Source organism: Pseudomonas sp. H3_C08 (assembly GCF_054669455.1).
The window spans coordinates 1772328-1885239 of record NZ_CP162803.1; the positions used below are offsets into that span (position 1 = coordinate 1772328).

Below are 112912 nucleotides of genomic sequence, written 5' to 3' on the forward strand. Positions count from 1 at the left end.
GCTTGGTGATCATCACCGGCACTTCGCCCGGCTCTTCGTGAGCCTCGTACGCAGCGTCGATCAGCTTCACGCCGTGACGGTGGTAGAAGTCGCGCGCCTTCTGGTTATAGACGTTGGCGAGGAAGGTCAGGTGCGAATCCGGGTACACCGGCGGCGGACTGGTTTCAGCTTTACGGCCGCCACGCGGATGAGCGGCGACACGGGCAGCGGTCAGGTTCTCGATCACTTCACGGCGCAGGGCTTTGAGCTGCGAGTTGGGGATGAAGAACGCCTGTGGCGCATCCAGCTTGACGTCGGTGGCGTGGTACTGCGTGGTGCCGAGCTGGCCGAGCAGATCGCGCAGCTGTTCGAGCGCTTGCTCAGGCTTGTTGGCCACGCCGAACGGACCGGCGAGGGTGACGCTGGCGCTGATGCCTTCTTCACTGGTGGCAGTCACTTCCAGCTGTTCTTCACGCAGACGAGCGACCCAGCTCAGGGCCACGCGACGCTCGGAAGAGGTCTTCTGCAGCGCCTGTTGCCAGTTGTGATCGAGGTTGCGATTCAACGGGTGGTTCGGGCGCAGCTTGTACAAGCCTTCGGGCATCTCGTTCGGCTCGACGCGGTAGCGGTAGCGCTTCTCTCCGTCTTCTTCGAACTCACCTTTGGCTTCGGCGATGTTGGCGCGGAAACCGACCACTTCGCGCTTGACCAGCACGTTCAAGCCGTCGCCGTTGGACAGCGGCTCCTGGGTGACGACCTGCATGTCGCGTTTGCCGACTTTCTCGACGGTGCCGACTGGCAGGCCGGTGAAGGTCGGCGAATCGAAAGCGCCGATGTCGATCTTGCGATCGGTGACGAAGTAGTCGGTGCTACCACGGTGGAAAGTCTTTTCCGGATCGGGCAGGAAGAAGTGCGCGGTGCGGCCGCTGGAGGCGCGGGCCAGATCCGGGCGGTCTTCGAGCACGTCGTCGAGGCGCTGGCGGTAATAGGCGGTGATGTTCTTCACATAGCCCATGTCCTTGTAGCGACCTTCGATCTTGAACGAGCGCACACCGGCTTCAACCAGGGCGCGGATGTTGGCGCTCTGGTTGTTGTCTTTCATCGACAGCAGGTGTTTTTCGTAGGCGATCACGCCACCCTTTTCATCTTTGAGGGTGTACGGCAAGCGGCAAGCCTGCGAGCAGTCGCCACGGTTGGCGCTGCGCCCGGTTTGCGCGTGGGAAATGTTGCACTGGCCGGAGAAGGCCACGCACAACGCGCCGTGAATGAAGAACTCGATGGCGGCGTCGGTTTCGTCGGCGATCGCGCGGATTTCCTGCAGGTTCAGCTCACGGGCCAATACCAGTTGCGAGAAACCGGCCTGATCGAGGAACTTCGCTCGCTCCAGCGTACGGATGTCGGTCTGGGTCGAGGCGTGCAGTTCGATCGGCGGAATGTCCAGCTCCATCACGCCCAGATCCTGAACGATCAGCGCGTCGACACCGGCGTCGTACAACTGATGGATCAGCTTGCGCGCCGGCTCCAGTTCGTTGTCGTGCAGGATGGTGTTGATGGTGGTGAAAATGCGCGCGTGATACTTGCGGGCGAATTCCACCAGCTCGGCGATTTCGCTGACTTCGTTGCAGGCGTTGTGGCGCGCGCCGAAGCTCGGGCCGCCGATGTACACGGCGTCGGCGCCGTGCAGGATCGCCTCACGGGCGATGGCGACATCGCGGGCAGGGCTGAGCAATTCCAGGTGATGCTTGGGCAAGGACATAGTTTTTTTAGTCAGGCTGTCACGGTTAGGCGCGCATTCTACCCGTGAAACGACATGTCGGCACCTATGTACCGATGGTCTGCAAATCGCGCTTGGCACGTTTCGCGGATTCGCACAACTGTCAGACCTGTCAGTTGTTGTTCAGACGTAAGTTGGAAATAGTAACGAAGTCATTCGCCGACCATTCATTACGAAAAGGACATGTTGCTATGAACGATAAAGACCATTTTCGTTATTTAGGTATCAACAAAAATAATTTGAACAGAGGGGCCCACGCGCCGGAAATTTACTACAAAGCAGTGATTGACCCTGCCCATCCGCACCTTGTCGGGCCGGTATTTCAGGCAACCCAAGAAGGTAAAGCTCTGTACTTCGGATCCGCCGAAACCTTTAGCCTTATCGCGCACCATCGAGAGGATGCGAACAACATTATCGAAATAATGTCGTTCGTTATTGATAACGAGCTACCCGATGGAGAACACGACATAGGGGGGCTGGGTAGTAGTGTTCAAGGGCTCATCACAATGACCCCAAATATCATCTATGCCAAGGCGGGAAAAATTAAGTTTCAGAGAAATGACGCGAACGGTTCGATAACCGCCAATTTCCACTTCGACTTTGAGTTTGAAGACCAAGGTGAAGTCAAAAAATATCGCGTAAAGGAAGGAAAGTTATCGCTTGTTGCCACTGGGCCACTTGAAGCCCGGAAGCGATCCTGAAAAGACGCGAGCCAGCCTTTACAGGCTTGGCTCGGGTTTTAAGCCTCTATGAGGCGGCGGCTGATGACCTGAAAGGAGTGGCGCTCAGGCTTTGGCCGCCATCGCGGTGACTTCCACGCGCATCCCTTCAACCGCCAGCGACGCCACACCTACCGCCGCACGCACCGGCCAAGGCTTGGCGAAGTAGCGCTTGTACACCTCGTTGAATGCGGCGCGATCGGCCATGTCGGTCAGGTAGATCGTCAAGTGCATCACCCGATCCATCGAACTGCCGGCACGTTCCAGCGCAACTTTCAGCGCTTGCAGGGTGCATTCGCTTTGCGCGGTGATATCGCCCAGTTCCAGACTGCCGTCGGCACGGGTTGGAATCTGGGTGGAAACCATGATGCCGTTGAATGTGGCAACGTCCGAGGAAATCGAGTCGGCGTCCGGATCTGGAGTGAAGGTGATGTCTTGGTTAGCCATGCTGATCCTTTGAGTGAGCGAGTGAAGATGGCCGCAGTTTACAGATACAGCGTCGACATGGCCCGCTCCGTGGCAACAGAGGCCGGTCAGACCGGCTGCGTCGCGGCTTCCGCCGCGATGGCTGCAAGAACGCAGGGGCGGGCGCCGATGCGCTGCATGTAGCTGGCAAGTGCCGGCCAGTCCTGTATGTCGATGGCAAAGGTCGGCAGCCACTTCAGCACGGTGAACAGGTAAGCATCGGCGACGCCGAATTGGCCCATCAGATAGTTCCGAGCCGACAGTTGCTGATTCAGGTAGTCGAGGCGCTTGAACAGTGTGTGGCGGAAAATCGTTTTGACCGATTCCGGGATCTGCGCATTGAACAGCGGTGCACTGCCACCGTGAATTTCCGTACTGATGAAGTTCAGATGTTCCTGCAAACGCGTGCGCTCCCATGAACCCAAGGGTGGCGCCAGCGTGTTGGCGGGCACCTGATCGAGTAGAAACTGCAGGATCGCCGGCCCTTCCGTCAGTACCTCGCCGTTATCCAGAACCAGCGCTGCGACGTAGCCCTTCGGATTGATCTCGCGAAAGTCGCGGCCATCGGCGGTGCGTTTGCTCTGGTTGTTGACGCGAACCAGTTCGAACGGCAAACCCAGTTCTCGCAGCACAATGTGCGGGGAAAGCGAACAGGTCATGGGCGCAAAATACAGTTTCATGGCACTTCCTTGCTGAGAGAGAGCGCCAGATTCCATTGCCGAAGCGGCTTTCGCAAAGGTCATTTACGGTGCTAGCGTATGACAAAATCTCATGAGCACTCAGAACCATGACGGTCCGACTTCCCTCGCTGAACGGCTTGCGCGCCTTTGAAACGGTCGCCAGGCACATGAGCTTCACCAAGGCTGCCGAAGAACTCAATGTCACCCAGACCGCTGTCAGTCACCAGATCCGTCGACTCGAAGCAGAGCTGGGCGGGCCTCTGTTTTTGCGGCTCAACGAGGGGTTGGTGCTGAGCGAGGACGGGCACGCCTATTTGCCGGGTGTGCGTGCAGCGTTTCATGAGCTGCGGTATTCGACTGAGCAGTTGCTCGCGTCTCGCGATAAAAGCGTGTTGACGATCAGTACGCTGGTGTCGTTTGCATCGAAGTGGCTGTTGCCGCGTTTGCCGTCCTTTCAGCAGGTGTTTCCCGCTATTGATGTGCGAATCAGTGCGGCCACTGAGCTGGTCGACTTTCGCAAGGGCACGATTGATGCGGCGATCCGTTATGGGCGCGGCGACTGGAAGGGGTTGTGTGGCGATTTTCTGATGTCCGATGATATTTTCCCGGTATGCAGTCCGGCATTGGCGAAGACGTTGCGAACGCCCGCAGACCTTGCCAATCACGCATTGCTGCAAGTCAGTGGCGCGACGGCCGGTGACTGGAGCGCCTGGCTGCGTGCCGCCGGTCAACCGCCGCAACTCGCTGAAGGCCCGCGCCTGACCTTTGATCTGGCGATGATGGCGGTACAGGCAGCGGTTGACGGGCAGGGTGTGTGCATTGGCCGTTCAACCTATGTCGAGGACGATCTGCGGGCCGGGCGTCTGGTGGCTCCGTTCGATCTGCGCTTGCAAGATGAGCTGGGTTTTTATCTGGTAGCGCCCCATGAAACGGCGCAATCGAAGAAGATCGTGGCATTCAGGACATGGCTGTTGGCACTGTCACCGGGCAAAGACGCTTTTGTATAAGCGTGTATCAAGTTGCCGCGCAGACACACGCGAACAATAAACCCGGGGTTTACGACACATCAGCCATACACGCGACTCCCAAAGTAGCGGTCACACCACCACTGCGTTTGAGAGGGCAACATCATGCATCGTCCACTGTTACTGGCCAGCGCTGCGCTACTCGCTTCAATGATCGGCATCGTCCACGCGGCTGACGCGCCAGCCAAGAGCTGGCAACAAGGCTTGAGCCGGACCGATCTGGTGCGCGAGGACCTCGGTGCTGCCGAGCGCGAAGTGATTCAGGCGCGAGTCGATTTCGAACCGGGCGTGACCTCGCCCCGGCATGCGCACCCGGGTGTCGAGGTCGCTTACGTGATCAGCGGCACGTTCGAATATCAACTGGAGGGCAGGGCGCCGGTGACGTTGAAGGCGGGGGATTCGCTGTTCATTCCGCAAGGGGTGACGCATGTGGCCAAGAACGTGGGTGCGGACAAGGGGTCGGAGCTGGCGACTTACATCGTCAAAAAGGGCGAGCCGTTGCTGATTCTCAAACCGTAGAGCTAACGCGCCGGGCCGTTATAAATCATATGGAGTATCAGCAATTCTGCAAAAGCGACCACCATGCAAACTCGGACAAACCCCGCCGTGAAGACTCGGCGGGGTTTTTCGTAGGTGAAGTCGAAACCGAATAGCAGCAACAAAATGCCGAAGAAAGTTTTTATCGCGCGCATCTGTCTTCATCCTTGGCCCTGCCAATTGGGCACAGCTGATTCATAACGTTGGTTCTAGGCACGGCTTCTTAGTGAAGCGTCACAATCCGACGACTCTCGCCAATCCTGATTCTGTCCAGCGCCCGGTTCAACGCATCGAGCGCATCGAGCAGGGCTTTGGCCTCGGCCTCTCGACCTTCGCCCCAGAGGCGCTCGGCCATTTTGTTTAAGGCCTGGATCGAACTCTCGATGTCTGCGGCGGTGGCTTTGTGTTCAGGGGCCGGTGGTTTCTTCGGCATTCAGGGTTCCTCTGCTGACGGCAAACCACCATACCGCTGCGGCGCCCAACAGCATAGTCAGCACGGCCATAATCAGGATCACTCCTTGCGTACCCAGGCTTGAGGCCAGCAGCGCCACCAGCAACCCCGCCAAAGGTTGCGAGAGATTATTGAGCAAGGTGATCACGCCTACGGTCTTGCCAAAGTCCTTGGCCGGAATCACCCGCTGGCGGATGCTGCGCATGTAGATGTTGAACATCTTGTCGAAGCCGACGATCAGCAGGAACCCCAGCACATACCCGGCCAGATTCGGACTCAGTGCACTGATGAGGGCGCCAGCGGCGATCATCGAGTAAGCGAGCCCGCCCAGTAACCGCTGCGGGATCTCAACCCGGGCGAGGAAAAACAGAATCACGATGGTGGTGACCGCGCCCGCTGCCTGTAGACCGGCGTAGGCATCCTTGCCGGCACTGAACTCGCCGATCACCATCGCCGCCGAAGTGGCCAGCGTGACGCCGACGATCAGATTGACGCCGACGGCCAACAGGATGATTTTTTTCAGTTCCGCCAGCTCACGTATATGCCCGAAAGCGATACGCAGCGGTTGCAGCCAGATGTCCTGATGCTGCTCGAACACTTCCAGCGTGATACGGCTGAGGCGTTGCCATACCAGCATGCTCAGGTCCGCCAGCAGGAAGAGCCCGGCGACCCACAGCACCACCCAATGCCAGGCCCATACCTCCAGCAAAAGCGCAGCCACCAGCGGCCCGAGAACCAGTCCAGTCTGATCGGCGATCTGCGAATAGGACAACGTCTTGGTGTAGCTGTAGTGCTGGAAAATATGCGGCATCAGCACCTCGCGGGCCATGATGCCCTGGGTGGTCAGCACGCCACACAGCGCCGACAGCACGACGACCCAGGAGATACCGCCGAAGAGGGCAAACATTGCCACCGCGATCAGGCACAGCAGTGCCCGGTAAACCTGGCTGATGTGCAGGATGCGGATGGGCGAAAACTTGTCGCACAAGGCTCCGCACAGCGGAAACGCGAGAAACCGCGGCAGCGATTCGACGAAAAACGCCAGACCTGCCCAGGAGGCGCTGTTGGTGGTCTGGAACACCACCAACGGCACGATGAACAGCAGGATCTGATCCGCCAGCCGCGACAGAAACAGCGAGGTGAAAAAGGCTAGGTAGTCCTTGCGCAAAATGAAGCTCCTTTATGTCGACGGTCTGGCATCACCTACTGGATGCAGCACGTTCCGGGATAGAAGATACTGGTGGCTCTTGAGAGAGGGTGACTAACATTGCGCAACAGCGTCTATGCAAGTCTGCGCACAGAAGTAATAAGGACGTTACGTGGTTCGAAAGGCGATTCTACTGGTGCTGACTGCCAGCCTGAGTGGGTGTATGGCAACCGCCATGCGTATGGATTATGACAAGCACCGTTGCCCCTACATCGGTATTCGGTTTGACTGGTGGTTGGTGGGCACGTCCAAAGGAAAACTGATTCCCTTTTTACTGATCGACGCGCCATTTTCTCTAGTGGTCGACACTGTCTTTTTTCCCTTCGAATATCAATACAGCTGCAATTTCTAAACTGCGAGTGGTGTTAGTGCTCAGGTTTGCTCTGTCCGGGGCTCAACCTGCATTCGGCTGAGTGACAGGCAGAAAACGGTCAGAAACTGCCGTTCGAAATATGCTGTTTCTGACCTATAGCAGACATCCATTCACGGGCCAGTGGTATAGATGAGCAAACCTAATTGATGTCTAGTGGCATCAGCAATTGAGAGTCTTGGATGGGTGTAGGTCTGCCACAGGCGAATGCCAGGTTAGCCATTCAGCTTTGCAGCCAAAAGTGCACGCTCCTCTGTAAGTGCGTGGAAAACGCCAGGCTTTGCGCCCGAGTGCAGGTATAAGAAGTAGCGACCTTGCTGATCGCGCAGAATTCGATAGACATCGGGCGGTCTGCGCATGCCGGGCGGTGTGTTCCGATTTGCAAGGAAATCATAGCTATCGATGTTCAGGCGTTGTAGCGCGGCTTCAAAGTCCGTTTGAACGTCCAGCCTCCATTTCCGAACTCGGCGAATCTGCGTGACGAGACAGTGTAAAAGGAACAACACCAGGCTGGTCAGCGCAGCGGCCCTCATTCCCTGTTCCATGCGCTTGCTCCAATCCATGTGATATGGGGTTAAGCAATAGCCCATCCAGCCACGAATTCAACCGTTTGAGTAAGCATATGACAACCAGGCAATCTGACTGTCAGTCAAATCGAACGGGCTTACCGGGTCGGGTCCGCTTTCCGTCCGAACCTGACGCTCGATCTCGATAGGCAATAATCAGCTCGTGGTGGCGAGCAACAATTGTCTGATGCAAAGAATTAAGTGGCGACTTCAATGGGGCCGAGAAGGACCTCATAGATCAACCCTGCCTCATAAAGGCACGTTCGCCACTCTAGAAAACCTGGACGGTCCTCGCACAGAAGGCGAACGATCCGCCCATCCTCTGCGAAAGAAACTTCCTCCACCAATGCGATATCTCCCGGTGCCGCCTCTCGAGAGCTAATCCAATCAGTGAAAACTACCTTTGATTGATCAACGCTGATCAGTTTTATGAAATCACCTTTAGAAATTGCCATGTCCTTTCGCCTGGATTTTTACTGATAGCAAATACATAAGCCTATCGGCATTTTTAAGAGAAACCCTTTTTTGGTCTGAGGGCGTCGTCTGGGCGAGATCTGCTTCTGGCCGAAAGCTGCCTGTTGACCAAAGTCAATGCAATCAACGCGCTCTGCTTCGAGTGATTCGATTTGCCCAAGCGTAGTAGTGTCGCCAGGGCAGGGATGCGGCAATAACCGGAAAAATGCGGAAAGAATCCATAAAAAGAGGTGCAAGATTTCCGAATGCCAGAAACGACAAAGCCCTGAATAATCAGGGCTTTGTCGGTACAAAATATGGCGGAGGCGATGGGATTCGAACTCATGGACCTGTTACAGTCGACGGTTTTCAAGTCCGAAGAATAATCCTTTTATTTCAATGTCTTAGCCTAAATTTATTTCCGCAAGCCAGTGTTCGCCGATGCTCTGAGGGTCGCTGAAAGCAGCGGGTAGGAATCTAATTGCGGAAATGATTTTTTGCCGGTTTTTGATTTTTCTGGTGGAGGGGTCGTGCCTTATGTCGGCGGTTGAACCGAAATATTTCTGTGGGCGCTAAATTCAGCGCACCTCGCGGGTAGCCATATTGTTGGACTCGCCTGGGCTCTCTTTGTTTTGACAAAAACATGGCTGATTTGACAGGCTGTCTTGACTAAAATTTTGATGCCAGTGCCAAAGGAATTGCATGAAATTCACAGATATCAATCCAGGAAATTTACTGGCATCCCCGTCCCCTGTGATAAGCGACATCCTCGAACCCAAACTGGAAGGTTTACCATTTCATCTCATGCATTGGGAAGACTTCGAGAGACTATGCGCGCGCTTGATCCAGCACCAGTATTCGGAAGGCGGCCTACAGGTTTTCAAATATGGAAGGGCAGGGCAGGATCAGAAAGGTATTGACATCATCTGGCAGGCACCACGAGAGAGCAAATACAAGGTTGCTCAGGTAAAAAGATGGAGGAAAGTAAAACCGGCAGATATTCGAACTTGGGTCAAGACCTTCCTTGAAGCAAAGTTGGCGAGTGAGTCACGCACCTGGATTCTCTGTCTTTCGATTGATATTCAAGAAGACACTCAACTGCTTGAGGCTTGGCACTTAGCCAAAAAGGAATTGGAAGCACATGGCTTATCTGCTGAAATTTGGCACAAAGGCTGGATCGAACAGCTTCTGCGGCAGAATCCGGAACTCGTCGAAACCTTTTTCTCTAAACAGATCAGCGACCGCTTCTGCCATACACTGAGGATGCCTATAGAAGAACAGCAGTTTTATCGAAAAGGCTTCTCTCAGCACTACGATTCGCATCTTACTATCGAAAACGAAAGCGTCAGGATGGAAGTCCTGCTGCCAAGTCCGAGATCGCATATAGCTTCCGCCATTTTTTCATTTGCCCGATCCAATTTGGCGGGAGTTTCCTTGGCCATTGCTGGGAAGGATTTGGTGCATTGGCTGCAATGGGCAGGGCATTATCACGATCCGGTAAAGGGACCTTTCACTTTGCCTCTGAGCGATTCGGCGCGTTTCTTGCTCACAACACAGAAGTTCCAATTGAGCTTGGACCGAAAAGAGCTAGAGGACCTGAATTGGTGCCTGATCCAGGTTTGGACTCACTATCTAGACACGATCCAGAGACTGGAAGCCAATTGGCGCTGTCTAAGATTCAAGCGACTTAACGATTCATCACAGCCTGTACATACAATCTATAGCGTTTCACGTTTTCTCTGGCGCCTCATCATGATTTACGCCAGAGAGCATGACTACGCTACAGGTGAGACCGAAGAACATATATTTGATGCTTCTGGAAATAGTGTACTAAAGGTTTTTTCGCCTAGGGTCACCGATTCGTTGGACTCCGGTTACCATCTAATTTTGTACGTATACCAAGAGGGTGGGATGTGTAGTTCTCATGAGCCCAGTATTCTCATCGGCTGGAGCGCAAATCACCTTCGTGAACTTTCCAGTTCTTGGGGGCCGCGTGGGCTGTGGAGTGCGGAGTTCACTCACGATTGGTTGAGTCTTACGCTTATACCCCGAGTCATGCGCTGGTACCGTGGAAAGTGTAGAGCGGAGCTGTCTTGGCTCAGTCATCCATGGAAAAAACTGACTGGTAATTTCCCAATATTTGATCCGGATGAACATCTGTTTTCCTACTCTCGGTTGTGTGTTTCGCAGGTTTCGGAAATTGATACCTCGGAAATGTTGAGTAATTGTCTACATTCGATGCAGTCACATTTCTGTATATACGCTACTCCGGCTAATATCGAAACACACTTGGTACAGGCGGTATTACGTTGCGTCCAGCATCTAGCCTACCGTCTTCCTGAAGAACACCATGGTTACATCAGGGGCAATTTACAATTGGGGTCACATCCATTGGTCGAGGAGCTGGACGCCTTAATGGTTGGTATTGCTGAGTGTTGTAGCAGCAGCTCGATGTTGGAAATGGCACTTCGTTCGCTGATCTGTTGCTGCGAGACCATCGCAGATATAAGGAGCGATCTTAAGTGGATAAAGCAGATGCTGGAGCCTGTCTGGGAAAGAATGCGTGAGGACTTGCTATGCGAAATTTTCTCTTGAAAGTTCGTGCTTTTTTGGATGGGATGCTCCAGTCTCTGGTGTTTTTAGATCGGCTATATAAAAGTCTGCTATGAATATGTTTAGGCGAAAAAAGACCGCCGGCTAACAGGCCCTTTGCTCGAAGCGTCCTTTAATTTTTCGAAGCGCTTATCATCCCAAGACGTCCGGGTATTTCCGTAAATCCGCATTCGGAATGACGACTTAAGGGAAATAATCGTTTAGGCCTAAGAAGCCGCGCATTGAAACTTGTTTTATCGAGACAAACGTCTAGCCTCTAACGGAGGCAAATGTATATTAATCGCCCCTGTCATCTGCTCGGAAATAGTGATGATTGATCAAGAATACGACGAGATGATGGCACGCTATATAGCGGATAAAGAAAAACAGTCCCGCACTCGCCTTGCCGAAGCTACTGCCCAGATTTCGAGGTTTATGGGCTTAGCCGCATCCAAAGGCGTGATCCTCAGCGAGGAGTCCTTTGAATACATCCAGACCATCGGCATCGTTGCCAAGGCGCAGGGCATCACACGAACGTTACTGGGGCCAATCAGGGCCGAGCGTGATGGATTGCTGCCGTTCAATGAGATCGCCAGCCGATTCCCGCCCAGCCCCCATTACGAAGGATGCTTTGCCGGTCCCGATTTTATTTTGATGGCCCACCCCTGTTACCGACGAGGAATGCACCTAGTCAATAACTGGGCACCAAGGTTTATAGACCTGTTTTGGCGGTTCGACAGTTCCGGCATAGAAAAATACATTGCTCTCGACGAAGACCGGGTCCGGATCAATGTCGACGGCTTAGGCTATTTTGAGGCCGACACTTGGTACGGCGCTCCCTTCGACGGAGACATACAAAACATCGAAACCGGAATCTCCAAGCTGCGTCCGCCTCTGGATCTCGACTCTAGGCATATCTCCTTCCTCTTTGCCAACGCCTACTGTCTCGACATCAAGTGGAGCGAGTCGAATGGCATCAAATCGTTTCAGGCTCTGGAAATGAAAACGGAGAACATTCGAATCGAGGTCGAGGGGCAGTACTACTTCCCCGCGCGCTATCTGCACGCCGAGTTCGATCTCGCGGCCAACTGTTTCAGGCACTTCGATGGCGCGATCCAGCTTTTCACGGAGGAAGAATATTTTCAGAGGCGGGATTCCGACTTCAACATGACGATGAAGAACTCTGCGCACATCAAAGCTAGATCGAGCAAGCTCTTCAAGATCAATGGGTCGCTGAAAACGGAAGACTGGGTTAATTTTTGCTGTCAATTCTACACAGCCAATCCGCTAACCTTTGAATACTTCAACGGTGAATATCCGAAGCACGTCACTGAGTCTCTTGAAAGGATCAGGCAAATGTCGAGACTTGCCGGCGAGACCTAACGTAGCTGCCGGGTTGGTTGAGGAGGTTTCGCTATGGACTGGGGGTTCAACAGGTCTATGGCGTTTACGAGTCTAGGGTGTGATAAAAACTTGCGATGAGTTCAGTACGACAGCAGCCTAGTCGAGGTCATAAGCAAATGTGTACGCAATGAGCGTTTCGGTAGGTGTATAAATCCCATAGCGTCCTCTGGGGCGGTTCACCTCCGACATTAAATGAAGGTGCTTGCGAGCACGGGAGCCTAATACGTACAGAAGCTTGTTCGCCGCATCTTCCGCATTCGTTTCATTGAAGTGGGGCACCATACCTTGCAGTAGCCCGAAGGCAATGACAACGTCGAATTCCGCGCCTTTGACTCCATGAATAGTCGAAACTGTTATGCCAGTTCGTTCACGGAACACCTTCTTGAAGAATGCTACATCATTGATATAGCTAGCCCCGGCTTTCTGAAGCCTTTCGATTCTGGATGCAGAGCTGCCAAAGAAGGCCTCGCGGTGTTCCGTAAGTGGTGGAAAGCTATCGATGGATATGGAAAGCCGCTCAAACAATGCAGTGAAGGCTTGATCAAGATAGCTGAGACCATCCGTTTCCATGATCGAGATTGTGTTGCATTCCCTGAGCAGCAGTCTCTGGGACAGACGAGAAGTGTCAACACCGAAATCACCGAGATCCTTGATCACATCGTTAGCCCAACGCATACGACGAATTAGGAGCCTCGGCGAGGACTCAGTAAGTAGGATTTTAGATACTTTGAACCAGAAGTTGTCATAGTCGTTGCTGAAAGGAACAAGGCCGGGGCCATCAAATTGGCAGTGGGGCAGCATCGCCACTAGTTTACGGGTTGTGGATGCCAGCAGTATCCACCACGGGGCCAGCACGCAAATCTCCTCGGGTGCATGACCAGCGGCAAGACTCTCCTGGATGAGCCGAACCAATTCATCATGCAAGTCGGTATGTGCAATGTAATGGTTGTAAGTTATCAGGCTAGGGAACGCTGCGTTGTCGCCCTCGCTTTTGATGCTCGTCGCATGGACGTTAAAGTTTGAGAAATAGCTGATTATTCTCTCGCTGGACCGATAATTTCGACTGAGCTTCATCTCTTTGATTGGTATGCCTGCCTGGGTGCGGAACTCAGCCACAGGCATTGCATAGCCGCCAAGCGATCCATAGATCGCCTGGTTCGGATCGCCAACGATGAAGGTATTTGTTCTTCCGCCGCCGGCGCGCAGAATAGAAATCAATAGGCTGTACTGAATCTGTTTCGTGTCTTGGTACTCATCCATTAGGAGGTGGGAAAACACCTGCGAAAGCAGTACCGCAATATGGTTTTTATCCCGCATGAGAGCTTGGGCATGCCACAAGATCAGTTCAAAATCAATCTTTCGACTCGCTGCAAGCTCGGTAAAATATTCCCGTAAGACTTTGTGAATCGCATCGTGCTTCCGAGTGTCGGGACATGCAAGGTAGTATCCAGTTTCGCTTACAAAGTAATCGCAGTCCCAGTGGGTGATTCCTCTATAAGGTGCGCATAGCCGCTCCAGCATTAGCTCACGATCGTGCGTATCGATTACGCGGTAACCATGCGCGAGCTCAGGGCAATAAATGCCGTAAGGCTTGATAATCCATTCAAGGCAAAAGGAATGGATCGTACCAATCCACAGCCCCGATGTATCGATACCGAGGTCCTCTATCCGCTCCAGGATCTCATCGGCGGCCCGATGCGTATAGGTAATGGCTGCCAGAATACGTTTGCCGGTGCGGCGGGATAACTCATAGGCAATTTTATAGGTCAGAGTGCGCGTTTTTCCACTGCCAGGACACGCGATAAGAAAGACGCTCGATGGTTCCTCAACGGCCGCAGCTTGCTCAAGATTAAGATCCCGAGGGTCCCAAGCGAACATTATGTAATCTCCGCCAGGAACGAATTGATCACGTCCCCCGGTAACATCAATTCAACTGCCGCTTTGAGAGACTGAAGACTGATTTCTTCTCGTTGGAAGCGCTCAATATCCACCCGTAACGCGGTGTGGAAAGGAGTCGCTAAAGGTTGAGATCCGAACCGACTGTCCGCCCGATACTGAATGATTCGGGAAAGCAAAGTTCGGGAGAAGTGACCGTGTGCAAAATGAATGGCTTGCTGAATGTAGTCGGGGATTCTTACATCATGAGTGAGCTCGTTAGCGAGAAGAATGGCGAACCATCCCTTTCCTTCCTGTTGAGCCATCATCAGTGTTCGGCGCCCCATTTGGTCCAGTTGACCTGAGCGGAGCGCATTGACCGAAGCATCAATTGTCGCTGCGTCTTTGTAGACTTTAGAGATGGTTTGAACAACCGATTCTTGGTTCCCAGCTGCGACGAAATCGACCTCAAAGGTATGTGTAGCGTAGAAGGTAGCGAGCCACTGGTTTCCAGCAACAAAATTATCTAGGTCAGCCTTGCGCTCTTGGCCGGACTTCTGTGAGCCGGCCGCCTTGCCTTTTCTCGCTACGATAGCTGGCGTATCCGTGAGTAATGGTGTGATGTCGAAAAAGGCGCTATCGAGGTCAGTAACGATTGCGCAGCGCTTTCGGATGCGCAGGTTGTGGAACAGAACCGCTACGTTCTTGAAGCCCGTGCTGCGGATATTGACGACGCTGATGCCAAGTTCGTCGACGCTTAAGCCGAGCACAGTTTTGACTAGAATCGGGATTAGGATTTCCTCCACATCACCTTCCACCAGTATCACGCTCTTTGCGAAGAGCAGATTGCTACGCACCGCGTCGAGGTACCGTTGGATGCTCGTTACCTGGGACGGCTCAAGGCCGGTAGCTGGCTGGTATGCCTCGCAGAATGGACCGTGTCGTCCCAAAATGTTGACGTTACTTACATTGCTAACCTCTGAGATGTGAGTCGAATGCGTGGTGTAGATGATTTGCGCGTCGCTGTAGGCGATGCGGTCGAACAAGGTCTTCTGGATGTGGGTGTGAATGTGTGCTTCCGGCTCCTCAATCAGGAGGAAATTTGCGATGGAAAGCTTTTCGCGCTGGTACTTGAATTCAAGCAGCTTGAGTGTGAGGTAGATCAGATTAGCCCCGCCAAGGCTCAACTCATGAATCCCTCCTTCGTACCCTTCCTCGGACTCGCCAACGAAAAGCCGCAGAGACTGAAAGAGCTTCTCCGCCTCCTCAGGTAAGTCAGATTTGATTGAGAGTGACGCAGGCGAGTAGGTCTCGCCAGCAGCGTCCTTGATCGTCTCGCGAATGTGATTGCGTACGGACTGCACATCCTCAAGGTCTTCAATGGATGAGTTAAGGTCGCGAACCATCTGTGAAATGGGCTGCATTGTTGCTGGGTTGATCTCGCCGCTTCTGCTCTTGAGCAGCGTGAACAAAGGGTTCGTTCTGTTGTTGTGGAACTCTGAAACAACATCGCGAAGTGCTTGAATGAAGGTCAGCGAGACTTCTTTCGTGACAGAGAGAAAGCCCGGCACCTTTGATCCGATTTCCGGGAATTCTGTCTCTGATTTGAAATAGCATGACCTGAAGTCACCAATAATCGATTCGTAAGTCGCGGGATTGCTGAAGTCGGCGCTGCTCCGCCCTGTGAAAATTGTCTCGTAGTCATCGATCGTAATCGAGCTGCGGATCTCAGTTAGCTTGTCATAGTCAAAAAGATCGAGCGCAGCCAGCTTCAGCCGGATCTCTTTCTTAGGTCGGAAGATGAGGTTGTAGGTAGCTTTTGCGAGCGGCGCATCTTCAAGCGTGGCCGTTCCATGGAGGAATAGCGCCTGCACAGATTCATCTGTACTGATCTCCTCGAACTCCATGCTGATGATGATCCAGTGGCCCTGCCATTGATCGAGCGACCTGCTGAAGTCAGATTCCTCCAAGCGGTAGGCGGCACGAACCATGTTGTCATCTAGTAGAAGCCGAATCGCGCGAAGTATGTTCGACTTCCCAGACCCATTCTCGCCGATGATGGTGTTAACCCCTCTCTGGAACTGTAGAGTTGAGTTCTTGAAGTTTCGATAATTGACGATGGTCAGTTTAGAAATATGCATGCTTCTCCGGCCCGCCGCTCCCTGAGCAGCCTTAGTTGTGTGGAAGCAATCGTTACGCGGTCCCTAAACCTACCGCTCAAAATACGAAGCGTTTCTTCGAGCCTAAGGCCAAGAGTCAACTCCATGAGGATTATCAACTCTGCTTGTGGTCTTGAGTGTCGCTGGCTGTTTGAATCGCCCCAGTTTAGTCGACGTTTGAGGTGCCTGCTTTGGCCGAGAGTCGCACGTCATGAAGGGCGACTCTAAGTCTCAGGTGAATGGTTAAGAAAGGTTGTGAGCAAATTTCTTGGTGGGGGTCATCGTGTGGGTTTTACGATTTCACCGACGCGTCGATAGACCGTTTCTGTTATGCGTTTATCAGTATGCCCAAGCAGTCTGCTGGCATGCTCAAGATCGTCAATCTCGCTCGCTGCTTTCGGCCGGATATCCCTGAACTGGAACATCCGAATGCCTGAAGCAAGCTGGGTGTCTTCACCCTCTAATGCTGTCGCGATTGCGCGATTGCGCGCATCGTCGAACCGCAGGCGAAGCATTGGTGCGGTCACGCGGCGACCGTCTTCTGTAATGATCAAATACGGATTTCGAACCGCACGCGTTTTTCGTTGTTCCAGCAACCTTTCTATAAGCTCACCTAAGCCGTTAATACTATCGCCGGCATCAAGTCGGATACGGAGTTTTTTTGAGGTCTTGCCCTGGGCAACCTGCAGGAAGCTTTCGGTGACATCTGTAGCGCGCATGGCCAGAATATCAGCAGGGCGTTGGCCAGTAAGATAAGCCAGGTCCATGGCATCTTTAAGCTCTGGTACTGCAGCGCCGTAAACGGCATTCCAGATCGTAGAATCAGCGTAAAAATCACGTGGCGTCTCTTTGTTTTTTCGCACCCCAGATGCTGGGTTTTCCTTGTCAGTGATACCCCATTCTCTGGCAATGTTAAAGATATGCGAGAGCAGTGAGATCTCGCGGTTCGCCCGAACTTTCCCAGTCCGCTTGTCGCGGTACTGGGCTATCACCTGCGGTGTCACAGCATTGATTGGCGCGTCATTGAATACTTTCCTGAGCTGCGTCAGAGATAGTAAGTTGTCCTTTTGGGTTCTAGGTTTTTTCGCCGGAATGATCTCGGCTTCGTATCGGTCGAAAACTTTTCCCAGAAGGCTGTTCTTTTGCGGAATTGGCTTGCAATCGAGTTTCGCCCATTCCGCCTTGGCGACATCCAAGTCGCCACCCAACGGAATTTCCTTCCTCTTCCCCTGATCATCTCTCCCGTCGTAGTAGTACCCGACCCACTCTGAGCCGTTTTTCATTGACCTAACCCGCCTGATCATTCGAGGTGGGAGATCCCGATTTGCAGCCTTTCTTGGTCGCATTTTTACCCCACGCGTGAAAGATCTAGCGACCAGGCTTCAGCCGCAATATTGTCAGATGAAGGCTTCACACCGGACAGTTTCATTCGCGCGTACACGCGACCAACAACAGGTCGTCTTGCACCTGTAAGTACGTATTTCCAGCCATTTCGATTGAGCCAATCCAGCTGCAATGAAGGTCGTTGATATCCGGTGATTGCGACCAGCTCGTCCTCGGCAAGAGTTTCGCTATGAATTTCCATGTCTATCCCTTTCTAAATTTGCTTCTGCTTGTATGGGTTCGTCCTGTTGGCGTTGCATGCTCTCGTCGGCTTTGTAGGCGCGGATGTCGATCAGCGAGGCGACGTGCCGGATGTGTGCGTACTTAAGCGCCTTGCGGCTGGTGTCCAGCGTGGTGATCGGGAGCTGGATCCGGCCGCTGTTGATTTCTGTCACGAACGACTGTTCGTTGAGATTGCGAAAGTACTGCTCGCGGACTTTCTCCAGCGGGATCAGGACGTCACCGAAGATTCGATAGAGCAGTTCGACGGTGGCCGATTCTGGCGCCGGATGCAGGCGAAGCGGATTCTGTGCAGCGTTACTCATGGCCTTGTCGAGCCTCCTTGCGTTGTTGTCGTGCTGGGTGGTTCCAGGCGTTCAGGCAGTGGCGTCTGGTCAGCTCGCGCAGATGTTCGGGCACTTCGAGGAGCGCGGCGTTGCGCTCCTCGCGTGTGCGCATGGCAACGATCTGGCGGGCGTACTCCCTAGGCCACGTCACGGCGATCTGCCGGGATGGCAGGAAGATCGATGTCCAACTGCTCGGCCAGCCAGCGGATGCCGGCTTGCATGACGCGGGTCGACTGGCTGTACTGCATTCCGCATTTTTCGTCATGCCAGGGGCTGTCCTTGACACGCAGGTACGCTTTGTCGCGCTTCGGGTCCGCCGGCAGGTTTCCCTTGAGCAAACCTTTTTTCCGCATGAGAGCGATCAGTTTGGGGCGAGTGAGGCCGAGTTGTGTGGCTGCTTGGGCGAGGGTGCGTTCCATATCGTCCTCCTCATGCCGCGTGCGCAGCAGGAGTGGCCGCTGCAGCAGGGTGGTTGATGGACTCAATGAGCCTTGCGTAGATCTCGGCATCGGGGTCATACAAGGTGAAGCAGCGCGTATGCGGACTCTTGTTGCCGATGCTCAAGATGGCGGTGACGCCGCGGCGTGTATGAGTGCGATGCACCGCCACATGCAGGGGAAGTTCAAAGCCCATGTCAAGGCTCAGCACGCCGCCGGTGTGCACCAGTTCGAACACGCGCTGCTTGTCCTGGACTTCAAAGCGACCGTATTGACGATCGGCATGCGGGAGATGCACCAGGTCGCTGGAGTTGCTCGCGTCGAACGGACCGTTGGCAATCTCTTCAATGAAATCGGCCAGTTTGAGGTGCATCTTCTTGTCGTTTGGCAGGGTTAGCGTGTGGCGTTCGCTGCCCAGTTCGACGACAAAAGTGCTTTCCACGGTGCCGCGTTCTGCCTTCAGGCGGAATGCCAGGCATTCACGCTTCGGTGCTGTGCGCAGGACGTGGTTGAAGGTCTCGGTCAGGTTGACCTGGGCGTTGAGCAACTGGAGCGTGCGGTTGTCGATCTTGTACTTGATCATGCTGCGTGCCCTCCACCGTTCGGATCGATAGGAGAGGGCTGGCAGGACTTGGCGACAAGCTTTGGTTTGCTGTTATGAATGACGACCAGACAGCCCGTGGCGAGCTGCAGCTGTTCGATCAGTTTGCGATTGCTGACGCATGCAGGATGGACATGTAGGGATGCGGTGGCGCGCATGGTGATGCCTCACTGTGGTTGGAGAGTGAGGCAAGTAAACAATCCGTTTGGTTTTTGGTCAACACATTTTGTTTGGTGTCAGATCAGAGAGGGGCCTTTCAATGGACGTATTGATGACCACCAAAATATGCGGCCAAGAATTACCACCCGTTGAGCCATGATCTGATCGAAGTCATAGTCTTCGTCAGCGTATTCCTGTGAATTGAAGCTCCTCATTTTGATGCCGTTGGCAGTACGTTGAAGAAACTTAATCCGAAAATGCCCGTCGTGGTCGATTGCGTACATTTCGCCGTCAACGATTCGCGTCATTCCCGTATCAATGCCGACTGTCGCTCCCGAAAGAATCAGTGGGTGATTACTGTTCCCGCTGTTGGTGGCAAATACAGCGTTTGAGGGATCTACTCCGCAAGTCCTCATCGTAGCTCGTGAAAAACGAAGCTTGGGCCCAGCGATCTCCTGAACCTCTGTACGCGCAACCTTTCCAGGTCCAGAGGATAACTCCACTTCCTTGTACAACCTTAGCTCCACCTCGTCATTGTCTATTGGTGTTTCTGAGTCCCAAGGAGCCATTGGCTCCAGCACGTAAAGCGGCGAATCGTTAGCGGCCCGGCGTAATGGGCTTCGCTCAGTGCTCTTGGTCCGCATTGGTACATCTTTCCCTTCTAGCCACTCGCGCTCCACGACAAGTGTCAGCGCAACTTCGCCGACCATGTATGCGGGGACGCCCCTAGCTTTCCAGTTCGTGATGTTCTGGTCGTTCTCGAGATCGAGAATTCGAGCGAGCTGGGCCCCCGTCAATCCGGAGTCTTCGAGCGCTTCGCGGAAGCGTTGGCCTTTGAGGTTTTGCGTTTGTTTACTCATAAACAGAATGTTACAGCGCTTGCATTCAGATGATAACAAACGTATTGTTTGGTCTTGCCGTTCAAATTGTTTGGTATGGATAACGTCATGAGTACACCTGCTCAGATATTCGATTTAGTACTGCAGGTTGCTGAGGCCTCCGGCAAAAGCCCTTCCCAGCTTTCGCGAGAGTGCAAAATCAGCCCTCAGAGATTCTTTAATTGGCGTCGGCGAGGTATTCCAGTCGCACAGGTTCGACATCTATCGAAAGCACTTTCTGGAGCGCTGCTACCTCATCAGCTTAGGCCGGATTTACCCGAGATATTCCCAGCCGAATCCGACGCTGAAATACAAGCTGCATAGAAAAAAGGCGACCCAAGGGTCGCCCAGTTTCTCCCGATAGCATCACCACAATGCTATCGGGTCGCGATGTCAGAAGGCGAGCACACCACATGCCGCCGACTTTCATCGCGCTTCCAAGGCTCGGAAGCCTTGGTGTAGCTGCCGTTCTTACCACAGAGCTGGCAGCTGTTGCGCCAGGGGTGAACAACGGATTGTTCGCCCCGGCACGGTGCCGGTGTTGGTCTTACGAACCTAGCCGGCTTTGGGCCTCTCCAGACCACGCGGCAAATGTATCACCAACTTCTGTCGCGCGGCACTGGCAACTTTTAGGATTAATGCCATGAGCCGTATCGCTCTTAGTTCTCTGGAACGGGCGCAGCGGGAAATCCTGCCGCTCGATTTAGCGCTGTACCACGCCGCTCGCGATTACCCGGGCGGCGCTGCTGCCATCGCAGCCACGACCGGTCGTAACCCGACCACGCTGCAGCACAAGCTGTCGCCGACTCATCCGAGCCACTCCATCAACATTCAGGAATTCGGTGAGATCCTCGAACTGACCAAGGATCGCCGCATTCTCGATGCGGTGCACGCGCTGGTCGGTGACACGGTCTGGCAGGAGCTGGCAGACACCTACACCAACGACATGCCCGAAACTCTCACCACGGGTATCGCCGAATACTTCCGCCAGGTCGCTGATCTGGCCGAGACCTGGGCCAAGAGCATCGGCGACGGTGTGGTGACTGATCAGGAACTGGCTGCGATTCGCCTGCAGGTGTTCCGGGGCATTCAAGGGCTGCTGGGGTTGTTCAACCGCGCCACCTACGTCAACCAGACGACGCGAGGTGCTGACCGTGGCTGACATCGCCGATTTCGCCAACGATCTGGTGCAGGAACGCATCGATCATGCCATCGCGGCGCGCAGCGCTGCCAAGGCCGAAAGCGCTGCCCATTCCTTGCTGTTCTGTGAAGCCTGCGACGACCCGATCCCGGAAGCACGCCGCCTGGCTCAACCAGGTTGCTCGCAATGCATCAGCTGCCAGTCCCTTTCTGAGCGGGGGATTCAGCATGCTCGATGAGGTTTTGGGGCAATTTGCCGATTACGGTCTGGAGCCAGCGCAACCGCTGGTGTTCGGCAAGCTGACCCGCTGCAAGACATCGCAGGACAAGGGCAAGGAAAAGAACGGCTGGTACGTGGTTCACGAGCAGCGCACGGAGAAGGGCGACACGCTGATCTTCGGCGCTTTCGGTGACTGGCGTTCGGGCGAAACACAGAAGATCAAGGTCAAGGCCGGTCGCATGTCGCCTGAAGAACGCGAAGTGATGCGCGCCCGTCAGGAAGAAGCCAAACGCCGCGCCGCCGAAATCGCGAGTAACGCTGCGCGGCGGGCCGCGAAAAGGGCGCAGGGTTTGTTCGAGCGCATGCCGACTACAGGCCGCAGCGAATACCTGGACCGCAAGCAGATCGTTGGTATCAATGTCCGCTACGCGCCACGAACTGGTGCGGTACTGGTCCCAATGAAGAATGCCCGTGATCAGATTATGGGCCTGCAGGTGATCTTCCCGAACAAGCAGGAAGACACCGGCCGCGACAAATCCTACTGGCCTTACGGCATGGCGAAGGAGGGCACCTTTCACCTGCTCGGCCCGCATCCGGTACCGGGTGAACCGGTATTGGTCTGTGAGGGTTACGCCACCGGCGCCAGCCTGCACATGGCGACGTCGCTGGCCGTGGCCGTAGCCTTCGATGCCGGTAACTTGCTGGCCGTGTGCAAGGTCATGCGCGAACGCTTCGCCGGCTGCCCGCTGATCATCTGCCGCGACGATGACTGGAAGACCACCAAGCCTAATGGCGATGCCTGGAATCCGGGCGACGAGAAGGCGAGCAATGCTGCATTGATCGTCGGTGCCCAGGTCGTTGCGCCGATCTTCTCGGTCGAGCGTCACGACAAGTGGACCGACTTCAACGACCTGCACGTCGCCGAAGGCCTCGACGCGGTTCGCCGACAAGTGCTAGCAGTAGTCCGTCCACCGGCGGCCGGTGGCTGGAAGGATCAACTCGCTCGCAGCGAGAGCGGCGCCTTGATCGCGCACATGCAGAACGTCGAATTGATCCTCGCTCATGATGAACGCTGGGCCGGGGTAATCAGCTACTGCGCCTTTAGCTCGAAGATCGTCAAGCTGCGGGCCGCTCCTTATGGCGGCGGTACCGGCGAATGGGCCGACATCGATGATGTGCGCGTGATGAAGTGGCTCGCGCAGCAGTACAACCTGCGTGTGAAGTCGTCCCACGTGATCGAGGCGGTCAGTGTCGTGGCCCACGACCATGCGTTTCACCCGGTGCGCGAGTACCTGAAAAAACTCGAATGGGATCGTGTGCCGCGCCTGGAGCGGTGGTTGACGGATGTCATGGGTGTGAAGACAACGGACTACACGTCCAAGGTCGGCAAGCGCTGGATGATCTCGGCCGTGGCGCGGGTGATGAAACCCGGCTGCAAGGCTGACTCGGTGATGATCCTCGAAGGCGTACAAGGCGCCGGTAAGTCGACCGCGATGAGCGTGCTTGGCGGTGAGTGGTTCATGGACACGCCGTTTGCCCTCGGCGACAAGGATGGCTTTCAGGCGATTCGCGGTAAGTGGATTGTCGAGCTCGGCGAGCTGGACAGCTTCAACAAGGCCGAGAGCACCAAGGCCAAGCAGTTCTTCTCGGCGTCGACCGACACCTACCGCGAAAGCTATGGCCGCAGAACGTTGGACGTGCCACGCCAGTGTGTTTTCGTCGGTACCACCAACCAGGACGAGTACCTCAAGGACGCCACCGGCAACCGCCGGTATTGGCCGGTGGCCTGTACCAAGGTCGACGTGGCGTTGTTGCGCGAGATCCGCGACCAGTTGTGGGCCGAAGCGATGTTCTGCTTTGAGGCCGGCGATCTCTGGTGGGTAACGCGAGAGGAAGCGCCGATGTTCAGCGAGGAACAGGACGAACGCTTTGTGGTGGACGAATGGGAAACGCCCATCCTGACCTGGCTCGAAGAGTCGCAGATCGGCGAGACCACCACCGGCAGTGAAGTGATGAGTCAGGCGCTCAAGCTCGATCCCGGTCATTGGGGCAAACCCGAGCAGATGCGTGTGGGTGCGATTCTGCATCGACTGGGGTGGCGACGGTTTCGTTTGGGCGCCCTGAGCAAGAGCGGCCAGCGGCCCTGGGCGTACAAGAAACCGGAGGGTTGGGGCAGGGCACCTGCGCTGGAACAACCTGAGCTCGAGGAGCCGTGCTTCGATGATTAAAGCGATCGATATGGCTCTCAAACAATGGGCGCAGGAGCTGCACAGCGATGAGGTCGCCGCCGGTTACTCAGGCGGCAACATGGTCGCGATGATGATGGAGAGCGGTGGTCAACTGGTGCGCGGCAGGCGCGGAAGCAGGGTGCCGCTGGAAGCTTCGCTGGACATTGAGCGCATCGTGAAGAAACGCCTCGATCCCGAGCTGATGACGGTGGTCCAGGTGCATTACTTCCAGCCTGATGCGCCTTTGACTGCGCGTCTGGCTGAGAGTGGCTGCACACGCAACCTCTACTACCAGCGCTTGCATGACGCTCACATCGTGGTCGAGCACTTCCTCCTAGGGGAAGCGGCTTGATCGTGGGCATTCCTCTGGCTCACGCCGTCCCACCGGCCTGCCTCCGTCCCACCGCTTTTTGCGGTGGTGGGACGGGCGCAGGCCCCGTCGTTGTTGGGCTGTCCCGCCGTCCCACCTTTTTCATGTCTCCCGCCCGTGTATGCGTAGCGGGCATCAATGCGCGTGTTCACGCGCACGCGTGTTTTTAAATATTCTCTCTATACACGAGAAAAGAGAGATAAAAGTAGGACGGTGGGGCAAAGCCCCAATCTACTGGGCTTTCAGACGTCCCACCTTGTTTTAGAGAGGTGGGACGCATGGGACGCCAGATAAGCAAAAGACAGCCGGGATAGATATTCACCGACATTCGCCAGCCGTTCACCGGGCGTAAGCCACACATTCACCGGATGGCATTAAAACGGTCTTGCTGCCACCAGAATCGACCTGTAAAAAGGGGCCATCTTCGATGGGTGCGACCGCAAAGCGCGGCAGGCCACCCACCACTTGACCCGGCCATTGCGCCGGGTCTTTTTGTTTAAGGGGCAGGGCAATGACGAACGAGCAACAGGCACTGGCAGAGATGCCGATCTGGATGGTGATTGCCCTGTCCCTGGTTGGCGGTGTGTCTGGCGAGATGTGGCGCGCCGACAAGGACGGGGCGAGAGGCTGGGCCTTACTGCGCCGCCTCGCACTTCGGTCCGGTGCCTGCATCGTCTGCGGCGTGTCAGCGATGATGTTGCTGTTTGGTGCGGGCCTGTCGATCTGGACAGCGGGTGCGCTGGGTTGCCTGACCGCGATGGCCGGCGCGGATGTCGCCATCGGTTTGTACGAGCGCTGGGTGGCCAAGCGGCTGGACCTGAGCGAGGCTGAGCCGAAGGCATGAGCCGGGCAGGCCGGGTAGGGCGCCGATTTTTACGGGTCCTCCCCGAGGGCCGCCCCCTACACGGGTTATCGAACTCGCGGAATCTCTCTAGCTGAAACCTTCGCAGGGATGTCCGTCTTTCCAAGGGAATGGGGGCAGGGCATGGCACTCGGATGCCGGCTCGACCGACCGGACTGGGCACAAAACCGCCGGGGACCCTGGGGACTTTCAAAGGACACGGGGTCGGAAACCCGCGGGATCTTGTTAGTGGGAGGCCCACCAGCTTACTGAAATTTCAATCCACTGAAATCTTGAAAAGATTCATTGAAAAGCAGCTGAAAAGGAGGGCTTATGAGCACAGCTACATACCTGTCAAAGAGCGCCTTCGCTGCGCACATCGGCCGATCACCGAGCTACATCACCTGGCTCAAGGAAAACGGCCGACTGGTCCTGTCTCCAAATGGCAAGCAGGTCGACGTTCTGGCCACCGAAGCATTGATCCGCGATACCGCTGATCCGAGCAAGGCTGCCGTCGCTGCTCGCCACCAACAGGAGCGGCTTCAGCGTGATGTGTACAGCCACGTCGCTGCACAATCCGAACCGACTAACATGGCTGCGCCGCCGCCCGCTGATCCTGCGCAAGCGCAGACCCCAGACTTTCAGAAAGCACGAGCGCATCGCGAGCATTACCTGGCGCGGATGGCGGAGATGGAGTTTCGCAAGGCGCAGGGGGAACTGGTGGAAATCAGCTTTGTGCAGAAAGCCGCTTTTGAAACGGCGCGTTCGCTCAATCATTCGTTGATGAGCCTGTCGCCCCAATTGGCACCGCTGTTAGCTGCCCTATCTGATCCATGGGAAGTAGAGCGGCAGCTAACCGCCGCGCTGCGCCAGCGGCTCAACGAGGCGGCTCAGGTGTCCAGCGACGACTTTGGATTAGCATTGGACGATTGCTGATGATGTGCCGATCTTATTCGTCCGGAATGATCGTTTAGCACCGCTCGCTTTCGGCAAGAAGTGGACGTTCTGGCGTCTCATTCTTCATCGAGACTTATTCACTTTTCGAAAGCTGTATTAAGATCGGCAGTTGGATCTGAAATCCGATGGCGCGGGAATCGCGTCATGCAACAAAATGACTTCGGCTCGCAGAATGCAGTTGAATCGCACTGCCCGATGGTTGGCCAGCTCAACGAAAATCGCATTCGCTGAGCGGGCACCCGTCTCTAGCAAATCTCAAGTGGTAGCGAATTCAGACACAGGTTTCTTCTGTCTAATGGTCATGATGATAGCTGCAGCAAACAAGCACAGTACACCTGCCGTGAAAAACGCTGGCAGGTAGCTAAGCAGATTTACTCGGGACCACCCAGCTCCGTAAGCGGCTACCGCAGCACCAATCTGATGGCCGGCGAATACCCATCCGAACACCAATCCAGCACGCTCTGGCCCGAACTTGTTGACGGCGAGGCGAACTGTGGGTGGCACGGTGGCAATCCAGTCGAGTCCGTAGAATATTGCGAAGACCGACAAACCGAAGATCGTAAAGTCTGAATACGGTAGCGCGATCAGCGATACGCCGCGCAATCCGTAGTACCAAAACAGCAGGTGCCGGCTGTCGTAACGGTCTGAAAGCCAGCCTGAGAGAACAGTGCCAATCAGATCAAAAACACCCATGGCTGCTAGCAGCCCCGACGCTTGGATCTGGTTAATACCGAAGTCACCGCACAGCGGAATCAGGTGCACTTGGACCAAGCCAGCGGTACTCGCGCCACAGATAAAAAAGGTGGCGAATAGAACCCAGAAGACACGTGTTCTGGATGCATCACGCAGTGTATGCAAAGTCGCCATAAACACTGACTCGCCACTTGCGACGGGCTCGACGATTGGACCTGTGTTCGTGTTGCCGTATGGTCGCAGTCCTAGATCGCTCGGACGGTCGCGCATGAACATGAGCACTGCGAACGCCGCCAGCGCAAGCAGCGTAGAGAGCAAAACGAGCGCCCAACGCCAGCCATAATGTTCGGTAACGCTTGCGAGCAGCGGCATGAATACAAGTTGACCTGTGGCGTTACTCGCGGTCAACACACCGATCACAAGACCTCGGCGCTGGTCGAACCAACGCGATGACACGACAGCCCCTAGTACCAAGGCGGTCATGCCTGCGCCTACACCAACACCCACTCCCCATAATGCAATTAACTGCCAGACCTGCGTCATATTGAGCGACACAAGAAGGCAGGTCATTATCAAGGTGATAGCTACAACCGTGACATTGCGCGGCCCATATTTGCTCATTAATGCAGCAGCGAACGGAGCCGTCAGTCCAAACAAGACAAATCGAATCGAAAGTGCTGATGAGATGTCCGTAGTGTTCCAGCCAAATTCCATCTGCATGGGTACGATGAAAATGCCGGGCGCACCTACCGCTGCTGCACTTACCAGGGCAGCCATAAATGTTACGGCGATCATGGCCCAGGCATAGTGGGAACCTCGTCGCGCGAGGAGGTTGGAGAGCCATTCTGAAAGCATAGGTACCCCTTAAATTTTCACTTGGAGATTAGAAAAAGAACTGCCAGGTGGCTTGGTTTGATTGAAAGCAATCCCGTTAATGGCCCGAGCGGGACTTTATTGCCGAAATTCTTTCTTATAAGGGCGAGCGATCCGTCCCTGATACTCCAGTAACTAGTGCGAGAGGTGGGACAGGATCTGAAAGGTCGCTGAAAACCTAGGAGCCTGAAGGCAACTTGGTGGAAGCAGCCGCTGTTGAAACGGCGCCTCCAAGCCTTCTACTGTTCTAAATTAGGTATTTGCCAAGCGTATAACGGGGATTGGCCGATAGCACTCTAGATCTGGGTGAAGCCGCCATCTACGAACATTTCCGAGCCCGTGGTGAAGCTACTGTCGTCGGAAAGTAGGAACACGGCTGCTTTGGCGATTTCTTCAGAACGGGCCATTCGACCTAGTGGAATAGTCGATGCAATCCGGGTCTTGATCTGAGCGGTCTGCTCGGCTCCTCCCGGTGAATCGAATGCGGGAGTATCAGTGGGGCCAGGACTAATTGCGTTAACACGGATATTACGAGACTTGAGGTCATTGGCCCAAGACCGTGCAAATGATCGAACCGCCGCCTTCGAAGCTCCGTAGATGCTGCGACCGGGGTTGCCTTTTGACCCAGCGACGGATGCCATCAGCAGAACGGAAGCGCCGTCAGACAACAACGGTAAAGCGCCCTGTACGGTAAACAAAGTGCCGCGCACATTCACGTCAAAAACGCGGTTGTACTGCTCGATGTCTATCGCACCCAACGGCGCGCTGGCTTGAGCTGCCGCATTGGCAAATACCATGTCGAGCCGGCCTTTCTCTTCGGTGATGAGTTTGAACAACCGATCCACGTCATCAAGATTACTCGTGTCGCCCTGGACCCCCGTCACATTGCGACCAATCGAACGGACAGCTTCATCCAGATTAGCCTGACGACGACCCGTGATGAATACGTGCGCGCCTTCTTCGACCAGCAAGCGTGCTGTCGCCAAACCAATGCCAGAGGTGCCACCGGTGACGAGTGCAATTTTCCCTTCAAGTTTTTTCATGCTGTATTCCCCAGTAATTTCAGCCGAGTCATCCGCGTGCTGCGGCGACTAGATGTTGTAGCCGCCATCGGCATCGATGATCGTGCCAGTGATGTAGGACGCGGCAGGGCTGGCTAGAAAGAGAATGGGTGCAACGACTTCTTCCAGTCGGCCAAATCGCGGGAAACACAAGCGCTCTACCAAAGGCGCCAAAGCGTCCCGCAGATGTGCGTTGAGGTCGGTTTTCATAAACCCAGCGTGCACCACGTTGACGGTAATGTTGCGCTCGGCCAGGTCACGGGCGACCCCCCTGGAATAGCCATCGATGGCTGCACGCAATGCTGCGAGATCGGCGATACCCGACATGCCAGGTCGGTTACCTAGGTTAGAGCCGATCATCACGATTCGGCCTTGGTCGCTGAGTACTTTGGACGCCGCGCGCACAGTCGCCATGAACCCCGAAAGCGTAACGGCCCAGAAGCGATCGAATGCTTCGGCGTCGCGGGCGGGATCATCGACTCTGCCCAGCTGATCGATGGAGGCGTTGTTGATGAGGATGTCGATACGGCCGAACTTGGCCATTACTCGATCAATAAGCGATTGCGCGGCGTCGACGTCCGCCTGATCCGCTTGAAATGCTTCGCCTCGCACGCCTTGAGCGGTCACGTACTCGATCACGTTGAGTGCCTGCTTTTCGGCGAACACGTAACTGATGGCTACGTCGGCGCCTTGCTCGGCGAGGGCCTTGGCGGTCGCTGCGCCTAAGCCACGCGACCCGCCAGTTACCAAGGCGACTTTGCCGGTAAATAATTTTGTCATGCTGAATCCCGTAATGGCTGAAGACTTTCGTTGATGAGTCTTGAGCCAAAAATAACCGGGAGAAGGGCGGGTGATAATTGCCCGAGCCACGATAAAACCTATCGATAGGCGGAATAAATCAACATGACATGAACACGGCCGGTTATGTCAGGCCAGGATGTGCTTGGCTACCTCGTCAGGCAGATCGAACTGCGGCCAATGTTCTGCATCGAGTGTCGTCAGCGTCGCGTGAGGGCAATGGCTGGCGATATCTTTAGCGACGGCCGTGTTGAGGTATTTGTCCAGACCACCCCAGATCAGTTTGACCGGCTTATTGAATTTAGCCAGTTCAGGACGGCGCCGGTCATTTGCCGCAAGGTTTGCGTACGCATTCCCGGTCATGGCCAGGAAAGCGGGCATTGCACTCGGCTGCTGGGTGAAGTTGTGCGCAATGATAGGTTGCAACACCGTTTCGAAGCGCGTCCTCATTGCCGGCGTCATGTTGGCCAACAGTAGGCCCTGCTGAAAATTGAAGAGGTAAGCTGCTTGCTTAGGGTCCGTCATCATCGCGTGGGCCAAAAGTTTGGTTTTCGGATTGCAGCACAGTTCAATGAAGTCGGGAAAGGCCAGCACTGAGGCGTTGGCGTAATAACAATTGAGCAGAACAAGCGAGTCCACGCGATCCTGATTATCCAGTGCGAAGTTGACCGCTGCCGGCCCCCCTGCGTCGTGCCCGACCGGGATGACTGAATTCAATTTTAGATCATTGACTACAGCGTTGAAGTCGGCCAATTGCTGTTCAAAGTCGTAGCGGAAGTTTGTTGGTTTGTCGGACGCGCCGAAGCCAAGAAAATCGAAAGCGATGACGCGTCTGCCAGCGGCGCTCAGACGTGGGGCCAAGTCTTCATAGATACGACAGTTATCGGGAAAGCCATGCAGAAGGACATAAGCAGGTTCTTTGCCGGGATAGTCGCGAACGTAGATTCGATGGTTGTCCCTCAATACGATTTTTTCAGTGAAACCTGATGCGAGTTTTGGGTTACTGGGAGGTGCCGGCGACTCTGAAGTGGCTGCCCAAGCGGAGCCATGATTGATCGCCGCCATTGCTGCGGCCAAGAGCATGGATTGCTTGAGTACGTCGCGGCGTGAAAACTCACTGCGCTTGAGGCTTTTCATTTTTCTTCCCCGTTTTGTTCCCGTGCAAATCAGCCACTTGGGAATGGGTTTCCAGTTCAATGGAAATCCAGCAGCACCTGCGATTGCTCAGCAACAGATAACGAGCAATAGCCTTCATGATTTATTGAAGGCGGTCACTATGAATGTGTCAAGGCAGAACGTCGTCATCGGGGCGCCCCGCGATCAACGTGATCAAGCGCGAAGTTTTTCAGAGAGGATGAGCCCGCGCATGACACAGGCTCAACTCACCGTCTTCATACGTCGAACAGATCTTTGTGAAGAGTGACGAACTCTTGCACGGTCATTGGCGCTTGTCCGGTGACTTCTCGAATGATCTTGTCTTCGCCTTCGAACACACCATGCTGGTAATCCAACGCTACTTCGACCAGATGTTGAACGACGAATGGAGGTAAACCTGCTTCAAGCAGTTCGTGTTTGTATTCTTCAAGGCTGATTTGCTGATAGGCGATTTTGCGCCCCAGCACTTCGCCGATAGCGTCGGCGACACCTTGCTGGTTCAACTCGGTAGGGCCATGCAGGGTGTAGGTTTGGCCTTCATGCTGGCTCGGATTTTCGAGAATGGCGGCAATCAGACGAGCTTGATCCTCAGCGGCGATTGGGGCGTGCCGGCCTTCACCAAACGGTAGGCGGATCTCATCTTTTTCCAGGATGTGCGAGCGGAAATGGGGATAGATCAGCCACTGTGCAAAATAGGTTGGGCGTAGGTGAGTCATTGCGAGTCCTGACCAATCGAAAACCCGCTCTGCCGTCCAATGATCAAGCGCCGCATTGCTCTTGGCTTCGCGTCTCGCGGAAATCTGCGACATGTTGACGACGGCTTCGACGCCGGCTTCCTTCGCTGCTTGAGCGAAACGAGCGGTCGCATCAATCAAACCCGGAGTAATCGGGTACACGAAGTAGGCGGTGCGAATACCTTCGAGTGCGCTGCGCACGGCATTCAGGTCCAGCAGATCACCGAGCACCACTTCGGCGCCCATTGCACGAAGCTCTGCCGAACGTTCATCTTCCTTGTGCACCAGGGCTCTAACCGGAACACCTTTAGAGGTAAGGATTTCGACGGTTCTACGACCGGTGTAACCAGTAGCGCCTGTTACGAGAATGGTAGCTTGCGTCATGTTGGTAGCCTCAGGTTATGGTGCGAAAGGTTAAATATTACGCTCGTCATAAATATAGATGTTAAGTAACATCTAAGTCAAACACCATTGATCAGGATTTTTGGCATGCGCAAATCACGGCAGGAAACCAGCGAGACCCGGCAACGAATCGTTGATGCTGCCAGCGTCGAGTTTCGCAAGAACGGTATTGGCGGGACGGGACTTTCTGGTTTGATGTCTGCGGCGGGCCTGACGCACGGCGGCTTCTACCGCCACTTTCAATCCAAGGATCAGGTCGTGGCAGAGGCATGCGGCGCAGCAGTTGACGGACTAATGTCAGAGCTGGAGAAGGTCGCTGACGACGGAGGCTTTGATGCAATCGTGGGCCATTACCTTTCGCCTCTACACCGGGATGCCTTGGAGCAAAGCTGCCCCTATGCGGCGCTTGGGAGCGAACTGGTCCGGAGCAACGAGCAGGTAAAGCAGGTCGCGACCCAAGGTCTGGAAAGGATCATCGAGTTATTGGTCGCTCAGTCCAAATCTGAGAAAGGCGAGTCGGAACGCGCTCGTGCACTCGTCGCGATGTGCACGATGATGGGGGCGCTCACCTTGTCGAGAATGGCATCGCGCTCGGCGCTGTCAGCTGAAATTTTGGAGACAGCGGTAACTCATCTGACTCACGCCGAGCTGTCAGATGCTTAGGAACCGGCTGAGTTGGCAACCGCCTTCAGATTCTGTCTAGTTGCCGTAATGATTTCATCAGCAAGCAGAGGGTTCGTGGTTTTGGTCGCCCGCGCGATGGCGACACTGCCGACCATACTGCACATGAAAAACAATGCTTCGCGACGAGCAGTTTCATCCGCGAAATCCCGAGCCAGCACTTCCTGGAGGATTGCGACCATGTCCTCAAAACCGTGGGTGAAAGTGTTTTGGATGGCTTCATCCTGACTTTTGATTTCGCATGTATAAGCAGCCATCGGACAGCCCTCAGCGACGGCCTCGACGTGCTCGGGGGACACATAGGCGTCAATTAGCGTTTCCAAGTCGTTCGCAGCCGTGCCCATCATGGCGCGCCATGAGTCGCGACCGTTGGCCATAGCTTTCCGGCAAGCAGCTTCGACCAACCGGCTCTTAGATTTAAAATGTCCGTAAAAACCACCCTGGGTCAGTCCCGCCTCCTCGCTGATTTGCGCGACGCCAGTGGCGGCGAAGCCCTGCGTCTGGAACAGGCTGGAAGCCGCAGCAGTGAGCGCTTCACGGTTGTAAGCATTTTGTTCTTTTGAAACTTTCACGCATCACTCCTGAACTACACTGATCCATTCATTGTGATCGCCTCCAATAGAATGGATACTTTTGCGGGCGATCACTATGATAGGTGTCCGGCATGGACATTTAAACCCTCACGCAGGTACTCCCACATGAAAGCGATCCAGATCAACGCTTACGGCAACCCCCTCGAAAGTCTGGAGTTGGTCGACATCGCTGAGCCACCGCCACCCGGATCGGGCGAGGTGCTGATCGGTCTAGAGTTCGCCCCAGTTAACCACAACGATTTACTGTTGTTTGGCGGTAAGTTTCCGGTGCATCCGCCATTACCGAGTGTTGTCGGCAACGAAGGCGTTGGTATCGTGTTGGTCGTTGGAGCGGGCGTGGACAATGTAAAGGTCGGGGATCGCGTGACGCCACCGCTCTATAGCTTTACCTGGCGCGAGCGGATGGTCATTCCCGCCGCAGATCTCTTCGCTTTGCCCGTGGACGCGGATATTCAGCAGCTCGCCATGTTGCGTATCAATCCGCCCACAGCGGCACTTTTGCTGAGTGAATTCGTTGACCTAAAACCCGGCGATTGGGTGGTGCAGAATTGCGCGAACTCCGGGGTGGGTAGGGCGGTGATCGCCATCGCCAAGGGGCGCGGGTTACGGACGGTCAATTTTGTGCGGCGACAGGAGCAAGTCGCTGAGGTGGAAGCGGCTGGTGGAGACATTGTTTTGGTGGATGAAAATGATGCGACTGAGCGCGTTCAAGACATGGTCGGTGACGGTGCAGTGCGCTTGGCGCTCTGCGGCATCAGCGGAGTGGCGACTGCGCGATTGGTTAGCGCGTTATCGGCTGGGGGATCGTTGGTCAACTACGCACAAATGAGCGGCGACATGTCTGCACCGGGAGATCTCAGGCCGCTGATGAGAAAGAGCATCACGATGCACAACTTTTATCAGAACAAACCCGCATTCAGGGTGAAAGTGCCTGAAATATTGCATGAAGCGGTCGAGTTGATCAGATCCGGAAGTCTGCAAGTACCGGTTGCAAAGGTGTATCCGCTGGCAGCCTTTAAGGACGCCATCGTCCACACTCAAAAAGGCGGCAAGGTGTTGTTAGAGATCAACGGGGCTCACTGACGGTTTGGTTGAGGAGGCGCCGATGTTCGGCGCCCCCGTACAGTCAGATCAGAACGTGATACCGAACGCGGAAAACGCTCGGTCCATGCGGTCGTCCAGCAGCTCTTTGGTTTCTTTCCAGGCCGGAACTTCATCCAGCAGGCGTTGCTGCCAAGCCATGATGTTCGGGAATTCATCGTACGGCGTTTTGGTTCTGGCCATCTGCGAGAACGGTGCTGCGATATCGAAGTCCGCCAGCGTCACCTGGTCACCGACGATGTATTTTTTGCCTTCGAGGTGTTTGTCGAGCATGGCGGCGTTGCTGCGGATGTTGGTGAAGATGAACTCGACCATAGTCGGGTCTTCCGCCACGCCCATCACGCGTTTGCCGATGCGTTCGTTGAAAAGGTAGGACGAAAATACGCGCCAGTGTTCAGCGGACCAGAACATCCACTGCAAGGTTTCATACCGGGCGGTGCCCTTGGGCAACAGCGGCGAGTCGAACTTCTCCGCCAAGTAGAGGTTGATGGCCGAAGCTTCGGAGATGACGATATCGCCATCGACCAAGACCGGTACGCGACCGACCGGGCTGATCGCCAGAAATTCCGGCGCTTGGCTTTCGCCTTTCAACAAGTCGACCGGGATATGTTCGAACTGAATGCCCATGTGTTTTGCAGCGGTCCATACGCGGCGAAAACTGCCGGAACCACTGTCGCCGTAGATGCTGATGGTCATGACTGACTCCATAAAACTGAATGTTAAGGGCGTTGCGCAGAGCCAGACTAATAGAGCGGTTCAAAAGTGATAATTGGTTGGCCGGCGATAAAATTTATCGCCGGCCGGAATATATATGCAGGCCGGGTATGACAGCGGTAGAGGGGCGGTGTGGACAGATTTTCGGCGTTAGAAATCTTCGTGAGGGTTGTCGAGATCGGCAGCTTTTCGCGCACGGCGATTGAGCTGTCGATCAGTCAATCTACGGTCAGCAAGCAAATTACCGATTTGGAAAAACAGTTACAGGCGAAGCTATTTTCACGTACCACCCGCCGGTTGTTTTTGACCGATGCCGGTGAGCGGTTTTATGAGCAGGCGAAGCTTATTCTTGAGCAATACGCCATGGCTTTAGGAGATGTATTCAATACCCGTCAGACGCCTTCAGGCACCTTACGTATCGCTACACCAATTCTGCTCGGGCGAAAGCAATTGACTCCGTTACTGCCGCGCTTTTTCCAGCGCTACCCCGACATTGTGTTGGAGCATTTCCTGAGTGATTCGGCGACAGATCTGATTCGCGATGGCGTAGACGTGTCTATCCGCGTTGGCGAAATGAAAGATAGCTCTCACCAAGCGCGAAAACTTGGTGCTCTGCAACCGGTCACCGTAGCCTCGCCGGCGTTCCTGGAGGACCATCCAGCGATTCTTCATCCTCGTGATTTGGCTCGTGTACCGTGCCTGATTTACCTGCGCAACCCGACGCCTTTCGAGTGGACGTTCAGCGATGTCAACGGTGAGATAGTGTCGGTTGAAGTTCAGGGATCCTATCGGGTGAACGTGTTTGAAGCGCTTTGCGAAGCCGCGATCGCAGGGCTTGGAGTTTTGAGAGCGCCATTGTCGGCCTGCGGCGAGGATCTGGAGGCCGGTAGATTGGTTAGGCTCCTGGCAGATTACGACGCCGCTTTCGTTCCCATCTATGCGGTGATGCCTGCCTCATCCTGGATCCCACAGAAGACCCGCGTGATGGTGGATTTCCTAGTGGAAGAGTTCCAGAACAATCCGTGGCTTAGAGGGCCAGACTAAAGCTCTGGGCCAGCTGGAAACGCTTGCATGGCGATCTGCACGATCTCCAGAAGTTGGTCAGAAGTTGCACCATCTCTGGCTTGCACAGCCAATCCTCGGGCCAGCACATTGAAGTAGGCGGCTAATGCTTTGACATTGGTGTCGGCGGACACGTCACCTTCATCGATGCCGCGCTGAATCCTCGCCTCCATTGCATGGCGTGCCATCGATCTGTGCTCGGTCATCATTTCGCGAACCGAATGCAACGCTGGAGGAACGTGAACGCATGCTACGGAAATCATGCAGCCGGAGGGTAGATCGTCTCGGGTGAACTCGGTAGCGGTCGCCTCCATCAATCGTCTGAAGGCGGTTCGCGTGTCAGTCGCATCATTCAAGATGCCGAGAAACCACTCACCTGACGCTGCCAGATAGGCATTAGTCGCCTCTGCGTAGAGCTGCTCTTTACCCCCAAACGAGTTGTAAAAGCTCGACGCACTGATTCCCATAACCGCAATCAGGCTTTCGAAGGATGTGCCTTCGTAGCCCGACTCCCAAAACAATTTCATTGCTTGGTGTACGGCAATCGCCCGGTCGAAATTCGATGGCCGCCCGCGACCACGTTTTTTGGGTTCGGATAATTTTGGTTCAATCACTCCAATATTCCTTGACGAGGGGATTTCCATCGCCATAGTATTGCATATCGGAGTGATCACTCCAAAAAACATTTCCCCCGATTTAACGCATCGCTAATGAGGTCGCTTTTATGAAAATTGGGATGTTGGGCTCGGGCACTGTGGCGCTGTCCATTGCTAAGCACGCGATTGATCAGGGCCATGAGGTCTTGCTGAGTAATCGCAGCGGAGCGACTAAATTGGGCGATGCACTGTCGCAGTTGGGGCCTAAGGCTTCCGTCGTCACGCTCGCCGAAGCCGCCGCAGCACCAGTGGTGCTGCTAGCTACGCCTTGGACAACTATCAAGACAGTTCTCAACGGACTGCCAGCTTGGAACAGCCGAATCCTAATTGATGCTACTAACCCGTTTTTGGAGACAACGCCCGAGTGGGTGTTTGACGACCTTGGAGGGCGTGGCGCGAGTGAAATTGTTGCCGAACTGGCACCGGGAGCGAGGGTGGTTAAGGCGTTCAACAATCTTGAAATGGCTAACTTCAATGCTGGCCCCGTCCACAACCAAGGTCGAAGGGTGCTGTTCGTGTCAGGCGATGACAGCGAAGCCAAAGAATTCGTGACCGAGTTTATTCACAAGATTGGCTTTCGCACCGTCGATCTCGGGGAACTCAAAGAGGGTGGAAAAATGCAACAGGCCGGCGGCCCTCTGGCCGGGCACGACTTCTTACTCCCTCAATAATCATTCTTTCTAAACAAACTATCCTTCTGGAGTGCAAAACGATGATTGACGAAAACGGGCCACACTATTTTGTAGCCTTTCACACCCCAGGGCCGAAATGGGTACCGGGCGTGAAATACAACGAACAACCTGAATTTATGACTCATGTGAATTACATGATCGAACTGCATCAGAAGGGGCTGATTGTGCTCAGCGGCCCTTTCATGGAAAAGGCGGGCGGGCTCAATGGAGTGTTGGCAAACGGCGGCATGTCGATTTTCAAGGCCGCTGATTTTGAAGACGCAAAAAAAATCGCCGGCGACGATCCAACGGTCAAGTCCGGCTTCCTAAACCTCGAAGTCAAAATGATGTGGGTCCCATTCCATACCTGACAGCACATCGCTTTTGAATCCCCCATTTTCCTTTTGGAGTAACAATCATGATTGACGAAAACGGCCCGCACTACTTTGTCGCCTTCCAATCGCCGGGCCCGAACTGGGTTCAAGGCGTTAAGTACAACGAACAGCCTGGGTTCATGGATCACGTGGGCTACATGATCGAAATGCAGGAGAAAGGCCTCACCGTGCTCAGCGGGCCGTTCATGGAGAAAGCCGGTGGCCTCAACGGTGTGCTGGCAGACGGTGGCATGACGATCTTCAAGGCCGCTGACCTCGAAGAAGCCATCAAGATCGGCACTGACGATCCAACGGTTAAGTCAGGCCTACTGAATGTCGAAGTGAAGATGATGTGGGTGCCGTTCCATACCTGATAAGCCCAGGAAGACTCATATGATGTTCTTCGGGGTTTAGTTTTCATCCTTTGAGCGGCGCTTTACAGCCCGCTCTTTTTTTCAGGCGCGGCAGGCCAGCCACTGATGACCGACTGCAAGAACTGCTCAGATAATTGAGGGCTGTCCAGCGCTCTGGCAATCAGCATTGCACCAGCGATTGAGGAAAGTATGCGAAGAGATTCCCGGTACTTCTCGTCATGAGTTTCGCCTTTGACCAGCGCCATCAGCGTTTCAATCAAGTCCTCAATACCTTTGGTAAACGCACTGCTGACTGCACCGCCAGTGCGAGCGACGTCTGCACCTAAAGCGGGGATGGGGCAGCCCTCCATCCAGTTATCCAGATGCGCTTGCGTCAAGTAACCCTGTATGAGTTCCGAGATGGATTTTGCGCTCTGCCACTCCTGGATGTTTGACTCGAAGGTTCTGCTGACGGCTTCCGATGCTAGCTGTTCCTTTCCGCCAGGAAACTGTCCGTAAAATCCGCCATGGGTCAGACCCACTGATCGTGAGAGTTCACCAATGCCAATTCCATCTATACCTTTTTCGCGGTATAGGCGGGATGCAGCGGTGAGGATCGCCTCCTTATTCGCCGCCGCTTGTTCTTTCGTGACTTTCATGAGGTGTTCCTCTAGGACAGGCGAACCTGCTTGGACCGGTTTGCTACGATGCTAGCATTGATTACGGTGATCATATAACGTCGTAGACGAACGTCTATCGGGCCTCCGCGATGCTAGGCGTGTCCCGAGTCTGCGACTCTAGTCAAAATCTATACGGGGATCTGTCCCATGAAACGTAATGAGCTGCGCAGTATCGATTTGAACCTGCTCGTTGTCTTCGAAACGCTCATCCAGGAACGTAACTTAACTCGTGCAGGTAAGAGGCTATCGCTCGGCCAGCCAGCGGTGAGCGCTGCGTTGATCCGACTTCGTAGGCTGTTCAACGACCCATTGTTTGAGCGCAATGGTCGCACAATGGTGCCAACGCCTAGAGCTTTAAGTGCAGCGCAAATGCTGGGCCCGGCGCTTGATTCTGTTTGTGTTGCTCTTGCGGATACCAAGGGTTGAACAGGGCCAATTCTTCTTTCGGCTTTAAACATGATGCCTATCATTAATAGTGATACCTAAGTTCACTCCGTTCAATTCGTCGAGGCCTCGCGTGAGGCCGAGAATCCACAAATCCCTAAACCCGTCTGGCGGACACATCCCATGGAACAGTCACTAAAACCTTTGCGTTATCCTCTTGCTGCGTTGGCCCTGACAGTTCTGGCAGCGTGTGACCGCACACCTGATGCAGCGTTGGCTTCAGCAGCGCCACACGTCACCGTTGCCAAGGTGCTCGAACAGCCCATCACCGAGTGGGATGAAGTCACCGCTCGACTGGAGGCGCCAGAAACCGTCGAGGTTCGTCCTCGGGTTTCGGGTCAGATCGACCGTGTGGCCTTCACCGATGGTGCGCTGGTAAAAAGAGGTGATTTGCTGTTTCAGATTGATGCACGTCCGTTCGAACATGAAGTCCATCGCATCGAAGCGCAGCTGCAACAAGCCCGAGCAACTTTGGTTCGCACAGGCAATGAAGCTCAGCGCGGCCAGCGCTTGTTAAGCAGCAACGCGATTTCCGCAGAGTTAGCCGACACTCGCACTACCACTGCACAAGAAGCGCGGGCCGGTGTCGATGCCATTCAGGCGCAGCTGGATCTCGCACGCTTGAACCTCAGTTTCACCCGCGTTACCGCACCGATCACCGGTCGAGTCAGTCGGGCGGAAATCACCGCCGGCAACATCGTCACCGCTGACACCACGCCGCTTACCAGCGTTGTCTCCACCGATAAGGTCTACGCCTATTTCGATGCTGACGAGCGCATGTTCCTTAAATACAGTCTGCTTTCCCGCCAAGGACAGCGCGGTCAAGCCACTCCGGTGTACATGGGCCTGTCAAACGAGGAGGGCAACAGCCACGTTGGGCAGATGAACTTTGTCGACAACCAGGTCAACTCGAAAACCGGCACTATTCGCGGCCGCGCGGTATTCGATAACGCTGACGGTCAGTACACCCCCGGACTGTATGCCCGCTTGAAGTTAGTCGGCAGCGCTGCCTACCCCGGCTTGCTGATCAAAGACGAAGCGGTGGGGACTGACCTCGGCAAGAAGTTTGTGCTGGTCGTCGATAAAGACAACAAAGCTGTCTATCGCAGCGTCGATCTGGGACCAAAGCTTGAGGGGCTGCGCATCGTTCGCAGTGGTTTGCAGAAAGAAGATCGCATTGTCATCAACGGCCTTCAACGCGTTCGTCCTGGCGCGGTGATTGATCCGCAGGATGCGCCAATGGCTAGCCCGGAAACGGTTGCCACACTGGCGAGCCAGCGTCAGGCAATTGAAGCCAGTAATCGTCCCGTCATCCAGTCGCCCGTCTCTGTCAAATCACCCGAACTGGTGAAGACGGAAACTGCGATTTCGCCTCGCGGTTAATGGAGATCTGACATGAAATTTTCCCAGTTCTTCATTACGCGGCCAATTTTCGCCGCCGTACTGTCTCTGCTGATTTTAATTGCTGGCACTATCTCGCTGTTCCAATTGCCCATCAGCGAATACCCCGAGGTGGTTCCTCCGACCGTGGTGGTCCACGCCAACTATCCGGGTGCCAACCCAAAAGTTATTGGGGAAACGGTGGCTGCTCCACTGGAGCAAGCCATTACTGGCGTAGAGAACATGCTGTACATGTCCTCGCAATCAACCGCTGACGGTCGCCTGACTCTGACAGTGACCTTCGCCCTCGGCACCGATCTCGACAACGCCCAAGTTCAGGTGCAAAACCGCGTGACCCGCACCGAGCCAAAGCTGCCGGAAGAAGTGACGCGCATCGGTATTACCGTCGACAAAGCCTCGCCTGAACTGACGTTGCTGGTGCATTTGGTGTCGCCGGACAAGCGCTACGACATGCTCTACCTGTCGAACTACGCAATCCTCAATGTAAAGGATGAATTGGCCCGCCTGAACGGTATCGGCGACGTGCAGTTGTTCGGTATGGGCGACTACTCGCTGCGCATTTGGCTCGACCCAAACAAGACCGCTTCGCGCAATCTGACCGCAACTGATGTAGTCAGCGCGGTACGTGAGCAAAACCGTCAGGTCGCTGCTGGGCAACTCGGTGCGCCACCGGCGCCGAATGCCACCAGTTTCCAAATGTCGATCAACTCCCAGGGACGGCTGGTCACTGAAGAAGAGTTTGAAAACGTGATCATTCGCAGCGGTGCCAACGGCGAAATAACGCGCCTGAAGGACATCGCCCGAGTTGAACTCGGCTCAAACCAGTACGCTTTGCGCGCCTTGCTGAACAACCAGGAAGCGGTAGCGATGCCGATTTTCCAGCGCCCCGGTTCCAACGCCATCGACATCTCTAACCAGGTGCGGGCGAAAATGGCCGAGCTGAAGAAAAACTTTCCGGAAGGCATGGATTTCGAGATCGTTTACGACCCGACTATCTTCGTTCGTAGCTCCATTGAGGCGGTGGTCCACACCCTGTTCGAAGCCCTTATTCTCGTGGTGCTGGTGGTAATCCTGTTCCTGCAAACCTGGCGCGCCTCGATCATTCCCCTGGTCGCGGTACCTGTTTCGCTGATCGGTACCTTTGCCGTGATGCACCTGCTCGGATTCTCGCTTAACGCCTTGTCGCTGTTCGGACTGGTATTGGCCATCGGTATCGTGGTCGACGATGCGATCGTGGTGGTGGAGAACGTCGAGCGAAATATCGAGGGCGGGCTGGAGCCGATCGAAGCGACCAAGAAAGCCATGGGCGAAGTGACGGGGCCAATCATCGCCACGGCATTGGTGCTCTGTGCGGTATTCGTACCGGCGGCGTTCATCTCTGGCCTTACCGGGCAGTTCTATAAGCAATTCGCGTTAACCATTGCCATCTCGACGGTCATTTCGGCATTCAACTCGCTGACCCTTTCGCCGGCACTGGCGGCGGTATTGCTCAAGGCCCACGGCGCGCCGAAGGATCGCTTCTCGAAAGTGCTCGATCGTTTGCTAGGTGGCTGGTTGTTCAAACCTTTCAACCGCTTCTTCGAAAAGGCCAGCCACGGTTATGTGGTGGCAGTAGCCAAGATCATTCGGGGCAGTAGCGTTGCGTTGCTGATTTACGCTGGCCTGATCGCGATGACCTACATGGGCTTCAGCACCACCCCAACCGGGTTCGTGCCGACGCAAGACAAGAAGTACCTGGTGACCTTCGCCCAATTGCCAGACGCCGCCAGCCTGGATCGCACTGAGAATGTAATCCGTCGCATGAGCACCATCGCCATGAACGAACCGGGCTTCGACAGCGCCGTGGCGTTTCCGGGCCTGTCGATCAACGGCTTCACTAACAGCCCGAACGCCGGTATCGCGTTCATCGGGTTGAGCAACTTCGAAGAACGCACCGACCCGAGCCTTTCGGCGATGGGGATTTCCGCATCGCTGAACGCCAAGTTCGGCGGCATCCAGGACGCCTACATCGCGGTGTTCCCGCCACCACCGGTACAAGGCCTGGGTACCATCGGTGGTTTCCGTTTGCAGATCGAGGACCGGGGCAACTTGGGCTACGACGAGCTGTACAAGGAAACCATGAACATCATCACCAAAAGCCGTTCGGTACCGGAATTGGCCAACCTGTTCACCAGCTACACGGTCAACGTGCCGCAGGTCGAAGCAAACATCGATCGCGAGAAAGCCAAGACTCACGGCGTGGCGATTAGCGATATTTTCGACACCTTGCAGGTCTATCTCGGCTCGCTGTACGCCAACGACTTCAATCGATTTGGCCGCACATATCAGGTCAACGTCCAGGCTGAACAGCAGTTCCGCCAGGAGCCTGAACAGATCGGCCAGTTGAAGGTGCGCAACGACCGTGGCGAGATGATCCCGCTGGCGACCTTCGTCAAGGTCACGCCGACCTCCGGCCCGGATCGGGTGATGCACTACAACGGCTTTATCACAGCGGAAATCAACGGCGGCGCGGCACCGGGCTACAGCTCCGGCCAGGCTCAGGCAGCGATAGAAAAACTGCTCAAGGAGGAACTGCCCAACGGCATGACCTACGAATGGACCGACCTGACCTTCCAGCAGATTTTGTCCGGCGACACCGCGTTGCTGGTGTTCCCGCTCTGCGTACTGTTGGCGTTCCTGGTATTGGCGGCACTGTACGAAAGCTGGAGCCTGCCGTTAGCGGTGATCCTGATTGTACCGATGACCCTGTTGTCGGCGATTGCGGGGGTAATCATCTCCAAGGGCGACAACAATATCTTCACCCAGATTGGCCTGATCGTACTGGTGGGCCTGGCGTGCAAAAACGCGATCCTGATCGTCGAGTTCGCCAAGGACAAACAGGATCAAGGGCTGTCGCCACTGGACGCGGTGCTTGAAGCCTGCCGTATGCGTCTGCGCCCGATTCTGATGACTTCGTTTGCGTTCATCATGGGTGTGATTCCGCTCGTGACATCGACCGGTGCCGGATCGGAAATGCGCCGTGCCATGGGCGTTGCGGTGTTCTCCGGGATGCTCGGCGTGACCTTCTTCGGCTTGCTACTGACACCCGTGTTCTTCGTGTTGATTCGCCGCTACATCGAACGCAAAAACGCCCGCAAGGTTGGCAAGGCTGAGCAAACCCACGCTTCGAATCCGGAGGCACACTGATGAACACTCTTAAGCTTTTTTTACCCAGCCTTCTGGTTCTAGCCCTCGCAGCCTGCACGGTAGGTCCGGACTACAAGGCACCCGATACCGCTCCCGCGACGATCGCGGCAGCGCACACCAGCCAGTACGATCAGTCGCGATTTGAAACGGTATGGTGGCAACAGTTCGATGACCCCACGCTCAATCAGTTAGTGAGCAAATCCCTGCAAGGCAACCGCGATCTTCGTGTTGCGTTCGCTCGCTGGAAAGCGGCACGGGCGATACGCGATGACGTCAGCAATGACAATTTGCCGGTGGTCACAAGCCGTATTAGTAGCGAGCAAGGGCGGGCTCAAGTGCCGGGCCAAACGGAACGCCGAGTCAATCAGGAACGTTACGATCTTGGTTTGGACATGGCTTGGGAAGTCGATCTGTTTGGGCGTATCCAGCGTCAACTGGAGTCCAGTAATGCGCAGGAGGGCGCAGCAGCGGCCGATCTATACCAACTGCGCGTGACGATGATTGCCGAATTGGTGGACGCCTACGGACAACTGCGCGGCGCCCAACTGCGAGAAAAAATCGCCTTGGCGAACCTGAAGAACCAACAGGACTCGCGCACCGTAACAGTTAGTCTGCGCGATGCCGGAGTCGGTAATGAACTCGATGTAGTGCGCGCCGATGCGCGTCTGGCTGCTGTCGAGGCAACTGTTCCGCAGCTACAAGCGGAGCAGGTGCGGCAGCAAAACCGAATCGCCACGCTGTTGGGTGAGCGCCCGGATAAACTGAGCGTATCGTTGGCCCCTGCGGACTTGCCGGCCATCGCGAAAGCGCTGCCAGTAGGTGATCCAGCCGAGTTGCTGCGCCGACGTCCGGACGTGCTCGCTGCCGAACGCAGACTGGCATCCGCCACTGCGGATATCGGCGTGGCCACCGCAGACCTGTTCCCGAGGGTGAGCTTGAGCGGCTTTCTGGGTTTCACCGCCGGCCGAGGTTCGCAGATTGGCTCCAGTGCTGCCAGAGCCTGGGGGCTCGGACCAAGCATTACCTGGGCGGCATTTGACTTGGGCAGCGTTCGCGCACGCATTCGTGGCGCCGACGCCGACGCTGAAGGCGCCTTGGCCACCTACGAGCAACAAGTGTTGCTGGCTCTGGAAGAGTCGGAGAACGCATTCAGTGATTACGGAAAACGCCAACAACGGCTGCTATCGCTGATCCGGCAGAGTGAGTCGAGCCGTGCAGCAGCTGATCTGGCAGCCATCCAATACAAAGAAGGGACCGTGGATTATCTGGTGTTATTGGACGCACAGCGTGAGCGCCTCAACGCCGAGGATGCTCAGGCGCTCGGCGAAACCGATCAATACCGTGCGATCGTTGCGATCTACAAAGCACTGGGAGGAGGCTGGGATAGCGATAAAGGTTGATCAGGCCCCTAAGTCTCAGCGATTTGCATCGCTGAGACGGTTTGTTAATCAGAGCCCTTGTTCAACTGCTTGCTCAAGCGACGGACCACTAGGTTGCCAATCCAAAAGCTTGCGCGCGTTGATGGCGCGTACACGTGCGTTTGTCGCCAGCGCAATCCGAGCGAAACCACCTAGTTCAGACATCGCATCATTTATGTCCCAACTTAGGGTTTTGCCTTCGAAGCCAAGGGACTTGCTCACTGCGCGCGCGATTGATTCGAAGGTGCTTTCACCATTCTCTGCAAAGAAAAATGCTCCGGATGGCGCGCGTTCCAAGGCTGAAAGGTAAAGATCCACAAGGTCGTTGATGTTGACGTTGGACCAGATCGTTTTGCCGCTGCCGATGTAAACCCCGGCACCCAGTTCTTTGGATTTCGCGACGATTTTGGGTAATTGGTCACTCACGACTTTCATGCCTAGGCCGTTGCCGTAAACCGTCGACGGGCTGATTACAAATGCGCGCAAACCTTGGTTGACGCCCGCAGTCCTGACCATGCGATCGATTTCAATTCGGGGCACGCGGTGCAGCATGGGTGTGAAAGGCTGATCATCTCCGTAAATGGCCTGACTAGGTTCACCTCCCATCGCGTCGTCACAGACGATGCTGGCTCCGCTGGTATGGATGAGCGTTTTCCCAGTACCGGCCAACGCAGTGATCAATGCTCGAATGGAGAAGTAATGATCTGAGTTCGCGGCATTGATAGTGGCGTCGGCGGAGCGCGCGATCTCTTGAAGCAAATCGGCGTCATCAAGCGTTCCGATCTGCGCAGCAATGTTCCGTGCTTCCAGCCATTCAGCTTGTGCAGCCGTCCTTACCAAGCCGATAACCTCATGTCCGTTTTCGACCAAGCGGTGGCTGATGGAACCGCCTAAGTAACCCGATGCTCCAGTGACAAATACTTTCATCTTCAATCCTCTGTGGTGGCGTTTTAGCTCACCACGCTGTGCATCACAGCGCGGCGCAGAGCGTGTTGAAGAATGGTGCGGTATTCGCAAAATGGAGACTATCGTCTGATTATGAATATCACCTATCCGAGATAAAAATGAGTGATCGTTTCCAAGAGTTAAAGGTGTTCGTGAGAGCGGCTGAGACAGCGAGCTTTTCGGCAGCAGCCCGGGAGCTTGGATTATCTCAGCCCTCCATCTCTCGAATAATTTCTGAACTCGAATCAAGATTAAATACGCGGCTATTGCTGCGTAGTACCCGTCGAATTGTACCAACGGAGGCCGGACAGGTTTTTTTGCAAAAAGCACGGCAAATTCTGTTTGATTTGGAGGAGGCCGACCACGTCGCGATGGGGATGGACAGCCTGAAAGGTGTACTGCGAGTGGCGCTGCCCTCCATCCTGGCGGGAAGGATCGTCATCCCCCAGTTGTCGAGATTTTTGGCAATTCATCCTGAGCTGAAACTGGAGCTTCTGACGTTGGACAGAATGCATGATTTAGTAGCTGAAGGCGCTGATATGGCGATCCGTTTTGGTGAATTGGAAGACTCGTCATTTGGTTTCAAGCGGCTAGCAATTGAGCACAGGTTGCTGGTTGCCTCGCCATCGTTTTTGGATGCCGTGGGCACTCCTCAGCATCCATCGGATCTGGTGAATTTTCACTGCATTGCAGGGCCTGGCGGGTCAGCAAGTCCGGGCTGGAATTTCAGCCGTGATGGCGTATCGACGGTGGTGAAGATGTCACCGCGTATCCGTGTCGCTTCGGCAGAGGCTGCCTTGGCCAGCGCATGTTCGGGGCTAGGATTGACCATTGCGTCTGCTTGGATATGTGAAGCTGAGTTGGACTCTGGGCAACTGATTTCTGTGTTGCCGGACTGGTCGCTGGATTCAATTGAGGTCAACGCCGTTTACCCTGCCGGACGGGTACCTTCGCAAAAAGTACGGCTTTTCACGGAGTTTCTTTCAGAGGTGCTGTCGCTTTGAGTGGCAACAAGCTGGGTTGAGCTGTAAAGCTTGTAGGCCTTACTGGATGCTGCTCTATTCAATCGCGTGAATCCGATATTCCGCTCCCCAAAAAGAAAAAAACTTTGCTGATTTTTTCATTGAGCTGTTAGATTCTCTTTAATGATAGCGATCGCTATCAATGTTGTTGGTAGTCCAACGTAAGCTCAATGGTGGGGCCTTCCAGCATGTCAGTATCAAGCGTCAGCAATGCAGCCGGTACATACTCTCAACAAGCCTTGTTTACTTCCAGGCCGACACCCCAGACAACCGATGTAACTACAAATACTGACCGTCCAGCCGACGTCGTCAACGAACCATCTCCATCCACTGTAGTGACTCTTAGCGAGGCGGCGAAGAATCCTGCCTCACAGGTTGATGCAGAGAAATTTCCGGGGCTTGCCGCTTACGCCCGAGGTGAGAAAAACATCACTCTTACCGTTGAGGAAGGGAATGAGGGCGTGCGTCTCGGCATCATCAAAGTTGGAGTAGACAAAAGCTCCATGCCGCTTAGCGAGGCTTGGGCGCCACAGCTTTTCGTTCAAGCAGGCGGCGGCAAGGATCTCGATCGCAGCCGTTTCGTGAAGCAGCTAAATCGCGCTGGAGTCAGCGACGCCAACGCCCAAATCATGTTCAAGATCTTCGACAAGTCTGGTGATGGCAGCCTATCGCTTGATGAGTACTACGCCGGTATCAAGTCGGGCGGCAGCCAGAACACCGAACTGTTTCAGAGGCTCATCGACACCTACACACGCAATGCGGATGGCAGTGTAAACGACACCGCTACCAACCAGTTCCTGGCTCAGGGTTTGGCCGTCGCCACTGCGTTCTGGTCACGCCATAACGATTGATTCACTGCTTGGACTCTGAACTCCATAAGAGTGTCTTATGAACAATTTGATAGAGCTGTATGGCGCAAACACAGGAAACAGTTTTCGGGCTGCAATTGCGTTGGAAGAAGCGGGTATTGCCTACGCTGCCAGAAAAGTGGATCTGTGGGCACATGAACAGCGCGACGTACCCTACAAGGCTCTCAATCCTGCCGGTAAAGTTCCTACTCTGGTCGACCATTCGGAGACGCCAGTGCTGATCATCAATCAGTCGAACGCGATCATCCAATACGCCGATGCCAAAGTTCCAGGTCAGCTCGCGCCAATTTGGCCCGGCCCAGAAACTGTCAGAGTTTATGATCGCTACTTCTTTTTCGTGACTGACGTTATTGCTCCTAGCCACGCCGCATTCTTCCTACGCCAAGCGGGATTGGACGATGCCGCCGCAGTGATGGGCGAGCGTGTCATCGAGCAGCTCATTTTTGCAGAGAGTTTTCTGACACAGGGATTTATGGCCGGAGATCGTTTCTCTATGGCAGATATTTCTGCATTTACGATCGCTTCATCTGTTCGCGACCGTTTGGACTGGAAAAGCCATCCTCGACTGGCAGAATGGTTTCACGCCATCGAAGCAAGGCCCGCCGTTCAGCGGGGCTTGAACACTTTCCAATAGCAGGGAGAGTAAGTGTTGCTGGCGAGGTAAGGTTAGTCGCCAAGATCTCAACGTCTTGGCGTAGTTGTGTGGAAGAGTTTTTTAACGTCAGTGTGGATACCAAACAAATCACGGCAAAAAGCGTTTTGCTCGCAAGCTAGCAATCATTTCGAGCAACGCGACTTCGGTGTGCATAGGCTCTGTGAAACCGGCACGGCGAATCTTACCCATGTCAGATAACAGGTCCTGTTGGAAGTTGAACACAAAGTCTCCGAACCCCCAGTTCACTAACTGTGCAAATGGTATGGGTTGCAAGTCGTGTTTCTCTGCGAGGTGCTGCCAAACATCTGCCTGATCAGCCATGTGTGTGCTCATCGACATCGGTTGTGGCTCATCGATCGGCAAGTCAAGGGCTTCACCCAGCTTCTTCCACAGGTGATTCCAGCGGAACGGTTCACCCACTAAGTTAAAGGCCTCATTGCGCGCACTATCGGCAGTTGCGGCCCATAGGCTTGCGCGTCCAAGCCAGCGGGCATCTGTTAATTGAGCGTAAATGCCACGATAGGTGTGTGGCGAACCGGGGAATTTGAGTGGCACGCCGGATTCGCGGCACAGTGCCGCGTAAGCACCGATGACCATGGAGATATTGAAAGGATTGCCAGCGATGTCGCCCAATACGGCATCCGGCCGCAGAATTGACCATTCTAACTCGCCGGCGAGCTGGCGTTCACGCAGGACGTCTTCCTGAGCGAAATACAAATTCGCCGCCAGATGCCGAGACGCATCTTCGTAAAACGGCGTAGGAACCGGCCCGCCCAAGTGGCCGCCGTAGACTTTCGCGCCCTGGTACAGCACGACCCGGTGAACGTTGGCTCCAGCGGCTTTCAACCCGTCGAGGACGTTGCGCAACATCGCCGCATTGGTCTGTGCCTCAATGAGAGCATTGCCATTGGGCTGGTAAGCCGCGAAAAAAACGTGGGTGATATCGCTGACATCCCGCAGTGCGGCCTTGGTAGCTGCTGCATCTGTGAGGTCGCACTCGATGGAATCGACATCCGGGTTCAGACTGCGGCGTAGGGCGCGGACACTCCATTGGGGATCTGCCACCAAGGTCTCCACCACCGCATTACCGATGATGCCGCTGGCTCCAACGACCAACGCATGAAGATGAGTATTCATGCTCGGCCCTCCTTGGTCATGCAGACACACGTACGGCGGGCTGCAATTTGAGCGCTTGAAAGGTTGTTGCCATAGCTGAACGAAAGCACCATGAGAATTCCTGAGCAGATAAGAATGGCGTCACGCGACGAGCAGCTATGCTGCGTCATTCATCATTCCTTCGGTATCCACTAACCGTGAACATCAGATATCCGAAACTCAAATGAGTAGTGGTTTTGAGGAAGTGACACGGCTGATCAGTCGTGCCATTTCGTGGCTTTCAGAGCACATTATTGACTAACCGCTATTGGCCAAAAGCAGCCTACTGCTCAATTAAAAACTCGTCTGTCGCATTAAATCTGGCAACTGAAATTGACGGGATGAGGGCGGACTGGAAAGAAGGGTTGCGGAAATTGCTGAAAAGATGCGGAAACGATCCACAAAAAGAGGAGCAAAATTTCTGAATGCAAGAAACGACAAAGCCCTGAATAATCAGGGCTTTGTCGTACATAAGATGGCGGAGGCGATGGGATTCGAACTCATGGACCTGTTACAGTCGACGGTTTTCAAGACCGTTGCCTTAAACCACTCGGCCACACCTCCGTTGCGTTGCGGGCGCCATAATACCTGAATGAAACACACTGTCAAACTCTCTGCATGGCTTGTTACAGAGCGTCTGTTATGATCTTTGCGACTGAACGTTTCAAACCAACAGGAGTGTCGCCATGCGCGAACAGGATTACGCAGTTAATAACAGCGTGCAGGCTGAGCAGCTAGAGGTTAGCCGCGTCCTGCGCAACACTTACGGCCTACTGGCTCTGACCCTCGCATTCAGCGGCGTCATGGCTTTCGTTGCCCAGCAGATGCGCGTTGGCTACCCGAACATTTTCGTGGTGCTGATCGGCTTCTACGGGCTGTTCTTCCTCACCAACAAACTCCGTGACTCCGCTTGGGGCCTGGTGTCCGCTTTTGCGCTGACCGGTTTCATGGGTTTCCTGCTCGGCCCGATCCTCAACCGTTACCTGGGCATGCAGGGCGGCGCTGAAGTGGTCAGCTCGGCGTTTGCGATGACTGCGCTGGTGTTTGGTGGTCTGTCGGCCTACGTGCTGATCACCCGCAAGGACATGAGCTTCCTCGGCGGTTTCATCACCGCTGGTTTCTTCGTGTTGCTGGGTGCAACGCTGGCGAGCTTCTTCTTCCAGATCAGCGGCCTGCAACTGGCGATCAGCGCAGGTTTCGTGCTGTTCTCGTCGGTGTGCATCCTGTTCCAGACCAGCGCCATCATCCACGGCGGCGAGCGCAACTACATCATGGCGACCATCAGCCTGTATGTATCGATCTACAACCTGTTCATCAGCTTGTTGCAGATCTTCGGCATCATGAGCCGCGACGACTGATCATTAGTCGTTTCAACAAAAAACCCGCTTCGGCGGGTTTTTTGTTGCTCGCCGAAAAGCGTAGTGGCCTTTTACGTACAAAATGATCTGAAAATAGTGGCGTCTTTTTGGAAATCACCTACACCTAATTACCAAGGAAGAGCAGTAGCCTGATCGACAGGAGTCGGTAACCAGCACCCCTCGTGTAATCCTGCGTCCCTCGCATTCACTTCCCTTGCTGTTGATCGCCAGGCCTTTCGGTCAAGAGCGACTGCATTCGTTCGTCCAGTGAAAACCGGGAGGTGAACCACGCCAAATGCCATGCACCGTGACCGTATCCCGGCGAACGACCGGGGTCCTGATACCAGAAAAATAATGGAGGCCCTGCCACTGCAGGCGTTGTCCCAATCAAGGAGATCATCGATGAACCAGCCCCAAGGAAAACTGGCTGTACTGGCCGTCACCACCGCGCTGTTCAGCGCGTCAACCCTCGCCGGCGTCTATCCTGACTTCGGCTATCAACCACCTTCCAGCCAATACTCTGGCCCACTGTTCGAGTTGAGCCAGAATTACCCGGCCACAGCGCCGAAAGTACCGCTCCCCGGTTTTTTCAAGAATCTACCGACCAAGCCAGATAACAATTTTGAGACTTGGCGTGCGTACATGGAGGAAGTCAAAACCTATTGCCTCGAAGGCAACGTCGAGGCTGATTGGTACGTGCAGAACAATAAAAAACGTCAGTGGTATCACATGCCGTGGCAGCACTACGGCCCGCTGGGACGCGAAGGGATTCACGGCCTGACCAAAGAGGCGCAGATCCAGGTCAAGCAACTCGCCCCCACGCAGACCGCTACTGGCCAGACATACGCGGTGGGCATCTATAACGACATCGGTGCCTATACCATCGGAGAGGTCTGGAAAGACCCGAACAACCCTGATCCGAAATACACATCGGCACCCAACAGCTTCCCCGACGGCACCGTAGTCTGCAAAGCCCTGTTCGCCGATATCGATCGCAGCACCGTGCCGTTCCTGGTGAACCCGGTGTTGTGGAAGGGCTACGTCACCGAGACGTTCACCTCGGCCAATCGCAAGGTCAAGGATGTCGCCTTGATCCAGATGGACATCGCCGTGCGCGATAAGCGCATGAGCGCCACTGGCTGGATCTTCGGCACCTTTCAGTACAACGGCGCGAAAACCGGCAAGCCTGGCTGGGACAACCTCGTCCCGGTAGGGATCATGTGGGGCAACGATCCGGAAGAAATCGGCAACGACTTCACCAACCCGCAACCGACGCAGACCAAGATCAACCCCGCGTTGCAACAGACCGCGATCAACGCCAAGACCCAAGAGTTGCCACCCACCCATCTGGGCTGGAATGGTCGCCTCAATGGTCCGGTGGACAACCCCAACAGTTCCTGCCTGAGCTGCCATGCGACCGCCGAAACGCCGCAAGTGGCGATCATGAATCCAACGTTCCAGGCCAATGCGCCGAAGCCGGGTTCGCCTGAATGGATGAAGTGGTTCCAGAACATTCCGGCCGGCCATGCTTTCACGCCGGGCACTCAAAGCACTGACTACAGCCTGCAGTTGTCCGGCGGTCTGGTGAATTACTTCGAGTGGAAATGCGACATGAGCGGCATCTACGCCGACGGCAAGAACGCGTGCAGCAAAGCGTCGGACATGAAACTGAAAATGCTCAATTCCACCAACAACGCCACGCCGAAGCCATTGCAGAAAGTCATTCGTGACCCGAGCCTGCAGCAACTGCTGGAGTAAGCAGCGCAAAGCCTGCGCACGTTTCGGCGTGCGCAGGCTTTTTTCAGTTGATCAGGATGCTGCCATCAGTCTGCTGTTTGTAAATGGTGTAAGGCAACAACAACGTGTCGAGCACCCCGGACGCCACAGCATCAATCGCCCAGCCGGGCAGGGCGGCGTTGTACTTGTTACCTTGGTCTATCGGCGCATGCAGACTGCAGAAGTCATACATCACGCCGCTGTAGATTCTCGGCACCGCCCCGCAATAGGATTTGTTCGATCTCAAATCGTCCATGGCGACCTGATCGTCGCGCATGACCGTTTGCACTGTCCCGCAACCACTCAACACTAATGCACTCAGCATCATTGCCTGAACTTTCATACCGCCAATCCTTCGCCGGAAAAACCTCAATTTACGCCGAACATGCGGAAAAAGCTCTTAGGCCATCGGCGGCAATCGACGCTTGACCGGGGTTTTCTTGACGATTGCGGTGTTGGTTTCGGCCAAGGTATTGAGGCGGTCGAGCAGGGTGTCGAGCTGTTCCATCGAGCGCACATGCAGGCGAGCGATGAAGCAGTCCTCGCCGGTGACCTTGTCGCACTCGGTGAACTCGGGAATCGCCAGAATCTGCCGCTCGACTTCCTGCAGTTGTCCCGGCAGCGGCCGAACCCGGACGATTGCCTGCAACTGATAGCCAAAAAACTTCGGATCGATTTCCACGGTGTAGCTCCTGAGCACACCGCGTTCCTCCAGTCGGCGCAAGCGTTCGGCCACACTCGGCGACGACAAGCCGCTGATCTGCGCCAGCGCCTTGAGCGAACGCCGCGAATCCTCCATCAATGCGCCGATGAGGATCTGATCAATGTCATCAGTCATAAAAACTCCAGTATTAGGTGAATGATGAAAACCACCCACGATAAAGAAGGCAGATTACGAGTTTAGCCTGCTTTTTGCTCTGGAGCGCCGCCGGGACGCCTTGGCATACTTTGTTCAATTGTTGAGGAGATTGATGATGGACAAGACCCTGCGGCGCGGCTCATTCGAAATGACTGCCGCCATGTTGATTTCCGGGACGATCGGCTGGTTTGTGCTGGTCTCCGGGCAACCGGTGCTGGACGTGGTGTTCTGGCGCTGCGTGTTCGGCGCCGGCACCTTGTTGTTGATCTGCGCGGTATTCGGCTTCCTGCGCCCGGGCATTCTGACCCGAACCACCTTCCTGCTTGCAGTGCTCAGCGGGATGGCGATTGTCGGTAACTGGGTGTTGTTGTTTGCCTCCTATTCAAGGGCTTCGATTGCCATCGGCACGGCGGTGTACAACGTGCAGCCGTTCATGTTGGTCGGTTTGGCGGCGCTGTTTCTCGGCGAGAAAATCACCCTGCAAAAGCTGTTCTGGCTGGCGATTTCGTTCATGGGCATGTTGGCGATTGTCAGTGCCCATGGCACCCAGAGTGAAAGCGGCAATGACTATCTGATGGGCATTGCGCTGGCCTTGGGTGCGGCGTTTCTCTATGCGATTGCCGCGTTGATCATCAAGCGCCTGACCGGCACGCCACCGCATTTGATCGCGCTGATTCAGGTCTGCACCGGGGTTCTGTTGCTGGCGCCTTTTGCGCACTTCAGCGCATTGCCGCAAGCACCGAGTGCCTGGGCCAGCCTGGTCACATTGGGCATCGTCCACACCGGTCTGATGTATGTGCTGCTGTACGGCGCGATCCAGAAATTGCCGACCGCATTGACCGGTGCACTGTCGTTCATCTACCCGATCGCGGCGATCTTCGTCGACTGGTTCGCGTTCGGCCATCGTCTGGAAATCCTGCAATGGGTCGGCGTGGCGGCGATTCTGTTGGCCGCCGCCGGTATGCAACAAGGCTGGGGCCTGAAGTCCCGGCGGCTGGCTGCGCAGTAACCCTCAGATGTTCCAGTGCGGTGCGCTTTTCGCCAGGCGCTGGCGCATCTCGCCGATGTTCGCTGCCAGTTGCCGGGTCAACAGTCGGTAGCCATCCAGCGTGCTGTAAACCGGCGCATCGAGGTTGGCTTCCGGCAACTCGAGCGGCTTGTCCAGGCGTTGCGAAGCGCCGGTTTTCAACGCTCGGGCCATGCCGATCAGTTGCACGCGAATCTGCCGGTGCTCGGCCTTCAGCGCTGATTGCAGATGCGCCATGGCCTCGGGGTCGCTGGCATCCGGTCGCGTGTTGCCAAGGATCTCCAGCGTGCTGATGCACATGCGCAGGTTGCGCTGGATGGCATCAAGTTCGGTCATGGAAATCTTCACTTCCTTGGACACCGACGGCATCAGCGAGCGCAATTGCACCATCACCGCGCCGAGTCGCCCCATCAGCTTCAGATGCTCATCAGCGCTGACCGGCTGGCCGCCGATGATTCGCCCATACACGGTGGCGCAATCGCGCAGGGCATCGGCGAGGTTGTAGCGCCACGAGTACACCGCGTAGAGCGGCAGGGCGAAAGAGAAGGCCAGCGCCAGCGCAATACCAATCAAGATATCGACCCCGCGCCATAAGCCGTCGGTGATCGGGTTGTCGCCATGCCCGGCGACAATGAACACAGTGATCGCTGAGAGCAGGGCGGTATAACCCCCCTTGCCAATCGCGTGATAAGAGAAGAACCCACAGACCACCGCCATCGCAAAATACGTCAGCCACGGCATGCCGAGCCACGCCTGTTGCGCCACCAGCAACAAACCGACGCCAGCACCGATCAAGGTGCCGGTGGCGCGTTCGGCGGCTTTTTTGCCGATGTTGCCGTGGTGCTGTAAACCGCCGATCACCACTAGCATGGTCACCGAGGCCCATTCGCCGTGGGGCAGATTGATGCCGGTGGTCAGCAGGATTGTCGCCAGCAAGCCGAGGGCAACGCGCACCGCATGGATCAGCCGCGCGTGCCGGTAACGTCGATAAGGATCAAGCAACGGACGCAGGACACGGCGCAGCAAGGGCGGAAGTCGATGGGTGCTGTAAGTACTCAGTGCGGGCCTCTCGTGATTGGACTTCAGGTCAATGGAAAGGAAAAATGTAATTCATCCATGCTGCCATACGCAGGAGGATTTTGCGCATCGTGCCAATGTGATGGAAGTGTTGACTGTACAACGCGGCCTGCCCGTAAGCACCGCCCGGCATCAGCTTGCTGTACTGGGCGAAGGCCGGATCGGTGATTTCGATGATCACCGGCACACGCCCGGCCGGCGGCGAGCCGGTGTAGCCGATCAGGGTGCCGGAAGGTTGTACCTGACCTTCGGCAATCACCCCGATGACGTTTTTCACCCGGCCAGCGAACACCTTGCCGGGAATGCCATCGAACGCGACTTCTGCTTCATCGCCGACGGTCAGGCGCAGCAGGCTGTTCTGGCGCATCCACGCGGCAAAGTATTGGCCCTCTTCTGGAATGAACACCATCGACGGACGCAATGGCAACTTGCTCGCCATCATTCCCGGCCGTAGCGAAACATGGGTGACGAAGCCTTTGCTTGGCGCGCGAACGGTGGTGTTGTCCAGCTCGAACTGGGCGTTGTCGAGCTGCGCTTGCAGGTCGTCGGTGCGGGCGATGGCGGCGTCCAGTTCACGCTGGGTACCGAAATTGCGCCGGATCAATTCGGTGATGCGGTAGCGATCGCCTTTGGCTGCGATCAATTGCGCCTTGAGGGATTTCACCCGGTTGGCAAACGGCGTGGGGTCGATGCGAAACAGCACGTCGCCTTTTTCCAGCGGCTCGTTAACCTTCACCGGCACGTCGATCACCTGGCCGCTGACGATGGGGATGACCGGCACAGAAACAAAGTAAGTGCGCGCCACCTCAGAGTAGGGGTGGTTGTAGTTCATGGTGAAAATCAAGGCGCCGATCATCAGGATGCCGCCCAGTACTGCGGTGGGCACCGTCCATTTGTTCAGCGGGATACGGAAGATCTTGAACACTGCGACGCAGATCGCGGCGTAAGTCAGGATAAGGAGCAGATCCATGGCGTTCAGGCCTCCCCGTTGTGGGGAGCAGTGGCATTCAGCGCTTCGAGTCGTTCGAGGCGTCCTTGCAGTTCGACCACCTGTTGCTCCAGGCGAACGACATGGTTTTGCACGGATTTACCGTCACCGAAGCCCCAGCCGCGATCTTCTCGATAGGCCATCGCCCAGATCCACAGGAAGGGCCAGAGCGCATGCAGGGTGAACAGACTGACCCAGCCAGTGGCATGGATCGCATCCTGATGCGGGTGGTTACGATGAACGGCAATCTCATAGGGGATGTCGTGCAACACGATGATCCCGTAAAACAGTACGAGCCCGGCAAACACCAAAACCCCTAGCGCAAAGTAATCCAGCATGGTCAAGCTCCCGGCATCCAGCACAGTGCTGGCATCAGTGTAGCCACTGATTTGCCGGGCGCTTGGCGACTTTGGATCAGAAGCGGTTGCCGTCGCTTTTTTGCTTATTCACGATCCGCGTGACAGTTGATCAGAAGATGTAATCGGTGGTCAGGAAGCTCGAATCACGGCCGCGAATGATCTCGCTGATCAGGTCCTTGTTGCTGTCCTGGAACTTGGTTGCCACCAGCGTACGGATCGAGAACACGCGCAACGCATCGTGTACCGAGAGCGTACCTTCCGCCGAGTTCTTGCGACCATTGAACGGGTAAGTGTCCGGGCCGCGCTGGCACTGCGCGTTGAGGTTGATCCGCCCGACCTGGTTGGCAAAGGTGTCAACCAGACGGCCGACCGCCACCGGGTTGGTGCCAAAGATGCTCAACTGCTGACCGAAATCCGACTCCAGCACGTAATCGATCACGGTATCGAGGTGACGGTACGGCACGATCGGCACCACCGGGCCGAACTGCTCTTCCTGATAGACGCGCATCTGCGGATTTACCGGGTAGAGCACCGCCGGGTAGAAGAACGATTCGCGGGATTCGCCACCATTGGGGTTGACCACTTCGGCGCCCTTGCTGCGCGCATCCGCCACTAGCCCGTGCAGATAATCGACCTTGCCCGACTCCGGCAGCGGCGTCAGCGACACGCCGCTGTCCCATGGCATGCCCGGTTTCAGCGTGGCCAGTTTGGCGTTGAATTTTTCGATGAAGCTATCGACCACATCCTCGTGCACGAAGAGGATTTTCAGCGCGGTGCAGCGCTGACCGTTGAACGACAGTGAACCGGTGACCGCTTCGCTGACGGCGTTGTCGAGATCGACTTCCGGCAAGACGATGCCGGGGTTCTTCGCATCCAGACCCAGCGCGGCGCGCAAACGGTGAGGTTTGGGGTGGAGTTTCTTCAGGTCGCTGGCGGCTTTGTTGGTGCCGATGAAGGCGAAGATGTCGATCTTGCCGCTGGCCATCAGCGCGCTGACGGTTTCGCGGCCACTGCCGTAAATCACGTTGATCACGCCGGTGGGAAAGCTGTCGCGGAACGCTTCCAGCAGCGGACGGATCAGCAGCACGCCGAGCTTGGCCGGTTTGAACACCACGGTGTTGCCCATGATCAGCGCCGGAATCAGCGTGGTGAAGGTTTCGTTCAGCGGATAGTTGTAAGGGCCCATGCACAGGGCGACGCCGAGCGGTACGCGGCGGATCTGCCCGAGGGTGTCCTGTTCCAGCTCGAAACGGCTGGAACGGCGGTCGAGTTCCTTGAGCGCATTGATGGTGTCGACGATGTAGTCGCAGGTGCGGTCGAACTCTTTTTCCGAGTCCTTGAGGTTCTTGCCGATTTCCCACATCAGCAACTTGACCACGGCATCGCGCTGTTGGCGCATGCGGCCGAGGAAGGCTTCGACGTGCTGGATGCGTTCGGCCACGCGCATGGTCGGCCACAGGCCCTGGCCCCGGTCGTAGGCACGCACAGCGGCGTCGAGGGCAGTGAGCGCGGTGTCGGCGTCGAGCAGTGGCGTGCTGCCGAGGATGACTTGTTCGTCGCCGTTAGCGCCCTTGAGATAAACCGGGCTGCGCACCGTGGCGAGCGGGCCGTCCCAGCGGCGCAACTGGCCGTCGACCAGGTATTCGCGTTGCTCGACCTGAGCGTCGAGGCGATATTTTTCCGGGATGTCGCTGACAGAAGGGAACAGGTTGCCAAGGATGTTTGCTGTGGTCATGTCGCTACCCCGTGTTGATGTCCGTATGCAGATCAAAAAGCCTTCACAGGTTATACGCCTGAATGCGCCGGAATTTAAACCCGCAAATGTCACCCGAATGTCACGCAAAGGCGCACAGCAGAGCGGACATCCACATCGGGGGGAGAGCTGGCCCCGTTTGCCCCCCTCGCTGTCCCGCAATGCCCTCAACCCGTTGCAGCCGCTGCCGTAAGGTGTGTTCACAACAATAAGCGAGGCCGTTATGCGGGCAATCCGACTCACTCTACTGCTGGCGTTGGCCGTGGCGCTGCCTGGTTGCGGCGAAGACTCCAAACCCCCGACCAGCGTCAATAGCAACGCCACGCCCAAAGACCCGGCACTGGCGCAGATCTACGCCAACAGCTGCCAGCTCTGCCACGCCAATCCCGCCGCCAATGCGCCGCTAACCGGTGATCGCAAAGCCTGGGAACCGCGCATCCAGCAAGGCACCGACACGCTGCTCGACCATGCCATCAACGGCTATAACGGCATGCCGCCGATGGGCCAGTGCGTCGAGTGTTCGGAAGAACAATTCCTGCAATTGATCGGCTTCATGGCCGACCAGCCGCTCCCACAATAAGGTGCCCGGCATGACGATGGATCTGACACGGCGTCAGTTGTTGCAACGGGCAAGTATCGTTGGCGCGTTCAGTGCGCTGGCGACGAACCCGGCATTGGGCCAGTTGCTGCGGGCGCCACGCTTGATTCCCTGGCGCAACTGGTCGGGCGGGCAGAGTTGTTTGCCGGCGGCACGCTTGGCGCCGAAGAATCTCGATGAGCTGGTGGCCGTGATCCAGCAGGCACAAGGCAAGATTCGCCCGGTTGGCTCGGCGCACTCGTTCAGCGCGCTGGTGCCCACCGACGGCACGCTGTTGTCGCTGAGCTATTTCAGCGGACTGCTCGATCACGATGCGAAAACCCTGCAAGCCGAATTCGCCGCCGGCACCCCCATGTCGCGCATGGGCCAGCCACTGAAAGACATCGGCCAGGCCCTGCAGAACATGGCCGATATCGATTACCAGACCCTCGCCGGGGCCGTTTCGACCTCCACCCATGGCACTGGCAAAAACTTCCAGTCCTACTCGGCCCACGTCTGCGGACTGCAATTGGTTACGGCCAATGGCGAGGTACTCGACTGCGACAGCCAACGCCATCCCGAGGTGTTCAACGCCGCCCGCGTCTCCCTCGGTGCGCTCGGTGTCGCTACTAAAATCCGTCTGCAAAACCGCCCGGCATACCGCCTGCGCGAACGCCAGTGGATCGCCAAGACCGAAGAGCTGCTCGAAGACCTCGACAACAACACTCGTGAAAACCAGCACTGGGAAATGCTCGTCGTCACGCATTCCGACTACGCCCTGTCCATCGCGCTCAACGAAACCGACGACCCGGCGACCCCGCCGATCAGCCCGGAAGAAGAGGGCGGCAACGAGTTCGTCACCCTGATCGAGAAGATCGACAAATACGCCAGCGACTTTCCCGACCTGCGCCGCACGCTGCTCAACAGCCTGCGCCATCTGGCCAGTTTCGATGACCGCGTCGGCGACTCCTTCGACATCTACGCCAATGTGCGCACGGTGCGGTTCAACGAAATGGAGTATTCAGTGCCGGCCGAACATGGCCCTGCTTGCCTGCGTGAGATTCTCAAGCTGATTCAGGACAAGGATCTGCGCACCTGGTTTCCCATTGAGTACCGATACGTCAAGGCCGACGACATTCCGCTGAGCATGTTCGAGGGCCGCGACAGTTGTTCGATCTCGGTACACCAGCATTACCAGATGGATCATCACAACTTCTTCGCCGCGGTCGAACCGATCTTCTGGAAGTACAACGGCCGGCCGCACTGGGGCAAATTGCACACGCTCAACGCGAAAAACCTGCAACCGCTGTATCCGCGCTGGCGCGAGTTTGTCGACGTGCGTCAGGCGCTTGATCCGAGCGGACGCTTTCTCAATGCGCATCTGGCGTCGATATTGGGGGTGAGCTGATGGCGGTCAATCGGCGCAATTTTCTGCTCGGCACGTTGGGTGTCGGTGCTTTGTTGGTCGGCGTTGGCGCGTGGCTGCGGCCGGGCGATCGCGGCGCGCCGTACAGCGAATACTTCCGGGCGCTGAACAAGGAGTTGAAGGAAAAGGGGCCTATGCGCCCGGTGCTGCTGATCGATCTGGATCGCCTCGATCACAACATCGACGTGGTGATGCAATCGGTCAAGCGCGGCGGCAAACAATTGCGTCTGGTGGAGAAGTCGCTGCCAGCACCGGGACTTTTGAGCTACATCGCACAGCGTGCCGGAACGCAGAGGCTGATGTCGTTTCATCAGCCGTTTCTCAATCACGATGCGCAGGTTTTTCCACAGTCCGACATCCTGCTCGGCAAGCCATTGCCGGTGCGTTCGGCAGAGCTGTTCTACCAAACCCACAAAGGTCCGTTCGATCCCGCAAAGCAACTGCAATGGCTACTCGACGGGCCGGAGCGTTTGCAGCAATACCTTGCGCTGGCGCAGGGTTTGGGCACACGGATGCGCATCAACATCGAACTGGACGTCGGTCTGCATCGTGGCGGGGTCAGTGATGTGAATGTCCTTGGGCAGATGCTCACGCTGATCAGCGCTAACCCCCAGCATCTGGAGTTCGCCGGGTTCATGGGTTATGACCCGTTCGTAGGCATGGGCGTGCCGGGGATTCTCGGTTCACCGGAAGAATTGTTCGCCAAGGTCATGGTGATTTATCAGCGTTGCGTCGATTTCACCCGGCAGCAGTTCCCGGCGTTGTGGCACGACGGTTTGTGCCTGAACACTGCTGGCAGTCCGAGTTATCGCATTCACGAAAACGAGAAACTGAGTACCGAAGTTTCCGTGGGCACGGCGATGCTCAAACCGACGCACTACGATTTGCCTTCGCTGACCGAGCATGTGCCCGCGACTTACATCGCCACGCCAGTCTTGAAAAGCACAGGCGCGGTGAATATTCCGGCACTGGATGACAGGTCGAAGCTGTTGTCGTGGTGGGATCAGAATCAGCGCCAGACCTATTTCATCTACGGCGGTAACTGGATGGCCGAGTTCGAATCGCCAGCCGGTTTGCAGAGTAATGGGGTGTACGGCCGCAGCTCGAATCAGGAAATGGTCAATGGCTCGAATGCCGTGGGATTGGTTGTGGAAGATCAAGTCTTCCTGCGTCCGACGCAGACTGAAGCAGTGCTGTTGCAGTTTGGGGATTTGTTAGCCGTGCGGGGTGGAAAGATCGTTGAAGTGTGGCCAGTTTACGCCTGATCCCAATTTTTTTGAGTTTGTCTACTGTCAAGTCTGACAGTAGACATCTTTTCCGCGATGGATGTACTTATGGTAGGTGACACAGTCTATGCAGCATGCATTGAAAGTTCAGGCTGTGCCGCTCTTTCAATAGACAAATAGCCTATCAGGATGACAAAAATGAAGACGGACACTGAAGTGGTCGTAGCCAATGCAATTGGCCTGTTTGAAGTGGAAACCGACCAGCTCGGAAGCATGCGGGCAGATATTGTTACCCTTGACGATACAACCTACGGTTTCAGCGTATTTGGACGTCAGGGTGTGGGCGGAAATATGGAGCCAAAAAAACAATTGCTATTAACGTTTCCCAAAAGAGAGTCGTTTCTAATATATGACGCGAAGGATCTGTTGGATGTGAAGTATATCGACTACAGCGATTCGTACCATTACGAATATGGTGTTGAGTCTGGTTCATTTGCTGTCTCGTATACAGAGTCACCCAAGACAGCCACTGGGTTGTTCAGTATGGATATGAAGTTGAAAGGCTCTCCGGTTCCACCTGGACCGGAGAGGCTGAAAGTAAAAGGATTCTTTCATTTGAAGAACGACTAGCCATACTTGAATGGGGGACTGAATTACCGTGTGGCGCCTGCGCGATATTTCGTTAAGTCACCTATTCGATATGTGCTGGCCCCTGACTCGAGTCCATCCCGGGCCGACTTAAAGCCAAATACAAATAAAACGGTAAACCTGTGGGAGCGAGCTTGCTCGCGAAGGCGTCCTGTCAGTCACCTCCTACTCGACTGGCACACCGCTTTCGCGAGCAAGCTCGCTCCCACAGGGTTTTGTGTTGTCTGTTAAATCCCTATCAATCCTGTAATGAAGCTTTTATGACAAAAGTTCGGTAGCACATCGCCAGTCCGGTCATGCCTATGTAACGCGCTTGAGGGGCCCAATGGGGCGCTTTTCACAAGCCGAGGCGGGACGCCGGGAGTGAGGCAATGGGGACTATGGAACGCTACTCGAAAGTGGGCATGCAGGAACTCGATCAACGCCTGTCGAAGATCGTCGAAGCCGCGCGCAAGAAGCCGGTTTCGGTGTATCGCTACGGCGCGCCGTGGGTCTGGATCGTCTCGCAGGATGACTGGCAGGGCGCCTTGAAAGAGGTCTCCAGCTACATTCCGCCGGGCCATTCGCTGGTGTTGCTGCGCCCGCAGATCGACGACTTGTTCGACGCCCACCGCGAACTCCTACACGACCTCAATGCCGAGCCGGGCATGTTGATACCCGCGCAAACGGTGATGCACATCCTGCTTCTGCAGCTGCTGTATTCGGTGCCCAGCGAACAGCAACTGTATGAACAGCTCAATTACAACCTGCTGTTCCGCTGGTTCGTTGGCCTGGGCCTGAACCAGAAAGTCTGGAGCTTCAACGCCCTCAGTCGCGACATCGCCACGTTGCTCAACGAGCCGCGCGCGGTGCTGCTCATTCAAAAAATCATCGGCGAAGTGTTCTGCGGCGCCTTGCTGCAAATGCCCGAGTTCTCGTTGAACTTCGCGCTTTTGCACACGTGGCTGGGCAAACACGCCTGCGCCTCGACAGCCAGCAATTGACGCCATACACGCGGCGTTCGAAACGCCAACAGGTCATCGCGAATTCAGGGGGTAGTGTGGAACCGATTTTCAAGTCACGGCTGGCGCTGTGGGGCTGGCTGCTGGTGACGGCGGGCGCGCAGCCGGCATTGGCCGAGGAGGCCGCCAACAACGCGGCGGCGCAGCGTCTGGTCGACGTCAACGAATACTTCGTGCGCGGCAACACCGTGCTCGATGCACGCGCGATTGAAGAGGCGGTGTACCCGTTTCTCGGCCCGCAAAAAGCCCTCACGGATATCGAAGGTGCTCGGGACGCCTTGCAGAAGGCCTATCAGCAACGCGGTTATCAATCGGTGTTCGTCGAGTTGCCGGAACAAGCCGTCGCCGACGGCATCGTCTACCTGCAAGTCAGCGAAACCAAGGTCGGCCGGGTACGTGTGGTCGGCGCCAAACACTATTCGCCGCTCGATATCCGCGACGACGTGCCGGCGTTGAAGGAGGGCGAGGTGCCGGACTTCGCCAAGGTCCAGGGCGAACTGGCGCAGCTCAACAAGACGCCGGGCCGCCAAGTGATGCCGCTGGTGCGCGAAGGTCAGCGCCCCGGCACCATGGACGTCGATTTGCAGGTTGAAGACCAGAACCCGTGGACCGCCAGCGTCGGCCTCAACAACGACTACAGCGCCGACACCGAAAAGCTGCGCACCGTCACCAGCCTCGGTTACAACAACCTCTGGCAACTCGGCCACAGCATCAACCTGACTTACTTCACCGCGCCGCAGGACACTGACAACGCCAAGGTCTGGTCGGGTTCGTATACCGCGCCGCTGACGGATCGCTGGAGCGTGCAGTTCTCCGGTTACCAGTCCGATAGCAACGTCGCCACCATCGGCGGCAGCAACGTGTTGGGCAAGGGCCATTCCTATGGCGTCTCGGCGATTTACACGTTGCCATCGAGCGGCAACTGGTCGAACTCGCTGTCGGCCGGCATCGACTTCAAGGACTTCGACGAACGCCTGACCCTGTCCGGTGAGAGCGACAAAGTCCCGCTGCAATACGCCCCGTTCACCTTCGCCTACAACGGCTATCGCTACACCGAGAAGAGCCAGCTCGGCCTCGGTCTGAGCCTGGTAGCCGCCACTCGTAGCATTTTCGGCTACGGCAGTTCCGACGAAGACTTCGACTACAAACGCTACCGCGCCAAGCCGAGTTTCGCTGTGCTCAAGGGCGACACGAATTACACCTGGACCTTCGACAGCGACTGGCAGAGCGCAAGCAAAGCCGCTTTCCAGTTGGCCTCGGGGCCACTGGTTTCCAACGAACAATTCTCCGCCGGCGGCGCGACCTCGGTGCGTGGCTATCTGGCTGCCGAACGCACCGCTGATGACGGCTTGCTGCTCAGCCAGGAAGTGCGCACGCCGTCGCTGGCCAAGTACGCCGGCACATGGATGCAGGACTGGCGTTTCTACGCCTTTGCCGAAGGCGCGCAACTGTATCTGCGCGACGAACTGCCGGACCAGGACGCCAATTACGCCTTGGCCAGCGTCGGCCTCGGCACCCGCGCCAGCCTGAGCAAATGGCTGTCCGGCAGTCTCGACTGGGGCTACCCGCTACTCGAAGGGCCGAACACCTCGAAGCAGGAATCGCGCCTGCACTTCAACCTTCAAGCCACTTTCTGACAAGGAGCACGTTCATGCAGCGCCTCATTCTTTCGTTGTTTATCTGCCTGGGCTTCGTGCTCCCGGCCACGGCTCAGGCCTGGTGGCAGGACGACTGGCACTACCGCAAACAGATCGCCGTCGACACCACGCCGCAAGGTGCGGCGATCAATCAGGCTCTTGGCCGCACTGCGCTGCTGGTGCGCCTGCACACCGGCAACTTCACCTTCGATGGGGTGAAAGAGGACGGCGCGGACCTGCGCTTTGTCGCCGCCGATGACAAGACCGTGCTCAACCACCAGATCGAAAGTTTTGATGCGCTGATGGGCATGGCGCTGATCTGGGTCGATGTGCCGAATGTCGAGGGCGCTCAGCGCCAGGACATCTGGATGTATTACGGCAATCAGAAGGCGCCGGCCACCGGCAACGGCCAACTGACCTTCGACCCTAATTACACCGCGCTCTATCACTTTGACGGCGCCACTGGCACCCCGGCCAAAGACACCACCGCCTACGGTAATACCGCACAAAGCGCGACCGGCGCGGCGATTGACGGCGTAGTCGGGCGCGCCTTGCAGTTCAGCGGTCAGCCGCTGTTGCTGCCGGCCAGTCCATCGCTGCAGCACAACGCTGGCAGTGCGTTCACCTTCAGTGCCTGGCTGCGTCTGGATCAGGCCAATGGCGAGCAACTGATTCTCGCCCGTCGCGAAGGCGCCAACAGCTTGCTGATCGGTGCGAACCAAGGCGTGCCGTTTGTGGAGATCGATGGCCAACGCGCCGTCGCCACACAAGCGCTGAATCCGGGCCAATGGCAGCACGTTGCGCTGACTGCTGAAGGTTCCAAAGTGACCCTGTTCATCAATGGCCGCGAAGCCGCCACGCTCGCCCAGGCGATGCCGGCCTTCAACTCGGTCATGGCCATCGGCGCTGACGTGCACGAAGGTCCTTTTCAGCCGTTCGTGGGCGCTATCGATGAATTGCGCCTGTCGAAAGTGTCACGTCCGGCAGCACTGCTGCTGGCCGATGCCACCTCGCAAGGCGCCGAGTCGAAACTGGTCGCTTACGGTGTCGACGAAGAACAGTCCGGTTTCGGTTTCGGCAGCCTCGGCTTCCTGCTCAACGCCGTGCCAATCGATGCCTGGGTGATCATCGCCGTGCTGGTGCTGATGATGTTCCAGTCGTGGATCATCATGCTGCGCAAGAACCGCAGCCTCAGCCGTGTCACTGCCGCCAACGAAGACTTCCGCGTGCAGTTCGCCAAGGTCGGCACGCGTCTGGAGATGTTCGCCGACGACGCGCAACTCGCCCAGCGTTTGCAGCATTCGTCGCTGTGGCGTCTGTATCTGGTAGCGGTGAAAGAGATCCGCACCCGTCGCGAGCAGGGTGCCGATACCTCGTCGGTGTCAGCAGCCACCATCGAAGCGATCCGCTGCTCCATGGACGGCGTACGTACCCGGGAAAACCAGCAACTGAGTTCGAAACTCTCGACCCTGTCCAACGCCATCGCCGGCGGCCCATACATCGGCCTGCTCGGCACGGTGTTGGGGATCATGGTGGTGTTCCTCGGCACCGCGATGGCCGGCGACGTCAACATCAACGCCATCGCTCCCGGTATGGCTGCTGCTTTGCTCGCCACCGCCATGGGCCTGTTCGTCGCGATCCCGGCACTGTTTGGCTACAACCGCCTGATCACCCGCAACAAGGAAGTCAGCGCCGACATGCGCGTATTCGTCGACGAGTTCATCACCCGGCTGGCGGAGATGCACGGCGAGAGCCAGTTCAGTGAAGCGTCGCATCGCGGCCATCACGCCAACCACACCGTACCGGCCTGAGGAGCACTGACATGGCTTCTGTAAATGCCTCCCACGACGATGATGACGATGCCGCGGTGGACAGCATCAACGTCACGCCCCTGGTTGACGTGCTGATGGTGGTGCTGGTGATGTTCATCCTCACCGCCACCGCGCAGGTTTCCGGGATCCAGATCAACCTGCCCAAGGCCAGCGCCTCCGTGTCGCTGTCCGAGGCCAAGACCAAGGCGATCTCGGTTAACGACGGCGGCCAGGTGTTCCTCGATGCCTACCCCGTGACCCTGGCCGAACTGGAAGAACGCTTGCGCATCGAGAAGGCGCAGAGCCCGGATTTCCCGGTGATCGTGCGCGGCGATGCGACCGTGCAATACCAGAAAGTCATCGAAGTGCTGGATCTGTTGCGCCGGCTCGAACTGTCCCAGGTCGGTCTTGTGACCGGCAAACCGAGTCAGGGCTGAGTCATGACCGCACAACTCCCGATCGAGCCGCTGCCGGTAAAAAAACCAGCGCTGCGTTATGCGAAGTGGGGCGCCGGCTTGCTCATCGGCGCGCTCGCTGCGTGGTTCCTCTGGCAGTGGGCCAACGACATGAGCGGCATCCGCCGCGAAGCGCCGAAGGTGCCAACGATCATTCCGTTGCCACCGCCGCCACCTCCGCCGCCAGAAAAACCGCCGGAGCCGGAAACCCCGGTCGAAGAAAAAGTCGTCGAGCCCGAGCCAACGCCCGAGCCAGAAGAGGTCAAGCCCGAGGAAGAAGCACCGCCATCACCGGCGGACGATCTGGCCAACCCGATGCAAATGGACGGCGATGCGCAGTCCGGCAATGACGCTTTCAATATCGGCGCGGGCAAGGGCGGCGGCATGGCCGGTACCGGCGGCGGGCGTCTGGGCACGGGGACGTACAGCCAGTTTTTGGCGTTCACCTTCCAGCGCTTGCTGCGTGAGAACCCTGAGCTGCGCAACCTCGCGTTCTCGCTGCAGGCCGACGTGTGGCTGAGCGGCGTCGGCGAAATCACCCGGGTCGAGCTGATCAAGTCCAGCGGTAACCCCGAAATTGATACGCAAGTGCTGGCCGCGTTACGCGGTGCGCCGGCGCTGAGCGAACGGCCACCGGCCTCCATCACGTTGCCTGTGCGCCTGTCCCTGCAAGGGCGGCGTCCGGGTTAATTCACTTATTTACGCTTTGCCAAAAGGAGTTGTGTGCAGATGATTTCCAATGTGAATCGATTGTCCCTGGCGGTCGGCATGGTCATTGCGACCCTGGTCGGTCAGGCCGTGGCAGCGCCTGCGCCCTCGGAGAACGCCACGATCAATCTGATCCGCTTGCTGGTCGAGCAGGGCATTCTGAAACAGGACAAGGCCGACGCGCTGATCGCTCAGGCGCAGAACGAAGCGGCCCAGGCCAAACAGGCCGCCGCATCCACCGCAGTCGCGGCCGGGCCGGTCGCTGCGCCGGGCGACGTCCGAGTGCAATACGTGCCGGCCGTGGTGCGCGACCAGATCCGCGACCAGGTCAAAGCCGAAGTCATGGCCACCGCCAAACAGGAAAACTGGGCCGCGCCCAACAGCTTCCCGGAATGGGCAGCGCGCATCAGTTTCGACGGCGACATTCGCCTGCGTGACGAATCGCGCTACTACTCCGACAGCAACAGCAACGAGATCGTCGACTTCGCCAAGCTCAACAACAACGGCCCGTACGACGTTAACCCGAACAGCAGCACCAATCTGCCGCCGCTGCTCAACACCCGCGAAGACCGCACCAACCAGTTCCGCATCCGCGCACGGCTGGGCATGAAAGCCGAGATCTCGCCGCAATGGACTGCCGGCATTCGCATCGGCACCGGCTCGGACAACAACCCGGTATCGACCACACAAAGCCTCGGCGGCGGCTTCGCCAAGAAGGATATCTGGCTCGAACAGGGCTACCTGAACTGGAAGCCTACCGATGAGTTGACCCTGACCGGCGGGCGTTTCGCCAACCCGTTCATGTCCACCGACATGCTCTATTCCAACGACTTGAACTTCGACGGCGTGGCGGCGATTTTCGACCACAAACTCAATCGCGATTGGGGCGTGTTCGGCACCGTCGGCGCGTTCCCGGTGGACTACACCAACGACACCGCCAGCAGCAACGGCTTCGACAAGGAAGAGAGCGACAACAAGTGGCTGTACGGCGCGCAGATCGGCGCCAAGTGGGCAATCAACAGCAACAACCGTTTGAAAGGCGCACTGGCTTACTACCGCTTCGACGACATTCAAGGCCAGCGTTCCAGCCCTTGCGAACCCTGGGCCGGCGCGCCAGGTTGCGACAGCGATGGCAGCCGCGCAGCGTTCATGCAGAAGGGCAACAGCGTGTTCCTGCTGCGCGACATCACGCCGAACCCGCTCAACCCGACCACCACGCCGCAACCACAGTTTGTTGGCCTCGCTTCGGAATTCAATCTGCTTGATCTGAACATGGTCTGGGACGCCGACTTGCCGGAAGATTTCAAACTGCGCAGCCAGGGCAACTACATCCACAACCTCGCGTACGACGAAGGCGACATGCGCAAGCGTTCGGCCGGGCAGATCGTCAACAACCTCGATAGCAACGGCGACATTGAAAGCGGCGCCAATGCGTGGATGGTGCAGTTCACCCTCGGCAGCGCACTGGACCTGAAAAAGCAGGGCGACTGGAACATGTTCGCTGGCTACAAGTACATCCAGCCGGATGCCTTGCCGGACGGCTTCAACGACTCGTCGTTCCACCTCGGCGGCACCAACGCCAAGGGGTATTTCATCGGCGGCAACTATGGTCTGGCGAAGAACGTTTACGCGACCGGTCGCTGGATGAGTACCGAAGCGGTGTACGGCGCGCCGTTCGACATCGACGTCTTGCAGCTTGAGATCAACACGCGCTTCTAAGGCGCCGGGAGAGGGTTATGAAAACGCGATTTGTGTTGCTCGGGCTCGGGCTGTTGATTGCCACCGGGGTGAATGCCGAAGGCATGGAAGAGCGCCTGCGCACGCAATTGCGCAGCACCACGCAACAGTTGCAGGCCCTGCAAAGTCAGCAGGCCCAGGCCAGCGCCGCGCAACTGGCGGCGCAAAACGAAGCCAAGGCTGCGCAGGCGCAAATCAAGCAATTGAGCGCTGAACTGGCCAAGGCCAAAGGCGTTGCCGAGCAACTGGCCGGGCAGCAACAGAGCCTGCACAGCCAGGCGCAGGCGCAAGTGGCGGCCAGCGCCGAGCAGACCGGCAAGTTCAAAAAAGCCTATGACGAGTTGCTGGTCATGGCCCGAGCCAAAGAGGCAGAACGGTCTAAGCTTCAAGCGCAATTGACTGAACGTGACACACAAGTGCAGCAATGTTCAGTCAAGAATCAGCAGATGTACGGCGTCGCCAAACAGATCCTCACCGCCTACGAAAACATCGACGTGGCCGAGGTGATGAAGATCCGCCAGCCCTTCGCGGGCAGTGCCCGGGTCAAGTTCGATGAACTGGCTCAGGGGTTTGGCGACGACCTCTACAAGACTCAATTCGACGCGCCGCAAGCCGCGCTCACGCACTGACAAACAAGGAAGAAACAATGACTCAATTGATCAGCCACGTATCGCCAAAATCCCTGACCGAAGTCCTGCAAGCGGCCGGTTATCGCGTCAACGAAACCGAGCAGAACGGCATCGTCCAGTTGCTCAGCGCTAGCCAGGGCATTGGTTACGCCGTGCGTTTTGGTAATCCGGCGGTGGAGCAGGGCAGCTACGTCGATTTCACTTTCAGCTGTGCGCTGCGGGTGCAGGGAGAGTTGCCACAGGGTGTGGCCGAGCAGTGGAACGCGAGCCGTCGTTTTGCGCGTTTGTCGTTGCAAGGCGAGTTTCTGGTGATGGAAATGGATGTGGTGGTGGCGGCGGGCGTGAGCAACGATCACCTGCGTGGCAACCTGGAGTTGTGGGATCGCCTGTTGCAGGAATTCATCGTTTATCTGCGTGATTTCACTCAGGCAGCGCAAGCCTCCACTTCTAAAGCGGCTGTCGCCGAGCAAGAGGAAGTCGCGCTGTGAAGAAGCCAGCCATGGTGATCAGCGCTGCGGCAGTGGTGCTGTTGGTGGTGGCCGTGGCGCTGGTGGTGCGGCCGGGCAGTGACCCGGTCGCCGCCCAGCAATCGTCGTCCGTAGCGGCGGTTGCAACGGGGCCGGCGGTGGCGCGGTTGGGTAATCAGCAGGTAACCCCTGCAGAACTTCAGGCGTTGCTGGCTACAGTTCCGCCGGAAACCCGCGAACAATTGCGCGGCAATCGTGAGGCGCTGGAACGGTGGATTCGCACGCGTCTGGCCGAGAAAGCGGTGCTCGAGCAGGCCGATGCGCAGGGCTGGGCGCAGCGTCCCGAGGTTGCGCGGCAGACCCGGGCAGCGACTGAGCAGATCGTGTTCCGTGATTACTTGCGTTCGGTCAGCCAGGTGCCGGCGGATTATCCGAGTGCGGCTGAGTTGCAGCAGGCCTATGACGCGGGCAAGGCGAATTGGCAGACACCGGCGTTGTATCGGGTCAGCCAGATTTTCCTTGGGGTGAATGATCCGCAAGGTCTTGAGGCTGTGCGCAAGCAGGCCACTGAGCTGAGCAAGAAAGCGCAGGCGACACCGGCGGAATTTACTGCACTGGCGACGCAGTATTCGCAGGATCGCGTCACCGCTGAACGTGGTGGCGATACCGGTCTGCAACCTTTGCAGCAACTGGTGCCGGAAGTGCGTGGTGCAGTGGCGCGGCTCAAGGTTGGCGCAGTCTCTGATCCCGTCCAAAGCGCCGCTGGGTTCCACGTGATCAAACTCACCGAACAACAACCGGCGCGCGCCGCAACTCTTGATGAACTGCGCGATCAACTGACCCAGGCCTTGCGTGCTCAGCGTCAGGAACAGATCGCCCAAGCCTACCTGGACGGCATGCTCAACACCGCGACGCTGAGCATCGACGGCGCTGAACTCAACAAAGTCCTGGAGGAAAAACACTGATTTCACCTTCACCACAAACCCCTGTGGGAGCGAGCTTGCTCGCGAAAGCGCCAGCACATTAAACATATTTGCTGACTGACACTCCGCTTTCGCGAGCAAGCTCGCTCCCACAGGGATCCATGGTGCACTCAAGACAAATACAAAGATCGACAGGGAGTCATCGATGTCATTCACCGAACCCGCAGGACGACAGGGCAACCACGATTACCATTGGCCGCAAGACCACAGCGAACCGTGGCTCGCACATGCTGCGACCATTGACAGCGAAGTCGCGCAATACTTCCTCGTCAGCGCCCGCTGCGGTTGCTTCATGCAAGCCGCGCGCAGCCTCAACGTGCGCGCGACCTTGTTGCGCAAACAACTGGCCCAGCTTGAGCAAGAACTGCAACACACCCTGTTCAGCTTTCAGGGCAGCGCCTTGAGCCTCACCCGCGAAGGCCAACAGCTACAGGCCAAACTGGTGGCGCTGGCCAACGAACGCAAACTGCCGGTGATCGAACAACCATTGATTCGCCTCGCCGTCGCCGAATCGATCCTCCACGACATCCTCGGCCGCGACCTCATCGCACTGCTGCGCCGTAACGCCAGCGTGCGTCTGGAAATCATCGCGCTGGACAGCGAACTGTCCCTGCGCGCCGTCAGCGCCGACATCGTCCTCTGGCTCGCCCACGGCGAAACCCCGCACCCCGGCCCGACCTTCGCCACCAGCGAACCGCAAGCGCTGGCACGCCTCGATTACCTGCCACACATCGCCAAACGCTACTCCCGCGTCACTGCACGGCCGGACACGCCCGATGACCTCGCCGACTTCATGCTGGTGCAATGGCAGCACGACCGGCAGATCGACAGCTTTCGTCCGTGGAATGAGTTGGTTGAACAGCGGTTGGCCGGGGTGGTGCAGATGCAGTCTTATGAGTTGATGCTGGAGATGATTCGTTGCAGCGCTTGCATTGGGTTGTTGCCGGCGTATATGAGCCGGTTTGATCGAGGCCTGATCGCACTGCCGGGGCTGTTTGAGGAACCGATGCGGTTGCAGGCATGGCTGGCGGTCAACGCGGACTCACAAAATATCAGCGAAGTCCAAACCCTGACCGACCTCATTCACCACACCTTCCACGAACGTCGAGAATGGTTTCAGCCTTGACGTCAATCCCCTGTGGGAGCGAGCTTGCTCGCGAAAGCAATCTGACATTCAACTTCTCTGTTGCCTGACACACCGCTTTCACGAGCAGGCTCGCTCCCACATTTTGATATTCGCCAGGCAGCGGTTTATCGGTTTAGAGTGGTCAGCCACACATCGATCCAGGAAGGATCCGCCATGCCAGACCACAACCCCGCCATCCACCTCGAGCGTTTCAACGAATCGCACATTGAGGGCATCACTGCGCTGTACAACGATCCAGCTGTGGCGCGTCAGGTGCTGCAGATGCCGTTTCAGTCCGTTGAGGTCTGGCGCCAGCGCCTGCTGGCGGACAACGAACGGGCGGTGAAGCTGGTTGCGCTGCATCAGGGTGTGGTGATCGGCAATCTGGGGCTGGAGGCTTATTCACGGATGCGCCGGGCGCATGCCGGCAGTTTCGGTATGGGCGTTGCGGTGGCGTGGCAGGGCAAAGGCGTGGGCTCGACGCTGTTGGCGGCGGCGCTGGAGGTTGCCGACAACTGGATGAATCTGCACCGCGTCGAACTCACCGTGTATGCCGATAACGAAGCGGCCATCGGTCTCTACCGCAAGTTCGGTTTCGAGGACGAAGGCCTGTTCCGCGACTACGCCGTGCGGGATGGGCAATGGGTCGACACCCTGAGCATGGCTCGCCTGCGCACTCGTCCGAAAACCTGAATCAGTCGCCCAGGGCGAACGCCACCGCCGACTGCGCATGCAGTTCGGTGGTGTCGAGCAGGGGCAGGGCGCTGTGTTCGGGTTTGACCAACATGCCAATTTCCGTACAGCCGAGGATGATCGCCTGCGCGCCGCGTGCGGTAAGGGATTCGATCACCCGCTGATAGATTTGCCGCGACTGATCGCTGATCACACCGACGCAGAGTTCGTCGTAGATGATCCGGTGCACGTCCTTGCGCTCGGCTTCGTCCGGCACCAATACCGTCAAACCTCGGGCAATCAAACGTTGTTTGAGAAAGTCCTGCTCCATAGTGAACGCGGTGCCGAGCAATCCGACGGTGCGCGCATCTATGTTCAGGGCCGCCTGTGCGGCCGGTTCGGCAATGTGCAGAAACGGAATGTTGATCGCCGCCTGAATCTGCTCGGCGACCTTGTGCATGGTGTTGGTACATAGCACCACACATTCCGCGCCTCCCGCTTCCAGCCTGCGCGCAGCATCGACCAGAATCGCCGCCGCATCGTCCCAGCGCCCGGCGTGCTGGGCCTGTTCGACAGGGCCGAAGTCGACGCTGTACATCAGCATTTGCGCCGAGCGCAACGGGCCGAGACGATCGCGGACTTGCTGATTGATCAGTCGATAGTATTCGGCGCTGGATTCCCAGCTCATGCCGCCGATCAGGCCGATGGTGCGCATTGAAGTTCCTCGGGCAATGGCCTGACGCGAGTGAAGACAGGCCTGCACCGAGTTTCCTTGGGTTAAAGGATGGATGCCAGCAGCAAAATAACTGTAACGATGAAGTTTTACGCAAGTGTCATGGTGCAGGCTCAGGTAACGGGATGACGTGATTGCAACCGGCGGCGAGTGTCTTGGCATATCCGACATCCGGACGCCACGGCTCGAGATTCCATTCGGGTTTATCGCGCGCGATCGCCAAGTGGCAAATCAGTTGGTGGCGCATGCCGTGGGTATTTTGCCAATAGCGGCTGTTGGAATAATCACGTGTCAACTCATCCCAAATAAAAGGCGTGGCTTCCGGGAGGGTTTTCCTGGCACAAGGTGTGGGTGTGATGGAAAAAGTCCATTCATATTCCCGATACACCCAATGCGCGCTCTGAATGTATTTTACGCAGCGCTCGACCGTCAGAATGAAGCTATCCGGGTCGTCCGATTTTGGCTGCGCATGAGCCGGCCAGCTCAACAGTGCCGTCAGGCCGATGGCAGCCATTGCGAACGTTGTAGAGATTGTGCGAACAGTGCTCATTATCTGATTTCCTGGTCTGCTGCGGAGTAGGTGAACGTCGCTGTACCGGTCGCGCTGGCGGCCAACTCCACGCGAATGATGGGAACGATCACCTTCGCACTGGTCGAGTTATAAAAATCCCGTTGGTTGTATTTCGCATCGGCGAGCTGCTTGGGATCGGTGCTCGAACCGAGGTAGAAGAACGCCAGGATGGGGAAGGTGTTTTGCTTGCCGGCAGGCCAGGTTTTGATAAGTATGTCGTTCCATTGGGCGAAGCCTGTTTGCCCTAACAAGCTCTTGGCGCGCAGCGATTGATAAAACGCCGGGCCGGCGAGCATGTTGCGTTCGTCTCTGACATCAAAGTCGCATTGACGCCGGTTTTGATCGCCAGGAGCGCCATCCCAAGCCGCTTTGAATTGCTCGCCGGTGGTTATGTTTGCATCCTGGCAGTGGCCACTCTTCGGGTAAGAAGGGTGAGCAACGCAAACGGCGGTTGCACTGCGATACCATCCATAAGAGTCCATGGGATACGCACATAGCACTGCTAACTGGTCAGTGCCGGCAAGCCTTTCCAATATCGGATACAGCATGTAGCCATTGGCGTTGCCCCAGGCCATTTTGCTGAAGTTGCTATCAGCACGCAGATAGGAGAAGTTGACTCCGCCATTTTTTACCGAGGTGGGACTCGGATCCCAGACTTTATAAGTATTGTTCGGGTCTTTTTCCGTAACCCTGATCATCACCCCTGAACATAGAAAGGCAGGTTGCGAATCCACTTTGTTGCAATTGGGGAACTTGCGGGCGTAGAGCGTCGTGAGATAAGTGGCGGTAGCCGGGCCATCCATTCTCTGGCTCTGCACTGCGCTCGCGTCGATTACATCAAGTGATTGCGATGCAGGCTGTGAGCATGCCGTCAACAAACCGATCAGCAAGAATGCGACTATTTTGTACATGATGATTTCCTTTTCCTTCAACTAAAGTTGGAATGGGCTTACTGGAGGATCACCTGATCGGCCTGTATGTAAGTAAAAATCGTGCCACTACTGGCAAGCGTCAGACGAATGATCGGTACGATGACTTTCGGATTGGTCGAGTTATAGAAATCACGCTGGTTGTACTGGGCGTCCGCCAGGCCCGCGCTGCCGTTTAAGTAGAAGAACGCCATGATCGGAAACCTGTTGGCAGGGAAGGACTGTTTACATGAAGTGGCAGGGTTGGCGCTGGTGGGGTCGCACCAGGTCTTGATCTGGATTTCGTTGTGATTCTCGTTGCGCGGATTGGGCAGCCCTCTGGCGCGTATGGATTGATAGAACGCCGGGCCGGCCAATGCATTGCGTTCATCCCTGACGTCAAAGCCGCATTGCCGTTGATTGGGGCTGCCGCCGGGCACTTTCCAGACTTCGTACCATTGTTCTGCGGTGGTCACGCCCGCGTTTTGGCATAGCTGGCTTTGCGCTGGATAGCTCGCGTGCGCTGCACAAGGGGTATAGCCACGGGTGTGACTCCAAGCGTCGTACGGGTAAGAGCACAGTATTTGTTGATCAAGCTTGTCTGTGGGCGCTTCGAATATCGGAAAGAGTATGTAGCCGTTGTTATAGCCATAAGCGAAGCGTGTGATGTTGGAGTCTGCTCGCAGATAGGAAAATGTCACCATGCCCTGTTTTACCGAAGTCGGGCTCGGTTCCCAGACTTTATATTTGTTGTCAGGATCCTTGACGGTGACTCTGATTATGACGCCTGAACAGAGAAACGCAGGTTGAGAGTTTGAGTTGTTGCAGTTCGCGTACTTGCGGTCGTACAGGGTTGAAAGTTGTGCGGCAATGGCAGGCCCATCAATGCTCTGGACTATATTGGTAATGGTGGGCGCCGGCAGTTGCCGGGTGTCTTGGGAACAACCGAACAACACAGCGATTAATATGAAACCGATTATTTGGCGCATGATGATTTGCTCTTCACCGTTCAGGGTAATGAGAAATGTCGGTTTGATTGCGGTTGCCCTGCCTCGTAACTCGCTAGAGCCTCACCCTGAGGCACCATGAAAAGATCAGTGGCTCACTGGTCCCGGTACGTTTGAGCGTGTAGTTGAACATCACGTCTTTGCCGCGGTTCTCTGTGATCCACGCCGCTGGAATCGGGAAGTTGGTGTAAGACTCGTTGACGATGTCCACCTCGTCGCTATAGCGGGTGGTCACACCATGCAACGCCATACGCACTCTGTAGGGAGCTTCAAGTGTCGGGTAGTAAACCCTTAAATTGGTTCTGTCCGTATTGATCGTGGGTTGCCCTAGAAGGTGCTTCTGCTCGGTGAATGCCAGATTCAGATCGCGAGAGGGCTTGTCATCGGTAGTGCCGGGCAATCTGACCGTGTAGGTTACTTCTGCCCGACCACCGCCCCCCATAGTGTCGATGACCTCCAGGCGCGGAATCTGGAAATGCAACGTTTCCCCAGGTGTTTTTACAGTCTGCACCTCAGTGGTGTAGGTGAAGTTGCGTCCGAGCCATTGGACTCTTACCGTTTGCCCTGTGTCGGAGCCTGTATAGTTGACCTCTACCGTGGCGAACTTGGCTTCATAAAAATCCTTGATGAAGTTCAGTAGCGTGCCGCCGGACTCTTTCGCTTCCAGTACCTTGGGCCTGATCAGATCGAGCTCCGGTTGTCGGCGTAAGTGCACATCGATCAACGTGGTTTTTGACCAGATGGCTTGGGGGCCGGAAGAGTTGCCGAGTTGATCGGTGACTCTGAAACGCATGGCGAATTTGGGGTTGTCCTGCCAGAAGTCGATGGCGACCAGTTTCAATACCACGCTGCCTGCCGCTGCTTGCGCCGCGCTGACGACATGCTCTTTTTCCAGGCTATCGCAATAAAGCGTAATGATGTCCCGCTCGCGCATATGGATGTAACGCAGAGTCACATCCACGCCCTTTTCTGCGCGGCCGGCATCGATGCCGTCGGTGATGACATCGGCCGGAAGGCTCATGATCAGATTGGGATTGTCTCCACCCCCCGAAATCTGGTCACCGGGGCGCGGGGTGTAATAGAGCACTTTCAGCGCCTCCGAAGTTTCGGGATCCTGACCGACTCGGGTCACTTGCAGGCGTACCAGGTTGATGTCGTTTTTCAATAGTGCGGCAGGTAGATACATGTTGAACCGCTGATTCTCCTCGCCCGGCTGGGTAACCTTGTTGATCACCGCGACATCCGAGGTTCCGAGCAATATGCCTGCGTCGTCATAGGCGCTATGGTTGAGCCATGGATCGATTAGCAGTTGGAGAAAGCCATTGTTGTGCAACGTCAGGGGAACTCCGCCATGTGGCTTTTCCGGATGTTGTATGGCTGTAACCCAGCCTGGAATTATCACAGGGGCGATGTCTTGGGGTTGTGTTTTACCGTTATCGACGGTCATGCGGCTTCTCCGGAACTCAAGCAACTCGAGGGTTTATCTAAAACCCTCTGTCGCTGGCTGCCTACTGTCAGATCTGACAGGTGGAGGGGGCAAATCCTACCGTTCGTCTGGATTAAGCGTATGCGGAGCTTGAATCGGTGGTTAACCGTACGCCAGCACGTTGATCTGCCACTATCGGAGTTCGCAGGCTTTGAGCCGAGGAGTGCAACAATGGACGACGTACAACAACTGGGCGATATGCTTCGCCGCTATGCCGAGAGCGAAGCGCACAAGGCCCAACTGTTCGAGACCCAGTCGGCGGCGTGGGCCGCCCGGATCATCGAGTTGTTCGGCAACATTGAGCAATGGCTTGCGCCGGTACAAATGCCCAATCTGCTGGAAGTCAGCCGTGAGACGTATGTCGCGTTCGGGCCGAGCACGCCGGTGGAAACCTCGACCTTCAAGACGGAAAAGCTGAGCATCGTGATTGCCGGCAAACCGGTAGAGTTCGTGCCGGATGTGATGGGCAGCGCGGGGCAGATTTCCCTGGCGGTGATGGGCCTTACGGCGGCACGTTACGGCAGTATTTCCCTGGTGGGATTGGCAGACGGTGAGTGGCAGTGGCGCAAGACCAATGGGTTGAAGGATCCCGACACGTTTGTATTTGATGCAAATTTTCTGGCGCTGCAATTGCAGAGTCTGATACCGCGGGAACGCGGCTAGCACCATCGGCCTCGCTTGGTCCAGTCCTGCACACGTGACGAGGCCAATCCGGCGGTGACGCTACTGGCTGCGTTTGCAGTGCAGGCACGGTGAGCAGCACGGGCTGAATCAGGGTTTGATCAACTGATCCGTGTCAACGTACTGGAATGTTGCATCGTGGGCTGATGTGGATGGGGGATACAGACGGATCACCGGCACCCAGATTCTGGAAGTCGTGGAATCATAGAAATCCTTCTGATTGTCTCGGGCTTGAGATAACCCGGCATTGTCCCCCCCGGCGATATAAAAGAAGGCCATCAGAGGCAAGGTGTTTTGCAGGTTCTGTGGCCAGGTCTTGATCACGATTTCATTCTGTTCGGAGAAATGTGCAGACACTTGGCTCAACATTGTGCGGGCTCGTACCGATTGGTAAAAAGCCGCTGCAGCCGGCCTTCCGGTTGCCTCGGAAACGTCGAAGCCACATTGTCGAATGTGATGACTGTTGGGCGAGTTATCCCAAACGCTTTTCCATTGCTCGGCGGTGGTCACACCCGCACTTCGGCAACGCTGGCTTGTCGCGGGAAAAGAGGCGTGTGGACCACAGGGGGTGGTGCGGTTCCAGGTCCAGCCATCGATGGGAAAGGAGCACAAAACGTCCAGATCGACCTTGTCTTGCGGCGCACCGAAGATGGGGTACAACATTAATCCATTGCCTTTGCCCCAGGCCAGACGGCCGAATTTCGAGTCTGCCCTGAGGAAGGAAAACGATACTCCGCCGTTCTTGACTGAGGTTGGGCTTGGGTTCCATACGTGATGCGTTTCGCCAGGCTGCTTGTCCGTGACTCGAAGAATGATCCCGGAACAGAGAAAAGCCGGTTGATTGGCTGACTCATGGCAGTTCACGAATTTGGAGTTGTAGAGCTGGTTCAATAGCTCGACCACTTGCGGACCTGTCATTGCTACGTTTGGACTATTGCTGACACCTTGCTCGACCGGTGACTGGGTGGCGATGGGTGAGCAGCCTAATAGTGTTACAAGGAGCAATGAAAGGAGGGCGTTTCTCATCTTGGTGCTCCCTGGTTCTGACTGGTCAATACCGATGGTCATGTGGCAGTGTTTGGCAGCACGTTGGAAAACGATGCGCTATGAGTGCCGTCTCGTTAGCAACATAAAGACAAACCTGCCACCTGCCTACTGTCAGATCTGACAGGGAAAATACGAAAAATCTACCGTTTGTCGGAGGCGGACTGTCAGAGCAAAATGTGCAGGCAGCGGAGGGGAGGCCCCTCCGCTAATGATTCCTCTCACATTTCAAGATTGATCCAGCCTGGTTTGGCGTCTTCCGGCGCCACCGCTTTCACGGTTTTCCCGGTAGCCAGTTCAACCCGCCGCGCCACCTCGGGGTCATCGGCAAACGGCACCATGCTCGCTTCCTCCAGACTGTCCGCCGTCTCCCGCCGCAAGCAGTACTCCACCGCCAGCCAAAGAAACATCACGCCCAACACATCAAAGAAAATCTCCATCACGAGCGGCTCCCTGCCTCAGGCGATCTGCGCTTCACTGCGCGCCAGTGAAATGTCGGCCACCCGCACCGTGCGCCACACGTTGTAAGCCATCAACAACATCCCGGTGAGGAAGAACACCCCGCCGGCAAAGCGCACGATAAACCCCGGATGACTGGCTTGTAGCGCTTCGACGAATGAATAGGTCAGTGTGCCGTCCTCGTTGATCGCCCGCCACATCAGGCCCTGGGTGATGCCGTTGACCCACATCGAAGCGATGTAGAGCACCGTGCCGATGGTCGCCAGCCAGAAGTGCAGATTGATCAGCGGCGTGCTGTACATCTGCTCGCGGCCAAACACTTTCGGCACCATGTGATAGGTCGCGCCGAAGGTGATCATCGCCACCCAGCCCAACGCGCCGGCGTGGACGTGGCCGATGGTCCAGTCGGTGTAGTGGGAGAGGGCGTTGACGGTTTTGATCGCCATCATCGGCCCTTCGAAGGTCGACATGCCGTAGAACGCCAGCGACAGCACGAGGAATCGCAGGATCGGGTCGGTGCGCAACTTATGCCAGGCACCGGACAAGGTCATCATGCCGTTGATCATCCCGCCCCAGCTCGGCGCCAGCAGGATCAGCGACATGGCCATGCCCAGTGACTGCGCCCAGTCCGGCAGCGCGGTGTAGTGCAAATGGTGCGGGCCGGCCCAGATGTACAAGGTGATCAGCGCCCAGAAATGCACAATCGACAAGCGATACGAATACACCGGCCGATTGACCTGTTTCGGCACGAAGTAATACATCATGCCGAGGAACCCGGTGGTCAGGAAGAAACCCACCGCGTTGTGCCCGTACCACCACTGCACCATCGCATCGGTGGCGCCGGAATAGACTGGATACGACTTGAACCAGTCCACCGGAATCGACAGGTGATTGACCACGTGCAACATGGCGATCACCAGGATGAACGCGCCGAAAAACCAGTTACCGACGTAGATGTGCTTGGTCTTGCGCTGCACCACGGTGGTGAAAAACACGATGGCGTAGGCGACCCAGACCACGGCCATCCACACCGCGCCGGAGAATTCGATTTCGGCGTATTCCTTGGTGGTGGTGTAGCCCAGCGGCAGAGTGACCAGCATGATCACGATCACCGATTGCCAACCCCAGAAAGTGAACGCGGCGAGTTTGTCTGAATACAGCCGCACCTGGCAGGTGCGCTGCACGGCGTAGTAGCTGGCGGCAAATTGCGCGCTGCCGGCGAAACCAAAAATCACCAGGCTGGTGTGCAGCGGGCGCAAGCGGCCGAAGGTGGTCCACGGCAGGTCCAGGTTCATCTCTGGCCACACCAGTTGCGAGGCGATAAAAACCCCCATCGCCATGCCCACCACACCCCAGAAAACCGTCGCGATAACGAATTGGCGGACGACCTTGTAGTTGTAAGCCTGTCCGATTGTTGCTGTGCTCATGGTCAGTTCATCCACGGTTGCAAAGTCTTGCCAGGCCACCCGGTCTGGCATGAGCTGCACTGTAGAAACCCCACCAGAAACAAAACAGGCTCAGGAATCTTTGATTTGTGCGGATCAGATTGAAGGGCTGACTGCGGCGTTCTGCCGCGCCCTGATATGGTTTTTATGAGTTCAGGTGAATCTGTAACGTGCTGCGCCGTTCGGCCATAGTCTGGGAAAATCCTGTGTTTTGATCCGTGATCAATTCTGATGAGGTGTGCATGTATCAATACGATGATTACGACCGGGCGCTGGTGTTCGAGCGTGTTGCGCAATTCCGCGATCAGGTCGAGCGCTTCATGGCCGGGGAGTTGAGCGAAGAGGAGTTTTTGCCGCTGCGCCTGCAAAACGGCCTGTACATGCAGAAGCACGCCTACATGCTGCGCGTGGCGATTCCCTACGGCACGCTGAGCGCCGAGCAGATGCGCACGTTGGCCAGCATCGCCAGTGATTACGATCGCGGTTACGGTCACTTCACCACGCGGCAGAACATGCAGTTCAACTGGATCGAACTCGCCGAGGTGCCGGATATCCTTGAGCGTCTGGCGCAGGTCAACATGCATGCGATCCAGACCTCCGGCAACTGCGTGCGCAACATCACCACCGAGGCGTTCGCCGGGGTCGCGGCGGACGAACTGATCGACCCGCGCCCATTGGCCGAGATCCTGCGGCAGTGGTCGACGATCAACCCGGAATTCCTGTTTCTGCCGCGCAAATTCAAGATCGCCATTTGTTCGGCGAAGCAGGATCGCGCGGCAATCATGATGCACGACATCGGCCTCTACCTTTACCCCGGCCGCGATGGGCAGATGCTTCTGCGAGTGATCGTCGGCGGTGGTCTGGGGCGCACGCCGATCCTCGGTTTGCAGATTCGCGAAGGCTTGCCGTGGCAGCATTTGCTGTCTTACGTCGAAGCCGTGCTGCGGGTGTACAACCGCCACGGCCGGCGCGACAACAAATACAAGGCGCGGATCAAGATTCTGGTCAAGGCACTGGGCATCGAAGCGTTTGCCAAGGAAGTCGAGGAGGAATGGCAACACCTCAAGGACGGCCCGGCGCAACTGACCGAGGCCGAATATCAGCGGGTCGCCAGCGCCTTCGTGCCGCCGGTTTATCAGACCCTGGCCGACACCGATCTGGACTTCGGCACGCGCCTGGCCGAAAGCCCGGCGTTTGCCCGTTGGGTCGCGCGCAACGTGCAGCCGCACAAGGTGCCGGGCTACACCAGCGTGGTGCTGTCGACCAAACCGGGCATGGCGGCGCCGCCGGGGGATGTCACCGCTGTGCAGATGCTGGCGGTGGCGGACTGGTCGCAGCGTTTCGGTTTTGGCGAAATTCGCATCGCCCATGAGCAGAACATCGTCTTGCCCGATGTTCCGAAAACCGACCTCTATGCGCTGTGGCAACTGGCGTGCAAACACGATCTGGGCAGCGCCAACGTCGGCCTGCTGACCGACATCATTGCCTGCCCCGGTGGCGATTTCTGTGCACTGGCCAACGCCAAATCGATCCCGATCGCCCAGGCGATTCAGGCACGTTTCGACAACCTCGATTACCTGCATGATCTGGGTGATATCAGCCTGAATATTTCTGGGTGCATGAACGCCTGCGGCCACCACCACATCGGCAATATCGGCATCCTCGGCGTCGATAAGAACGGCAGCGAGTGGTATCAGATCACCCTCGGCGGTGCGCAGGGCAAACACAGCGCGCTGGGCAAAGTCATCGGCCCGTCGTTCAGCGCCGCCGAGGTGCCACAGGTGATCGAGCGGATCATCGGCACGTTTGTGCGCTATCGCGAGCACGAGGAATTGTTCGTCGACACCATCGCGCGGATTGGCATGGAGCCGTTCAAGGAACGGGTCTATCCGAAGACGCTGGAGGCGGCGGTATGAACAATCTGTTGCGGCTGGAGCAAGGCGTAGCGCGGATAGTGACAGACGATCCGTGGACGTTGATGCGCGAACCATCGACGCTAAGGCCGGAGGGTTTGCTGATATTGCCGCTGATGCATTGGCTGGAATCACCGTCGACTCATGCGGTGTGGCTCGGCCCGGATGATGACGTCGAAAGCCTGGTGCCGTGGCTGGGTTCGTTGCCGCTGATAGCGCTGGATTTTCCGAGCTTTCGCGACGGGCGTGCTTACAGTCAGGCGTATCTGCTGCGCAGCCGGTTCGGCTGGGCAGGGGAGTTGCGCGCGATTGGCGATGTGCTGCGTGATCAGCTCAGCCATATGCGCCAGTGCGGGTTCGACAGTTTCGCGGTGCGTGAGGACAAATCGGCTGAGGATGCGCTGAAAGGATTGGCCGGGATGAGCGTGTTGTATGGGCGTTCGGTGATCGAGCCGCGCCCGCTTTTTCGGCGGCGTTGACGCTTGAAAAGATCGCAGCCTGCGGCAGCTCCTACATGAGTTCAACTGTAGGAGCTGCCGCAGGCTGTGATCTTTTGATCTGGCTTTTACCACCGGGGAAACCCCTAGAAACCTCCTGAATCGGGCATTTTCCCTTGGGTCGATGGTGGCCTTTTGGTAGAGTCGCCGTCGCCAGCGGGTTTTCGGCTGGACGATGGAACCGAAGAAGGGAGTCTGATCAGTGAGTCCGGGCAAAAAATCCTCGGCCTCACAGCGTTGCTGTTAATGGTGACGCTGTGGGCCAGTTACTTTTATGTATTCAAGGAAAACCGCGACGGCCAGCTCGGCGGCGTCGGCGAAAGTATCGCGTGGTGCGGCACGCCGCCGACTACAGAAGCGGCGTTGCTGGGCAAGGACCAGCTAACCTTGCGCGTCACCAATAACCTGCGCGGCGAGTTCATGCTCAGTGGTTCCCTGGTGGTTTCCGAACGCACCTTCAACCGCTACGACCTCGCTCGCAATGAACTGCGCCTGCGTCTGGAACCGTTGCAATGGTCCTACGGCGTCACGCCGATCTTCCTTGAGCAGGTCAAGGTGCAGCCGCTGAGCCGCAACCTGTCGGCCACCAACAAAAGCGCCTACGCCGAACTCGAACCGCGCCCGATCGGTGTCCAGGGTCAGGTTACCGAATTCCCTTTCGACAGCTATCGCTACGGCTATAAACCGGTGCTCTATTACCTCAAGGGCAGCGAGCGCATCGACCTGCGCTTCAAGAACATCACCACGTTGATGGAGATGTCCAACACCTTCACGCCGATCCAGAAGTACAACCGCGTCGACTACATCAACGAGAAAACCTCGATGATCCGCGACGACGATTACAAGGCTTACGGGCCGCACGAATGTGCTTTCAGCGTTGAGCGCAAAGGCTCGTTCAAGGTTGTGGTGTTGTTGCTCCTGCTGGTGTTGTGTTTGCCGTTACTGCTGGTGTTTTACCGCAATGAGCCGGGGATCGACTTCCTTGCCACGCTGTTGAGCGCCGCGATCGTGCGGGTGCTGCTGATCGGGCCGGTGCAGGATTTTCAGCTGTACAACATCGACTTCCTGTTGGGCGCGGCGATTTTGTTGGTGGGCACGGTATCGTTGATCAAGGCGATGCACATCAACAGTCGGCGGGAGATGGCGTTGCGCAGTGGTGAGACTTCGTCCTGGTAACGGGGTGAACCCCTGAAAAGCCCCTCACCCTAACCCTCTCCCGGAGGGAGAGGGGACTGACCGAGGTGTCTGGCGAGCGACATCGACGTGACAGACCGAGTTGATTATGGATTCAAAGCCAATCGATCACGTCGGTGCATCTCTCGAATCTCCCCCAATCGGTCCCCTCTATCTACCTCTGAAAGAGGGGACTGACCGAGGTGTCTGGCGAGCGACACCGACGTGACAGGCCGAGTCGATTATGGATTCAAAGCCAATCGATCACGTCGGTGCATCTCTCGAATCTCCCCCAATCGGTCCCCTCTCCCTCTGGGAGAGGGCTAGGGTGAGGGAAGACAATTTCCAGCCGGTCACTTAAGCGCCGGATCCCCCATGTTCATCTTCTTCCACCCCTGCAACAGCACTTGCGGGCGTTCGGGCTCAGATTGCTTCAATGCAGCGGATTCTTGAAGTTCACCAATGACCAAGAGCTCGATGCAGCATTGCCGGATGCTCGACGTCTTTCAAATGACGCTTGTGATCCGCCGCGCAGCCTTGCGTGAATATTGTGCTGTGCAATCGCAATTACTGAAGTTTTAGCTATACCTGTAATTCCCCCGGGCAAAGTTTTTCGGCCTTCTGACAGGAGTTACAGCATGAAGCTAGCAGTGATGATGGGCACTCTGTGCATTGCCACCGTCGCAATGGTGGGTTGTTCCAGCAAAACCGTCGACCCGAAAGAGTACTCAGGATTCCTCAAAGACTACAGCCAGCTCAAGGAGGCCAAATCCCCGTCCGGTGCCGAGGTGATGCGCTGGATCGATCCAAAGGTCGACGTCAGGAAATTCACCAGTGTGTACATCGAGCCGACTCAGCTCTACCCGAAACCGCAACCAACCGCGAAAATCTCCCAGCAAACCCTCAATGGCATCACTTCCTACTACGATCAGGCGCTCAAACGTGAGATCGGCAAAGACTTGCCGTTGGCCACCGGTCCTGGCCCGGGCGTGATTGTGGTGCGTGCGGCAATCACCGCCGTGAGCAGCTCCACCGAAGGCCTGCATGCTTACGAGGTGATTCCGATTGCGCTGGTCGCCGCTGCGGTCAGCACCGCCAGCGGTATTCGCGATCAGGAAACTACGTTGGCCACCGAAGCGGTGTTCCTCGATGGCGCGAATAACAAGGTCGTCGCGCAAGTGGTGCGCAAAGGCACCGGCAAACCACTGGAAAATGATTCGCAGGCAATGAGCACCAACGACGTCAAACCCGTCATCGATGGCTGGGCTTCAGACCTGCGTCAGTCGTATCTGAAGCTCAAGAAAGCCAAGTAAGCGCACGAGGCCGGATTGTCCGCGAGGACCGTCCGGCCTGTGCACACCCTCAGAAATTGGCGCGTGCCTGGCGATTGTAGTGGCTGAGCAAGGCGTCGTAGCCACGGGTGACGGCGTAATAGTCGTCGCTCAAACGTTGCGGTTCGGCGCGGTCCTGCCAATCCCTGTGCAGGGTGTTCAGTGCTTCGAGATAGTGCTGCGCAGGCTCACGGATGTGTCGCCACAACTCGCGCGCATCATCGTCTTTGTTACGGAAACCAGGCTCACGCGGGCCGATGAAAGGCCCACCGCGATTCCACGCCTGTTGCAGATCAGCGGTGGTTTCGGCCACGGCTTGAGGGGTCAGGTTGCGGTGCTTCATCCCGTCCTCCAGCCGCTCCAATGTCTCTCGGGCCTGAATCATATACGCCAGCAGCGACCAGTGGATCTCCTTGCCTACGCGTGCCTCAAGAAGTTTGAGCTGTTCGGATCGCTGTGCGATGTCCAGTGGCAGCAGTTCTTCTCTCAAGGCAGTCGATGCGCTGACATAGGCATTGCTGGCGGTCTGAATTTGCGCCAGAACTCGCGGTGTCTGGTTGAACGGGACGACAAAGAAGCTCGCACTTTTATCGAGTCGAGTCGGTGGCGAAATCACCGATGCCCACTTCAGTGCTTGCGCGTAGTCACGGACTTTCTGCGACAGCGCTGGCTGGTAGGTCAGCAGCTCGAGCTTTTCGTTGATATCCCGCAGGCAGGTATCCTCCTGGATGTCACGCACAGTGAACGCATCACTGTTATCGAAATCCTGAGGCTCGGAAATATACTTTCCGAACGCATCAGCGGTTGGCCGCTGATGTTGGTTTTTGTCGTAGGCGTTGCGCCAGTGCACATCGACACGGTTGACGCAGGCAATGATCGGACTCAACGCGTTGGCCTGTGCGGTCACCACTGAGTCGCGCTGATCAAGCCACAGGTCGAGCTTCAGGAACGGTCGGGTCGCGCTCGACAGCCCCATCACCACCAGAACGACCACTACGCCGCTGACAAACATGAATCTCGACGTCATGGCCGTACCTCCGCGGGATACCACTGCTCGCGGGTGGCCGGGGCGCCGCAATCGAAAGAACTCGCCGGCAACCGGCTACACAAACGCTCCGCCCAGGGTTGCAGACCCTGATTGCGGTTGACCGTGCCTTGGCTGGCGGCCACTTTGAACACGCCCAGCACCAGCACCAGAGCGACAACGCCGAGTAGCGTCAGGCCGATTTTCACTGGCAGGTTAGTCTTTTCCCAGGACGTGTGTGGCTTGACCTGACGGCGACGGATCAAACCCACGCAGGCCAGTGTGGCGGCATAGACGACGCCGGCGATGGGGCCGAAAAACCAGCAGAGTCCGGCCACCATCAACGCGCAGGGAATCAGATCGCGCAGTACGCCGAGCGGCGCAGCGTCCTTGGCAATACCCGGCCACAACCGTGCGCTGAGGCGGTCATCCAGCAGCCAATGGGTGTGCGCCAGTTCGTGCGTCAGCCAGTTGATACCCGCAGCGATCACGCCAAACACGGTTGTTGAGGTCATGACGATATTGATCAGCCCGGTGACGCGCAGCCCCAGCGGGATGAAATGAGTAAACGCACCGATCAGACAGGCCAGCACCACGCCAACGTAGGTCGGCCATTCACCGCGTTTCAGTTCCCAGTCGCGCCAGAAAAACGCGGTGCCCCCGGGCAATTCCGCGCAGACCTTCGGATGATTGGCATACAGCGCCGAACTCAAATGTCGGCAATGCTCCCAATCTTTCTCACGCAGGCGTCTGGCCAATGCGCGACGCTGGTTGAACGGGCCGCTGCCGAGCAACAGGCGGGCGGCGCGGTGTTCGGCGGTGGCGGGCGGCTCTTCGGCGAGTTGACGCTGTTGCGCGATAAAAATCGGAGCTTCATGGCGCGCGACCAGACGTTTCCATTCATCTTTCGGGCAACGGTTGGCCGGACCGGAATGCCAGCCCTGGCCCGCGCAGACCTGCTCGAAAATAGCGGAAGACCAGTATTCGCTGTCGAGCAGCAATCGACTGAGGAACAGGTTGAACCACTGCCGGTGCACTTCAGCGTCGAGCCAGAGGTATTGCGCGCACTGTGCGTAGGCCTGCAAAAAGGCCGCACTGTCCTCACGTTCGAGGGCATCACGCAGCGGTCGAGTCATGCGTTCCCGCTGGTGATCGAGCAAATGTTCGATGGATTCCTCGTCCAGTTCCAGCCGCTGCCAGGCACTGAACCAGTGATACGTCTGCACCGCCCAATCGACCATCGGCGCCGATGTATCCGGGTGCTCGATGCAATGCTGCAGCAGGGTCTCTTCGAGGATATGCGCGCAACCCTGCTCAACGGCGAGGGCATGGCGCTGTTGCAATTGTGCAAGGCTGGTGTCGGCCAGCGAGCGCGTCGCCTGCTGCAAGGCATCGACTTCGACTACGGTCAGACCGGTCAAGTCCCAGGCGTCTTCATCAGCCCCGTGGTCCTCGCTGGCCTGCGCCCATTCCTTGTAATTCAGGGCTTGCTCATAGGCGTCACGCAGGCGCTGGAAGCCCTCGGCGTCTTCGTCCGGACGGGTCTGTTTGAGCAGGGCAGCGTATTGGCGTTTGATACTGCGCGTATCGGCGTCGGCCGTGAGGCCAAGGACGGTCCAGCAACTCATTGCGTGTACAACTCCATGAAAACCTGCGACGCGGTCCAGTGATGGCACTTTGATTTTGCGCACCCTACCTGTTTCGCGTCGAAAAGTCCTCAGCTGTTGCTTATTGGCCGACAAACCAGCGGCAGTACGGGTTGCCGCCGTTGCCGGGCATCACCCGCCAACTGACCCTGCAAGCGGACGGCGCACTGGCGACAGGAGCTGGCGAGTGACACGAGGTTGCGATCTTTTGATCGTGTTTTTTAAATGCAAAATCAAAAGTTCGTCCGATCGCGGCTCGAGCCTTCGGACGCTACTACATATGCGTATTTCAATTCGGGATGTTTAAACGTTGTTTGGAATTTGCGGAACGTTCCCACAAGGTTTTCAGGTTGTCCGTCGGACGTCGGGTCTCTAGCCTGTGTTCGTCGCTGCCAAATCAGCGACCGGGACTGGAAACCCCGGGGGAAAACTGAACGCAACAGCACCGTTCATGACGTATGCTTGCGCACCTTTTTTGGTGCGTACTTAGTTATGGCGGCTGTGCGTGGGGGACCTTCGGGTCGTCCGGGTTTCTCTGTCCCCCGGGTTTCCAGCCTGCGTACAGCTGCCACCCATTCGACCGGAAGCCGAATGGACCAGCTCCACCGTTCGGATAGAGAAAACACTATGAAAAAGCCAACACCCAATCCCCCAGAATCAGACGCCGACACCACATCCCCCTACGCCTCAGTCGACAGTAAAAAACTCCACGAAGCCGCCGATCGCGCACTCGATTTCTACCTCAACCCCAGCGCCCATATCATGTCCAGTGCCAACGAGCCGGAACCCATGTACCTCGCCAATCCCAGGTACAACACTGAATCCCTGCTCGCCAACGCCAGCGAAACCCTAGGCTCGGCCAGTGAAATGCTGATGAACTTCGCCGCCTCGCTGGAAACCTCGCAGCGCAAGACTGCACTGGGTATCGCACAGGTTGTCATGCTGGGTGAACTCGCGGTGAATCAGGCATTGGATCACGTCGAACTCAAGAGCTGATCGCTCTTGATTGATCGTTCCCACGCTCTTTACTGGAATGCAGCCCTTGACGCTCTGCGCCAAATTCGCAAGCTGGAACGCAGAGCGTCCCTTGAGGCGTTGCCACGCAGAGCGTGGCAACGATCAATATTCCGTTTCTGATGGTGTAGGAACTGTCGAGTGAAACGAGGCTGCTCCAACAAGCGCTCTGGATATATATACACCCTGTCAGGTATGACAGTTGTGGGTGCAAGGTGATGGATGTTTGATTGAGTGGTGCGCTTCGTTAAGGGTGGCGCAAATATGATTCGTTGGAGGATGGCGAACATGTTTGAAGAAGGAACGGTCGATACATATAACGATGTAAGTGGTTATGGATGGATCACTTTGGATCGGAGCGGCGAGAAAGTGTATGTGGATTTCAAGGCGCTTCCACAGGGCGTTAAAACGCTTGAGGGAGGTCAAAGGGTTCGGGTCGAGTACGGTCAGATACCAAGGGGACTTAAGGCCAGCAGTGTATCGTTACTCTGAAGTACCGTTTTTGGAGGAGTTGTCGAAGGCTGAGTTGGCGTCTGAAAACAAGATCAAAAGATCGCAGCCTTCGGCAGCTCCTACACGGGATATCCGGTTAGCCGTTTTTCTTGGCCTGTTCGCGGACACGCTCTTCCTGTTCCCGCGCCTCCGGGGTGAACTCAGCGCCGAAGTCTTCTGCAGAAAATATCTGGCGGATTTCAATATCAGAATCGCCTGACATTGGGTTGGGGCAGCGCTTGACCCATTCGATGGCTTCTTCTTTTGATTTCACTTCCCAGATCCAGTAGCCCGCCACCAGTTCTTTGGTTTCGATGAACGGCCCGTCGATAACCGTGCGTTTGTCCCCGGAGAAATGCACGCGAGCGCCTTTGCTGCTCGGGTGCAGGCCATCGCAATCGATCAGGATGCCGGCCTTGACCAGTTCTTCGTTGAAGTTGCCCATCGCGGTGATCAGTTCTTCGCTGGGCATGATGCCGGCTTCCGAATCGGCGCTGGCTTTGACAAGGATCATGAAGCGCATGGCGGTTACTCCGTGAGTTTGGTGGGATTCATTGCTTAGTCGAACGGGCCGGGGTTGAATCGACAGGCTTTTAAATAAAAGATGCAGGCCTGCGTTTTGACAAGCATCCCTGCATACGGAATGTGTCGGCCATGCCAATCCTCGAACTCAGCACATTGATCCCCGCCCGCACGCCGGCCGAGGTACTCGACTTCTGCCTTGATGGGGTGAATTTTCCGAAGATCTTCCCGGAACGCATCACGCCGCTGGGCGATGTCGACCTGAACGATCTACGGATCGAAGCCGGGCGCCAGTTCCGCTTTCGGCACTGGATGTTCAACCTGATTCCGGCGACCTGGACGGTGCTGATCCGCGAAGTGGGTGAAGCACATTTCATTGATGAAATGCTCAAGGGGCCGCTGCGTGCCTTTCGTCATGAACATCGGGTAGCCGCGGGAGAGGGCGGTACGCTTTATACCGACCGGGTGACGTACTCGGCGATTGGTGGAGCGTTCAGCGAGCGCTTGTTGGTTGACGCTTATATGCGGCGGATTTTTCAGGCGCGGCATCGCAACATGCTGCAACTGCTCCAGTAACACCTCAAATCTAATTGTAGGAGTGAGCCTGCTCGCGATAGCGGTGTGTCAGTCAACATCTGCGTGTATGACAGACCGCCATCGCGAGCAGGCTCACTCCTACAGGAGAATGGTTGTGGTTTTGTATACAATTTTTCGCGCAGGCACCCAACAATTTCCAAACAGGGCATAGGTCGTCGGACAATTTCGTGGTTAACTTCGGCCTCTTGCATGCTTTCCAATCAAAACATCAGAAGGACTCAAGTCATGGCTCAAGTCACCCTTAAAGGCAATCCGGTTCAAGTCAACGGCCAGTTGCCACAAGCCGGTTCCAAGGCGCCAGCCTTTTCTCTGGTTGCCGGCAATCTGTCTGACGTCACCCTGAAAGACTTTGCCGGCAAGCGCAAAATCCTCAACATCTTCCCAAGCGTCGACACCCCGACCTGCGCCACTTCCGTGCGCAAGTTCAACGCTCAGGCCAACGACATCGCCAACACCGTGGTGCTGTGCATCTCGGCTGACCTGCCGTTCGCGCAAGCGCGTTTCTGCGGCGCCGAAGGTCTGGAAAACGTACAAAACCTGTCGACCCTGCGCGGCACCGAGTTCATCGAGAACTACGGCGTGGCCATCGCTGACGGCCCGCTGAAAGGCCTGACCGCTCGCGCCGTTGTGGTGCTGGACGAAAACGACAACGTCCTGCACAGCGAACTGGTCAAGGAAATCGCTGAAGAGCCTAACTACGAAGCGGCACTGTCCGTTCTCAAGTAAGCGCTTTTACAATTGTTAACGGCCTGGCCCTGTCCAGGCCGTTTTCATTTGTGTATCAGTGTTTTGCCTCACACCTTGAAACGTAAGGTGTAAGTAAATTGCCGGTAAAGCTGCTTTGCTAATTCCCCACCAGTGCTTATCGTTCAGCCTCCCGTAAAAGAAGCCCACGCGCCCAATGGTTAATGACTCCATGCAATCGTCCCCTCGTAACTCCCGTCGCTGGCTGATCAGCCTGCTGGTCTTGTTGGTGATCGCCGTCCTGTGCTGGAAATTCTGGCCCGCCGGTTCAGCCCACAAAGAGGGCGCTGACAAGGCGGCGGCCGGGCACACCGGGCGTTCGGGGATGATGCGGCCGGGCTTCGGAGGCGGCACCGGGCCGATTCCGGTGCGCGTGGCGCCGGCGGTTACTGGCGACTTCCCGCTGTACTACAAGGCGCTGGGCACGGTGACCGCGCTCAACACCATCAATGTGCGCAGCCGGGTGGGCGGCGAGCTGGTCAAGATCAATTTCGAAGAAGGGCAGATGGTCAAGGCCGGTGACCTGTTGGCCGAGATCGACCCACGCCCGTACCAGAACGCCTTGCTGCAAGCCGAAGGCACTCTGCTGCAGAATCAGGCACAACTGAAAAACGCTCAGGTCGACGTCGAGCGTTATCGCGGTTTGTACAAAGAGGACAGCATCGCCAAACAGACGCTGGACACCGCCGAAGCGCTGGTCGGTCAGTATATGGGCACGGTCAAGACCAACCAGGCCGCAGTCAACGACGCCAAGCTCAATCTCGAATTCACCAAGATCCGCGCGCCGATTGCCGGTCGTGTCGGCCTGCGCCAGGTCGACGTCGGCAACCTGGTGACCGCCAACGACACCACGTCCCTCGCGGTGATCACCCAGACGCAACCGATCAGTGTGGCTTTCACCTTGCCGGAAAACAGCCTGGAAACCGTGCTCGCCCGCTATCGCAGCGGCGCCAAGCTGCCGGCGGAGGCGTGGGACCGCGGCGACAGCAAACTGCAAGCCACCGGCGTTCTGCAAAGCCTCGACAACCAGATCGACGTTGCCACCGGCACCTTGAAGTTCAAGGCCCGCTACGATAACCGTGATCAGGCGCTGTTCCCCAACCAGTTCGTCAACGTTCACTTGCTCGCTGACACTCTGAAAGGCGTGGTGCTGGCACCGTCGGCGGCCATCCAGTTCGGCACCAACGGCACCTTCGTCTATGCACTGGATGGCGCCAAGAAAGTCACCATTCGCCAATTGAAGATCGGCGCCAGTGATGGCGAAAACACCGTGGTCACCGAAGGCCTGGCTGCCGGCGACCGCGTGGTGCTGGAAGGTACTGACCGTCTGAAGGAGGGCAGTGAAGTGGAAGTGGTCAACGACAGCAATCAAGTGCCGACCACCCCGACCGAACACCTGCAAGGCAAATCTGCCGCCACCCCGACTGACGCTGCTGTCACCGACAAGGCCAAGAAGGGCGCATGAACATTTCGCGGCTGTTCATCCTCCGACCGGTAGCCACCACCCTGAGCATGCTGGCCATTGTTCTGGCCGGCCTGATCGCTTACCGCCTGCTGCCGGTGTCGGCGCTGCCACAGGTTGATTACCCGACCATCCGCGTCATGACCTTGTATCCCGGCGCCAGCCCTGATGTGATGACCAGTGCCGTGACTGCACCGCTTGAGCGGCAGTTCGGGCAGATGCCGGGCTTGACGCAAATGGCCTCGACCAGTTCCGGCGGTGCGTCGGTGCTGACCCTGCGTTTCAGCCTCGACATCAACATGGACGTCGCCGAACAGCAGGTGCAAGCCGCGATCAACGCCGCGACCAACCTGCTGCCGACCGATTTGCCGGCACCGCCGGTGTACAACAAGGTCAACCCGGCGGACACCCCGGTCCTGACCCTGGCGATTACCTCGAAAACCATGCTGCTGCCCAAGCTCAATGACCTGGTCGATACGCGCATGGCGCAGAAAATCGCCCAGATCAGCGGCGTCGGCATGGTCAGCATTGCCGGCGGCCAGCGTCAGGCCGTGCGCATCAAGGTCAACCCGGAAGCGTTGGCGGCCAACAGCTTGAACCTGGCGGACGTGCGCACCTTGATCAGTGCTTCCAACGTCAACCAGCCGAAGGGCAACTTTGACGGCCCGACGCGGGTGTCGATGCTCGACGCCAACGACCAACTGACCTCGCCCAAGGATTACGCCAACCTGATCCTCGCCTACAAGAACGGCGCGCCGTTGCGGCTCAAGGACGTGGCGGAAATTGTCGATGGCGCCGAGAACGAACGTCTCGCTGCGTGGGCCAACCAGAATCAGGCGGTATTGCTGAACATTCAGCGTCAGCCGGGTGCCAACGTGATCGAGGTGGTCGACCGTATCAAGGCGCTGCTGCCGAGCATCACCGACAACCTGCCGGCCGGCCTCGAAGTGACGGTGCTGACCGACCGCACGCAGACCATCCGCGCCTCGGTCACTGACGTGCAACACGAATTGCTGATCGCCATCGCCCTGGTGGTGATGGTGACGTTTCTGTTCCTGCGGCGCGCCAGTGCCACGATCATTCCGTCGGTGGCGGTGCCTCTATCGCTGATCGGCACTTTCGGCGTGATGTATCTGGCCGGCTTCTCGGTCAACAACCTGACCTTGATGGCGCTGACCATTGCCACCGGTTTTGTGGTCGATGATGCCATCGTCATGCTCGAGAACATTGCGCGTTTCATCGAAGAGGGCGACAGCCCGATGCAGGCCGCGCTCAAAGGTGCCAAGCAAATTGGTTTCACCCTGATTTCCCTGACCCTATCGCTGATCGCAGTATTGATTCCGCTGTTGTTCATGGCCGACGTGGTCGGGCGGCTGTTCCGCGAGTTTGCCATCACCCTGGCCGTGGCGATCCTGATTTCGCTGGTGGTCTCGCTGACCCTGACGCCGATGATGTGCGCGCGTCTGCTCAAGCGTGAACCGGAAGAACACGAGCAGGGCCGTTTCTATCGGGCCAGTGGCGCGGTGATTGACTGGATGATTGCCGAGTACGGGCGGATGCTGCGCTGGGTACTCAAGCACCAGCCACTGACCTTGCTGGTGGCCATCGCTACGCTGGGGTTGACCGTATTCCTTTACATGGTTGTGCCGAAAGGCTTCTTCCCGGTGCAGGACACCGGGGTGATTCAGGGCATCTCCGAAGCGCCGCAATCGATTTCCTTCGCGGCGATGGGCGAGCGTCAGCAGCAACTGGCGAAAATCATTCTTGAAGATCCGGCGGTGCAGAGCCTGTCGTCTTACATCGGTGTCGACGGCGATAACGCCACGCTCAACAGCGGCCGCTTGCTGATCAACCTCAAGCCCCATGGCGATCGCGATCTAAGCGCCACTGAAGTGATTGCGCGCCTGCAACCGCAATTGGACAAACTGGTCGGCATCCGCCTGTTCATGCAGCCGGTGCAGGACCTGACCATCGAAGACCGTGTCAGCCGGACCCAGTATCAGTTCAGCATGTCCTCGCCGGATTCCGAACTGCTCAGCCAGTGGAGCGGGCGACTGGTCGAAGCGCTAGCCCAGCGGCCGGAACTGACTGACGTTGCCAGTGATTTGCAGGACAAGGGCCTGCAGGTTTATCTGGTGATCGATCGCGATGCCGCCTCACGCCTTGGTGTTTCGGTGGCGAACATCACCGATGCGCTCTATGACGCTTTTGGCCAGCGGCAGATCTCGACTATTTACACCCAGGCGAGCCAGTACCGCGTGGTGCTGCAAGCCCAGGCCGGAGAGAAGATCGGCCCGCAGGCGCTGGACCAGATTCACGTCAAGACCACCGATGACGCGCAGGTACGCCTGTCGAGTCTGGCTCATATCGAGGAGCGTCAGGCGCAACTGGCGATCACCCATATTGGCCAGTTCCCGGCGGTAATGATGTCGTTCAACCTCGCGCCCGGTGTGGCGCTGGGGCATGCGGTCGACATCATTGAACAGGTGCAGAAGGACATCGGCATGCCGGTCGGCGTGCAGACCCAGTTCCAGGGCGCGGCCGAAGCGTTCCAGGCTTCGCTGTCGAGCACCTTGCTGCTGATTCTGGCGGCGGTGGTGACCATGTACATCGTGCTGGGCGTGCTGTACGAGAGCTACATTCACCCGATCACCATTCTCTCGACCTTGCCGTCGGCGGCCGTCGGTGCTTTGCTGGCGTTGCTGCTCAGCGGCAATGATCTGGGCATGATCGCGATCATCGGCATCATCCTGCTGATCGGTATCGTCAAGAAAAACGCGATCATGATGATCGACTTCGCCCTCGATGCTGAGCGCACGCAAGGCATGGCGCCGGAACAGGCGATCTATCAGGCGGCGCTGTTGCGCTTCCGGCCGATTCTGATGACCACGCTGGCGGCGCTGTTTGGTGCGGTGCCGTTGATGCTCGCCACGGGCTCAGGTGCTGAATTGCGTCAGCCGCTGGGTCTGGTGATGGTCGGCGGTTTGCTGGTCAGCCAGGTACTGACGCTGTTCACCACGCCAGTGATCTACCTGTATTTCGACCGCCTCGGCCGGCGCTTTGGCAAGACTAATGCGGATGCCGAAGAGGTGTCGGTATGACTGTCCGAACACATAACCCCTGTAGGAGTGAGCCTGCTCGCGATGAGGCCGGCACCTGCAACATCAATGTAAACAGACACACCGCTATCGCAAGCAGGCTCACTCCTACAGGGGATTGGTGTGACGTTGGGGATCGCGGTCAATGAACCTCTCCGGTCCTTTCATCAAGCGCCCGGTCGCGACGATGCTGCTGAGCCTGGCGATCATGCTGCTCGGCGGTGTCAGCTTCGGCCTGCTGCCGGTTTCGCCACTGCCGCAAATGGATTTCCCGGTGATCGTCGTGCAGGCGAGCCTTCCCGGCGCGAGCCCGGAGGTCATGGCGTCCACCGTGGCCACACCGCTGGAGCGTTCCTTCGGCGCAATCGCCGGCGTCAACACCATGAGCAGCCGCTCCAGTCAGGGTTCGACCCGGGTCATTCTGCAATTTGATCTCGACCGCGACATCAACGGTGCTGCGCGGGAAGTGCAGGCGGCGATCAACGCTTCGCGCAATCTGTTGCCAAGCGGCATGCGCAGTATGCCGACCTACAAGAAGGTCAACCCGTCGCAGGCACCGATCATGGTGCTGTCGCTGACCTCCGATGTGCTGGAAAAAGGCCAGCTCTACGATCTGGCCTCGACCATTCTGTCCCAGAGCCTGTCGCAAGTGCAGGGCGTCGGTGAAGTGCAGATCGGCGGCAGTTCGCTGCCGGCGGTGCGCATCGAGCTCGAACCGCAGGCGCTGAACCAGTACGGTGTAGCGCTCGACGATGTGCGCAAGACCATCGCCGATGCCAACGTACGCCGGCCGAAGGGTTCGGTCGAGGACGGTCAACGCCTGTGGCAGATCCAGGCCAATGACCAGTTGGAGAAAGCCAAGGATTACGAGTCACTGATCATCCACTACGCCGACGGCGCCTCGCTGCGCCTCAAGGACGTGGCCAAGGTCAGCGACGGCGTTGAAGACCGCTACAACAGCGGCTTCTTCAACGATGACGCGGCGGTGCTGCTGGTGATCAACCGCCAGGCTGGCGCCAACATCATCGAGACGGTCAACGAGATCAAGGCGCAACTGCCGGCTTTGCAAGCGGTGTTGCCGGCCAGCGTAAAGCTGAATCTGGCCATGGACCGCTCGCCGGTGATCAAGGCGACGCTGCATGAAGCCGAGATGACCTTGCTGATTGCCGTGGCGCTGGTGATTCTGGTGGTATTCCTGTTCCTCGGTAACTTCCGCGCCTCGCTGATTCCGACACTGGCCGTGCCGGTGTCGCTGGTTGGCACCTTTGCGGTGATGTACCTCTACGGTTTCTCGCTGAACAACCTCTCGCTCATGGCGCTGATCCTCGCTACAGGATTGGTGGTGGACGACGCCATCGTGGTGCTGGAGAACATCTCGCGGCACATCGACGAAGGCGTCAAACCGATGCAGGCCGCGTACCTCGGGGCCAAGGAAGTCGGTTTTACCTTGCTGTCGATGAACGTTTCGCTGGTCGCAGTGTTCCTCTCGATCCTGTTTATGGGCGGGATTATCGAGAGTCTGTTTCGCGAATTTTCCATCACCCTGGCGGCGGCCATCGTCGTATCGCTGGTGGTTTCGCTGACGTTGACGCCGATGCTTTGCGCCCGTTGGCTGAAGCCGCACACGCCGGGGCAGGAAAATCGCCTGCAACGCTGGAGCCGCCGCACCAACGACTGGATGGTCGGCAAGTACGCCACCAGCCTCGATTGGGTGTTGCGTCACCGCCGCTTGACGTTGCTCAGCCTGCTGATCACCGTCGGCGTCAACGTCGCGCTGTACGTGGTGGTGCCGAAAACATTCATGCCGCAGCAGGACACCGGCCAATTGATCGGTTTCGTGCGCGGTGACGACGGCCTGTCGTTCAGTGTGATGCAGCCGAAAATGGAAATCTTCCGCCGCGCGGTGCTCAAGGACGAAGCAGTGGAAAGCGTCGCCGGGTTCATTGGCGGCAGCAACGGCACCAACAACGCGTTCATGATTGTGCGTCTAAAACCGATCAAGGAGCGGCAACTGTCGGCACAGAAAGTCATCGAGCGTCTGCGTAAGGAAATGCCCAAAGTGCCCGGTGCGCAGTTGATGCTGATGGCCGACCAGGATCTGCAATTTGGCGGCGGTCGCGAGCAGACCAGTTCGCAATACAGCTACATCCTGCAAAGCGCCGACCTCGGCGAGTTGCGTAAATGGTTCCCGAAAGTGGTCGCGGCATTGCGAGCCCTGCCCGAACTGACCGCCATTGATGCCCGAGAAGGCGCCGGGGCGCAACAAGTGACGCTGATTGTCGACCGCGACCAGGCCAAACGCCTCGGTGTCGACATGAACATGGTCACGGCGGTTCTGAACAACGCCTACAGCCAGCGGCAGATCTCGACGATCTACGACAGCCTCAACCAGTATCAGGTGGTGATGGAGGTCAATCCGAAATACGCCCAGGATCCGGTGACGCTCAAGCAAGTGCAGGTGATCACCGCTGACGGTGCGCGGGTGCCGCTGTCGACGTTCGCTCATTACGAAAACAGCCTGGAAGACGACCGCGTCAGCCACGAAGGCCAGTTCGCCTCCGAAGACATTTCCTTCGACATGGCCGAAGGCGTGACGGTGGAGCAGGGCAGTGCCGCGATCGAGCGGGCGATTGCCAAGCTCGGCCTGCCGGAAGACGTCATCGCGAAAATGGCCGGCACTGCCGACGCCTTCGCCGCGACGCAGAAGAGCCAGCCGTTCATGATTCTCGGCGCGTTGCTGGCGGTGTATCTGGTGCTGGGCGTGCTGTATGAAAGCTACATCCATCCGCTGACGATTCTGTCGACCCTGCCGTCGGCCGGTGTCGGTGCGTTGCTGTCGATCTATGCGCTGGGCGGCGAGTTCAGCCTGATCTCGCTGCTCGGGCTGTTCCTGCTGATTGGCGTGGTGAAGAAAAACGCCATTCTGATGATCGACCTTGCGCTGCAACTGGAACGGCATCAGGGCCTTACCCCGCTGGAATCGATCCGCAGCGCCTGTCTGCAACGGCTACGACCGATCCTGATGACTACGCTGGCGGCGATTCTCGGTGCCTTGCCATTGCTGCTCGGCCGGGCCGAGGGCGCGGAAATGCGCCAGCCGCTGGGCCTCACCATCATCGGCGGGCTGATCTTCAGTCAGGTGCTGACGCTTTACACCACGCCTGTGGTTTACCTCTATCTCGACAAGCTGCGCCATCGTTTCAACAAATGGCGTGGCGTGCGTACTGACGCCGCTCTGGAAACTCCGCTATGACTGACCGTTCGCTTATCAATCTGGCCACTGTTCGGGGCTCGCGCTTGCTGAGCCTGTCACTGTGCGTGGCGATGCTCAGTGCCTGCGCCGTCGGCCCGGACTATCAACGCCCGCAGACGGCCGAAATCTCCCAGTATAAGGAAGCCGCTGGCTGGACCCAGGCCAACCCGAGCGACTCGCTGGCCCGTGGTGCGTGGTGGGAGTTGTATGGCGATCAGCAGCTAAACGGGCTGATCGAAAAACTCAACAATTCCAACCAGACCGTCGCGCAGTCGGAAGCCCAGTACCGCCAGGCTCAGGCCTTGGTGCGCAGTGCCCGTGGCGCGTTTTATCCCAAAGTAGACTTGAGCCTGGGCAAGACCCGCTCCAGTCAGGGCACCGGCAGCAGCAGTTCGAGCCTGAGCAGTTCCTCCAGTGGCATCCGCGACACCTATAACGCCGAACTTGGCGTCAGTTGGGAAGCCGATGTCTGGGGCAAATTGCGCCGTGGTCTGGAAGCCGATGAGGCCAGTGCTCAGGCCAGTTTTGCCGATCTGGCCGCCATGCGCCTGAGCCAGCAGTCGGAGTTGGTGCAGAACTACCTGCAACTGCGCGTGATCGATCAGCAAAAACGCCTGCTCGAAGCCACGGTTGCCGCTTACGAACGTTCGCTGAAAATGACCCAGAATCAGTACCGCGCCGGGGTTTCCGGGCGTGATGCAGTGGCGCAGGCGCAGACGCAACTGAAAAGCACCCAGGCTGATCTGGTCGACCTGATCTGGCAGCGCGCGCAGTTCGAAAACGCCATTGCCGTGCTGACCGGGCAGGCGCCGGCGGACTTCAACATTGCCGAAGTACAGACCATTCCAAAGCTGCCGCAGGTGCCGTTGAGCCTGCCCTCGCAGTTGCTTGAGCGGCGTCCGGACATCGCTTCGGCAGAGCGTTCGGTGATTGCCGCCAACGCCAATATCGGCGTGGCCAAAGCGGCGTATTACCCGGACCTGAGCCTGAGTCTGAGCGGCGGTTACAGCAGCAGTACCTCGCAGAACCTGGTCAGCCTGCCGAACCGCTTCTGGTCGGTGGGGCCAAAACTGGCGCTGCCGTTGTTTGACGGTGGCATTCGTTCGGCAGAAGTCGACCGCACTGAAGCGGCCTACGACCAGACCGTGGCCAAGTACCGCCAGACTGTGCTCGACGGTTTCCGCGAGGTGGAAAACTACCTGGTGCAACTCAAGGTGTACGAAGACGAAGCGGCGGTGCGCCAGGAAGCCCTCGATGCGGCCCGCGACTCCCTGCGCCTGACGGAAAATCAGTACAAGGCCGGGTTGATTGCCTACATCGATGTGGTGGTGGTGCAAGCGACGGCGTTGAGCAATGAGCGCAATGTGCTGAATATTCTGCAAAGCCGCTTGATTGCCAGCGTGCAACTCATCGCAGCGCTGGGCGGCGGTTGGGACGGACAACTGGATGTCAGCGATAACACCCGCTGAAGGTTGGCTTCACTGATCGTTCCCACGCTCCGCGTGGGAATGCCTCAACGGACGCTCCGCGTTCGGCTTTGAAGGGACGCGGAGCGTCCCGGGCTGCATTCCCACGCGGAGCGTGGGAACGATCAACGCGCCTATTCGCGAGCAAGCTCGCTCCCACAGTAAGCGCGCCAGTTGCAGAAAGGCCCATTCCAGAGCCTCGTCGAGCGATCAAACAAACGTTTCATCGGCTTGATGGCCAATTGATTACTTTGTCAGTGCGTTCTTCTGCGTAATCAGTACAATCGCCGCATTTGCCCGACCGAGAATGGACGCAGTCCGCGTTGGGTGGCCACGAGAAATCCCATGCTCATCGGTAGCTATTCCTCCACCCTGGTTTTTATTTCGTTGTGCGTGGCGATTCTCGCTTCCTACACTGCGCTCGACCTCACCGGTCGCATTGCCACGGCCAAGGGCCGTGCGGTGCATTTCTGGAACGCCGGCGGTGCGTTTGCCATGGGTATCGGCGTCTGGTCGATGCATTTCATTGGCATGCTCGCCTTCAAACTGCCGATCGACCTTGGCTACGACATCACCCTGACCGCGTTTTCACTGTTGATTGCCGTGTTGTCCTGCGGGTTCGCCTTGTGGCTGGTCAGCCAGCCGAAACTGCCGGTTCTGCAACTGGCCTTCGGTGCGCTGATCATGGGCGCCGGGATCAGTGCCATGCATTACACCGGCATGGCGGCGATGCGCATGACGCCGGGGATCGACTACGACCCGACGCTGTTCGGCGCTTCGTTGCTGATTGCGGTCGGCGCATCGGCAGCGGCGCTGTGGATTGCCTTTCGCCTGCGTAAGCACTCGCCGTATGTGCGCCTGATTCGCGGCGGCGCAGCGGTCATCATGGGTATCGCCATTGTCGGCATGCATTACACCGGCATGGCCGCCGCGCAATTTCCAGACGGCAGTTTCTGCGGTGCCACCGTCAACGGTTTGAAGGGCAGCGGCCTCGACAGCCTGGTGCTGATCACCACGCTGGCGGTGCTGTCGATTGCCTTGCTCACCTCGATCCTCGACGCACGACTTGAAGCGCGCACTGCCGATCTGGCGCATTCGTTGACCGTCGCCAACCGTGAACTTACGCAGTTGGCCCTGCACGACACCCTGACCGGCCTGCCGAATCGCATGTTGCTCGACGACCGGATCAATCAGGCGATGAAAAAGGTCAACGAGCAGGGCGGCTGCTTTGCCTTGATGTTCATCGATCTGGACGGCTTCAAACCGGTTAATGATGCGTTCGGCCATCACATGGGGGATCAGTTGTTGCGCGAAGTCGGCGTGCGTCTGCGTGAAGACTTGCGCAGCCTCGACACGCTGGCGCGGATCGGTGGCGATGAATTCGTGTTACTGGTGCGCCTCAGCGAACCCAATGATGCGCTGGGACTGGCGGCGCGTCAGGTCGGTCTGATCGCACAATCATTCCGCGTTGCCGAGCATGACTTGCAGATCTCCGCCAGCGTCGGCATCGCCCTGTACCCGGGTAATGGCCAGACCGCGCAGGAACTGCTGATGAACGCCGACGCGGCGATGTACCACGCCAAGGGCGGCGGCAAAAACGGTTACAGCTTTTTCGATGCGTCGATGAACAACAACGCGCGCAAGCAGTTGCAGTTGTTGCAGGACCTGCGCGCGGCGCTGGAACACAGTCAGTTCAGCTTGCATTACCAACCCAAGTTCGACGCCGCCAACGGCCGTCCGGTCGGGGCTGAAGCGCTGTTGCGCTGGGAGCACCCGATCCACGGCATGCTGATGCCGGACAAGTTCATTGACCTGGCCGAGAAATCCGGGCTGATCATCCCGATCGGCGACTGGGTGCTCAACGAAGCCTGTCGCCAGATGCGCGAATGGTATGTGCTCGGTTACACCGATTGGCGTATCGCGGTGAACCTGTCGGCGTTGCAGTTCTGCCACACGGGACTGGTGCGCAGCGTGGCCAAGGCGCTGGCCACGCACCACTTGCCGGCCAACAGCCTGACTCTGGAAATCACCGAAACCACGGCCATGAGCGATGCCGATGCGAGCATGATGGTGTTGCAGGAACTGTCGGACATGGGCGTCGACCTGTCGATCGATGACTTCGGCACCGGTTATTCCAGCCTGATGTACCTCAAGCGATTGCCGGCCAACGAGCTGAAGATTGATCGCGGTTTTGTGCGCGATCTGGAGCATGACAGCGACGATGCGGCGATTGTCTCGGCGATTGTCGCGTTGGGGCAGGCACTGGGTTTGCGCATTGTCGCTGAAGGTGTCGAGACCGGTGTGCAGCAGGCGTTTCTGACTCAACTGGGCTGTGATTCGTTGCAGGGTTATCTGCTCGGGCATCCGATGCCGGCGGACAAATTCATGCGGGATATTGCGCGGGGTGAGCAGTCAGCGGTGGTCTGATCGACCGCGTTATCGTTCTTCGCGAGCAAGCTCGCTCCCACATTTGGAATGCATACCCCTGTGGGAGCGACGGTGCGACGATTCGACCTGCTCGCGAAGGCGTCCGGCCCGACACAACAGACCTCATGCAAAACCCGCCAATGGCGGTTATTCTTCCCCCCGACTGTTACGTGTGCATTTGGGGGAAAGGCCAGCATGGATAAAGTCATTGTGATCACCGGTGGCGGGCGCGGGATTGGCGCCGCTACGGCGTTGTTGGCTGCCGAGCAAGGTTATCGGATCTGCATCAACTATCAGTCGGATGAGCAAGCCGCGCAAAGCGTACTGGAGCAAGTTCGCGGATTAGGCGCCCAGGCCATCGCCGTGCGTGCCGACGTCAGCATCGAAGACGAAGTGATCGCATTGTTCCATCGGGTCGACACCGAGTTGGGCCGGGTCACCGCTCTGGTGAACAACGCCGGCACTGTCGGACACAAATCGCGGGTCGACGAAATGTCCGAATTCCGCATCCTGAAAATCATGAAAACCAACGTACTGGCGCCGATTCTCTGCGCCAAACACGCGATCCTGCGCATGTCGCCCAAGCACGGCGGGCAGGGTGGCAGCATCGTCAACGTGTCGTCGGTGGCCGCGCGTCTCGGTTCGCCCAACGAATACGTTGATTACGCCGCGTCCAAAGGCGCGCTCGACACCTTCACTATCGGTTTATCCAAGGAAGTGGCGGGCGAGGGGATTCGCGTCAACGCGGTGCGCCCGGGTTACATCTATACCGATTTCCACGCACTGAGCGGCGATCCGGATCGGGTCAGCAAGCTTGAGTCGGCGATTCCTATGGCCCGTGGCGGGCGCCCGGATGAAGTGGCGGAGGCGATTGTCTGGTTGTTGTCGGATAAGGCTTCTTATGCGACCGGGACGTTTGTTGATTTGGGTGGTGGGCGTTAATTCAGCGGTGGCCGCTCTGGCGCCATCGCGAGCAGGCTCACTCCTACAATTGGAATGCGTTCCCCTGTAGGAGTGAGCCTGCTCGCGATAGCTGTAGCCCAGACAACACAGGACTGTCAGAACGACCGCACAATCCGCCCCAATGTCTCCATGGCCTTTTCCGAATCCTCGGTCCAAGGGCTGCCATAGTTCAACCGAATACAATTCCTGAAGCGCTGCGTCGGCGAAAAGATCGGCCCCGGCGCAATGCTGATGCCTTGCGCCAGTGCCATCTGAAACAACTTCAGCGAATCCATTTGCGGTGGCAGTTCCAGCCACAAGAAGTAGCCGCCCGCCGGTTGGCTGACCCGCGTCTGCGCCGGGAAGTAGCGGGCAATCGCCGCGAGCATCGCGCTCTGCTGTTCTTCCAGTGCGTAACGCAGTTTGCGCAGGTGCCGGTCATAACCGCCGTGTTGCAGGTAGTCGGCAATCGCCGCTTGCGCTGGCATCGAAGCACACAGAGAGGTCATCAGTTTCAGTCGTTCGATTTTCTGCGCGTAACGTCCGGCGGCAACCCAGCCGATGCGGTAGCCGGGGGCGAGGCTTTTGGCGAATGAACCGCAGTGCATCACCAGACCTTCCGTGTCGAACGCCTTGGCCGGTTTCGGTGCTTGTTGGCCGTAATAGAGTTCGGCGTAAACGTCGTCTTCGATCAGCGGCACCTGATGGCGGCGCAGCAGTTCGACCAGTTCCTGTTTCTTCGCCTCGGGCATGGTTGCGCCCATCGGGTTCTGGAAACTGGTCATGCACCAGCAGGCTTTGACCGGATGGCGTTCGAGGGTTTGCGCAAGTACGCCGAGGTCAATGCCATCGCGCGGGTGCACGGGAATTTCCACGGCTTTGAGTTTCAGCCGTTCGAGCACTTGCAGGCTGGCGTAGAACGCCGGGGCTTCGATGGCCACCAGATCGCCCGGTTCGGTGACGGCTTGCAGGCACAGGTTCAGTGCTTCGAGCGCGCCGTTGGTGATCAGCAGCTCTTCCATTGGCAGCATCAGGCCGCCGACCATGTAGCGCAGGGCTATCTGTCGGCGCAGTTGCGGATTGCCCGGCGACATGTCGGTGACGACCATGCGCGGATCCATTTCGCGGGCCGCGCTGGCCAGCGATCGCGACAGGCGCTGCAACGGGAACAGGGTCGGGCTGGGGAACGCCGAACCGAACGGCACGGTACTCGGGTCCTTGATCGAATCGAGGACCGAGAACACCAGTTCGCTGACGTCGACTTCGGTGGAGTCGTTGACGTGGCTGCTGATCACCGGCTCCGAGAACGGGCTCGGCGCGTGGGTATTGACGAAATAGCCGGAGCGCGGCCGGGCGCGGATCAGGCCACGGCGTTCGAGCAGGTAATAGGCCTGGAACACCGTGGACGGGCTGACCCCGTAGGTCTGGCTGGCGTAACGCACCGAGGGCACGCGCTGGCCGGGGCCAAGGACGCCGGAGCGGATCAGTTCAGCGATGTCGTCGGCGAATTTTTCGTAGCGTTTCATCGAGGAGCCTTGGTGCTGGTTGATGATGAGGTGTGTCAGGAGAACTGCCCCTCACCCTAGCCCTCTCCCAGAGGGAGAGGGGACTGATTGGGGGATGCTTGCGAACTACACCGACCTGAAAGTGCTTTGCTGAATCCACAATCGACTCAGCTTGATGTGCTTTGCTGAATCCACAATCGACTCAGCTTGAAAGTGCTTTGCTGAATCCACAATCGACTCAGCTTGATGTGCTTTGCTGAATCCACAATCGACTCAGCTTGATGTGCTTTGCTGAATCCACAATCGACTCAGCTTGAAAGTGCTTTGCTAAATCCATAATCGATTCGGCTTGATAGTGCTTTGCTGAATCTATAATCGACTCGGTCTGTCAGGTCGATGTATAGCGACAGACACCTCGGTCGGCTCCCTCTCCCTCCGGGAGAGGGCTGGGGTGAGGGAAAAAGATTCTAACGGCTCAGCGATTCATCGGCGCAACAAACCTGCTCTTCGCCACGCTGTAAACCTCAGGCTCATCGCTGTCGGCAATCTTGAAACTCAAGGTCTGCGAACTGCTGGCCGGGCGTTCCGTGGTCATCGCCACCGACACCGGCACATCGACAATCTCACCCGGCGCCAGGCTCAGTTCAGTCTTGCCCTGCAACTGGAAGCCGTCGCCATCCACCAGGCTCAGGTTGTAGTCCTGGCGCTGTTGGGTCTTGTTGATGACTTTGAGGCTATAGATGTTTTCAATCTGGCCCTGACCATTCTCGCGGAACAACCCGCGATCCTTGGTCACGTCCAGCGAGACCATCGGCCGCTCGATCAACGCCAACGCCAATGCGCCGATCATCGCCACCAGCACCACGGTGTAACCGATCAGGCGCGGGCGCAGCAGGTGGGTTTTGCCACCCTGCAGTTCGCGCTCGGAACTGTAGCGGATCAGGCCGCGCGGGTAGTTCATCTTGTCCATGATCGAGTCACAGGCGTCGATGCACGCAGCGCAGCCGATGCACTCCATCTGCAGACCATCGCGAATGTCGATGCCGGTCGGGCAGACCTGCACGCACAACTGGCAGTCGATGCAATCACCCAGGCCAGCCTCAAGCGGTTTCACGTCGCGTTTGCGCGGGCCACGGTTTTCGCCACGGGCCACGTCGTAGGAAATCGCCAGGGTGTCCTTGTCGAACATCACGCTCTGGAACCGCGCATACGGGCACATGTGCATGCACACCGCCTCACGCAGCCAACCGGCGTTGATGTAGGTGGCGGCGGTGAAAAACAGCACCCAGAACAGGCTGACGCCGCCGATTTGCAGGGTCAGCAGTTCTTCAGCCAGTGGCCGGATCGGCGTGAAGTAACCGACGAAGGTCAGGCCGGTCAGCACACTGATCGCCAGCCACAGGGTGTGCTTGGCCGCGCGTCGCGCCAGTTTGTTCAGGCTCCACGGCGCGGCTTGCAGTTTGATGCGTTGGTTGCGTTCGCCTTCGGTGATCTTCTCGCACCACATGAAGATCCACGTCCACGAACTTTGCGGGCAGGTGTAACCGCACCAGACCCGACCGGCAAACACGGTAATGGCGAACAGACCGAACGCAGCGATGATCAGCAGCGCCGACAGCAGAATGAAATCCTGCGGCCAGAACGTCGCGCCAAAGATGTGGAATTTGCTTTCGGAAAGATCCCAGAGCACCGCCTGACGTCCGCCCCAGTTCAGCCACACGGTGCCGAAAAACAGCACGAACAGAAATCCCGCGCCACTCATGCGCAGGGTGCGGAACAGGCCGGTGAAGCTGCGGGTGTGGATCTGGTTGTCGCTGGATTTGGCCGTCGACTTCATTGGGCGTGCGGGCACACTTTTGATAGTTGGAGATGCTTCTACGGTTCGGACGGGGATTTGTTCGCTCATGGTTATTCGCTCATCAGCCTCCATCAGGCCAGAGCACTATGAGCGTCGATCTGTTTGCATAACAGACTCAGCTATTTCAATAAAAAGCGGATCAGATGCGATTCTGCGCAACGCCTGCGACAACTTGAAGCAGCCCGCAGACAAAGGCGCAAAGGCCTATATCAGGCGTTTGCGCGGGGTGTTGATCAAGGTCAGTCAAATCACCGAACCACTCTCGTCAGCCTTCAAGTGCTTGCGACCATCCTTGGCGCCTGCGACGGTCAATTCGTCGGCTTCTGCCTCGGTGATGTAAACGCGCCGGCCATCTATTTCCACAAACGACATGGCCTTGTCGCTGTCCGTACGCACTTCCAAGGTGTCGCAAATGCGGATTTCTTCGCCATTCTCGACGGTGAAAAAACACACTTTTTGTTCGGGGTTGGATTCATCGACTCGAACGGGCATGAGGGCGGTCCTTTTGTCAGGGAAGTCTGAAAGGTTAGGGCGCACGCTTCGCCGATGGTTCTGCGCAACTGATCAATGGTCGCCGCTGTCCATCGTCTATCCAGCCAATAACAAGGACTGCACGATGGACGCGTGGTGGCATGAAGTGTGGCAAACCCTGCAGGCGGAATTCGCCGACGTCGCGGATGCGTCGCAATTGACGCGCATCACCGTGCGCCTGCTGATGGCCGCCATTCTGGGCGGCATTCTCGGATTCGAGCGCGAACACAAGGGCAAGGCTGCCGGGGTGCGCACGCATATGTTGGTGGCGCTGGGGGCTGCGCTGTTTGTACTGGTGCCGCAGACATCAGGGGCGGAATCCGATGCGATGAGCCGCGTAGTCCAAGGGGTGATTGCCGGGATCGGCTTTCTCGGTGCCGGGACTATCCTGAAAAACAAGGAAGGTGATGAAGGCCATGTCAAAGGCCTGACCACGGCTGCCGGGCTGTGGATGACGGCGGCCATTGGTGTGGCGACCGGGTTGGGCCGGGAAGCGACGGCGCTGCTCAGTACCTTTTTGGCGCTGGGGATTTTCAGCGTGATGCCGCGCATCGTGAAGCTGTTCGAAAAGGACGAGGAAAAGACTGATGACCACTGATCATTCCTGCGCCGGATGATCGTTCCCACGCTCTGCGTGGGAATGCCTCAATGGACGCTCCGCGTCCGCTTTGGGACGCGGAGCGTCCCGGGCTGCATTCCCACGCAGAGCGTGGGAACGATCAGTTAGAGGATCACAGGAGGCATCGTCGTTGGTGGTTCTTCTTTGGGGGGTGGTGTGGTGCCGGGTGGCTCTTGCTCGGGAATCGGTTGCGGCTCGGTCTCGGGCAGCGCGGGTTTGTCGATGTTCGGATCGGGCGTTTCGGCCGGGATCGGGATATTCATCTGATGACCTCCGTGTGGCACATGGCGTGAGAAGTGCTTAAGTGGATTGACCACCCTGCACGCAATTCGATCCGCTTTTCTGACACGGCAATTTCATCTGAACTTTTCCCGGCGCCGGTCGCTCGGAACCTAAGTGAGTTCATTTCGGGGCAGGTGCTTCGTTGTGAACACTGATCCGGCACAAGAGCGTCCTTGGGGCGTTAAGGAGAGATGCTCAATGACTGCTGAAAGACCTTCTGAACTGAGCTACAACCCGCACATGCCGCTGTCGCAGGCGTTGCTGCTGCCGCGCATTGCCATCGAAAACACCATGCCGACCCTCGATGGCGGGCAGTTCGCCGTGAAGTCGATTGCCGGCCGTGAGGTGGTGGTCACCAGCAAGGTGTTTGCCGACGGTCACGACAAACTCGCGGTGCGCATCCGCTGGCGCGAGGAAGGCGAGGAGACCTGGCAAAGCGAGGTCATGGCCGATCAGGGCAACAATGGCTGGCAAGGCCAGTTCCGCCCAGAGCATCAAGGGCGCTTCCTCTATTGCATCGAGGCGTGGATCGATCACTTCGCCAGTTTCCAGTACGAACTGGAGAAAAAACACAGCGCCGCCGTACCGGTTTCGCTGGAGTTGCAGGAAGGCCGGAGCATGGTGCAACAGGCCGCCGAGCGCAGCGAAGGTCAGCTCAGTGAACAGCTCGCCGCGTTGCACCACGAATTGTCCGGGCTGCTCGAAACCGAGCAGGTCGCGCTGTTCCTGCACTCGCGCAGTGCGCAGTTGATGGCTGAGGCCGATCACCGCGCCTACCTGAGCGTCAGTCCGGAATATCCGGTAGATGTCGAACGCGAACTGGCCGAATTTGCCAGTTGGTACGAACTGTTTCCGCGCTCGATCACCGACGATCCCCACCGTCACGGCACCTTTAATGACGTGCATGCGCGTTTGCCGATGATTCAGGACATGGGCTTCGACGTGCTCTATTTCACGCCGATCCACCCGATTGGTCGCGCCCATCGCAAGGGGCGCAACAATTCCCTGACCGCCGGTCCCGATGATCCCGGCAGCCCTTATGCCATCGGTAGTGAGGAGGGTGGTCACGAGGCGATCCACTCGCAACTCGGCACTCGCGAGGACTTCCGTCGACTGGTCGCTGCCGCCGCCGATCACGGTCTGGAAATCGCCCTCGACTTCGCCATTCAGTGTTCCCAGGATCACCCGTGGCTCAAACAGCATCCGGGCTGGTTCAACTGGCGGCCCGACGGCACGATCAAATACGCGGAGAATCCGCCGAAGAAATATCAGGACATCGTCAACGTCGACTTCTATGCGCCGGACGCGATTCCGAGCCTGTGGGTCGAGTTGCGCGACATCGTCATTGGCTGGGTCGAAGAGGGCGTGAAGATCTTTCGCGTCGACAATCCGCACACCAAACCACTGCCGTTCTGGCAATGGCTGATCGCCGATGTTCGCGCGCTGTACCCGGAAGTGATTTTCCTCGCCGAAGCCTTCACCACGCCGGCAATGATGGCGCGGCTGGGCAAGGTCGGTTACACGCAGAGCTACACCTATTTCACCTGGCGCAACAGCAAGGCTGAGCTGGCGACGTATTTCACTGAGCTGAATGAATCGCCGTGGCGCGAATGCTACCGGCCGAACTTCTTCGTCAACACGCCAGACATCAACCCGGCATTCCTCCACGAATCCGGGCGTCCGGGATTTCTGATTCGTGCGGCGCTGGCGACCATGGGTTCAGGCTTGTGGGGCATGTATTCGGGGTTCGAGCTGTGCGAGTCGGCGCCGGTGCCGGGCAAAGAGGAATACCTCGACTCGGAGAAGTACGAGATCCGCGTCCGCGACTTCACCGCGCCGGGCAACATCATTGCCGAGATCGCCCAGCTCAACCGCATCCGCCGGCAGAACCCGGCGCTGCACACGCATCTGGGCCTGAAGGTCTACAACGCCTGGAACGACAACATTCTGTATTTCGGCAAGCGCAGTGTCGACGGCAGCAACTTCATTCTGGTCGCGGTCAGCCTTGATCCGCACAACGTGCAGGAAGCGAATTTCGAACTGCCGCTGTGGGAAATGGGCCTGCCCGATGATGCGACGACCCATGGCGAAGACTTGATGAACGGGCATCGCTGGGACTGGCACGGCAAGTATCAGTCCATGCGCATTGA

Annotated in this window: 109 protein-coding genes and 1 tRNA gene (2 of these 110 only partly in view); 60 read left to right on the forward strand and 50 right to left on the reverse strand. The window is 57.2% G+C overall.

Annotated elements, in window-relative coordinates; genetic code table 11:
- On the reverse strand, nucleotides 1-1735 hold the 5' portion of the coding sequence (locus tag AB4N74_RS08190) for a peptidase U32 family protein (RefSeq protein WP_099759010.1). It extends 254 nt beyond the left edge of the window; 1735 of the gene's 1989 nt are visible here — the first part of the coding sequence; its start codon is at nucleotides 1733-1735; the stop codon falls past the left edge of the window.
- Between the two features lie 209 nt (nucleotides 1736-1944).
- On the opposite strand from AB4N74_RS08190, the gene AB4N74_RS08195 reads away from it, so the two are divergent.
- Nucleotides 1945-2454 (forward strand): hypothetical protein, encoded by a 510-nt coding sequence (locus AB4N74_RS08195; RefSeq protein ID WP_093433109.1) that lies wholly within the window; start codon nucleotides 1945-1947, stop codon nucleotides 2452-2454.
- Nucleotides 2455-2538: 84 nt separating this feature from the next.
- On the opposite strand, the gene AB4N74_RS08200 is transcribed toward AB4N74_RS08195, so the two are convergent.
- Both AB4N74_RS08200 and gstA read right to left on the reverse strand, forming a co-directional pair.
- Entirely contained in the window at nucleotides 2539-2919 is a 381-nt protein-coding gene (locus tag AB4N74_RS08200) for a RidA family protein (RefSeq protein ID WP_093433106.1), read from the reverse strand.
- Between the two features lie 86 nt (nucleotides 2920-3005).
- On the reverse strand, nucleotides 3006-3617 hold the full coding sequence (gstA, locus tag AB4N74_RS08205; RefSeq protein ID WP_460099312.1) for a glutathione transferase GstA: 612 nt from the start codon (nucleotides 3615-3617) through the stop codon (nucleotides 3006-3008).
- A 107-nt stretch (nucleotides 3618-3724) separates the two neighbouring features.
- On the opposite strand from gstA, the gene AB4N74_RS08210 reads away from it, so the two are divergent.
- Together AB4N74_RS08210 and AB4N74_RS08215 are read left to right on the forward strand one after the other, a co-directional pair.
- The gene (locus tag AB4N74_RS08210) at nucleotides 3725-4624 is read left to right on the forward strand and encodes a transcriptional regulator GcvA (protein WP_460099315.1); all 900 of its coding nucleotides are present in this window, start codon (nucleotides 3725-3727) and stop codon (nucleotides 4622-4624) included.
- Nucleotides 4625-4747: 123 nt separating this feature from the next.
- Nucleotides 4748-5161 carry a cupin domain-containing protein gene (locus tag AB4N74_RS08215; RefSeq protein ID WP_460099318.1) on the forward strand — a complete coding sequence of 138 codons (414 nt, stop codon included), beginning with the start codon at nucleotides 4748-4750 and terminating at the stop codon, nucleotides 5159-5161.
- 2 nt (nucleotides 5162-5163) lie between these two features.
- On the opposite strand, the gene AB4N74_RS08220 is transcribed toward AB4N74_RS08215, so the two are convergent.
- The 3 genes from AB4N74_RS08220 to AB4N74_RS08230 all read right to left on the reverse strand — a co-directional run bounded on the left by AB4N74_RS08220 (nucleotide 5164) and on the right by AB4N74_RS08230 (nucleotide 6798).
- The gene (locus tag AB4N74_RS08220) at nucleotides 5164-5334 is read right to left on the reverse strand and encodes a hypothetical protein (protein ID WP_175559594.1); all 171 of its coding nucleotides are present in this window, start codon (nucleotides 5332-5334) and stop codon (nucleotides 5164-5166) included.
- Nucleotides 5335-5402: 68 nt separating this feature from the next.
- Nucleotides 5403-5612 carry a hypothetical protein gene (locus AB4N74_RS08225; protein ID WP_460099321.1) on the reverse strand — a complete coding sequence of 70 codons (210 nt, stop codon included), beginning with the start codon at nucleotides 5610-5612 and terminating at the stop codon, nucleotides 5403-5405.
- Nucleotides 5587-6798, reverse strand: a complete 1212-nt coding sequence (locus AB4N74_RS08230) for an MFS transporter (protein ID WP_460099324.1) — start codon at nucleotides 6796-6798, stop codon at nucleotides 5587-5589. Before AB4N74_RS08230 ends, AB4N74_RS08225 begins: the two co-directional genes overlap by 26 nt.
- A gap of 151 nt (nucleotides 6799-6949) precedes the next feature.
- Between AB4N74_RS08230 and AB4N74_RS08235 the strand changes: the two genes are divergently transcribed.
- A complete protein-coding gene (locus tag AB4N74_RS08235) occupies nucleotides 6950-7189 on the forward strand; it encodes a YceK/YidQ family lipoprotein (RefSeq protein ID WP_093433088.1) in 240 nt (79 codons plus the stop codon).
- Nucleotides 7190-7422: 233 nt separating this feature from the next.
- On the opposite strand, the gene AB4N74_RS08240 is transcribed toward AB4N74_RS08235, so the two are convergent.
- Together AB4N74_RS08240 and AB4N74_RS08245 are read right to left on the reverse strand one after the other, a co-directional pair.
- Complete coding sequence (locus AB4N74_RS08240) at nucleotides 7423-7752, reverse strand: hypothetical protein (RefSeq protein ID WP_460099327.1); 330 nt, start codon at nucleotides 7750-7752, stop codon at nucleotides 7423-7425.
- Nucleotides 7753-7970: 218 nt separating this feature from the next.
- Nucleotides 7971-8228 (reverse strand): hypothetical protein, encoded by a 258-nt coding sequence (locus AB4N74_RS08245; RefSeq protein ID WP_257354845.1) that lies wholly within the window; start codon nucleotides 8226-8228, stop codon nucleotides 7971-7973.
- A gap of 700 nt (nucleotides 8229-8928) precedes the next feature.
- Between AB4N74_RS08245 and AB4N74_RS08250 the strand changes: the two genes are divergently transcribed.
- On the forward strand, nucleotides 8929-10821 hold the full coding sequence (locus AB4N74_RS08250) for a hypothetical protein (RefSeq protein ID WP_422609561.1): 1893 nt from the start codon (nucleotides 8929-8931) through the stop codon (nucleotides 10819-10821).
- A 327-nt stretch (nucleotides 10822-11148) separates the two neighbouring features.
- Nucleotides 11149-12201, forward strand: coding sequence for a hypothetical protein (locus AB4N74_RS08255; RefSeq protein WP_460099331.1), 1053 nt, complete (start codon nucleotides 11149-11151; stop codon nucleotides 12199-12201).
- A 117-nt stretch (nucleotides 12202-12318) separates the two neighbouring features.
- On the opposite strand, the gene AB4N74_RS08260 is transcribed toward AB4N74_RS08255, so the two are convergent.
- From AB4N74_RS08260 to AB4N74_RS08300, 9 genes are all read right to left on the reverse strand, one after another.
- Nucleotides 12319-14100: a UvrD-helicase domain-containing protein gene (locus tag AB4N74_RS08260; protein WP_460099334.1), complete on the reverse strand. Its 1782-nt coding sequence runs from the start codon at nucleotides 14098-14100 to the stop codon at nucleotides 12319-12321.
- Nucleotides 14100-16238, reverse strand: coding sequence for an AAA family ATPase (locus AB4N74_RS08265; RefSeq protein WP_422609558.1), 2139 nt, complete (start codon nucleotides 16236-16238; stop codon nucleotides 14100-14102). The genes AB4N74_RS08260 and AB4N74_RS08265 overlap by 1 nt, the downstream gene beginning before the upstream one ends.
- Nucleotides 16239-16534: 296 nt before the next feature.
- Nucleotides 16535-17602, reverse strand: a complete 1068-nt coding sequence (locus AB4N74_RS08270) for a tyrosine-type recombinase/integrase (RefSeq protein WP_422609557.1) — start codon at nucleotides 17600-17602, stop codon at nucleotides 16535-16537.
- A 2-nt stretch (nucleotides 17603-17604) separates the two neighbouring features.
- Nucleotides 17605-17841, reverse strand: a complete 237-nt coding sequence (locus AB4N74_RS08275) for a DUF4224 domain-containing protein (RefSeq protein WP_116254740.1) — start codon at nucleotides 17839-17841, stop codon at nucleotides 17605-17607.
- Nucleotides 17828-18184, reverse strand: a complete 357-nt coding sequence (locus tag AB4N74_RS08280) for a pyocin activator PrtN family protein (protein ID WP_422609556.1) — start codon at nucleotides 18182-18184, stop codon at nucleotides 17828-17830. Before AB4N74_RS08280 ends, AB4N74_RS08275 begins: the two co-directional genes overlap by 14 nt.
- A 158-nt stretch (nucleotides 18185-18342) precedes the next feature.
- A complete protein-coding gene (locus AB4N74_RS08285; RefSeq protein ID WP_460099340.1) occupies nucleotides 18343-18624 on the reverse strand; it encodes a phage antirepressor KilAC domain-containing protein in 282 nt (93 codons plus the stop codon).
- 10 nt (nucleotides 18625-18634) lie between these two features.
- On the reverse strand, nucleotides 18635-19225 hold the full coding sequence (locus tag AB4N74_RS08290) for a hypothetical protein (protein WP_460099343.1): 591 nt from the start codon (nucleotides 19223-19225) through the stop codon (nucleotides 18635-18637).
- The gene (locus AB4N74_RS08295) at nucleotides 19222-19401 is read right to left on the reverse strand and encodes a hypothetical protein (protein WP_081794195.1); all 180 of its coding nucleotides are present in this window, start codon (nucleotides 19399-19401) and stop codon (nucleotides 19222-19224) included. The genes AB4N74_RS08290 and AB4N74_RS08295 overlap by 4 nt, the downstream gene beginning before the upstream one ends.
- A 78-nt stretch (nucleotides 19402-19479) precedes the next feature.
- Nucleotides 19480-20262, reverse strand: a complete 783-nt coding sequence (locus AB4N74_RS08300; protein ID WP_460099346.1) for a S24 family peptidase — start codon at nucleotides 20260-20262, stop codon at nucleotides 19480-19482.
- A 661-nt stretch (nucleotides 20263-20923) separates the two neighbouring features.
- Between AB4N74_RS08300 and AB4N74_RS08305 the strand changes: the two genes are divergently transcribed.
- The 6 genes from AB4N74_RS08305 (at nucleotide 20924) to AB4N74_RS08330 (ending at nucleotide 26015) form a co-directional block, all read left to right on the forward strand.
- Nucleotides 20924-21442, forward strand: coding sequence for a phage regulatory CII family protein (locus tag AB4N74_RS08305; protein ID WP_083368989.1), 519 nt, complete (start codon nucleotides 20924-20926; stop codon nucleotides 21440-21442).
- A complete protein-coding gene (locus AB4N74_RS08310; protein ID WP_460099349.1) occupies nucleotides 21435-21659 on the forward strand; it encodes a TraR/DksA family transcriptional regulator in 225 nt (74 codons plus the stop codon). The genes AB4N74_RS08305 and AB4N74_RS08310 overlap by 8 nt, the downstream gene beginning before the upstream one ends.
- Nucleotides 21649-23868, forward strand: coding sequence for a VapE domain-containing protein (locus AB4N74_RS08315; RefSeq protein WP_460099352.1), 2220 nt, complete (start codon nucleotides 21649-21651; stop codon nucleotides 23866-23868). The genes AB4N74_RS08310 and AB4N74_RS08315 overlap by 11 nt, the downstream gene beginning before the upstream one ends.
- Nucleotides 23861-24220 carry a PA0613 family protein gene (locus AB4N74_RS08320; protein ID WP_047301475.1) on the forward strand — a complete coding sequence of 120 codons (360 nt, stop codon included), beginning with the start codon at nucleotides 23861-23863 and terminating at the stop codon, nucleotides 24218-24220. The genes AB4N74_RS08315 and AB4N74_RS08320 overlap by 8 nt, the downstream gene beginning before the upstream one ends.
- A 529-nt stretch (nucleotides 24221-24749) precedes the next feature.
- Nucleotides 24750-25082, forward strand: a complete 333-nt coding sequence (locus AB4N74_RS08325) for a phage holin family protein (protein WP_093099977.1) — start codon at nucleotides 24750-24752, stop codon at nucleotides 25080-25082.
- Nucleotides 25083-25412: 330 nt separating this feature from the next.
- The gene (locus tag AB4N74_RS08330; RefSeq protein ID WP_460099357.1) at nucleotides 25413-26015 is read left to right on the forward strand and encodes a terminase small subunit; all 603 of its coding nucleotides are present in this window, start codon (nucleotides 25413-25415) and stop codon (nucleotides 26013-26015) included.
- Between the two features lie 276 nt (nucleotides 26016-26291).
- On the opposite strand, the gene AB4N74_RS08335 is transcribed toward AB4N74_RS08330, so the two are convergent.
- From AB4N74_RS08335 to AB4N74_RS08355, 5 genes are all read right to left on the reverse strand, one after another.
- Nucleotides 26292-27524, reverse strand: a complete 1233-nt coding sequence (locus AB4N74_RS08335) for an MFS transporter (protein ID WP_460099360.1) — start codon at nucleotides 27522-27524, stop codon at nucleotides 26292-26294.
- A gap of 374 nt (nucleotides 27525-27898) precedes the next feature.
- Nucleotides 27899-28645, reverse strand: coding sequence for an SDR family NAD(P)-dependent oxidoreductase (locus AB4N74_RS08340; protein ID WP_150734421.1), 747 nt, complete (start codon nucleotides 28643-28645; stop codon nucleotides 27899-27901).
- A gap of 48 nt (nucleotides 28646-28693) precedes the next feature.
- A complete protein-coding gene (locus AB4N74_RS08345) occupies nucleotides 28694-29443 on the reverse strand; it encodes an SDR family NAD(P)-dependent oxidoreductase (RefSeq protein ID WP_460099364.1) in 750 nt (249 codons plus the stop codon).
- Nucleotides 29444-29590: 147 nt separating this feature from the next.
- Entirely contained in the window at nucleotides 29591-30598 is a 1008-nt protein-coding gene (locus AB4N74_RS08350; protein WP_460099366.1) for an alpha/beta fold hydrolase, read from the reverse strand.
- A 254-nt stretch (nucleotides 30599-30852) separates the two neighbouring features.
- Nucleotides 30853-31734 (reverse strand): NmrA family NAD(P)-binding protein, encoded by an 882-nt coding sequence (locus AB4N74_RS08355; RefSeq protein ID WP_460099369.1) that lies wholly within the window; start codon nucleotides 31732-31734, stop codon nucleotides 30853-30855.
- A 105-nt stretch (nucleotides 31735-31839) separates the two neighbouring features.
- On the opposite strand from AB4N74_RS08355, the gene AB4N74_RS08360 reads away from it, so the two are divergent.
- The gene (locus tag AB4N74_RS08360) at nucleotides 31840-32415 is read left to right on the forward strand and encodes a TetR/AcrR family transcriptional regulator (protein WP_150734419.1); all 576 of its coding nucleotides are present in this window, start codon (nucleotides 31840-31842) and stop codon (nucleotides 32413-32415) included.
- Here AB4N74_RS08360 and AB4N74_RS08365 read toward each other — a convergent pair.
- A complete protein-coding gene (locus AB4N74_RS08365) occupies nucleotides 32412-33005 on the reverse strand; it encodes a TetR/AcrR family transcriptional regulator (protein ID WP_212621872.1) in 594 nt (197 codons plus the stop codon). The two genes, AB4N74_RS08360 and AB4N74_RS08365, sit on opposite strands and share 4 nt — an antisense overlap.
- A 126-nt stretch (nucleotides 33006-33131) precedes the next feature.
- On the opposite strand from AB4N74_RS08365, the gene AB4N74_RS08370 reads away from it, so the two are divergent.
- Nucleotides 33132-34109, forward strand: a complete 978-nt coding sequence (locus AB4N74_RS08370; protein ID WP_150734417.1) for a zinc-dependent alcohol dehydrogenase family protein — start codon at nucleotides 33132-33134, stop codon at nucleotides 34107-34109.
- Nucleotides 34110-34157: 48 nt separating this feature from the next.
- Here AB4N74_RS08370 and AB4N74_RS08375 read toward each other — a convergent pair whose 3' ends face one another.
- The gene (locus AB4N74_RS08375; RefSeq protein WP_212621873.1) at nucleotides 34158-34823 is read right to left on the reverse strand and encodes a glutathione S-transferase family protein; all 666 of its coding nucleotides are present in this window, start codon (nucleotides 34821-34823) and stop codon (nucleotides 34158-34160) included.
- Nucleotides 34824-34973: 150 nt separating this feature from the next.
- Here AB4N74_RS08375 and AB4N74_RS08380 point away from each other — a divergent pair, with 150 nt between their 5' ends.
- Nucleotides 34974-35885: a LysR family transcriptional regulator gene (locus AB4N74_RS08380; RefSeq protein WP_460099374.1), complete on the forward strand. Its 912-nt coding sequence runs from the start codon at nucleotides 34974-34976 to the stop codon at nucleotides 35883-35885.
- On the opposite strand, the gene AB4N74_RS08385 is transcribed toward AB4N74_RS08380, so the two are convergent.
- Complete coding sequence (locus AB4N74_RS08385) at nucleotides 35882-36517, reverse strand: TetR/AcrR family transcriptional regulator (RefSeq protein WP_212621874.1); 636 nt, start codon at nucleotides 36515-36517, stop codon at nucleotides 35882-35884. The two genes, AB4N74_RS08380 and AB4N74_RS08385, sit on opposite strands and share 4 nt — an antisense overlap.
- 110 nt (nucleotides 36518-36627) lie before the next feature.
- Between AB4N74_RS08385 and AB4N74_RS08390 the strand changes: the two genes are divergently transcribed.
- Genes AB4N74_RS08390 through AB4N74_RS08400 form a run of 3 tightly spaced genes read left to right on the forward strand, consistent with a single transcriptional unit; the run spans nucleotide 36628 to nucleotide 37978 of the window.
- A complete protein-coding gene (locus AB4N74_RS08390; RefSeq protein WP_150734414.1) occupies nucleotides 36628-37230 on the forward strand; it encodes an NADPH-dependent F420 reductase in 603 nt (200 codons plus the stop codon).
- A gap of 41 nt (nucleotides 37231-37271) precedes the next feature.
- Nucleotides 37272-37601, forward strand: a complete 330-nt coding sequence (locus tag AB4N74_RS08395) for a YciI family protein (protein WP_092280719.1) — start codon at nucleotides 37272-37274, stop codon at nucleotides 37599-37601.
- 47 nt (nucleotides 37602-37648) lie between these two features.
- Nucleotides 37649-37978, forward strand: coding sequence for a YciI family protein (locus AB4N74_RS08400; RefSeq protein ID WP_092280721.1), 330 nt, complete (start codon nucleotides 37649-37651; stop codon nucleotides 37976-37978).
- A 62-nt stretch (nucleotides 37979-38040) separates the two neighbouring features.
- Here AB4N74_RS08400 and AB4N74_RS08405 read toward each other — a convergent pair whose 3' ends face one another.
- Nucleotides 38041-38616 carry a TetR/AcrR family transcriptional regulator gene (locus AB4N74_RS08405; RefSeq protein WP_150734413.1) on the reverse strand — a complete coding sequence of 192 codons (576 nt, stop codon included), beginning with the start codon at nucleotides 38614-38616 and terminating at the stop codon, nucleotides 38041-38043.
- A gap of 168 nt (nucleotides 38617-38784) precedes the next feature.
- Between AB4N74_RS08405 and AB4N74_RS08410 the strand changes: the two genes are divergently transcribed.
- The 4 genes from AB4N74_RS08410 (at nucleotide 38785) to AB4N74_RS08425 (ending at nucleotide 45068) form a co-directional block, all read left to right on the forward strand.
- Complete coding sequence (locus tag AB4N74_RS08410; protein ID WP_092280725.1) at nucleotides 38785-39063, forward strand: LysR family transcriptional regulator; 279 nt, start codon at nucleotides 38785-38787, stop codon at nucleotides 39061-39063.
- A gap of 141 nt (nucleotides 39064-39204) precedes the next feature.
- Complete coding sequence (mexE, locus tag AB4N74_RS08415; protein WP_150734412.1) at nucleotides 39205-40464, forward strand: multidrug efflux RND transporter periplasmic adaptor subunit MexE; 1260 nt, start codon at nucleotides 39205-39207, stop codon at nucleotides 40462-40464.
- 12 nt (nucleotides 40465-40476) lie between these two features.
- The gene (locus AB4N74_RS08420; RefSeq protein ID WP_150734411.1) at nucleotides 40477-43668 is read left to right on the forward strand and encodes an efflux RND transporter permease subunit; all 3192 of its coding nucleotides are present in this window, start codon (nucleotides 40477-40479) and stop codon (nucleotides 43666-43668) included.
- Nucleotides 43668-45068: an efflux transporter outer membrane subunit gene (locus AB4N74_RS08425; protein ID WP_212621877.1), complete on the forward strand. Its 1401-nt coding sequence runs from the start codon at nucleotides 43668-43670 to the stop codon at nucleotides 45066-45068. The genes AB4N74_RS08420 and AB4N74_RS08425 overlap by 1 nt, the downstream gene beginning before the upstream one ends.
- 48 nt (nucleotides 45069-45116) lie before the next feature.
- On the opposite strand, the gene AB4N74_RS08430 is transcribed toward AB4N74_RS08425, so the two are convergent.
- Nucleotides 45117-46013: an NAD-dependent epimerase/dehydratase family protein gene (locus AB4N74_RS08430; protein ID WP_150734409.1), complete on the reverse strand. Its 897-nt coding sequence runs from the start codon at nucleotides 46011-46013 to the stop codon at nucleotides 45117-45119.
- Between the two features lie 137 nt (nucleotides 46014-46150).
- On the opposite strand from AB4N74_RS08430, the gene AB4N74_RS08435 reads away from it, so the two are divergent.
- From AB4N74_RS08435 to AB4N74_RS08445, 3 genes are all read left to right on the forward strand, one after another.
- The gene (locus tag AB4N74_RS08435; RefSeq protein ID WP_460099384.1) at nucleotides 46151-47035 is read left to right on the forward strand and encodes a LysR family transcriptional regulator; all 885 of its coding nucleotides are present in this window, start codon (nucleotides 46151-46153) and stop codon (nucleotides 47033-47035) included.
- Between the two features lie 206 nt (nucleotides 47036-47241).
- Nucleotides 47242-47904, forward strand: coding sequence for an EF-hand domain-containing protein (locus AB4N74_RS08440; protein WP_460099387.1), 663 nt, complete (start codon nucleotides 47242-47244; stop codon nucleotides 47902-47904).
- A 37-nt stretch (nucleotides 47905-47941) separates the two neighbouring features.
- On the forward strand, nucleotides 47942-48556 hold the full coding sequence (locus AB4N74_RS08445) for a glutathione S-transferase family protein (RefSeq protein WP_460099390.1): 615 nt from the start codon (nucleotides 47942-47944) through the stop codon (nucleotides 48554-48556).
- Between the two features lie 108 nt (nucleotides 48557-48664).
- Here AB4N74_RS08445 and AB4N74_RS08450 read toward each other — a convergent pair whose 3' ends face one another.
- Both AB4N74_RS08450 and AB4N74_RS08455 read right to left on the reverse strand, forming a co-directional pair.
- Nucleotides 48665-49714, reverse strand: coding sequence for an SDR family oxidoreductase (locus tag AB4N74_RS08450; protein WP_212621878.1), 1050 nt, complete (start codon nucleotides 49712-49714; stop codon nucleotides 48665-48667).
- Nucleotides 49715-50208: 494 nt separating this feature from the next.
- A tRNA-Ser gene (locus AB4N74_RS08455) sits at nucleotides 50209-50296 on the reverse strand.
- A gap of 122 nt (nucleotides 50297-50418) precedes the next feature.
- Between AB4N74_RS08455 and AB4N74_RS08460 the strand changes: the two genes are divergently transcribed.
- Entirely contained in the window at nucleotides 50419-51090 is a 672-nt protein-coding gene (locus AB4N74_RS08460) for a Bax inhibitor-1/YccA family protein (protein ID WP_008081508.1), read from the forward strand.
- A gap of 402 nt (nucleotides 51091-51492) precedes the next feature.
- Nucleotides 51493-52848, forward strand: a complete 1356-nt coding sequence (locus AB4N74_RS08465; RefSeq protein ID WP_257354873.1) for a hypothetical protein — start codon at nucleotides 51493-51495, stop codon at nucleotides 52846-52848.
- A gap of 43 nt (nucleotides 52849-52891) precedes the next feature.
- Here the strand turns inward: AB4N74_RS08465 and AB4N74_RS08470 are convergent, their stop codons facing one another.
- Entirely contained in the window at nucleotides 52892-53209 is a 318-nt protein-coding gene (locus AB4N74_RS08470) for a YceK/YidQ family lipoprotein (RefSeq protein ID WP_460099395.1), read from the reverse strand.
- A 57-nt stretch (nucleotides 53210-53266) separates the two neighbouring features.
- Nucleotides 53267-53704 (reverse strand): Lrp/AsnC family transcriptional regulator, encoded by a 438-nt coding sequence (locus AB4N74_RS08475; protein WP_257354874.1) that lies wholly within the window; start codon nucleotides 53702-53704, stop codon nucleotides 53267-53269.
- Nucleotides 53705-53840: 136 nt separating this feature from the next.
- On the opposite strand from AB4N74_RS08475, the gene AB4N74_RS08480 reads away from it, so the two are divergent.
- Entirely contained in the window at nucleotides 53841-54734 is an 894-nt protein-coding gene (locus tag AB4N74_RS08480) for a DMT family transporter (protein WP_093433072.1), read from the forward strand.
- A gap of 3 nt (nucleotides 54735-54737) precedes the next feature.
- On the opposite strand, the gene AB4N74_RS08485 is transcribed toward AB4N74_RS08480, so the two are convergent.
- The 4 genes from AB4N74_RS08485 to AB4N74_RS08500 all read right to left on the reverse strand — a co-directional run bounded on the left by AB4N74_RS08485 (nucleotide 54738) and on the right by AB4N74_RS08500 (nucleotide 58911).
- Nucleotides 54738-55778 carry an FUSC family protein gene (locus AB4N74_RS08485; RefSeq protein ID WP_175559593.1) on the reverse strand — a complete coding sequence of 347 codons (1041 nt, stop codon included), beginning with the start codon at nucleotides 55776-55778 and terminating at the stop codon, nucleotides 54738-54740.
- Nucleotides 55779-55839: 61 nt separating this feature from the next.
- The gene (locus AB4N74_RS08490; protein WP_093433070.1) at nucleotides 55840-56799 is read right to left on the reverse strand and encodes an HlyD family secretion protein; all 960 of its coding nucleotides are present in this window, start codon (nucleotides 56797-56799) and stop codon (nucleotides 55840-55842) included.
- Between the two features lie 5 nt (nucleotides 56800-56804).
- Nucleotides 56805-57155 carry a DUF3302 domain-containing protein gene (locus tag AB4N74_RS08495; RefSeq protein WP_093433068.1) on the reverse strand — a complete coding sequence of 117 codons (351 nt, stop codon included), beginning with the start codon at nucleotides 57153-57155 and terminating at the stop codon, nucleotides 56805-56807.
- A 130-nt stretch (nucleotides 57156-57285) separates the two neighbouring features.
- Complete coding sequence (locus AB4N74_RS08500; RefSeq protein ID WP_099759018.1) at nucleotides 57286-58911, reverse strand: NADP-dependent glyceraldehyde-3-phosphate dehydrogenase; 1626 nt, start codon at nucleotides 58909-58911, stop codon at nucleotides 57286-57288.
- Nucleotides 58912-59152: 241 nt separating this feature from the next.
- Here AB4N74_RS08500 and AB4N74_RS08505 point away from each other — a divergent pair, with 241 nt between their 5' ends.
- The 15 genes from AB4N74_RS08505 to AB4N74_RS08575 all read left to right on the forward strand — a co-directional run bounded on the left by AB4N74_RS08505 (nucleotide 59153) and on the right by AB4N74_RS08575 (nucleotide 74053).
- The gene (locus tag AB4N74_RS08505) at nucleotides 59153-59509 is read left to right on the forward strand and encodes a c-type cytochrome (RefSeq protein WP_257354878.1); all 357 of its coding nucleotides are present in this window, start codon (nucleotides 59153-59155) and stop codon (nucleotides 59507-59509) included.
- Between the two features lie 76 nt (nucleotides 59510-59585).
- On the forward strand, nucleotides 59586-60914 hold the full coding sequence (locus AB4N74_RS08510) for a D-arabinono-1,4-lactone oxidase (RefSeq protein WP_460101084.1): 1329 nt from the start codon (nucleotides 59586-59588) through the stop codon (nucleotides 60912-60914).
- Nucleotides 60915-60988: 74 nt separating this feature from the next.
- Nucleotides 60989-62197, forward strand: coding sequence for a DSD1 family PLP-dependent enzyme (locus AB4N74_RS08515; RefSeq protein ID WP_460101087.1), 1209 nt, complete (start codon nucleotides 60989-60991; stop codon nucleotides 62195-62197).
- 159 nt (nucleotides 62198-62356) lie between these two features.
- Complete coding sequence (locus AB4N74_RS08520) at nucleotides 62357-62788, forward strand: hypothetical protein (RefSeq protein ID WP_093433058.1); 432 nt, start codon at nucleotides 62357-62359, stop codon at nucleotides 62786-62788.
- A gap of 389 nt (nucleotides 62789-63177) precedes the next feature.
- Nucleotides 63178-63789, forward strand: coding sequence for a transposase (locus tag AB4N74_RS08525; protein ID WP_093433056.1), 612 nt, complete (start codon nucleotides 63178-63180; stop codon nucleotides 63787-63789).
- Nucleotides 63790-63845: 56 nt separating this feature from the next.
- Nucleotides 63846-65444 (forward strand): ShlB/FhaC/HecB family hemolysin secretion/activation protein, encoded by a 1599-nt coding sequence (locus AB4N74_RS08530; protein ID WP_460099402.1) that lies wholly within the window; start codon nucleotides 63846-63848, stop codon nucleotides 65442-65444.
- A 14-nt stretch (nucleotides 65445-65458) separates the two neighbouring features.
- On the forward strand, nucleotides 65459-67255 hold the full coding sequence (locus AB4N74_RS08535) for a DUF2341 domain-containing protein (protein WP_460099405.1): 1797 nt from the start codon (nucleotides 65459-65461) through the stop codon (nucleotides 67253-67255).
- 11 nt (nucleotides 67256-67266) lie between these two features.
- Nucleotides 67267-67692 (forward strand): ExbD/TolR family protein, encoded by a 426-nt coding sequence (locus tag AB4N74_RS08540; protein WP_460099408.1) that lies wholly within the window; start codon nucleotides 67267-67269, stop codon nucleotides 67690-67692.
- A 3-nt stretch (nucleotides 67693-67695) separates the two neighbouring features.
- Nucleotides 67696-68400 carry an energy transducer TonB family protein gene (locus AB4N74_RS08545; protein ID WP_093433049.1) on the forward strand — a complete coding sequence of 235 codons (705 nt, stop codon included), beginning with the start codon at nucleotides 67696-67698 and terminating at the stop codon, nucleotides 68398-68400.
- A gap of 39 nt (nucleotides 68401-68439) precedes the next feature.
- A complete protein-coding gene (locus AB4N74_RS08550; protein WP_460099411.1) occupies nucleotides 68440-70137 on the forward strand; it encodes a putative porin in 1698 nt (565 codons plus the stop codon).
- A 17-nt stretch (nucleotides 70138-70154) separates the two neighbouring features.
- Entirely contained in the window at nucleotides 70155-70784 is a 630-nt protein-coding gene (locus AB4N74_RS08555) for a DNA repair protein (RefSeq protein ID WP_320336880.1), read from the forward strand.
- A gap of 17 nt (nucleotides 70785-70801) precedes the next feature.
- Nucleotides 70802-71272, forward strand: coding sequence for a YbjN domain-containing protein (locus tag AB4N74_RS08560; RefSeq protein ID WP_116254711.1), 471 nt, complete (start codon nucleotides 70802-70804; stop codon nucleotides 71270-71272).
- Entirely contained in the window at nucleotides 71269-72216 is a 948-nt protein-coding gene (locus tag AB4N74_RS08565) for a peptidylprolyl isomerase (RefSeq protein ID WP_460099414.1), read from the forward strand. The genes AB4N74_RS08560 and AB4N74_RS08565 overlap by 4 nt, the downstream gene beginning before the upstream one ends.
- A 163-nt stretch (nucleotides 72217-72379) precedes the next feature.
- Nucleotides 72380-73360, forward strand: a complete 981-nt coding sequence (locus tag AB4N74_RS08570; protein ID WP_460099416.1) for a LysR substrate-binding domain-containing protein — start codon at nucleotides 72380-72382, stop codon at nucleotides 73358-73360.
- Between the two features lie 174 nt (nucleotides 73361-73534).
- Entirely contained in the window at nucleotides 73535-74053 is a 519-nt protein-coding gene (locus AB4N74_RS08575; protein WP_095050704.1) for a GNAT family N-acetyltransferase, read from the forward strand.
- A 1-nt stretch (nucleotide 74054) separates the two neighbouring features.
- On the opposite strand, the gene AB4N74_RS08580 is transcribed toward AB4N74_RS08575, so the two are convergent.
- From AB4N74_RS08580 to AB4N74_RS08600, 5 genes are all read right to left on the reverse strand, one after another.
- The gene (locus tag AB4N74_RS08580; protein WP_460099418.1) at nucleotides 74055-74747 is read right to left on the reverse strand and encodes an aspartate/glutamate racemase family protein; all 693 of its coding nucleotides are present in this window, start codon (nucleotides 74745-74747) and stop codon (nucleotides 74055-74057) included.
- Nucleotides 74748-74865: 118 nt separating this feature from the next.
- Nucleotides 74866-75315, reverse strand: a complete 450-nt coding sequence (locus AB4N74_RS08585) for a DUF2599 domain-containing protein (RefSeq protein WP_093433029.1) — start codon at nucleotides 75313-75315, stop codon at nucleotides 74866-74868.
- A complete protein-coding gene (locus AB4N74_RS08590; RefSeq protein ID WP_093433026.1) occupies nucleotides 75315-76247 on the reverse strand; it encodes a halovibrin HvnC in 933 nt (310 codons plus the stop codon). Before AB4N74_RS08590 ends, AB4N74_RS08585 begins: the two co-directional genes overlap by 1 nt.
- A gap of 38 nt (nucleotides 76248-76285) precedes the next feature.
- The gene (locus AB4N74_RS08595; RefSeq protein WP_460099422.1) at nucleotides 76286-77233 is read right to left on the reverse strand and encodes a halovibrin HvnC; all 948 of its coding nucleotides are present in this window, start codon (nucleotides 77231-77233) and stop codon (nucleotides 76286-76288) included.
- Between the two features lie 73 nt (nucleotides 77234-77306).
- A complete protein-coding gene (locus AB4N74_RS08600) occupies nucleotides 77307-78698 on the reverse strand; it encodes a hypothetical protein (RefSeq protein ID WP_460099425.1) in 1392 nt (463 codons plus the stop codon).
- 210 nt (nucleotides 78699-78908) lie between these two features.
- Here AB4N74_RS08600 and AB4N74_RS08605 point away from each other — a divergent pair, with 210 nt between their 5' ends.
- A complete protein-coding gene (locus AB4N74_RS08605) occupies nucleotides 78909-79400 on the forward strand; it encodes a hypothetical protein (protein WP_116254703.1) in 492 nt (163 codons plus the stop codon).
- A 108-nt stretch (nucleotides 79401-79508) separates the two neighbouring features.
- Here AB4N74_RS08605 and AB4N74_RS08610 read toward each other — a convergent pair whose 3' ends face one another.
- From AB4N74_RS08610 to ccoN, 3 genes are all read right to left on the reverse strand, one after another.
- Nucleotides 79509-80444 carry a halovibrin HvnC gene (locus AB4N74_RS08610; RefSeq protein ID WP_257354898.1) on the reverse strand — a complete coding sequence of 312 codons (936 nt, stop codon included), beginning with the start codon at nucleotides 80442-80444 and terminating at the stop codon, nucleotides 79509-79511.
- Between the two features lie 239 nt (nucleotides 80445-80683).
- On the reverse strand, nucleotides 80684-80902 hold the full coding sequence (locus AB4N74_RS08615) for a cbb3-type cytochrome c oxidase subunit 3 (protein ID WP_460099429.1): 219 nt from the start codon (nucleotides 80900-80902) through the stop codon (nucleotides 80684-80686).
- A gap of 18 nt (nucleotides 80903-80920) precedes the next feature.
- Complete coding sequence (ccoN, locus tag AB4N74_RS08620; protein ID WP_099759420.1) at nucleotides 80921-82348, reverse strand: cytochrome-c oxidase, cbb3-type subunit I; 1428 nt, start codon at nucleotides 82346-82348, stop codon at nucleotides 80921-80923.
- A gap of 260 nt (nucleotides 82349-82608) precedes the next feature.
- Here ccoN and AB4N74_RS08625 point away from each other — a divergent pair, with 260 nt between their 5' ends.
- The 4 genes from AB4N74_RS08625 (at nucleotide 82609) to AB4N74_RS08640 (ending at nucleotide 87262) form a co-directional block, all read left to right on the forward strand.
- Nucleotides 82609-84282: a nitrite/sulfite reductase gene (locus tag AB4N74_RS08625; RefSeq protein ID WP_460099432.1), complete on the forward strand. Its 1674-nt coding sequence runs from the start codon at nucleotides 82609-82611 to the stop codon at nucleotides 84280-84282.
- Entirely contained in the window at nucleotides 84279-84758 is a 480-nt protein-coding gene (locus AB4N74_RS08630; RefSeq protein WP_257354901.1) for a DUF934 domain-containing protein, read from the forward strand. The genes AB4N74_RS08625 and AB4N74_RS08630 overlap by 4 nt, the downstream gene beginning before the upstream one ends.
- A gap of 264 nt (nucleotides 84759-85022) precedes the next feature.
- The gene (locus AB4N74_RS08635; protein ID WP_460101090.1) at nucleotides 85023-85952 is read left to right on the forward strand and encodes a hypothetical protein; all 930 of its coding nucleotides are present in this window, start codon (nucleotides 85023-85025) and stop codon (nucleotides 85950-85952) included.
- Nucleotides 85953-86587: 635 nt separating this feature from the next.
- Entirely contained in the window at nucleotides 86588-87262 is a 675-nt protein-coding gene (locus tag AB4N74_RS08640; RefSeq protein ID WP_093433003.1) for a DUF3313 domain-containing protein, read from the forward strand.
- Nucleotides 87263-87311: 49 nt separating this feature from the next.
- Here the strand turns inward: AB4N74_RS08640 and AB4N74_RS08645 are convergent, their stop codons facing one another.
- Nucleotides 87312-88307, reverse strand: a complete 996-nt coding sequence (locus AB4N74_RS08645; protein WP_460099436.1) for a DUF3829 domain-containing protein — start codon at nucleotides 88305-88307, stop codon at nucleotides 87312-87314.
- Entirely contained in the window at nucleotides 88304-89932 is a 1629-nt protein-coding gene (locus AB4N74_RS08650) for a J domain-containing protein (RefSeq protein ID WP_460099439.1), read from the reverse strand. Before AB4N74_RS08650 ends, AB4N74_RS08645 begins: the two co-directional genes overlap by 4 nt.
- 645 nt (nucleotides 89933-90577) lie before the next feature.
- On the opposite strand from AB4N74_RS08650, the gene AB4N74_RS08655 reads away from it, so the two are divergent.
- Nucleotides 90578-90946 (forward strand): DUF6124 family protein, encoded by a 369-nt coding sequence (locus AB4N74_RS08655; protein ID WP_116254698.1) that lies wholly within the window; start codon nucleotides 90578-90580, stop codon nucleotides 90944-90946.
- Nucleotides 90947-91252: 306 nt separating this feature from the next.
- Entirely contained in the window at nucleotides 91253-91456 is a 204-nt protein-coding gene (locus tag AB4N74_RS08660; RefSeq protein ID WP_320336867.1) for a cold-shock protein, read from the forward strand.
- A 97-nt stretch (nucleotides 91457-91553) separates the two neighbouring features.
- On the opposite strand, the gene AB4N74_RS08665 is transcribed toward AB4N74_RS08660, so the two are convergent.
- Nucleotides 91554-91979: a YciI family protein gene (locus tag AB4N74_RS08665; RefSeq protein WP_095126253.1), complete on the reverse strand. Its 426-nt coding sequence runs from the start codon at nucleotides 91977-91979 to the stop codon at nucleotides 91554-91556.
- A 131-nt stretch (nucleotides 91980-92110) separates the two neighbouring features.
- Between AB4N74_RS08665 and AB4N74_RS08670 the strand changes: the two genes are divergently transcribed.
- The 8 genes from AB4N74_RS08670 to AB4N74_RS08705 all read left to right on the forward strand — a co-directional run bounded on the left by AB4N74_RS08670 (nucleotide 92111) and on the right by AB4N74_RS08705 (nucleotide 105967).
- Nucleotides 92111-92554 (forward strand): SRPBCC family protein, encoded by a 444-nt coding sequence (locus tag AB4N74_RS08670; RefSeq protein ID WP_460099443.1) that lies wholly within the window; start codon nucleotides 92111-92113, stop codon nucleotides 92552-92554.
- 246 nt (nucleotides 92555-92800) lie between these two features.
- A complete protein-coding gene (gene tpx, locus AB4N74_RS08675; RefSeq protein ID WP_186624725.1) occupies nucleotides 92801-93301 on the forward strand; it encodes a thiol peroxidase in 501 nt (166 codons plus the stop codon).
- 175 nt (nucleotides 93302-93476) lie between these two features.
- Entirely contained in the window at nucleotides 93477-94784 is a 1308-nt protein-coding gene (locus AB4N74_RS08680) for an MdtA/MuxA family multidrug efflux RND transporter periplasmic adaptor subunit (RefSeq protein WP_460099446.1), read from the forward strand.
- Nucleotides 94781-97882 (forward strand): MdtB/MuxB family multidrug efflux RND transporter permease subunit, encoded by a 3102-nt coding sequence (locus AB4N74_RS08685; protein ID WP_258709819.1) that lies wholly within the window; start codon nucleotides 94781-94783, stop codon nucleotides 97880-97882. The genes AB4N74_RS08680 and AB4N74_RS08685 overlap by 4 nt, the downstream gene beginning before the upstream one ends.
- Before the next feature lie 142 nt (nucleotides 97883-98024).
- Nucleotides 98025-101132 carry an efflux RND transporter permease subunit gene (locus tag AB4N74_RS08690; RefSeq protein WP_460099450.1) on the forward strand — a complete coding sequence of 1036 codons (3108 nt, stop codon included), beginning with the start codon at nucleotides 98025-98027 and terminating at the stop codon, nucleotides 101130-101132.
- A complete protein-coding gene (locus AB4N74_RS08695; RefSeq protein WP_460099452.1) occupies nucleotides 101129-102601 on the forward strand; it encodes an efflux transporter outer membrane subunit in 1473 nt (490 codons plus the stop codon). Before AB4N74_RS08690 ends, AB4N74_RS08695 begins: the two co-directional genes overlap by 4 nt.
- 342 nt (nucleotides 102602-102943) lie before the next feature.
- Nucleotides 102944-105025, forward strand: coding sequence for a putative bifunctional diguanylate cyclase/phosphodiesterase (locus AB4N74_RS08700; RefSeq protein WP_460099454.1), 2082 nt, complete (start codon nucleotides 102944-102946; stop codon nucleotides 105023-105025).
- Nucleotides 105026-105220: 195 nt separating this feature from the next.
- Nucleotides 105221-105967: an SDR family oxidoreductase gene (locus AB4N74_RS08705; RefSeq protein WP_093432969.1), complete on the forward strand. Its 747-nt coding sequence runs from the start codon at nucleotides 105221-105223 to the stop codon at nucleotides 105965-105967.
- Nucleotides 105968-106083: 116 nt separating this feature from the next.
- Here AB4N74_RS08705 and mapR read toward each other — a convergent pair whose 3' ends face one another.
- The 3 genes from mapR to AB4N74_RS08720 all read right to left on the reverse strand — a co-directional run bounded on the left by mapR (nucleotide 106084) and on the right by AB4N74_RS08720 (nucleotide 109822).
- Nucleotides 106084-107493, reverse strand: coding sequence for a GntR family transcriptional regulator MpaR (gene mapR / locus AB4N74_RS08710; RefSeq protein ID WP_093432967.1), 1410 nt, complete (start codon nucleotides 107491-107493; stop codon nucleotides 106084-106086).
- Nucleotides 107494-107947: 454 nt separating this feature from the next.
- A complete protein-coding gene (gene ccoG, locus AB4N74_RS08715) occupies nucleotides 107948-109378 on the reverse strand; it encodes a cytochrome c oxidase accessory protein CcoG (RefSeq protein ID WP_460099458.1) in 1431 nt (476 codons plus the stop codon).
- Between the two features lie 195 nt (nucleotides 109379-109573).
- Nucleotides 109574-109822 (reverse strand): DUF3203 family protein, encoded by a 249-nt coding sequence (locus AB4N74_RS08720; protein WP_093432963.1) that lies wholly within the window; start codon nucleotides 109820-109822, stop codon nucleotides 109574-109576.
- A 124-nt stretch (nucleotides 109823-109946) separates the two neighbouring features.
- On the opposite strand from AB4N74_RS08720, the gene AB4N74_RS08725 reads away from it, so the two are divergent.
- Nucleotides 109947-110459 carry an MgtC/SapB family protein gene (locus AB4N74_RS08725; RefSeq protein WP_320336855.1) on the forward strand — a complete coding sequence of 171 codons (513 nt, stop codon included), beginning with the start codon at nucleotides 109947-109949 and terminating at the stop codon, nucleotides 110457-110459.
- A gap of 125 nt (nucleotides 110460-110584) precedes the next feature.
- Here AB4N74_RS08725 and AB4N74_RS08730 read toward each other — a convergent pair whose 3' ends face one another.
- Nucleotides 110585-110743: a hypothetical protein gene (locus tag AB4N74_RS08730; RefSeq protein WP_460099462.1), complete on the reverse strand. Its 159-nt coding sequence runs from the start codon at nucleotides 110741-110743 to the stop codon at nucleotides 110585-110587.
- Nucleotides 110744-110960: 217 nt separating this feature from the next.
- Here AB4N74_RS08730 and AB4N74_RS08735 point away from each other — a divergent pair, with 217 nt between their 5' ends.
- A protein-coding gene (locus AB4N74_RS08735) for an alpha-1,4-glucan--maltose-1-phosphate maltosyltransferase (RefSeq protein ID WP_460099465.1) crosses the window boundary here: on the forward strand, nucleotides 110961-112912 show its 5' portion. It continues 43 nt past the right edge of the window; only the first 1952 of its 1995 coding nucleotides appear in the window; it begins with the start codon at nucleotides 110961-110963; the stop codon falls past the right edge of the window.

Coding starts and splice junctions, on each gene's coding strand:
- AB4N74_RS08390 (WP_150734414.1), top strand. CDS start 36,628: ATGAAAATTGGGATGTTGGGCTCGGGCACTGTGGCGCTGTCCATTGCT.
- AB4N74_RS08280 (WP_422609556.1), bottom strand. CDS start 18,184: ATGAGTAACGCTGCACAGAATCCGCTTCGCCTGCATCCGGCGCCAGAA.
- AB4N74_RS08525 (WP_093433056.1), top strand. CDS start 63,178: ATGGGGACTATGGAACGCTACTCGAAAGTGGGCATGCAGGAACTCGAT.
- AB4N74_RS08410 (WP_092280725.1), top strand. CDS start 38,785: ATGAAACGTAATGAGCTGCGCAGTATCGATTTGAACCTGCTCGTTGTC.
- AB4N74_RS08580 (WP_460099418.1), bottom strand. CDS start 74,747: ATGCGCACCATCGGCCTGATCGGCGGCATGAGCTGGGAATCCAGCGCC.
- AB4N74_RS08395 (WP_092280719.1), top strand. CDS start 37,272: ATGATTGACGAAAACGGGCCACACTATTTTGTAGCCTTTCACACCCCA.
- AB4N74_RS08430 (WP_150734409.1), bottom strand. CDS start 46,013: ATGAAAGTATTTGTCACTGGAGCATCGGGTTACTTAGGCGGTTCCATC.
- AB4N74_RS08275 (WP_116254740.1), bottom strand. CDS start 17,841: ATGGAAATTCATAGCGAAACTCTTGCCGAGGACGAGCTGGTCGCAATC.
- AB4N74_RS08260 (WP_460099334.1), bottom strand. CDS start 14,100: ATGTTCGCTTGGGACCCTCGGGATCTTAATCTTGAGCAAGCTGCGGCC.
- AB4N74_RS08665 (WP_095126253.1), bottom strand. CDS start 91,979: ATGCGCTTCATGATCCTTGTCAAAGCCAGCGCCGATTCGGAAGCCGGC.
- AB4N74_RS08655 (WP_116254698.1), top strand. CDS start 90,578: ATGAAAAAGCCAACACCCAATCCCCCAGAATCAGACGCCGACACCACA.
- AB4N74_RS08290 (WP_460099343.1), bottom strand. CDS start 19,225: ATGATCAAGTACAAGATCGACAACCGCACGCTCCAGTTGCTCAACGCC.
- AB4N74_RS08195 (WP_093433109.1), top strand. CDS start 1,945: ATGAACGATAAAGACCATTTTCGTTATTTAGGTATCAACAAAAATAAT.
- AB4N74_RS08265 (WP_422609558.1), bottom strand. CDS start 16,238: ATGCATATTTCTAAACTGACCATCGTCAATTATCGAAACTTCAAGAAC.
- AB4N74_RS08270 (WP_422609557.1), bottom strand. CDS start 17,602: ATGCGACCAAGAAAGGCTGCAAATCGGGATCTCCCACCTCGAATGATC.
- ccoN (WP_099759420.1), bottom strand. CDS start 82,348: ATGAGCACAGCAACAATCGGACAGGCTTACAACTACAAGGTCGTCCGC.
- AB4N74_RS08335 (WP_460099360.1), bottom strand. CDS start 27,524: ATGATCGCCGTAACATTTATGGCTGCCCTGGTAAGTGCAGCAGCGGTA.
- AB4N74_RS08535 (WP_460099405.1), top strand. CDS start 65,459: ATGCAGCGCCTCATTCTTTCGTTGTTTATCTGCCTGGGCTTCGTGCTC.
- AB4N74_RS08480 (WP_093433072.1), top strand. CDS start 53,841: ATGGACAAGACCCTGCGGCGCGGCTCATTCGAAATGACTGCCGCCATG.
- AB4N74_RS08295 (WP_081794195.1), bottom strand. CDS start 19,401: ATGCGCGCCACCGCATCCCTACATGTCCATCCTGCATGCGTCAGCAAT.
- AB4N74_RS08350 (WP_460099366.1), bottom strand. CDS start 30,598: ATGAAAAGCCTCAAGCGCAGTGAGTTTTCACGCCGCGACGTACTCAAG.
- AB4N74_RS08500 (WP_099759018.1), bottom strand. CDS start 58,911: ATGACCACAGCAAACATCCTTGGCAACCTGTTCCCTTCTGTCAGCGAC.
- AB4N74_RS08505 (WP_257354878.1), top strand. CDS start 59,153: ATGCGGGCAATCCGACTCACTCTACTGCTGGCGTTGGCCGTGGCGCTG.
- AB4N74_RS08595 (WP_460099422.1), bottom strand. CDS start 77,233: ATGCGCCAAATAATCGGTTTCATATTAATCGCTGTGTTGTTCGGTTGT.
- AB4N74_RS08400 (WP_092280721.1), top strand. CDS start 37,649: ATGATTGACGAAAACGGCCCGCACTACTTTGTCGCCTTCCAATCGCCG.
- AB4N74_RS08610 (WP_257354898.1), bottom strand. CDS start 80,444: ATGAGAAACGCCCTCCTTTCATTGCTCCTTGTAACACTATTAGGCTGC.
- AB4N74_RS08700 (WP_460099454.1), top strand. CDS start 102,944: ATGCTCATCGGTAGCTATTCCTCCACCCTGGTTTTTATTTCGTTGTGC.
- AB4N74_RS08450 (WP_212621878.1), bottom strand. CDS start 49,714: ATGAATACTCATCTTCATGCGTTGGTCGTTGGAGCCAGCGGCATCATC.
- AB4N74_RS08225 (WP_460099321.1), bottom strand. CDS start 5,612: ATGCCGAAGAAACCACCGGCCCCTGAACACAAAGCCACCGCCGCAGAC.
- AB4N74_RS08305 (WP_083368989.1), top strand. CDS start 20,924: ATGAGCCGTATCGCTCTTAGTTCTCTGGAACGGGCGCAGCGGGAAATC.
- AB4N74_RS08375 (WP_212621873.1), bottom strand. CDS start 34,823: ATGACCATCAGCATCTACGGCGACAGTGGTTCCGGCAGTTTTCGCCGC.
- AB4N74_RS08440 (WP_460099387.1), top strand. CDS start 47,242: ATGTCAGTATCAAGCGTCAGCAATGCAGCCGGTACATACTCTCAACAA.
- AB4N74_RS08705 (WP_093432969.1), top strand. CDS start 105,221: ATGGATAAAGTCATTGTGATCACCGGTGGCGGGCGCGGGATTGGCGCC.
- AB4N74_RS08615 (WP_460099429.1), bottom strand. CDS start 80,902: ATGGAGATTTTCTTTGATGTGTTGGGCGTGATGTTTCTTTGGCTGGCG.
- AB4N74_RS08325 (WP_093099977.1), top strand. CDS start 24,750: ATGACGAACGAGCAACAGGCACTGGCAGAGATGCCGATCTGGATGGTG.
- AB4N74_RS08420 (WP_150734411.1), top strand. CDS start 40,477: ATGAAATTTTCCCAGTTCTTCATTACGCGGCCAATTTTCGCCGCCGTA.
- AB4N74_RS08470 (WP_460099395.1), bottom strand. CDS start 53,209: ATGAAAGTTCAGGCAATGATGCTGAGTGCATTAGTGTTGAGTGGTTGC.
- AB4N74_RS08570 (WP_460099416.1), top strand. CDS start 72,380: ATGTCATTCACCGAACCCGCAGGACGACAGGGCAACCACGATTACCAT.
- AB4N74_RS08680 (WP_460099446.1), top strand. CDS start 93,477: ATGGTTAATGACTCCATGCAATCGTCCCCTCGTAACTCCCGTCGCTGG.
- AB4N74_RS08670 (WP_460099443.1), top strand. CDS start 92,111: ATGCCAATCCTCGAACTCAGCACATTGATCCCCGCCCGCACGCCGGCC.
- AB4N74_RS08625 (WP_460099432.1), top strand. CDS start 82,609: ATGTATCAATACGATGATTACGACCGGGCGCTGGTGTTCGAGCGTGTT.
- AB4N74_RS08370 (WP_150734417.1), top strand. CDS start 33,132: ATGAAAGCGATCCAGATCAACGCTTACGGCAACCCCCTCGAAAGTCTG.
- mexE (WP_150734412.1), top strand. CDS start 39,205: ATGGAACAGTCACTAAAACCTTTGCGTTATCCTCTTGCTGCGTTGGCC.
- AB4N74_RS08435 (WP_460099384.1), top strand. CDS start 46,151: ATGAGTGATCGTTTCCAAGAGTTAAAGGTGTTCGTGAGAGCGGCTGAG.
- AB4N74_RS08245 (WP_257354845.1), bottom strand. CDS start 8,228: ATGGCAATTTCTAAAGGTGATTTCATAAAACTGATCAGCGTTGATCAA.
- AB4N74_RS08220 (WP_175559594.1), bottom strand. CDS start 5,334: ATGCGCGCGATAAAAACTTTCTTCGGCATTTTGTTGCTGCTATTCGGT.
- AB4N74_RS08520 (WP_093433058.1), top strand. CDS start 62,357: ATGAAGACGGACACTGAAGTGGTCGTAGCCAATGCAATTGGCCTGTTT.
- mapR (WP_093432967.1), bottom strand. CDS start 107,493: ATGAAACGCTACGAAAAATTCGCCGACGACATCGCTGAACTGATCCGC.
- AB4N74_RS08630 (WP_257354901.1), top strand. CDS start 84,279: ATGAACAATCTGTTGCGGCTGGAGCAAGGCGTAGCGCGGATAGTGACA.
- AB4N74_RS08600 (WP_460099425.1), bottom strand. CDS start 78,698: ATGACCGTCGATAACGGTAAAACACAACCCCAAGACATCGCCCCTGTG.
- AB4N74_RS08725 (WP_320336855.1), top strand. CDS start 109,947: ATGGACGCGTGGTGGCATGAAGTGTGGCAAACCCTGCAGGCGGAATTC.
- AB4N74_RS08285 (WP_460099340.1), bottom strand. CDS start 18,624: ATGGAACGCACCCTCGCCCAAGCAGCCACACAACTCGGCCTCACTCGC.
- AB4N74_RS08490 (WP_093433070.1), bottom strand. CDS start 56,799: ATGGATCTGCTCCTTATCCTGACTTACGCCGCGATCTGCGTCGCAGTG.
- AB4N74_RS08585 (WP_093433029.1), bottom strand. CDS start 75,315: ATGAGCACTGTTCGCACAATCTCTACAACGTTCGCAATGGCTGCCATC.
- AB4N74_RS08560 (WP_116254711.1), top strand. CDS start 70,802: ATGACTCAATTGATCAGCCACGTATCGCCAAAATCCCTGACCGAAGTC.
- AB4N74_RS08495 (WP_093433068.1), bottom strand. CDS start 57,155: ATGCTGGATTACTTTGCGCTAGGGGTTTTGGTGTTTGCCGGGCTCGTA.
- AB4N74_RS08405 (WP_150734413.1), bottom strand. CDS start 38,616: ATGAAAGTCACGAAAGAACAAGCGGCGGCGAATAAGGAGGCGATCCTC.
- AB4N74_RS08685 (WP_258709819.1), top strand. CDS start 94,781: ATGAACATTTCGCGGCTGTTCATCCTCCGACCGGTAGCCACCACCCTG.
- AB4N74_RS08255 (WP_460099331.1), top strand. CDS start 11,149: ATGATTGATCAAGAATACGACGAGATGATGGCACGCTATATAGCGGAT.
- AB4N74_RS08720 (WP_093432963.1), bottom strand. CDS start 109,822: ATGCCCGTTCGAGTCGATGAATCCAACCCCGAACAAAAAGTGTGTTTT.
- AB4N74_RS08635 (WP_460101090.1), top strand. CDS start 85,023: ATGGTGACGCTGTGGGCCAGTTACTTTTATGTATTCAAGGAAAACCGC.
- AB4N74_RS08575 (WP_095050704.1), top strand. CDS start 73,535: ATGCCAGACCACAACCCCGCCATCCACCTCGAGCGTTTCAACGAATCG.
- AB4N74_RS08645 (WP_460099436.1), bottom strand. CDS start 88,307: ATGACGTCGAGATTCATGTTTGTCAGCGGCGTAGTGGTCGTTCTGGTG.
- AB4N74_RS08320 (WP_047301475.1), top strand. CDS start 23,861: ATGATTAAAGCGATCGATATGGCTCTCAAACAATGGGCGCAGGAGCTG.
- AB4N74_RS08200 (WP_093433106.1), bottom strand. CDS start 2,919: ATGGCTAACCAAGACATCACCTTCACTCCAGATCCGGACGCCGACTCG.
- AB4N74_RS08730 (WP_460099462.1), bottom strand. CDS start 110,743: ATGAATATCCCGATCCCGGCCGAAACGCCCGATCCGAACATCGACAAA.
- AB4N74_RS08215 (WP_460099318.1), top strand. CDS start 4,748: ATGCATCGTCCACTGTTACTGGCCAGCGCTGCGCTACTCGCTTCAATG.
- AB4N74_RS08690 (WP_460099450.1), top strand. CDS start 98,025: ATGAACCTCTCCGGTCCTTTCATCAAGCGCCCGGTCGCGACGATGCTG.
- AB4N74_RS08345 (WP_460099364.1), bottom strand. CDS start 29,443: ATGACAAAATTATTTACCGGCAAAGTCGCCTTGGTAACTGGCGGGTCG.
- AB4N74_RS08355 (WP_460099369.1), bottom strand. CDS start 31,734: ATGACGCAAGCTACCATTCTCGTAACAGGCGCTACTGGTTACACCGGT.
- gstA (WP_460099312.1), bottom strand. CDS start 3,617: ATGAAACTGTATTTTGCGCCCATGACCTGTTCGCTTTCCCCGCACATT.
- AB4N74_RS08360 (WP_150734419.1), top strand. CDS start 31,840: ATGCGCAAATCACGGCAGGAAACCAGCGAGACCCGGCAACGAATCGTT.
- AB4N74_RS08330 (WP_460099357.1), top strand. CDS start 25,413: ATGAGCACAGCTACATACCTGTCAAAGAGCGCCTTCGCTGCGCACATC.
- AB4N74_RS08460 (WP_008081508.1), top strand. CDS start 50,419: ATGCGCGAACAGGATTACGCAGTTAATAACAGCGTGCAGGCTGAGCAG.
- AB4N74_RS08465 (WP_257354873.1), top strand. CDS start 51,493: ATGAACCAGCCCCAAGGAAAACTGGCTGTACTGGCCGTCACCACCGCG.
- AB4N74_RS08445 (WP_460099390.1), top strand. CDS start 47,942: ATGAACAATTTGATAGAGCTGTATGGCGCAAACACAGGAAACAGTTTT.
- AB4N74_RS08550 (WP_460099411.1), top strand. CDS start 68,440: ATGATTTCCAATGTGAATCGATTGTCCCTGGCGGTCGGCATGGTCATT.
- AB4N74_RS08240 (WP_460099327.1), bottom strand. CDS start 7,752: ATGGAACAGGGAATGAGGGCCGCTGCGCTGACCAGCCTGGTGTTGTTC.
- AB4N74_RS08640 (WP_093433003.1), top strand. CDS start 86,588: ATGAAGCTAGCAGTGATGATGGGCACTCTGTGCATTGCCACCGTCGCA.
- AB4N74_RS08300 (WP_460099346.1), bottom strand. CDS start 20,262: ATGAGTAAACAAACGCAAAACCTCAAAGGCCAACGCTTCCGCGAAGCG.
- AB4N74_RS08650 (WP_460099439.1), bottom strand. CDS start 89,932: ATGAGTTGCTGGACCGTCCTTGGCCTCACGGCCGACGCCGATACGCGC.
- AB4N74_RS08210 (WP_460099315.1), top strand. CDS start 3,725: ATGACGGTCCGACTTCCCTCGCTGAACGGCTTGCGCGCCTTTGAAACG.
- AB4N74_RS08695 (WP_460099452.1), top strand. CDS start 101,129: ATGACTGACCGTTCGCTTATCAATCTGGCCACTGTTCGGGGCTCGCGC.
- AB4N74_RS08590 (WP_093433026.1), bottom strand. CDS start 76,247: ATGTACAAAATAGTCGCATTCTTGCTGATCGGTTTGTTGACGGCATGC.
- AB4N74_RS08425 (WP_212621877.1), top strand. CDS start 43,668: ATGAACACTCTTAAGCTTTTTTTACCCAGCCTTCTGGTTCTAGCCCTC.
- tpx (WP_186624725.1), top strand. CDS start 92,801: ATGGCTCAAGTCACCCTTAAAGGCAATCCGGTTCAAGTCAACGGCCAG.
- AB4N74_RS08555 (WP_320336880.1), top strand. CDS start 70,155: ATGAAAACGCGATTTGTGTTGCTCGGGCTCGGGCTGTTGATTGCCACC.
- AB4N74_RS08340 (WP_150734421.1), bottom strand. CDS start 28,645: ATGAAAAAACTTGAAGGGAAAATTGCACTCGTCACCGGTGGCACCTCT.
- AB4N74_RS08250 (WP_422609561.1), top strand. CDS start 8,929: ATGAAATTCACAGATATCAATCCAGGAAATTTACTGGCATCCCCGTCC.
- AB4N74_RS08540 (WP_460099408.1), top strand. CDS start 67,267: ATGGCTTCTGTAAATGCCTCCCACGACGATGATGACGATGCCGCGGTG.
- AB4N74_RS08545 (WP_093433049.1), top strand. CDS start 67,696: ATGACCGCACAACTCCCGATCGAGCCGCTGCCGGTAAAAAAACCAGCG.
- AB4N74_RS08660 (WP_320336867.1), top strand. CDS start 91,253: ATGTTTGAAGAAGGAACGGTCGATACATATAACGATGTAAGTGGTTAT.
- AB4N74_RS08315 (WP_460099352.1), top strand. CDS start 21,649: ATGCTCGATGAGGTTTTGGGGCAATTTGCCGATTACGGTCTGGAGCCA.
- ccoG (WP_460099458.1), bottom strand. CDS start 109,378: ATGAGCGAACAAATCCCCGTCCGAACCGTAGAAGCATCTCCAACTATC.
- AB4N74_RS08605 (WP_116254703.1), top strand. CDS start 78,909: ATGGACGACGTACAACAACTGGGCGATATGCTTCGCCGCTATGCCGAG.
- AB4N74_RS08475 (WP_257354874.1), bottom strand. CDS start 53,704: ATGACTGATGACATTGATCAGATCCTCATCGGCGCATTGATGGAGGAT.